This window comes from Psychrobacter sp. TS_SC_6, from assembly GCF_056156305.1.
Genome location: NZ_CM149590.1, coordinates 1,038,087 through 1,153,429, shown reverse-complemented (window position 1 = coordinate 1,153,429; position 115,343 = coordinate 1,038,087). Strand labels below are relative to the sequence as shown.

Sequence of the window (115,343 nt, the reverse complement as noted above, 5' to 3'; positions counted from 1 at the left end):
GTTGCTGGCAATACATTCGCGGCAATCAATAGCTCAAGGGCAGATTGTCCATCTGCACCATCAACGCCATCAACGCCGTCTGCACCGCTTAGGTAGTTGATCAAATCAACGACGGTGGCAGTTGCTGGCAATACATTCGCGGCAATCAATAGCTCAAGGGCAGATTGTCCATCTGCACCATCAACGCCATCAACGCCGTCTGCACCGCTTAGGTAGTTGATCAAATCAACGACGGTGGCAGTTGCTGGCAATACATTCGCGGCAATCAATAGCTCAAGAGCAGATTGGCCATCTGCACCGTCCGCACCATCAACACCGTCTGCACCGCTTAGGTAGTTGATCAAATCAACGACGGTGGCAGTTGCTGGCAATATATTCGCGGCAATCAATAACTCAAGAGCAGACTGGCCATCTGCACCGTCTGCACCGTCCGCACCATCAACGCCGTCTGCACCGCTTAGGTAGTTGATCAAATCAACGACGGTGGCAGTTGCTGGCAATACATTCGCGGCAATCAATAGCTCAAGGGCAGATTGTCCATCTGCACCATCAACGCCATCAACGCCGTCTGCACCGCTTAGGTAGTTGATCAAATCAACGACGGTGGCAGTTGCTGGCAATACATTCGCGGCAATCAATAGCTCAAGGGCAGATTGTCCATCTGCACCATCAACGCCATCAACGCCGTCTGCACCGCTTAGGTAGTTGATCAAATCAACGACGGTGGCAGTTGCTGGCAATACATTCGCGGCAATCAATAGCTCAAGAGCAGATTGGCCATCTGCACCGTCTGCACCGTCTGCACCATCAACGCCGTCTGCACCGCTTAGGTAGTTGATCAAATCAACGACGGTGGCAGTTGCTGGCAATATATTCGCGGCAATCAATAGCTCAAGAGCAGATTGGCCATCTGCACCGTCTGCACCGTCTGCACCATCAACGCCGTCTGCACCGCTTAGGTAGTTGATCAAATCAACGACGGTGGCAGTTGCTGGCAATACATTCGCGGCAATCAATAGCTCAAGAGCAGACTGGCCATCTGCACCGTCTGCACCGTCTGCACCGTCTGCACCATCAACGCCGTCTGCACCGTCTGCACCACTTAGGTAGTTGATCAAATCAACGACGGTGGCAGTTGCTGGCAATACATTCGCGGCAATCAATAGCTCAAGAGCAGACTGGCCATCTGCACCGTCTGCACCGTCTGCACCGTCTGCACCATCAACGCCGTCTGCACCGTCTGCACCACTTAGGTAGTTGATCAAATCAACGACGGTGGCAGTTGCTGGCAATACATTCGCGGCAATCAATAGCTCAAGAGCAGATTGGCCATCTGCACCGTCTGCACCGTCTGCACCATCAACGCCATCAACACCGTCTGCACCGCTTAGGTAGTTGATCAAATCAACGACGGTGGCAGTTGCTGGCAATACATTCGCGGCAATCAATAGCTCAAGAGCAGATTGTCCATCTGCACCGTCTGCACCATCAACGCCATCAACGCCGTCTGCACCGCTTAGGTAGTTGATCAAATCAACGACGGTGGCAGTTGCTGGCAATACATTCGCGGCAATCAATAGCTCAAGAGCAGATTGTCCATCTGCACCGTCTGCACCGTCTGCACCATCAACGCCGTCTGCACCGCTTAGGTAGTTGATCAAATCAACGACGGTGGCAGTTGCTGGCAATACATTCGCGGCAATCAATAGCTCAAGAGCAGACTGGCCATCTGCACCGTCTGCACCGTCTGCACCATCAACGCCGTCTGCACCGTCTGCACCACTTAGGTAGTTGATCAAATCAACGACGGTGGCAGTTGCTGGCAATACATTCGCGGCAATCAATAGCTCAAGAGCAGATTGGCCATCTGCACCGTCTGCACCGTCTGCACCATCAACGCCGTCTGCACCGCTTAGGTAGTTGATCAAATCAACGACGGTGGCAGTTGCTGGCAATACATTCGCGGCAATCAATAGCTCAAGAGCAGACTGGCCATCTGCACCGTCTGCACCGTCTGCACCATCAACGCCGTCTGCACCGTCTGCACCACTTAGGTAGTTGATCAAATCAACGACGGTGGCAGTTGCTGGCAATACATTCGCGGCAATCAATAGCTCAAGAGCAGATTGGCCATCTGCACCGTCTGCACCGTCTGCACCATCAACGCCGTCTGCACCGCTTAGGTAGTTGATCAAATCAACGACGGTGGCAGTTGCTGGCAATACATTCGCGGCAATCAATAGCTCAAGAGCAGACTGGCCATCTGCACCGTCTGCACCGTCTGCACCATCAACGCCGTCTGCACCGTCTGCACCACTTAGGTAGTTGATCAAATCAACGACGGTGGCAGTTGCTGGCAATACATTCGCGGCAATCAATAGCTCAAGAGCAGACTGGCCATCTGCACCGTCTGCACCGTCTGCACCATCAACGCCGTCTGCACCGCTTAGGTAGTTGATCAAATCAACGACGGTGGCAGTTGCTGGCAATACATTCGCGGCAATCAATAGCTCAAGAGCAGACTGGCCATCTGCACCGTCTGCACCGTCTGCACCATCAACGCCGTCTGCACCACTTAGGTAGTTGATCAAATCAACGACGGTGGCAGTTGCTGGCAATACATTCGCGGCAATCAATAACTCAAGAGCAGATTGTCCATCTGCACCATCAACGCCATCAACGCCGTCTGCACCGCTTAGGTAGTTGATCAAATCAACGACGGTGGCAGTTGCTGGCAATACATTCGCGGCAATCAATAGCTCAAGAGCAGATTGGCCATCTGCACCGTCTGCACCGTCTGCACCGTCTGCACCATCAACGCCGTCTGCACCGCTTAGGTAGTTGATCAAATCAACGACGGTGGCAGTTGCTGGCAATACATTCGCGGCAATCAATAACTCAAGAGCAGATTGTCCATCTGCACCATCAACGCCATCAACGCCGTCTGCACCGCTTAGGTAGTTGATCAAATCAACGACGGTGGCAGTTGCTGGCAATACATTCGCGGCAATCAATAACTCAAGAGCAGATTGTCCATCTGCACCATCAACGCCATCAACGCCGTCTGCACCGCTTAGGTAGTTGATCAAATCAACGACGGTGGCAGTTGCTGGCAATACATTCGCGGCAATCAATAGCTCAAGAGCAGATTGGCCATCTGCACCGTCCGCACCATCAACACCGTCTGCACCGCTTAGGTAGTTGATCAAATCAACGACGGTGGCAGTTGCTGGCAATATATTCGCGGCAATCAATAACTCAAGAGCAGACTGGCCATCTGCACCGTCTGCACCGTCCGCACCATCAACGCCGTCTGCACCGCTTAGGTAGTTGATCAAATCAACGACGGTGGCAGTTGCTGGCAATACATTCGCGGCAATCAATAGCTCAAGGGCAGATTGTCCATCTGCACCATCAACGCCATCAACGCCGTCTGCACCGCTTAGGTAGTTGATCAAATCAACGACGGTGGCAGTTGCTGGCAATACATTCGCGGCAATCAATAGCTCAAGAGCAGACTGGCCGTCTGCACCATCAACGCCATCAACGCCGTCTGCACCGCTTAGGTAGTTGATCAAATCAACGACGGTGGCAGTTGCTGGCAATACATTCGCGGCAATCAATAGCTCAAGGGCAGATTGTCCATCTGCACCATCAACGCCATCAACGCCGTCTGCACCGCTTAGGTAGTTGATCAAATCAACGACGGTGGCAGTTGCTGGCAATACATTCGCGGCAATCAATAGCTCAAGAGCAGATTGGCCATCTGCACCGTCCGCACCATCAACACCGTCTGCACCGCTTAGGTAGTTGATCAAATCAACGACGGTGGCAGTTGCTGGCAATATATTCGCGGCAATCAATAACTCAAGAGCAGACTGGCCATCTGCACCGTCTGCACCGTCCGCACCATCAACGCCGTCTGCACCGCTTAGGTAGTTGATCAAATCAACGACGGTGGCAGTTGCTGGCAATACATTCGCGGCAATCAATAGCTCAAGGGCAGATTGTCCATCTGCACCATCAACGCCATCAACGCCGTCTGCACCGCTTAGGTAGTTGATCAAATCAACGACGGTGGCAGTTGCTGGCAATATATTCGCGGCAATCAATAACTCAAGAGCAGATTGGCCATCTGCACCGTCTGCACCATCAACGCCATCAACGCCGTCTGCACCGCTTAGGTAGTTGATCAAATCAACGACGGTGGCAGTTGCTGGCAATACATTCGCGGCAATCAATAACTCAAGGGCAGATTGTCCATCCGCACCATCAACGCCATCAACGCCGTCTGCACCGCTTAGGTAGTTGATCAAATCAACGACGGTGGCAGTTGCTGGCAATACATTCGCGGCAATCAATAGCTCAAGGGCAGATTGTCCATCTGCACCATCAACGCCATCAACGCCGTCTGCACCGCTTAGGTAGTTGATCAAATCAACGACGGTGGCAGTTGCTGGCAATACATTCGCGGCAATCAATAGCTCAAGGGCAGATTGTCCATCTGCACCATCAACGCCATCAACGCCGTCTGCACCGCTTAGGTAGTTGATCAAATCAACGACGGTGGCAGTTGCTGGCAATACATTCGCGGCAATCAATAGCTCAAGGGCAGATTGTCCATCTGCACCATCAACGCCATCAACGCCGTCTGCACCGCTTAGGTAGTTGATCAAATCAACGACGGTGGCAGTTGCTGGCAATACATTCGCGGCAATCAATAGCTCAAGAGCAGATTGTCCATCTGCACCGTCTGCACCGTCTGCACCATCAACGCCGTCTGCACCGCTTAGGTAGTTGATCAAATCAACGACGGTGGCAGTTGCTGGCAATATATTCGCGGCAATCAATAACTCAAGAGCAGACTGGCCATCTGCACCGTCTGCACCGTCCGCACCATCAACGCCGTCTGCACCGCTTAGGTAGTTGATCAAATCAACGACGGTGGCAGTTGCTGGCAATACATTCGCGGCAATCAATAGCTCAAGGGCAGATTGTCCATCTGCACCATCAACGCCATCAACGCCGTCTGCACCGCTTAGGTAGTTGATCAAATCAACGACGGTGGCAGTTGCTGGCAATACATTCGCGGCAATCAATAGCTCAAGAGCAGACTGGCCATCTGCACCGTCTGCACCGTCTGCACCATCAACGCCGTCTGCACCGCTTAGGTAGTTGATCAAATCAACGACGGTGGCAGTTGCTGGCAATATATTCGCGGCAATCAATAACTCAAGAGCAGATTGGCCATCTGCACCGTCTGCACCATCAACGCCATCCGCACCGTCTGCACCGCTTAGGTAGTTGATCAAATCAACGACGGTGGCAGTTGCTGGCAATACATTCGCGGCAATCAATAACTCAAGAGCAGATTGTCCATCTGCACCGTCTGCACCATCCGCACCATCAACGCCGTCTGCACCGCTTAGGTAGTTGATCAAATCAACGACGGTGGCAGTTGCTGGCAATATATTCGCGGCAATCAATAGCTCAAGAGCAGATTGTCCATCTGCACCGTCTGCACCGTCTGCACCATCAACGCCGTCTGCACCGCTTAGGTAGTTGATCAAATCAACGACGGTGGCAGTTGCTGGCAATACATTCGCGGCAATCAATAGCTCAAGAGCAGACTGGCCATCTGCACCGTCTGCACCGTCTGCACCATCAACGCCGTCTGCACCGCTTAGGTAGTTGATCAAATCAACGACGGTGGCAGTTGCTGGCAATACATTCGCGGCAATCAATAGCTCAAGAGCAGACTGGCCATCTGCACCATCAACGCCGTCTGCACCGCTTAGGTAGTTGATCAAATCAACGACGGTGGCAGTTGCTGGCAATATATTCGCGGCAATCAATAGCTCAAGAGCAGACTGGCCATCTGCACCATCAACGCCATCAACACCGTCTGCACCGCTTAGGTAGTTGATCAAATCAACGACGGTGGCAGTTGCTGGCAATATATTCGCGGCAATCAATAGCTCAAGAGCAGATTGGCCATCTGCACCGTCTGCACCGTCTGCACCATCAACGCCGTCTGCACCGCTTAGGTAGTTGATCAAATCAACGACGGTGGCAGTTGCTGGCAATACATTCGCGGCAATCAATAGCTCAAGAGCAGACTGGCCATCTGCACCGTCTGCACCGTCTGCACCATCAACGCCGTCTGCACCGTCTGCACCACTTAGGTAGTTGATCAAATCAACGACGGTGGCAGTTGCTGGCAATACATTCGCGGCAATCAATAGCTCAAGAGCAGATTGGCCATCTGCACCGTCTGCACCGTCTGCACCGTCTGCACCATCAACGCCGTCTGCACCGCTTAGGTAGTTGATCAAATCAACGACGGTGGCAGTTGCTGGCAATACATTCGCGGCAATCAATAGCTCAAGAGCAGATTGGCCATTGACACCGTCTACGCCATCTTCACCTCTTAAGTATTCGATCAAATCAGCAACAGTGGCCTCCGCGTCTAGTTCACCCGCAGCAATCAATAGCTCAAGGGCAGATTGGCCATTGACACCGTCTACGCCATCTTCACCTCTTAAGTATTCAATAAAATCAGCGACTGTTGCGCCTGCTGGTAATGCACCCGCTTCAATCAAAAGCTCAAGGGCTGACTTTCCATCAATACCGTCTTGGTCATCAGCATCGGCATCAGCATCGCTGTCATCATTAGAGAAAGCAGCGGAAGCTAGGCCTATTCCCGCAAGACCTGCTAGCCAAGGTAAGGCACTAAATACTCCAGACTCCGTAGCCCCTATCCACCAAGGCGAGATCTGCGCATATCCGCCCAATGATTGTCCTTGTATTTCACCTGATGCCAACTCAGTGACATAGTCAGCAACTTCACCAGTATCAGGAACGTAGTAGTAATAACTACCATCTTCCGCGATACCGATAAGTGCACTTTCAGTAGCATCGTAAAATCCCTCAATAATCAGATCAGGATCGACACTATTATTTTTAAAAGAAACCTGAAGATCTTGACCTACACGTTTAGTAATAATATTGTCTGGGGCATAGCCCGTTGACTCATCAAGAAACTCATAGTTAGTTTTATCGATAGCTTGGAGTACCGTAGGAGTACCGTCTTGTGTCACAACTGTATGTTCAGCAACGGTTTCGGCTTGGCCAATTACCTTGATATTGATAGTTCTCATAAAATCATCCTTAATTAATTCTAAATAATATAAGTATCGACTCAGAATAAACTATTGAATAAGTTGCTTTTTTCACCAACAGTAGCGACAACTCGACGGTTGTTTTGACGTCCTTCTTCAGTATTATTGGTATCAATTGGTATCGCTTCTCCGTACCCTACAGCACATAAACGTGAAGGCTCCATACCATATTTATCTACTAAAATATTTTTCACTGTATTTGCGCGCTTCTGAGAAAGCTTTAAGTTATAGCTGTCAGAACCTCGACTATCTGTATGACCTTCCACAGTGATATTGGTTCTTGGATAAGACTGTATAAAACTGGCCATACCATTTAGTACAGCGTTATTGTTGTTTTTCAAATTCGAGCTATCAAAATCAAAGAGCACACTGAACTGTTCAAGATCCCTTGTATCTACTTGAGTATCTACTATAGGTTTCTTAACTGGTTCTGTTGGCAGATTTTGATTTAGCAATGGCTGACTAGGTAGCGTTTGATTTGTCATGCTACAGTCTGATCGAACACGACTTATTTGGTGCGTCTGGCGGGTAGCTTGGTTCAATGATGACAAGGCTTCTTTGGCTGATATCTGCTGAAGAACAGGTTTGCCAGTTGCCGCTAAACTAACTTTTATATAAGTTGTTTTTTGAGGAGTAAATTGAAAACGTTCTGAATAGGAAACGATGTCGCCATTTTCTTCTAAGACTGACGCATTGATGATTTGTACGTTATCACAAATAATTTTTTCTGAGTAATGACCGGTTTCCAAGCTGGTTTGAAAAGTATGATCCAGTCCAACACCTATATTGATATTATTTTTTTTCTTTTCATCGTGAGCATCGCGAAAAAAAACAATTCTATGCTCATTTTCTTTTAAATTATCGTCATTAGGTAAACGAAACAAATCCCCACTTTTTTCCCAGTCTACTTGATTGACTTGTTGGGTAGTATCAGAGAGAAATTGCATTTGGTCATTTGGTACAGTTTGACAACCTACCAAACTTACTGATGCACAAAGTGTCACTGATAATAATACATTTTTACTATCCATAGCGTTTCATCCTAATAAAAATCTAGCTTATGAGCATCTACCTTTTTCTTACGTAATTTGTTTATTTAATGAACAATTTCTTATTTAAAAATATAATTTGTTAAGAATTGACCTGTAACGTACTACTTTTAACAAAATAAATATGTTTACATTAATTATATTCGTATTAACTAATAATACAAATATAATTTAACTAATAATACAAATATAGTTAAGTCTTTATAAAATTGATACTACTCATATTATGAAACAGTTTAGGCAGATCGTTCTCCATCCAACCTTGGCGTAAAAACTTTGCTTGTACCCATTTTTTCCTACTCGAGCACAGCGCTCGCCTTGTGCTCGGGCAAAACAGTGCTTTGTCTTATTGTAGTGGTCAACTAATTTAGAACACCTGATAAGAGGTTTTTGTTAAAGTAGCGTTTCTCTTTTTCTAGCGGTGCTAAATAATTGTTGAAAGTATGCGGTCTCACGGTTTGATAATAGCCCCAGATATAATTACTGATGGCGATCTTAGCCTCAGCGATATTCTCATAACCGCCCTTTGGCATCCATTCTGTTTTAAAGCTCCTGAAGAACCTTTCAGTCGGCGCATTATCCCATGAGCGAGGAATAGCAAAGCAATGCTTTGCCCGAGCGCAAGGCGGAGGGCTGTGCCCGTAGTGAGTTACCTTTTCGGCTCATGCTCTGCTTCATGCCGTCACAACTAGCAATGGACTCAGCGAATTTCTTACTGGTGTAATGGGTACCTTGATCAGAATGAAACAGCACTCCAATTGGCTGTAAGCGCGTCTGATATGCCATCTGCAGCGCTTTGGTTGTCAGCATACTGTCAGGCGAATCTGATACAGCAAATCCCACCACACGCCGAGCATACAAATCTAACACCACTGCTAAATAACACCAGCTGCCTTTAATGCGAATATAAGTGACATCACCTGTCCAGACTTGATTGGGCGCTGTGGGGCTAAAGTTACGGTTCAATAGGTTTTCATGGGTTGTATGCGCCTCATCACAGTGCTTATATTTGTGCGTTTTCAATTGACAGCTTTTAAGCCCCATCTGCGCCATAATCTTAGCTGCCATATAACGGGTCAGCTTGATGTTATGCTCATTCATGAGTATGGCAGCAATGCTGCGAGCGCCTGCTGATCGCTTTGAGTCGTTAAGTATTTGGCGTATTAAGGCTTTGGTTTTGATAGTGTCAAGGCTAATTAACTTGGGCTTTACTCCGTAGTAGTAACTGCTTTTCATCACCCCAAACAGCTTGCATAAAAGGCTTTTACTGGCCTGTTTGTCCTGCTCTGCAAGCCTGCTTATCAGCGATAGCCGTTCAGGCTGTCCAAGGCCAGCAGAGCAGAAGCCTCACTTGAGCATAGCTCTCGTCTTGCGTCGGGACGAAGCAGTGCTTCGTTTTATCCCTCCTCATTTAAGATGTCGCGCTCCATAGTGAGTCGCTTAACTTGTTTGCGCAATTCTTGTAGCTCGCGCTGTTCATCCTTTAAAGCGTTGCCAACTTTAGGTGCTTGACCCTTTATTTCTTGACGGTACTGACTCAGCCATTTCTGCAGGGTAGATTTGCCAATACCCAGTGAGTTTGCCACATCTAGTATGCTGCGGTTTTGATCAACGACTAAGCTGATGGCTTCTAATTTGAATTCTCGGGTATATTGATTGCGTTTGTTGGTCATACTAGTTTCCTTCTTTAGGTTAGTATAAACCTCTTATGCGCTGTCCAGTTTTATTATGCCACTACACTGAACTTAGTAGCACACCGCTTTCAATGTAATCGTTTTTATCCTCTTAGACTAGACACTTATGGTGCATAGAAAATCATAAAAACTATTATGGTGCGAAAAAAGTAAAATATCTCCTAAAAAGACCGATATTGGTGCAATTTTTTAGATTTTAGGTTGGCATAAATATTGATGTATTAATAATAGTCAAAAACGGTTTGTTAACTCAGCCTACTAAGCTGCTACTTTATCTTTTTGGAGAAATATATGTCTTTATTGCCAACGCTTATCACTGCTACTCCTATCAGTACAAATTATCGTATCGACTCAAAACTTACATCACGTTTGTCTCTACTAGCAGTAGCGGTTGTAGGTAGCTTAAGTCTTATAGCTTGTCAAAAACCTGCAGAAACCAGTGCAGAAACCAATTCTACAACCACAAAAACTGAAACGGCCGAGACCACTACTATCCCTGCAGAAGATGGTGACACAATCAAAGTTGGTATTTTGCATTCTTTATCTGGAACGATGGCCATCTCTGAAACATCATTAAAAGATACTGCCCTCATGACCATTGATGAAATTAATGCCAATGGCGGTGTGCTGGGTAAGCAGCTAGAACCAATCGTCGTAGATCCCGCTTCTGATTGGCCGTTATTCGCTGAAAAAGCACGTCAGCTATTAACTCAAGACAAGGTGGATGTCATATTTGGTGGTTGGACGTCGGTGTCACGTAAGTCAGTGCTTCCTGTCGTTGAAGAACTAAACGGTTTGATGTTTTATCCGGTGCAGTACGAGGGTCAAGAGCAGTCAAAAAACATTTTCTACACTGGGGCGGCTCCCAATCAGCAAGCCATTCCTGCCGTTGAATACTTAATGAGCCCAGAGGGTGGTAGTGCAGAACGCTTTGTCTTACTTGGGACCGATTATGTTTATCCTCGCACTACTAACCAGATACTGCGGGCTTTCTTAAAGTCTAAAGGTGTCGCTGAAACAGACATCATGGAAGAATACACCCCTTTCGGTTTTAGCAACTATCAGACCATCGTGGGCAACATTAAAAGTTTCTCGACCGGTAAAAAGACAGCCGTTATCTCTACCATTAATGGGGACTCAAACGTACCCTTTTATCGCGAGCTTGCCAACCAAGGTATTAAAGCCTCTGATATCCCAGTCATGGCATTCTCAGTAGGAGAAGAAGAACTTCGTGGTATCGATACCAGCTTATTGCAAGGGCACTTGGCGTCATGGAATTACTTTATGTCGGTTAAAAATCCTGTCAACAGCGGCTTCACCAAAAAGTATAAGAAATATGCGCTAGATCATAAGCTACCGAATGCTGAAAAGGTCGTGACCAATGATCCTATGGAAGCCACCTACGTGGGTATCAATATGTGGAAACAAGCAGTCGAAACAGCAGGTACTACTAATGTCGATAAAGTACGTATTAGTATGGGAGGTCAGACTTTTGACGCGCCATCAGGGTATACATTGAAAATGGATGAGGAAAATCATCACTTATGGAAGCCTGTCATGATCGGTCAAATCCGTGTCGATGGTCAGTTCGATGTGATCAGCAAAACGCCAAAAGTCATTCGTGCTGAGCCATGGAGTCAGTACATTCCTAAATAAGGTTGTGGTCATCTAAACCGTAATCTTTAGCACTTAGCCCCTTAATAGTATCGATACCAGCAACCCTTTAGCTCCTCTACTGATAAAACAGATTTTCAGTAGAGGTTAGAGGAGTGTTGACTGCAGAAAAGGAACCATCATGTCACATTATCCTTCCTATTATAAAAGTGACGCACAAGTAAATTATTCTAATAAGACATTTTTAGTCACATTACTGTCTTTGGCGCTCTTTCTTATCTCTGTCGCATCGCCTACTCATGCTCACGAGACGCCAGTATTACACAGCCACGATCACAATGAGGCAATATCTATTAATACTGTGGCAGCGACATCCAATGCTGTAAGTGAAGAGACCTTACTTCCTCAAAACAAGCAGTCTCTAACTACGCCAGCTGATCTTGCGATAAGTAAAGGGGACGCTATCGAACAGTTCGTTGCTGCCGACTTCACCAAGCGCCAAACCATGCTCAATCAATGGCCGGGGCCAGTTGAGAGTTTAGATGCTTTAGTTGAGCTGATAAAAAACGATGAGCTATACCAAGGCAATGGCGGACAAACTTATCTACTTAATAGCGAAGATGAGTTATTTACTTATCCTGCTAAGCAGCTGACCACTGAGTGGCCGAGTGACTTGGCGCAAGTGACTTTGACCAACACTCTACGCTCAGCCTTAGTGTTTGGACAAGCCAAGGTTAAGCTTGAGTCAAACGATCCTACGCAACGTATGCAGGCAGTGGACATTTTAGCGGACAATATCGAACAGCTAGATCCAGCACTCATAAGTACTGCTGCCACGAATGAGGAAGATGTCGATGTCAAAACGGCGTTGAGTACTTTACAAGCAAGAATTGATTTTAGAGATGGTGATGTCGCAGAGCAAGTTGCCGCGCTTACCGTGCTTGCTGATAGTGATAGCCCGCAAGTCTTAGTTGATGTTAAAAAGGCGTTGGCGGCAGACAATATCGATCCTGTGCTCAAATCTGCACTGTTAGACGCTGAAGATAGTATTGAGCAGCGTATTACCGTCAGCACTTGGATCGGTCATATTTTTACTGGTCTTAGTACTGCAAGTGTCTTACTTCTTGCCGCTTTAGGGCTTGCCATTACCTTTGGGCTCCTTGGTGTCATCAATATGGCTCACGGTGAGTTGATTATGATTGGCGCTTACTCCACTTATATGGTGCAAAATCTGTTTCAAGCTTATTTTCCCAGTATGACAGGGTGGTATCTTGTTGCGGCTATACCAGTTGCTTTTCTAGTCAGTGCCTTGATCGGCATGGTTATCGAACGGATCGTTATTCGTCCTCTTTATGGCCGTGAGCTTGAAACCTTACTGGCAACCTTCGGCGTCAGTCTGATTCTTATGCAGTTGGTTCGGATGATATTTGGCGCGCAAAACGTCGAAGTCAGCAATGTCGACTGGTTGAGCGGTGCCTATCAAGTGTCCTCGAGCCTTGTACTCCCCTTCAACCGTATCGCTATTATCGGCTTTACCATTATTATTCTTATGCTACTGGTGTACTTACTGAACAAGACTCGCTTCGGGCTATTTGTACGCGCTGTGACTCAAAACCGGCAAATGGCTCGTGCGGTTGGCATCTCATCTGCTCGCATCGATATGTTGGCTTTTGGGCTTGGCTCAGGTCTCGCTGGTCTCGCTGGCTGTGCTTTGGCGCAAGTAGGCAATGTTGGACCCGATTTAGGTCAGACTTATATTATTGATGCATTTTTAGTTGTCGTGGTTGGCGGTGTTGGGCAAGTATGGGGCGCGGTATTGGCATCCTTAGGTCTTGGTGTCAGCGGTACTGTGCTTGAGATTGGTATTGGTGCTGTGATGGCTAAGATTGTGTTACTGGTTCTTGTGATTTTGTTTATTCAAAAACGTCCACAAGGTTTATTTGCCCTCAAAGGCCGTTTTGTGGATTAAGGAGAACCTCATGCGTTTGACTCAATTATTATCTGATTCACCACGTAACGCCATTTTGATTGGTTTGTGCTTTTTGGTGCTGCTGATATTGCCTTGGCTACATTTACTACCTGAAACGTCTAGTTTTCACTTGTCTGCTTACTGGATAACTTTGATTGGGAAAATAATGGCGCTCGCCATGGTAGCACTGGCTTTAGACTTGGTCTGGGGCTATGCCGGCATTCTTAGCTTAGGTCATGGTCTTTATTTTGCGCTAGGAGGTTATGCCTTTGGTATGTACTTGACGCGAGAAACTGCTGGCACGGGCTTACCAGACTTTATGCGTTTCTTAAGTTGGACCGAGCTGCCGTGGTATTGGACAGGCACTCAACACTTTTGGTGGGCGATGGCTCTAGTGGTGCTGGTTCCCGGTTTGGTCGCTTTTATCTTTGGCTATTTTGCTTTTCGCTCAAAAATCAAAGGGGTTTATTTTTCGATTATTACTCAAGCCATGACCTATGCAGCCGCCTTATTATTCTTCCGTAACGAAACAGGCTTTGGTGGTAATAATGGCTTCACAGGTTTTACCACGCTATTAGGTTATGACATCACTGCCTCGTCAACGAGGGCTGTGCTGTGCTTTACGACCGCTTTGGCGCTGCTACTGTCCTACCTTGGACTACGCTATCTTATGAGTCAGCCTTATGGGCGTGTGCTCGGGGCCATCCGTGATAGTGAAAATCGCTTGCAGTATCTAGGTTATCGCACGCTTTGGTACAAGCTTTCTGCTTGGGTATTGTCTGCAGTAATAGCTGGTATCGCTGGTGCTCTATATGTACCGCAAGTTGGCATCATTAACCCCGGTGAGATGAACCCCGTCAACTCTATCGAGATGGCAGTATGGGTGGCTGCTGGAGGCAGAGGTTCATTAATCGGTGCCATTGTAGGCGCTGGTACAATTAATGTGATTAAAACGTATTTTACCGTCGCCTATCCGGAGTTTTGGTTGCTTATCCTAGGCGGATTATTTGTGGTGGTTACTTTATTTTTACCTAACGGCATCATTGGTGTACTTGATCGTTTTAAGAAGGAAAAAGAGTAATGTCAAAAATACCTAACGATTCTACTTCTCAAACAACGACTAGCAATACATTTACTGACAGCGAAACTGATCACAGCATTAATACTTCAGTAGAAGGTATTAATCATGCAAATAATATATCTGTTGCCGAAACCACGCCTGGCCTACCAGTAACTACTTTGGCTGAGGATTATGGTGATAGTGCTGGCTTAGCACATCCAGTCCCTAAATCAGGGCCAGACATGAGGCATGGTATTGCGCTTTATTTGGAAGACGTTAGCGTGTGGTTTGACTCGTTTCGGGCACTCAATGACTTATCTTTATACATTGAGGCGGGCGAGCTACGCTGCATCATCGGTCCTAATGGCGCAGGTAAAACGACGTTAATGGATGTTCTCACTGGTAAAACGCGGCCGACAAAAGGTAGCGCATTTTTTGGACAAGTACATAATTTAGCAAAACTATCTACCGAAGAAATAGCCGAAGCTGGCATTGGCCGTAAGTTTCAAAAACCCACTGTATTTGAGAAATTTACCGTACTCGACAACTTAATGCTGGCCGCGCCGAAAGACAAACGGGTGTCAAAAAGCTGGTTTACCAAAATTGATGCTGACATCAAAGATACGCTTGACTCAACGCTTGATCAAATACGCCTAAAAGAACTGATGAGCAAGCCAGCTGGGCTGTTATCTCATGGTCAAAAACAATGGCTAGAGATTGGCATGTTACTGATGCAAAAACCAAAACTTATCTTACTTGATGAACCAGTGGCAGGCATGACAGATGCCGAAACCGAACATACCGCTGAATTATGTCTGCGCCTTAAAAAGAACCACACCTTAATCGTGGTTGAACACGACATGACTTTCATCGATGCCATAAGTGAGAAAGTAACGGTCTTAGCAAATGGTGCTATTTTGGCTGAAGGTACGTTGAATGAAGTACAAAACGATCAAGCGGTTATCGAAACTTATCTAGGTCGCTAATCAAAAACACCAATCAGAAATAAACTGTTACCTTGAATTATTATAGTCAAATCTCAAGCAATTACACGATAAGGCAACCGAAACCATATACATGACAAATACATTTATATAGTGGAATTATATAAGTCAGACTAATCATTAAAAATAAAGGTATTTATATGTTAAAAGTCAATGCTATCAATCAATATTACGGTGGTAGTCACATCTTACGTGATGTTACCCTCACTGCGCCTGTAGGAGAATGTAGCGTCGTACTAGGCCGTAATGGTGTTGGCAAAACGACCCTACTTAAATGCTTGATGGGTATTCTGCCAATTAAATCAGGTGAGATTTTATTAAACGGTAAGGATATTAGCAAGATGGCGCCTGAGCAGCGCGTACGTGCCGGACTGGCGTATGTACCACAGGGACGTGATATCTTTTCTACTTTAACCGTTGAAGAAAACATCCTAATTGGAATGGCAAAATTTTCTCAACGAAAAGCAAGCAAAGTACCCAAACACTTGTATGATATATTTCCAGTGCTGGACGAAATGAAGCATCGGCGCGGTGGCGATTTATCTGGGGGACAACAGCAGCAGCTCGCCATTGCTCGTGCGCTTGCCTCCGAGCCATCTGTGCTGGTACTCGATGAGCCGACTGAAGGTATTCAGCCCTCTATCATCAAGGACATCGGGCGGGTAATCAGGGATTTGGGTTATCAAGGTGAAATGGCCATTATACTGGTCGAGCAGTTTTATGAGTTTGCAGAAGAGCTTGCCGATAACTATACCGTGCTCTCTAGAGGACAAGTGGTAGCTCAAGGGGCTGGATGTGACATGGCAAAAAATAATATTCAAGAATTGGTGGCAATCTAAAAGGACACTTTCTAAAAGGGAACACAATTTTGACTTGGCAATCCTCACTACAGCTTCATTTCGACTGCGCCTCTAATACTGCAAAAACTCGGCTGTGTCATCGTGCCCATACTGGCGCACTCATGGTGCAGCGCGCGCTGTATCCTGAGCCTGATAGTCCTGATAACAGTCAAGCAGGGATTTGCCATATTTATGTGTTGTATCCTCCTGCTGGCATTGCCGATGATGACCGCTTAACATTGGAATTTGACCTACACTCTAACAGCCATGCGGTGATTACCACCCCTGGAGCCGGCAAATGGTACGGGCAACGCAAATCATTACGATTCTCTAAACCCAGCGACTCATCAAAATTTGGCAACGGTACTCAATCGGCAAACAGCAACACTTCTAACGACTGTTTCAATGATGTTGTCAGCGCTGAACAGCATATCGACGCCCGTCTCGATGATCACGCTGTCCTTGAATGGCTACCTCAGGAAAGCATTTATTACGATCATTCTGTCTCTACTGCCAATAATCGCTTTTATTTAGCTAAAACGGCAAGTCTATTGACTTGGGATATTGCTATGTACGGACGTCAAGCGTACCAAGAGACTTTTGCTAATGGTCATTATACCAACCGCTTAGAGATATGGCGTGAGGGTAGTTTATTGGTCAGTGAGTGTACCTCCCAGCAAGCAAATACGCGCTGGTTTACCTCACCATTAGGACTGAACAATCAACATGTGCATGGCTCTTTTTGGGCAATACCTAGCACAGAGGTCATTGCGCCAGAACTACAGGATAACCCGCTCAAGCTTGGTCAGTATTTAGATGCCACTATTACCAAAATACGCCATCTCATCGATATGCAGTCACTACCCATTCACTGTACTCACAATTTTCAAGGTATCAATTGTCGTTATTTAGGGGCAGATGTGCGTGCCTGCTTTGAGGCTTTTTACCAAATTCGCGAGCTTATCAGGTCTACATGGTATGCGCTTGAGCCTCATCGACCAAGGATTTGGGATACCTAATATCATGTATTTCCACTTAATATCATCCTTAAACAATGCTGAATCAAACCAGAACGACTCTACTTAGTACATTTAACTTAACACATTTACTTTTTGAAGATTAAAAACGGTTCATAGTCTTTAAAGCACAATAATTATTAAGGAAGCTTTATGCAATTAAATCCTACAGAAAAAGATAAACTCTTACTATTTACCGCTGGTATGGTAGCGGAACGTCGTAAAAATCGCGGTGTAAAACTCAATTATCCTGAGTCTGTCGCTTATATCAGCATGTTACTGATGGAAGGCGCGCGTGATGGCAAAACCGTGGCGCAACTGATGAGTGAAGGAGCCACGTATCTTTCTGCCGATGACGTCATGGAGGGCATTGCAGAGATGATACATGATGTCCAAGTTGAAGCCACTTTCCCCGATGGCACTAAGCTGGTGACGGTACATAACCCCATCGTATAGCTTACTATAAAGTCGTATAAAACGATATTGAACTAGAGGCATTACCGTAAGACGATTAAGGATAATAAAAATGACGATGAAAGTAGGCGAATATAAGATTAAAGCAGGCGATATGGCGTTGAATGCTGGTCGCTGCGTTCAAACCATAGCAGTAATCAATACCGGCGACCGCCCTATTCAAATCGGTTCTCATTATCACTTCTATGAAGTCAATGCAGCACTGAGCTTTGATCGAGAGTCAACGCTTGGCTATCGACTCAATATCCTATCTGGTACTGCGGTACGCTTTGAGCCGGGACAAGCGCGCGAAGTGGAGCTGGTTGCCATCTCAGGTAGACAGCATATTTATGGTTTTTCGGGCAAAGTTATGGGCGTTGTAGACCCTAAAACCTCTCAAAACACCTCAAAAAAACGCATTGACCGACGTATTTATGCCGAACATTTTGGCCCTACCACAGGGGATAAGGTACGCTTGGCAGATACAAATTTATGGCTTGAGGTTGAGTATGATTTGACCAGTCATATCGATAACCAGCCTGATATTGATAGTGTTAGCATTGGTGAAGAGGTTAAGTTTGGCGGCGGCAAGGTTATCCGCGATGGTATGGGTCAGTCACAGCTGCTGGGTGATCAAGTTGCCGACACTATTATTACCAATGCTCTGATTGTGGACTATAGCGGTATCTATAAGGCAGATGTCGCTATCAAAGAGGGTCGTATCAGTGGCATCGGTAAAGCTGGCAACCCTGATATTCAGCCGAACGTGACGTTACCTATTGGCGCGGCTACCGAAATTATCGCAGGAGAAGGTAAAATCTTAACTGCTGGCGGTATCGATAGTCATATTCACTTCATTGCACCGCAGCAGTGTGAGACGGCATTGATGTCTGGTGTAACCACGATGTTAGGCGGTGGCACGGGACCTGCTGAAGGTACTCTTGCCACCACTTGTACTCCTGGTGCTTATCATATTCACAGCATGCTAAAAGCCACTGATGCTATTCCGATGAATATCGGATTATTAGGTAAAGGCAATGTTAGTCTACCTGTCCCCATTGTAGAGCAGATTGAAGCAGGTGCTATCGGGCTTAAACTTCATGAAGACTGGGGCTCCACGCCCAAAGCCATTGATAACTGCCTTAGTGTGGCTGAAGCATATGATGTGCAAGTGGCGATTCATACTGATACGTTAAATGAAAGCGGCTATTTAGATAGCACTCTAGGCGCGTTTAAAGACCGCTGTATTCATACTTTCCATACCGAAGGCGCTGGCGGTGGTCATGCCCCAGATATCTTAAAAGCTATTGGCGAAACCAACGTCTTACCCTCATCAACCAACCCGACGCGCCCTTTCACCATTAATACCATTGACGAGCATCTCGACATGCTCATGGTTTGTCATCACCTAAGCCCAGCCATTGCAGAAGATGTCGCTTTTGCCGAAAGTCGTATTCGTAAAGAAACCATTGCCGCCGAAGATATTTTACAAGATATGGGCGCTATCTCCATGATGAGTAGTGATTCGCAAGCCATGGGACGCGTGGGAGAAGTCATTATTCGCACGTGGCAAACGGCTGATAAGATGAAAGCCCAACGTGGTCACCTTGCTCCTGATCAATCGGCTAAAACTGAGCAATCCCTAGCGCATATCATGCTAAGTCCTACGGACTCTAATAGCAGCAACGATAATTTTCGTATTAAACGCTATCTCGCAAAATACACCATCAATCCTGCCATTACCCATGGTATCAGTGATGAAGTGGGATCACTTGAGTTGGGAAAATGGGCAGACTTGGTATTATGGTCGCCTGCATTTTTTGGTGTCAAGCCCGACCTTGTCATTAAAGGCGGCTTGATTGCAGCGGCACCTATGGGTGATCCCAATGCTTCCATATCCACCCCGCAGCCTGTGCACTATCGCAGCATGTTTGGCAGCTTCCCCAAAACAGTGGCGCAAACTTGCATCACCTTTATGTCAAGTGCGGCTATTGATAAGGGCGTTGATAGGCAATTAGGATTAGAAAAGGTCATCAAAGCGGTACACAACATTCGTCAGGTACGCAAACAAGACATGAAGTTTAACAGCTACTGTCCTCAGATGGAGGTCAATCCTGAAACCTATGAAGTGTATGCCGATGGTGAGCTGCTGACCTGCGAGCCTGCCGACTATCTACCGATGGCACAGCGCTATTTTTTATTCTAGCTGCTTTTTATTGTCGTGCTGATAATCTCCAATCAGCTGTGAATCATCTATTTCAACGGACTATAAACAGAATTATGAACATTTATACGCAACGTCTTGATATATCAACCCTCAGCGCTGAGCAGCAAGCCGTGGTTGATGGCCAAAAACAGGCAGAAAACTTTTTATATTTAGATTTCGATACCCGTCAGCGTAGCCGTTTTAAAGCAGAAACAGAGCACCAAGAATCTATTGGTGTTGATTTGCCACGTACGGAAACCATTAAGAATGGCAGTGTTTTAGCAGATCATCAAGGCAACTTGATACAAATTATGGCCGCCAAGCAAGGCTTAATCAAAGTGACTGCCGATAATGACTTTGACCTTATGAAAGGCGCTTACCATTTAGGCAACCGCCATGTGCCTTTAATGCTGACCCCTACCGCACTGTACTTTGAGCCTGACCATGTTTTAGAAGCGATGCTACATCAACTTGGCCTACATACCCAAGCCGTACAAGCGCCGTTTGAGCCAGAAACGGGTGCCTATAAAGGCAATCAAGGCGGACATTCTCACTCTCATGCTCATAATCATCATGCTCATAATCATCATGGTCATAATCATCATGATCACGACCATTCACATACCCACGGCAACTCTCATGACTAATCATGCCACGCACTCCCAGCAATCTGCCCATACCGCACAAGGTATAAATAATCTGAATAATACAGAGGTAACTGGACGTTTGCTCATGCTGGCGTCAAGCAACTTACCTATTGGCAGTTATACCTACTCGCAAGGTATAGAACCTGCTATTGAGTCAGGGCTTATTCATGATGAAAGCAGTAGCATGGACTTTATGAGCGATTATCTGGAGCTGGCATTATGTCGTTATGAGCTACCGCTACTAGCGCTCATTATTGAAGCCCTTATGATTGAGGACGTCGCACTTGCTGATGCTTTAGGTGCAGATTACTACGCTAGCCGCGAAACCAAAGAATTCATCTATGAGTCAAGTCAATTGGCACTGTCTTTGTCCGCATGGCTTGATAATGTCCTTGAACTCAACGTGCCTGATAGCTTACTCTCCCATGGGTTTTTGCCACTATTTGCCCATATCAGCTCGCACTGGCAATTTAATCCTGTACAAGCCATGACCACTTACGCTTTTGGCCAAATTGAAAATATGGTGCTGGCTGCGGTCAAAACTGTACCACTTGGACAAATGGCAGGACAGCGTATTATTTGGCAGCTGCAACAGCTACTAAGCCAACAAATACAGCCACTGGCTGCTAGCGTCAGGCAAAGTTTTTTGTACGCTCAAGGCATGCCGTTAATGGCAGATAGCTCTGACATAACGATATCAAAGCTAAATCTACTTTATCAACAGCTACAAATATCAGCCAACTTACCAAATTTAGCGCTCCTATCTTGCCAGCATGAAAGGCAATACAGCCGCTTATTTCGCTCTTAATCGCTGATAACCCAAACACTTATTGAGGACATTTATTTATGGCACTAACCCCTAAAGTCGAAAACAAACATTCAGACATGACATTATCACCACTACGCCTAGGTATAGGCGGTCCTGTAGGCTCAGGAAAAACGGCGTTGACGCTAAGACTATGTCAACGCCTGCGGGATGACGTCAATATGGCAGTGGTAACTAACGATATTTATACCAAAGAAGACTCTGAATTTTTAACCCGCCATGAAGCCATGCCAGCTGAACGCATTCGCGGTGTTGAAACCGGTGGCTGCCCGCATACGGCCATTCGTGAAGATGCCTCAATTAACCTATCTGCCATTGCCGAATTACAAGCCCAATTTACAGGTCTCGAGCTTATTATTATCGAATCTGGTGGTGACAATTTGGCAGCAACTTTTAGCCCTGAACTATCCGACTTAACTTTGTATGTCATTGATGTTTCAGCCGGCGATAAAATCCCTCGCAAAGGCGGGCCTGGTATCATGAAATCGGACTTACTCATTATCAATAAAACCGACCTTGCCCCTCTCGTAGGTGCGTCACTTGAGGTGATGGCACGTGATGCCAAAAAAATGCGTGGCGATAAGCCTGTGGTCTTTAGTAACATGAAAACAGGCGAAGGCCTCGATGATATTGTTGCCTTTATCCTTGATAAAGGCATGATAAACGTGGCGTAAGACCATGCCTATAATGCCACATGCTAAAACAGATACGTTATGTTCCACCGCAGTACTGGTATCGCTTTGATACTGAATTCACTATACGTAAAAATTTCACCAACAAAACGTCAGCGGCTAGTGGATTAGCATTGTTATCATTAAAAAAGCCGAATGCTACGATTGAAAGTAGTATTCGGCTTTTTAGTCATATTTTCTAACCGTTAGAAAGAAGTACGGCGATATTCGCGGTATTTAGGTAACCAGAAGTTAGCTTTTAATCGACGTTCTAAGTTTTCCGCCGTGACTGGTAATGCCAATTTATCTTCGATCGCTTGCAGAGCAACTGCATAGGCTATTTTTTCACTGATTTCTCTAATGAACTTGATGGGCGGCAATATGGCACCTGGCGCTTTTTCATATTCTACTGAGATATCTGCCAGTGCTTGGCTTGCCGCCGTCAGCATATTATCGCTGATACCTGTCGCCCGTGCTGCCAATACACCTAGGCCAATACCAGGGAATATATAGCTGTTATTACACTGAGAGACCTCAAAAGACTGACCTTCAAAAGTGGTATTAGGAAAAGGACTGCCTGTTGCAACAATGGCCTTACCACGACTCCAGTTAGTCACTTCTTGCGGTGTGGCTTCTACACGAGACGTTGGATTTGAGAGCGGCAATACAATAGGATGTTCAGTATTAGCACATAAAGCTTCGACTACCTCTTGCGTAAAGAGACCTTTTTGTCCGCTTACGCCAAACAAGACCGTTATTCTTGCTTGTTTAACCACTTGTGCTAACCCAAGTTTTTGACTCTTATCCCAATGTTCAATATCTGTTTCTTTTTGCACTAACGGTGTTTGGAATTTTTGTAGCTCTGTCATGCTATCGGTTAGCAGACCATAACGATCAACCATAAACACCTGTCTGCGAGCCTGCTCTTCTGTTAACCCTTCACGCTGCATCTGACGAATAATGTGCTCAGCGATACCGCAACCTGCAGATCCTGCACCCAAGAAAGCAATATTTTGTTGACTAAGTTTCTGGCCTTTATTTAAACATGCTGCAATCAATGTACCGACTGAAACAGCAGCCGTTCCTTGAATATCATCGTTAAAGCAACATAGCTGATCACGATATTTATTCAATAATGGGGTCGCATTTTCCTGTGCAAAATCTTCAAATTGCAATAACACCTCGGGCCAACGACGCTTAACAGCCTGAATAAACAAGTCTACAAATTCATTATACTCATCGCCAGAAATTCGTGGATTTCTCCAGCCCATATACATAGGATCGTCAAGCAACTGCTGATTATTGGTACCGACATCTAACAAAATAGGTAAGCAATAAGCTGGACTAATACCACCACAAGCGGTGTATAAAGCCAATTTACCAATTGGAATTCCCATACCGCCAATACCTTGGTCACCTAAGCCCAAGATACGTTCACCATCAGTAACCACGATGACTTTTACGTTTTGTTTGGTGGCATTTTGCAGCATGTCATCGATTTTATGACGTTCAGGATAAGAGATAAATAAACCACGTTTACGGCGATAAATTTGAGAGAATTTTTCACAAGCTTGCCCAACCGTGGGGGTATAGATGAGCGGCATAACTTCCTCAATATGCTGCTCAATCAAATGGTGAAATAATGTCTCATTAGTGTCTTGTATATTACGCAAATAAATATGCTTATCCATATCACTGGTAAATGAGCGTAGTTGAAGATAAGCACGTGATGACTGCTCTTCAATCGTCTCAATATTATGAGGTAATAGACCGGTTAAATTAAAGCTATCGCGCTCCTCTGATGAAAAAGCACTGCCCTTATTCAATAAAGGGGTTTCTAATAGTGCAGGACCTGCAAAGGGGATATATAACGGACGTTGGTTTAACATGATAAAATCTTCTTATTAAAAGTATGGGGTAGTACAAGGCTAATGGATTAAATATTTTTATCGATTCATTAAACAAATGAAATTATTTAAATTTCTGTTTTGCTCTAGCTTGCTCAAATTCGTTCAAACTGACCTACTTAAAGGGTTGATATCTATAATAAATACAATGTCTTTTGTAAACTCTCAACATTGATAATGAAAGGTTTTTTATTGTATTTTCTTAATTAAATAAGTCGTTTTTAGCAGCTCTTGAAGACATCCTACAACTGAAATAGCAATTATGAATTATTTCAACCGAAGCATAAAAGAATAAATAGGACTAATGTCGGCTATTCACACAAAACAGTTACTGTAATAGCCTTGCCAATTCTAGCATAAAGGTTATTTAAAAACACCTTGTTACAACTTACTATTAGTGCTATATTTTAAGCAGTTGATGAGTATCTACACTTTTCAACCAAAACCTCTTATTTTATCCTTCGTAAAAATCGTTACCGCAAGAACACCATAAAAAGAACGCAGTAAGTAGTTAAGTGACCAATCACCTGCAACTCCTTTCTTTGACATGGTTAATTTTTTAGATCTCAAAAACATAAAAACCACACTGTATGAGTCAGGAAGACTCTTGCATTACATTCGCATGAACCCCTGCTTATACTATTATCGTGCCCCTTAATATGCACTTACAAGGATGTAGAATCATGTCACTACAAAACCCCATTTTTATTCCTGGCCCTACCAATATTCCTGACAGATTACGTCGCGCGATGAATGTGCCGACGCAAGATCACCGTGCGCCTGATTTCTCAGACACGTTCCTACCAGTGCTTGCTGATTGTAAAAAAGTATTTGGTACTCTAGATGGCGAGATTATCCTATTTACCTCTAGCGGTACCGGCGGCTGGGAAGCTGCGATTAGCAATACCTTGTCACCTGGCGATAAAATCCTAATCGCACGCTATGGTATGTTCTCTCATCGCTGGATTGATATGTGTCAGCGCCACGGACTTGATGTACAAGTTGTTGAATGCGATTGGGGTACAGGCGCACCTGCTGATCAGTTCCAGAGAATCCTAAGCGAAGACACTGCACACGAAATCAAAGCTGTTATGGTCACCCATAACGAAACCGCGACAGGTGTGTTAAGTGATATTGGCGCGGTTCGCACAGCCATGGATAGCAGTGATCACCCTGCTTTGTTATTCGTAGATGGTGTTAGCTCAATTGCTTGTGTGCCTTTTGAGATGGATGCTTGGGGCGTAGACGTTGCGGTTGCCGGCTCACAAAAAGGCTTTATGCTCGCAACAGGTATGGCAATATTGGGCGTCAGTCAAAAAGCCTTGGGTCATATGGAAGAGGCGAAGCTGCCACGTACTTATTTTGCTTTTCGTGATATGTTAAATGCCAATGCCAACGGCGGCTTTCCTTATACACCCCCATTAAATCTCATCTACGGTCTAAGAGAAAGTCTTGAGATGTTGTTTGACGAAGGTCTTGAGAATGTCTATGCACGTCATTACCGTCTAGCTGAAGGCGTACGCCAAGCCGTTAGCGCATGGGGTATGAAACTGTGTGCAAAAACACCTGACCTCTATTCTCATACCGTCAGCGCCATCTTCGTTCCTGAAGGCTTTGATAGTAATAAGCTGACCGATCATGCTTTTAATAAATACGGTATCTCTTTTGGTATCGGTTTGGGCGAGATGAATGGTAAAGCGTTTAGAATCGGTCATCTAGGTTCATTAACTGAAGTTATGATACTAGCAGGGCTTGCAACGATTGAGATGGCGATGGTTGATTTGGGCTACCCTATTAAACTCGGACAAGGCGTTGCTGCTGCGCAAGAGTATTATCGCAACAGTGCACCAACGAAATAAAAGCTATTAGATATCTAGCCATTAAACAACGAGACATTAAACAAAAGATAAAGGACTATTTTTTATGATCACAAACGATAATGGATTAGTGATTCCAACCCTTGATGATATGTTAGAGGCGCATGAGCGCATCAAACCCTATATCCATCGCACCCCTGTTTTGACCTCTCGCTTTTTAAATGAGCTGGCTGGCTGTGAGATGTTCTTTAAATGTGAGAACTTTCAAAAAGCGGGTGCGTTTAAGGTACGTGGCGCATCAAACGCAGTGTTTGGTCTCTCTGACGAAATTGCCAAAAATGGCGTCTGTACACACAGCTCAGGTAACCATGCCCTATCTTTATCTTATGCTGCAGGCCAGCGTGGTATACCATGTAATGTGGTGATGCCGCATAGCGCGCCAGAAGCCAAAAAAGCAGCCGTTCGTGGCTATGGCGGCATCATCACCGAATGTCAGCCATCAACCACATCACGTGAAGAAGTCTTTGCCAAAGTTCAAGCAGAAACAGGCGGCGACTTTGTCCATCCCTATAATGACCCACGTGTAATCGCCGGACAAGCGACCTGCTCACGTGAATTTTTAGAGCAAATGGAAGAGATTGGCGAGAAACCTGACATGGTTGTGGCACCCATTGGTGGTGGCGGTATGATTTCAGGGACGTGCTTGACGCTATCGAACTTAGCACCTGATGTCAAGATCTATGCTGCAGAGCCAGTAAACGCTGATGATGCTGCGCGCTCTTTTAAAGCCGGTCATATTATCGCTGATGATGCACCAAGCACGATTGCTGATGGCTTAAAAGTCCCGCTTAAAGATTTGACTTGGCATTTTGTTAGCAATTATGTGACTGATATTTTGACTGCGACCGAAGAAGAAATCGTTGAAGCGATGAAACTGACTTGGACACATATGAAAATTATCATTGAGCCAAGCTGTGCTGTACCGCTTGCTGTCATCCTAAAGAATAAAGACGTTTTTGCCGGTAAAAAGGTTGGCGTCATCATCACTGGTGGTAACGTTGATCTTGACAAATTGCCTTGGAATTTAGGTATCAATAACTGAGTACCAATTAAGCGTTAACTAAGCGCCAGTAATGCGCAAGTTTAAACGGCTTTTTATAACACTAACTCATAACATGGAAGAATTAAAATGACAATGACTGCCGAATTAGAAGTAGGTTACAACGTACCCGCCGCTGTTGGTATGGACGAAGCTGACATTCAAACCCCTTGTTTGATCTTGAATCTTGACGCCCTTGAGCGTAACGTCAAAAAAATGGGCGATTACGCCAAAGCGCATAATATGCGCCATCGTAGCCACGGTAAAATGCACAAATCCGTAGACGTACAAAATTTACAAGAAGAGCTTGGCGGCGCTATTGGCGTTTGCTGTCAAAAGGTTTCTGAAGCAGAAGTATTCGTCCGTGGTGGCATAAAAGACGTATTGGTATCAAACCAAGTCCGTAATCCAGCCAAGATTGAGCGCTTAGCCAATTTACCTAAGATGGGCGCGAACATTACCGTCTGTGTCGATGATGTCGATAACGTCGCTGAATTATCTGCTGCTGCAACCAAAGCAGGCACTGAACTGAACTGCTATATCGAAATCGATTGTGGCGCTGGACGCTGCGGTGTCACTACTACTGAAGCGGTTATTGAGATTGCCAAAGTAATTGATGCCGCTGAAAATCTAAACTTCACTGGTATCCAAGCTTATCAAGGCGCGATGCAACACATGGACAGCTTTAGCGATCGTAAAGCGAAAACACAAATCGCTATCGATCAAGTACAAGAAGCTATCGATGCACTTACTGAAATCGGTCTTAAGCCAGAATTTGTATCTGGCGGCGGTACAGGTAGTTATTACTTCGAAAGTAATTCAGGTGTTTTTAACGAATTACAGTGTGGCTCTTACGCGTTTATGGATGCCGATTATGGTCGTATTCTAGATGAAGACGGCAACCGCATCGATGCTGGTGAGTGGGAAAATGCCTTATTCATCCTAACGTCTGTGATGAGCCATGCTAAGCCTGACAAAGCCATCGTTGATGCGGGTCTAAAAGCTCAGTCTGTCGATAGTGGTCTACCATTCATCTATGGTCGTAATGATGTTGAATATGTCAAATGTTCAGACGAGCATGGCGTAGTCAGCGATCCAAACGGCGTACTTGAAATCAATGAAAAACTAAAACTGGTACCGGGTCACTGTGATCCTACTTGTAACGTTCATGATTTTTATATTGGTGTACGTAACGGTAAAGTTGAAACCGTATGGCCAGTATCTGCACGCGGTAAAATGTACTAAGAACTGTATTAGGAACTATAAGCTAAATTAGTACCATTTTATCCGTTTAGTTTAGATGGGCTGTTGTAGCTTTAGCCTACAGCAGCCCTTATTTATTTAAAGTATTCAAGAATTACAAATTAAAAAGCATAAAAAGGAATTTATAATGAGTGAAGCAAATAGTGTTAATAATGACGAAGGTTTATTGATCGTATCAGAAGACGCTTGCAAATCGGTGATTGATCGCCCTTCTGCCTTTATCGCCGTTGAAAATGTTTTTGCGTCAATGTCACGAGGGGACGCCTATAACTTCCCTGTTATCCGCGAAGCCATTGGCTATGCTGATGCGTTATACGGCTTTAAATCAGGTTTTGACCGTGCAGGAAAATCACTAGGTCTAAAATCAGGTGGCTACTGGCCAGATAATGCGGCTAAAGGCTTGACCAATCATCAATCCACGATTTTCTTATTCAATCCAGATAATGGTAAATTGCGTGCACTGGTCGGCGGCAACTATTTAACTGCCGTACGTACCGCCGCCGCATCGGCCGTATCAATCGCCTATCTAGCACGTAAAGACAGCAAAGTACTTGGTATGGTTGGCGCCGGTCATCAGTCTACTTTTCAGCTACGTGCTGCACTTGAGCAACGCAATTTTGAAAAAGTAGTCGCTTGGAATAACAATAAAGACCGTCTCAAAAACCTACAAGCCGTCGCTGAAGAATTAGGGGTACCGTTTGAAGCCGTTGAGCGTGAGCAGTTATGTAGCGAGGCGGATGTAATCATTACCATTACTTCAGCGTTTGAGCCATTACTGATGAGAGAGTGGATCAAACCCGGTACACATATCGCCTGTATGGGCACCGATACCGTTGGTAAGCAAGAAGTTGATGTCAACTTAGTAGCGGCTGCTACTGTATTTACAGATGAAATCGCGCAATCAATCAGTCTTGGTGAAGCCCAGCATGCGATTAAATCTGGCGCTATTAAAGAGAGTGATATCACCACGCTTGGTGATGTTATTAATGGAGATCACCCAGGTCGTAGCTCAGATAATGAAATTACCTTGTTCGATGGTACGGGTATTGGTTTACAAGATTTAGCAGTAGCCTCTGCTGCCGCTAAGCTTGCCCTTGAAAAAGGCGAAGCTCAGCATATCTCGTTATAATCAGGATACTCGCCACTGTATTTTACAACCGCCAAGTAGGGAATTTATTTGGCGGTTTTTTATAATACTGATATAAGCAGCGGACGCTTATCACTACCTTCTTCTATAGTTAAAATATCTCAAAAACGCTACAGTGCTGCTGGTATAAATTTTTTGCAGCCTCTGTCTGCGTAGGCACAGCAAGCAAGAAAAATTAATATCAGCAGTACTTGATGTATCGATATTACTTTTCCCTGACTATATCTCAAATTTGTCTCAAGCCATCCACAATATTATATTTGAACAATCGCTCAATAACGATTACAATGCATAAATGTCATATTTTACGTATATCTGTGACTAAATTTTGAACAGTCATTTATAACATAACTATATGGAAAACTGGCTTATAGTAGGAATACAGCGTTATTCTTTGCTAGGTGATTCTTTACTACATGATGTTTTATATTATTTATCTGGATAATCCATGATTAAAAAAATAGTTTTGATATTCGCGGTCTTGATTGGTGTCATTGGCTTTTTTTATTTTGACCTCAATGAATTATTAACACTTGAGGGCTTAAAAGGCTCGATGGATCAGTTTGAGCAATACAAAACACAGTCGCCATGGTTAGTCATCGGCGGCTTTTTTTTGGTCTATATCTTAGTCACGGCATTATCTTTACCCGGCGCCGCTATTTTAACTTTGGCAGCGGGTGCTTTATTTGGTTTAGTACAAGGGGTATTGGTCGCCTCATTTGCCTCCAGTATCGGTGCTACATTGGCCTTTTTGACTTCGCGTTATTTGTTACGCGATACCATTAAACAGCGTTTTCCTGACCGTCTTGCCTCTATCGATGCAGGTATAAAAAAAGAAGGCGGATTTTATTTATTTACGCTACGCTTGGTGCCGATATTCCCCTTTTTTCTCATCAACTTACTGATGGGTTTGACTGCTATCAAAGCACGGACCTTTTATTGGGTCAGCCAAATCGGCATGCTTGCCGGCACTTTTGTATTTGTGAATGCGGGTACGCAATTGGCACAAATCGAGCAGTTATCTGGCATTTTGTCTTTTAATCTGCTGGCTTCATTTGCGTTATTAGGGTTATTTCCTCTGATAGCAAAGGGCATATTAACGATACTAAAGAAACGCCGTGTCTATAAAAACTATGATAAGCCCAAAAAATTCGACCGTAATATGATTGTGATCGGTGCCGGTGCTGGCGGACTTGTCACCAGCTATATTGCTGCGACCGTCAAAGCAAAAGTCACATTGATTGAGGCAGGTGAGATGGGCGGCGACTGCTTAAACTATGGCTGCGTTCCCAGTAAAGCGCTGATAAAAAGTGCAAAAGTGGTTGAGCAGATACGCCATGGCAAGCGTTACGGACTCAACAATACCCAACCGGATTTTACATTCAAGAATATCATGTCTCGCATCCATAAAGTCATTGCTGATATCGCTCCCAATGACAGTGTTGAGCGTTATACAGAACTGGGTGTCGAGGTATTAAAAGGCTATGCAAAGCTCATTGACCCATGGACGGTTGAGATTGACTTAAATGATGGTGGTACTCAGACCTTAACCGCGTGCTCTATCGTTATCGCGACGGGCGCACGTCCCTTTGTCCCAGACCTACCGGGTTTAGAAGAGACAGGTTATGTGACCAGCGACACTCTTTGGGATAAATTTGCACAACTTGATAAAGCGCCGAGCAAGCTGGTCGTACTTGGCGGCGGACCCATTGGCTGTGAGCTGGCGCAAGCCTTTGCTCGTTTAGGCTCTGATGTGACCCAAATCGAAAGAGGTGTGCGGCTGATGAAAAAAGAAGATGTCGACGTTTCTGTGTTTGCTCAAGAAGCACTGACTGAGAGCGGCGTTACTATCTTGACCTCACAGCAAGCAATTCGCTGTGAAACTCGGGATGGCAAAAAATATATTATCGTAGCACCAAAAGGCAGCACTGATGATCAACAAGAAACTGCCATTGAATATGACGAGTTGATTTGTGCAGTTGGTCGTAGTGCGCGCCTAGAAGGTTATGGGCTTGATACCTTGGGCATCGACACTGAGCGTACCATTGATACTGATGAGTACCTTGAGACCCTTTACCCCAATATCTATGCGGCAGGTGATATCGTAGGTCCTTATCAATTCACCCATGTGGCTGCTCATCAAGCATGGTACGCTGCGGTCAATGGCTTATTTGGTCATCTTAAAAAATTCAAAGTGGATTATCGCGTGATTCCATGGACGACGTTTATTGACCCAGAAGTAGCACGAGTGGGCTTAAATGAGCAAGAAGCGATTGATAAAGGTATCGACTTTGAAATCACACGTTATGACTTTAAAGACTTAGATCGGGCGGTGACCGAAAGCGCCAATCATGGCTTTATCAAGGTCATTACGCCAAAGGGTAAAGATAAAATATTGGGTGTGACTATCGTCGCTGAACATGCTGGTGACTTGATGGCTGAGTTTGTACTAGCCATGAAACACAATCTAGGGCTGAATAAAATGCTGGGCACCATTCATATCTATCCAACATGGGCGGAAGGCAATAAGTATGCCGCTGGCGAATGGAAACGCAATCATGCGCCTAAAAAAGCGCTGCAATTGCTTGAGAAGTATCATACTTGGCGTCGAGGTTAATTCATGCACCCTACTAGCTTGCCAGCAGCTATGAATAATAACCGTAATTTTCAATGGCAACAGAGGTTATACACGGATGAAACTGGTATTGGCTAGCATCTTTGCAGCAGCTAACGTATCGGTTTTATTGAGAATCGACTATACGCTTAGACGGCTCAAAACCGATAGAAACAAGCCCATCAAGGAGTTCAATAATGGCACATGAGATGTGGTGGCGTTTGGGCTTTTTCTTTAGCATATTGGTCATTATGATGCTCGTTGAACATAAGCATCCCGCACGGCAATCACCGATTAAAACCAGCACACGTTGGTTTGCCAACCTTGGGTTGGTATTTGCCTCTTCTTTTCTTGCCCGTTTAGCAGTGCCCATCGGGCTGACTACGGTCGCCATATATAATCAAAAAAACGGTATCGGTGTATTTAATTCAATTGAGATACCTGATGTTGCAGCTATTATTTTAAGCTTATTATTGCTTGATATTGTTATCTACTGGCAACATCGCTTGTTTCACCGAGTACCAATCCTCTGGCGCTTGCACCGTGTTCATCATGCTGATGCGCATATAGATGCCAGCACCGGGCTTAGATTTCATCCTATCGAGATAGTCCTAAGCATATTACTCAAGCTCATTGTCGTTAGTATGCTTGGTGTCCCTGCTATAGCGGTACTTATATTCGAGATTGCCTTAAATGGGTTAGCTATGTTTAATCATGCCAATATTCGGCTGCCACCCGTGATTGAGAAGCCTTTACGCTTGATTTTAGTCACGCAAGTCTTACACCGTATTCATCACAGCCAACGGGTCAGTGAGACCAACTCCAATTACGGCTTTAGTGTGACTTGGTGGGATTGGCTTTTTGGTAGCTACAAAAGTAAAGCCTCAAAACCTGACCAAGCGTTAGATATCGGTCTAACAGAGTACCCCGATGCCAAACAAAACGCCTCGCTATGGAGATTATTGCTCATGCCTTTTAAAAATAAACCCTCTATAAATCAATCCAATCAAAAGTAAATGTAGCATTTAACCATAGCTAGGCGGGTAAATACGGACAATCAATTGCTAGCAAAACCTTTAATTGTTAACCAGCATTACAAATATTTGAGCACTCATTCAAGTTATATTTGAGTGATTGCTCAAAATCATTTATAGTGGTGTCAGTTAACAAGTAGAAGGTGATACCTTTAAGATAATGGGCTCTAACTTTAATCACATATTATCGTTATTTTTTAACCTAAATGATTGAATAAAATTTTAATACTTTTGCTAATACCAAATAGGAATTATATATGACTGACTTCACATTACATGACAAACAAAGCGCGCCAGTAGAAAGCACAGCATTACTTGATGCTTCAATCAATGCGTTTGGTATGATTCCAAATCTGCATGCCGTAATGGCTGAAGCGCCTGGATTGCTTGAAGGCTACCAACGTCTACATCAACTGTTCTTAGACAGCAGCTTTGATGACGAAGAGACCACGGTAGTATGGCAAACCATCAACGTCGAGCATGAATGTCATTATTGTGTGCCAGCTCACACTGGTATTGCCAAAAGCATGAAAGTCGATGATGCTATCACTGATGCATTACGTGACGAGACGCCACTACCAACTGCAAAACTAGAAGCTTTACGTGACTTTACTCTATCTGTGGTTCGTGATCGTGGCAATGTCAGTGATGACGCTGTACAAGCGTTTTTGGGTGCAGGATTCACCAAACGTCAAGTACTAGAAGTGGTATTAGGGGCAGCACAGAAAGTTATGAGTAACTACACCAACCATCTGGCTAATACGCCAATCGATAAGCCTTTTCAAAAATTTGAATGGCATAAGGCTAACTAATGATTTACTTTATACCCATATCCAGCTCGTGGACTAAAAAAAATCTCACAAATAATGTAATTTAAGTATCAAAACGGGCAGCCTAGAGTTCTAAGCTGCCCGTTTTATTACCTATCATTCTATCTTTAACAGTGTTATTAATATGGCATAAGTAATGCCAAGTGGCTCACTTTTATAACCCAATTTAACCAGCAGACATATCCTTACGTAAACTCTCTATAGAAGAAGCCATATCCTCTGCAAGTAACTGGACCGCTGCACTGTTAACATCGCGCTGAGCAAACGCACGCAGTCCCATAACCTCGGCTTGTAATCGACGGGCCAACCTCAGTGGATCGAGCGTGTCATCCAGCTCTCCTAGCTGCTGCGCCTCCACAAAACATGCGGCAAAACGCGCCTCCATACCAGCTAGTAACTTTTCAACTTTATCTAATGCTAAATGTTCACGGGCACCAAGCTCAAGTAAGCTTTTGACCAACATACATGCTCGACTGGGCAGATTTTTTTCGCGGATATCACCAAGCTGACGCATGTAAGCTGCCAATCCTAATAAAGGAGACTCATAGCAGCCTAATGTACGCTCAAGCTCCTTTAGACCTGCCTGTGCATAGTAATCAAGCGCTTCTTGAAACAATCCGTCTTTATTACCAAAAGCAGCATAAATACTGCCTGGTCGCATATCAAGCGCTTGCTCGATATCCTTTAAAGAGGTTGCATGAAAGCCTTTTTGCCAGAACAGCTGTATGGCCCGCTCTAATGCTTCATGACGATTATATAGTGTGGTACGTGACATAATAATCCAATTTTTATCCCATGATTTTAGACAATAAAGTAAACATGGTTATGCAATTTGAGTGACTACTCAATTTTATCTTGAATGATTACTCAAGTCCAGCTAAAGTAAGTTTACCCATGTCTTTACTATATTATCGAATCTCACTAGTACGACTTACTTTATTGCAAAAGGAAGTTCTATGTCCTCTATCTACTCAGCTCCTATTATCGTGTTCGACGTCAACGAAACCTTACTCGATATCGAGACACTCACGCCCTTATTCACGCGCTTATTTGGGGATAATAACAGACTCAGAGAGTGGTTCGCGCAGTTGGTACTTTATTCGCAAACCATGACTTTAACTGGTCTTTACACACCTTTTGGTGAGCTTGGCGTTGGTGCGTTGCAAATGACCGCAGATATTCATGCTGTTACGCTAACAGAAGACGATATTCAGGAGTTTAAGCAGCGTATGAGTCAGATGCCCGCTCACCCTGACGCCATCCCTGCTTTGACCAAACTGCGTGATGCAGGACTTAGATTGGTGACCTTGACCAACTCAGCCCCCAGCGCCTCTCCGACACTGCTTGAAAAAGCAGGACTGAGTGAATTCTTTGAGCAGAATTTTAGCGTGGCAAGGGTTAGCCAATTCAAACCTGCACCGGCAACATATCAAATGGTCGCTCGCGAGCTGTCCGTTGAGACCTCAGAGCTATGTCTTGTCGCCTGTCATCTCTGGGATGTTATCGGTGCTCAAGCAGCTGGCTGCCAAGGGGCTTTTATCACTCGACCTTATAACGCGCTACTTTCAGCACCCAATGTACCAAAACCCGACTTTATCGCTTCAGACCTCATTACCCTCGCTGAACACATTATTAACCATCAAAGCTCTTAAGCCGGTGGACAACAACCTACAGCAATTATTCTAAAAAGATATGTGACTCAATTATCTGACAGACGATTTTTTGATAAAAAACTTTAGGATTGCCGTATTTGATGACATCTCTTGGCAGAATTTGTTACCATGACTGATGACGATTTATATTATTTCACTTAGTTAGTTTCATTTAGGTAATGCAGATATGGCAAAAAACGCCCTACAGGCTCAACTTTTAAAAGCAGGCTTGGTTGATAGCAAGAAAGCCAACAAAATAAGCAAACAGACGCAGCACGCCAAACGCACTGGCGATGCATCAAATATCGAAGCTAAAAAAGCCTTGGCAGACGCCCAAGCTAAGAAGCTAGAAAAAGACCAAAAGCTCAATCAAGAAAAACAGCGCATCTTAGAAGAGAAGATGCTAAAAGCCAATATCATTCAAATGATTAAGCAGCATCAACTGACTGAGACAAATGGCGACATCAGCTATCAATTTGTCGATGATGCCAAAGTCAAAAAAATCTCTATTACTCAAAAGCTATACGATCAAATCGTGGCAGGTCACGTGGTCATTGCTCGCTTAGACGACAGCTATGCCCTACTACCGCGCCCACTTGCCGATCGTATCGATTCAAAGATGACAGGCTTTATGGTGGTATCAAACGCTACTGCAGAAGATGAGCTGGCAGAAGACGATCCGTACGCCGCCTATGTGATCCCAGATGATTTAATGTGGTAATCACTGCTGTAGATAATACTATTGAAAAGCCCTATTGATGATCAATAGGGCTTTTCAATAGTCATCCCAATCCCGCTGTATCATTTTAATACTGAAGTCACTATAGCAAAAAATCAAATCGCCTTAGCAAACTCTTGATGCTTTAAACCAATCGTTCTCAGCCTGCCTTTCTCGTCCACTTCTTTAATGACCAATGACCATTCATCACTGATAGCAACCATATCGCCTGACACTGGCTTCATATCCAAATTGTCTATGACATACTCAGCGACCGTCTGCTCCCACATAATTTTTGAAGTGTTTTCAGGTTTTGCCTTTAGCTTATCTACAAGAGACTCAGACGCCATGATATCGGTAAAAAAGGGCAAATCTCCAAGCTTCACGCTGGGTGACAGTAACCAATCGCCATAAAAGTCATCAATGGCTTTACGATCGAGTGTCGTATCATTGAAAATCTTGGCAATTTGACTGGCATGATTACCTCTCATCGCATACCAGACTCTATCCCCACATTTGAGCTTGGTCGTTTCTTCAACCATCACAATGTGTTGCCGACGTACCAAAGCAAAGATACTAATCTCATCAGGGCTGACACGGTTAGAGATGCCCATCGGATGACGGTCAATCGCAAATGCGCCAGGTTTTACTTCAAATTCATATAAGGTAATGCTCGCTTTATCAGATACCCAAACTTCATGCTCTTCTTCTGGATCTTTATTATTCGGAATACGCACTTTAAACAAATTTGCCATAAAAGGGATGGTCGTGCCTTGCAAAATCAAAGACAAGACCACCACACCGAAGGCAATATCAAATAGCATAAAGGCGCCATCTATGCCTGCCATGACTGGCAATATCGCAAGGGTAATGGGAACCGCACCACGCAAACCAACCCAAGAGATAAAACCGATTTCTCTGTCTTTGAATTTGAAAGGTTTGACACTCGTATAGACCGCGATAGGACGAGCAATCAAAATCATAAAGGCGGCAATCGCCACTGAATAATACCAAACATCGATAACGTTCGATGGCGTCACTAGTAAACCTAGCACCACAAAAAGAACCGCTTGTGATAACCAAGCAAAGCTATCCATCACCCGCATGACATGCTCGGTTGAGCGTACTTTATGATTGCCAATCAGCACACCGGTCAGGTAAATCGCCAAAAACCCACTACCCCCAATCAAATTGGTCGCGGCAAAGACTGCCAAGCCTGCAGACATAATTAAGATAGCGTACATACCTTCTGCCAAGTGTATCTTGGGTAATAGCCTTGCTAATAAATAGCCGAACAGCAAACCCATGCCAAGACCAAAGCTGAGCTGCTGTAATAGTAACCCTAAAAAGCCCAGTAGCGTTTGCCCAGCGTGATCGACATTTAAAGCAATCAATCCTGTCACAAGCAAAATAGCCAAAGGATCGTTGGCACCTGACTCTAGCTCCAATGTAGCTTGTACACGATCGTTAAGCTTGACGCCACCATTACGCAATAGCGAAAACACCGCTGCTGCATCAGTTGAACCAACGATCGCCGCCATCAATAGACCAAGACGCCAATCGACATCGAGGAGCCAGGTCACGAATATGCCCAGTATCAGGACAGTCGCGAGGACACCCCAAGTAGCGAGTGTAACAGCAGGCTTAAGACCAACGCGAAAGGACTTAAAAGAGGTACGTAGACCACCATCTAACAAGATGCAAGCTAAAGCGGCTTGCCCAACAAAATTAGCAATAGCATATTGGGAAAACTCGATACCTAAGATACCCTCTTCGCCAGCCAGCATCCCTACCATTAAAAACAACAGCAACAACGGAACGCCCAAACGTGCTGACAATGTGCTTGCCATGATACTAGCGAAAATTAACAATGCCCCTACAAGGTATAGGATATTTAAGGTATCCATCTTTTTTAAGCCCTATTTTTATCAGTGATGACGAATGGAGTTATCGATATAGTTTGGTTATGAGTTTGTTGCAGGTAACACGATAAAATCGTCCTTAAGCATAACATCTACAACGGAATCTATAAAAATTATCTTTAGAAATAGTCACCTTAGCCTATATATTCAGTTGATAAACCACTCTTTTGCATCGTTTAAGCTGCTTGTTTAATGACTAATCAACCTAAAAGTGGGGTAAGTGCAGCCATATAGAAAAAACTGGTTTGCGCGAATAATTGAATCGCCAGTACCATCAAGACGCCAATAAGCATTTTCAGCCAAATCATAATTAAGGTATGTCCTATTAAGTGTTAAGGACCAACTACAACCCAACCTACCATGATACTAAAGTCTGCAAATCGACATAAGCAATATCTCTAGTTAGTTAATCGATATCAAAAAAAATCCTCAAAAAAGCCCATTGAGTTTAGTGACTCAACGAGCTTTTTTGATTAAAACTTATTAAATAGACTTAATTAGCTTTTGGCTTAAGCGCGGCACTGATATCGGCTAATAGTGGCGGGATATCATGCTTGCCAGCGATAACCTCCAACATAACCAGCTTGTCTTTTGCAGCAGCTGCTTGCTTGAGAGCATCTTTTAACTCGCCTGCTGTCTCTGCTTTTAGTAGCAGACTATTATCATCGGTGGCACCAAACGCTTTTGGCATCAACTGCCAGTCACATTTAGGAATGTCGTTATAATACTGGTTTTCACCATGAATCGCGCGCTCAACGGTATAGCCATCATTGTTAATCAGTACAATCACCGGGTTGATACGTTCTTGAATCATTACTGCAATTTCTTGAATGGTTAATAAAGCAGAACCATCACCAATGAGTAAAATACTACGCTTGTGGGGTGAAGCAATGGCACCACCTAAACTCGCAGGCAAAGTATAACCAATAGAACCCCACATCGGCTGACCATAAGACGTCACGCCTTCTGGCAGACGCACATCACTGATACCAAAATAGGCAGTACCTTGCTCTGAAAACACCAAATTTTTATCATCGAGCGCATCGGCAATGATATGCCATAAGTCATCTTGACGAATGGCCTCATAATCCTTGCCATGTTGCACATGCGGTTTTACCTCTTCACAGAACTGCTTCGGTACAATATTAATATCTGAAGTCATTACCTCATGCAGTGTTTTTAGGGCATCTTTTAGGGCAATGGGCGCAAAGTTTTTGCCTGCGATACTCGCACGCTCATAATGCAAGTCAACCACCACTTTTTCATCAATATCTTGGCTAAAACCTGCAGTAGTAGTATCAGTATATTGCACACCAATTTTTATCAAACACTCACAGTTTTCGACCATATCCTTAACGACAGGACGCGATGCCACACCTGCATAGGTGCCTGCCCAACGCTCACTATTTTCATCAAGCAAAGTTTTGCCCCACGATAACGTCGTATAAGGAATGTCAGTATCGGCAATCAAAGCCTTAAGCTGATTTTGCAGACCCAAACGATGCACCATCAAATCTGCCATGAGCGTCGTGGTTTTATTGGGTAAAAATTCTATCAGCGCTTGTTTAAAGTCTGCTAACGCCGCTTGGCTAGTAATGTCTTCCTCACTATCGATAAGTTTGGTCGTTGGCGGATAAATAGGTTGGCGCGCAACATCAGGCGATAGCATTAAGTAACCAGGGCGATGCTTTTTAAGAATCATACGAATGACACGATCAATCTCTGAGGCAGCATTTTCAGGCGTAATTTGTGCCCGTGCTACCGTGACCGGTTCTACCATTTTGATAAAATGATTGAACACGCCATCACCAAGTGAGTGATGGATGCGACGCTTTGAATCTTGTAATGCTGTACTTGGCGCGCCTACTATATGAAGCACTGGCGCATACTCAGCAAACGAGCCTGCGGTGGCATTGATAGCGGACAGCTCACCCACGCCAAAGGTCGTCACCATCGCGGCAAAGCCACGCTCTCGCGCATAGCCATCAGCTGCATAACCTGCGTTTAGCTCATTGGTATTACCTACCCAGCGTAATTTATCAGAGGCAAGTACATTATCTAGAAAGGTTAGATTAAAATCGCCAGGTACGCCAAATACCTCTGACGCACCTGCTTCTGCGACACGATCAAACAAATAATCAGCGATGGTATATTGTTGACTCATACAACTTATCCTTAAGTGTTATGTTTATTATTCATAAATATGATGAAAGTAATTATAAAACAGCATTCCAGCCTATTTATAGAAAGCAAAGCTTTTGGAATACGGATTATAACAATCTGTTATAACATAGATAGACGATGCGATAATATGCCAATTTACTATCTTTTGCTTTTTTTTATACTAGCTGTTGACACGCTCAAAAAACTGCGTATAATACGCCATCATCAACTGACGATAGTTAATTGATAATTAGCGGGAATAGCTCAGTGGTAGAGCATAACCTTGCCAAGGTTGGGGTCGAGAGTTCGAATCTCTTTTCCCGCTCCAAATACTTAAAAAGCCTCACTTAACAGTGAGGCTTTTTTTTGTCTAATTTTCGAGGGTTACAGCGATTTTTGGTATTAGCTATTAAGTGTAATTACTAAGTTTAGCTAATATATTGAAAGCCCAAAAAACAGCACCGTGACCAAAACGTGACCATTTCGTGCCCACGCTATAAACACTAATTCCGTAATTGACCCCAACTTATTATTCTTATCTTTATCAAAAGCGATACTAAGAAATATTTTATTAACATCACTTTTTCTTTTTTACTGCTTTTGTATGTTGAGCTCATAGCGTGACCAAAACGTGACCAAATCATGAAAAAGTAAGTTTTAAAAATAACCCCAACCTTAATTCTATATTTTGAAGCGCCTTGTATATATGGCTCTGCCGCTTATTTCTCTACACATATATTTTTAGTTTTATAGATCTTCAAGACTCTTCATCATCTTTAATATTTGGCTTATAAATAAATAAGTCACCTACCTGCACATCTAAAAACTCACATAACTGGTCGATAGTATTGAAGTCTATTCTTGATGACTCTTCATTATATAGTTTGTGAAGCGTTGATTTACTCATGCCTGTTGCTCTTACAACATCTGCTACACGCAGTTTTTTCTCTGCCAGAATAACAGGAAGTTTAGACACAATCATAATTAATACCTCTTTTCGGGTAAAAATGCTTTACATTGAGGTAAAAGGATAATATAGTACACAAATCGGTTACTAATTACCTTTAAGCGGGTAAATTATAGCTGATACTTCAAAGGTACATTTTTACAGACTGATGAAATAATTTTTATTCTATCACTTAATGCGATGACTTAATAACTGAAAAGAGGTAAATATTATGAGCAATACTTATTTAACAACTGATGAGTTAGCTGAACGCATCAAATACGACGCACGTACTATCCGCAATCAAATGAAAGACACCGTTTTGATTGAAAACATTCACTACATACGCCCTTTTGGTGGCCGTAAGATTCTGTATGTATGGGAGCGTATCGAAGAGGATATGTGCAAGCCGGTTATGAGCGCTATCAACGGTATGGCACTTCAATAATAGAAGGAGATTTATCATGGCTACTATACAAGGAAGGTTTGGCAAACTAATCGCCGACTTCTACTACCTAGGTATACGTTGTCGAGAAAAGACTAGCTTGGAAGATAACCCAGCTAACAGAAAAAAATTAGCGACTGTTTTGAAAAAGATAGATGCGGAAATAACCCTAGGTATCTTCGACTATGGTGCTTACTTTCCGAAGAGCACGCGTTTAAAAGAGATGACGGCACTGGCTGATAGAGCGGAAGCTTGTATCAGTCGTAATCCCACCTTTAGGCAGTTTGTCGATATTTGGTATGAGGAGAAGAAGATTGAATGGCGACCGAGCTATCGGCAAAAGATACAGATTATTCTAGATAAGTATCTCTTACCTGAGTTTGGTGGCAAAGCGGTACATGCCATAAAAAAATCAGACTTGCTGACCTTCCGTAGCTCTCTCGCCAAAGTTCGTTACGGTAAAGATGGTCAGTCAAGTCTGTCAGTAGCAAGAATCAATCAGATCATGATACTACTTCGTATGATACTAGAAGAAGCGTCAGATCGCCATGAGTTTGAGATGCCTTACAAGAATATTAAGAATCTCAAACAAGCTCGTCCGGATGTAAATCCGTTTACATTGAGCGAGGTATGGCTGTTTTTGAAGCATGTCCGCGCTGACTATAAGCCCTACTACACTATTCGTTTCTTTACGGGAATGCGTACCAGTGAGATCGATGGGCTTAATTGGGACTGCATTAACTTTGATCGTCGTGAGATCAGTATTCGCGGTGCATTAGTCAATGGTGAGATGGGTCCGACTAAGACATTAGGCTCGCAGCGTGATATTGCAATATCACAGTTGGTCTATGACGCCTTGTTAGAGCAGAAGGCACGCACCTATGGTAAATCAGAGTTCGTATTCTGCAACTCACAAGGCAACCCGATGGAGTATCGTAATGTGAATAGACGGGTATGGAAACCCACACTGGCCCTACTCGGTTTGAAACACAGGCGTGCTTATCAGACTCGACATACGGCAGCGACGCTTTGGCTGGCTGCTGGTGAGAATCCTGAGTGGATAGCACGGCAAATGGGTCATAGCAGTACGGAGATGCTGTTTCGGGTGTACAGCCGCTATGTGCCTGATATTACCCGTCAGGATGGCTCCGCGATGGATAACTTGCTCTTAGCAAGCAAGGAGAAGTTAACAGGCGCATCGAATAGCTCTGAGGCTGAAGAGTTCGTTACGAGCGCACAAACTGACAAGGAGACGTCACAATGAAAATCATCAATTATGAGGAGCTGTTTGGTGAGTTTAAACCTGATGGTGCAATCAGTGCGGATGCAAATCTTATCGCTAATTCATTGATACGTGAGTTGTATGTTTCATCTGGTCATCAACTCGCACGTTTCTTAGGAGTGAAATGCTGCTTTGATAACGATATGGCGATGCGGGTATGGGTGCAGAAGTGCTTGGATGCGAATCTTGACTATGTTGTTGAGGATGTGCATTGTCAGCTTCAGAGCGAGCTTTATGAGCTATTACCGCATTCTGGCTATGGCGGCTACTAAGGAGAATATGATGAGTGTAAAACTTCAGCCGAATATGACACAGAATGTGCGCGACATCAAAATATGTGAAGATTATTGGGCATATGATAATCAAAGCGGCTTTGTTGAGCATGTGAAGGAACTTTGCGAGAAGTATAAGGTTAGCCCTCAAGTACTGTTTGAGACAATCGGTGAGTGTTTTGCTTATTTAGATGATGTACTTTGTGAGTACTGTGGTTATGTGTGCCCTTTACAGATACCAGCAGATATCCCTTATATGCGCTCAAAAGAGAGTTGGTGCTGTGAGGTATGTGAGCATGCCGTATGGCGGGAACATAATCATAGATAAGTTGTTCAAAATTTTAAAGCCAGACAGCTTAGGTTGTCTGGCTTTTTGCGTACTGCATACCTTCTATTAAATACAGTCCAAATTTAGTATGCCACTACACATGCAGAATAAAGAAAAATCTAAAGCGCCAGCAGTAGATAGTAAGATAATGATTTTGGATTTGTTGGCGTCTGCAGCTTATCCTTTAACACTTTCCGAAATTTGTAAAGAAACCGGCATTGCCGTTGCAAGTGGTCATCGTATCATTAATACAATGCTTGAGCATGAGATGGTAGCACCAGACCCAAGCCGCAATAAATCCTACTGTATTGGTTCAATAATATTCCAAATTGCGTCAACTATCTATAACAAACAGAATATTATTCCATTTTTTTATCCTATTGCTGAAATTTTAAAGAATAGATCTCTTGCATAAGTCATTGCTAGCCCTTGATACTCTGTTAGCGGAGGTCAATAAAACGGTACTTTTGCAAGAGGTCTAATGAAATCCATAAATCAATTTGTCTCTGTGTGCCTATTGGTAATAAAGTCGTCGCTGTTTCCAAAATTGAGTCGTCACTCAGTGGTTCTTTCAATATTTATGTAGGTCAGACGATGCCATTACATCTCTCAGCATTAGGTAAAACGATTCTGGCAATGCGATCACTTGAATTTCAGGCAAGTTATTTCCAAGCAGAGCTGAAGTTGAATCCCTCTCCTCAAGACAGTATGGAACACCTTCAGGAAGATTTAGAACGGACTAGAAGATTAGGGTATGCCGTCACTCATGATGAGGTTGGCAGTCAAGTCAGCAGTATCGCTACGCCTATTCTTAATCTACGTAATGAGGCCGTCGCGGCGATTAGTACCGGAATTATCGGTAAAACATTAAATCCACAAAATGCGCGTAACTACTCAAAAAACATAGTTCAGGCAGCCAGGCAATTATCAGCTAGGATTGTCTGATGTATAATCTTTACTATTATAAACAAGGGTCATTAATCAGGACTGATTTGCCGGAGCCACTCTGTAAAGCGGATAACCTTGGCAAGCCCTTGACGTTCAGCCTTGATATCGAGCCAGTAACCATAAGGGCCGCTCACTTCAATCTGACTAAAAGGTACCAATGTACCCATTTTAAGCTCATGACTGATCATTCTTTTATCTACAATAGCAAAGCCGGCACCATTAATGGCAGCATTGCTGACCTGATCTAAGGTACTGAACTCCATGCCTCCATTGACATCCACCTCTCCTGTCAAACCCGCTGCTTGTAGCCAGTTTTCCCATACTGGTAGCCGCTGTCCTTCGTGAAGTATGTGTAATAAATTGCCTTTTAGCTTCTTAGCTTGCTCTAGCAAATGAGGCGCGCATACGGCCACGTGTTGCTCTAGCATCACTAATTCACTGTAATGGTTGGGTTTAGCAGTACGTCCGAAACGTATATGGCAGTCAAAAATATTATGCTCACTATCATTATTGTGAATAGATAACTGTAATTCAGGGGAATGAGTATGAAAATCCGCAAGCTTTGGCGCGAGCCAACGAGTCGCAAATGTTGGTGGGAACAATAAGGTGAGTTTTTGTCGTTGATTGGGATCTCTCAACTCTTGAACGGCGGTTTCCATCAGATTAAAAGACTGCTCAAGCTTGCTTAATAGCTGTTGACCGGCTGCTGTTAGCTCCAATCGATGATGACGACGCACGAACAGAGGAACACCAAGATAGTCCTCTAAGTGCTTAATTTGTCTGCTTACGGCGCTTTGAGTGACATTCAGCTGACTGGCGGCATTAGTAAAGCTCAGGCATTTTCCTGCTGTTTCGAAAACACGTAACGATGTCAGTGCTGGCAATGAACGCATAAAGTGACCTTAGGCAAAGCTATATTGAGAGTTTAATTATGTAGCATCATAAGCAATTCATAGTTTTTAGCTCATTATATTCCATTATGAAATAATAATACTACGCTACTTTCTCAAAAACGGCTATTCCCAAGTACTCTAACCCCTTGCTGTTTTGTTCACGATAGTATCAGTACCAAACATAATTAGTTTATGGCATGTTGAACATTCACAAACTATCAAATACAAAAAGACCTGAATATATCAGGCCTTAAAACAAAACTATTTTAGAGGAGTCAGTCCCACAGCACTGCTGCGGAACTTACAATCACTAACGCTTACGGACTAACCTTCACCAAAGTAAACCCATACACCTTTAGTTTTGGTATAAGAAGACAACGAATGAATGGCCATCTCTTTACCCCAACCACTCTGACGGAAACCACCAAACGGTGCAGCAAGCCCATAACAGCCGTAACGGTTAATAAATAACATACCTGCATCAATCTGCTCTGCAACACGATGGGCGCGAGACACATCACTGGTATACAAACCCGCAGCTAACCCATATGCAGTGGCATTGGCCATCTCTACCGCTTCTTCGGTAGTATGGAATCGAGTACAGCACAATACAGGACCAAAAATTTCTTCTTGTGCAATGCGTGAATCTTGGCTAACTTCAGAGAAAATAGTAGGTCGAATGAAATACCCATTGGCATTGTCACCTTCGGTATCTGCATAGCCACCAGCGACAAGCTTGGCTTCTTTTTTACCTATTTCTATATATTCTAAAATTTTATTGAACTGCGCTTCGTTACATTGTGGCCCTTGAGTGGTCGTTTCATCAAACTGATTGCCACATTTCACAGCATTAGCCTTTACGATTAACTTATCAACTACTTGGTCATAAAGACTATCATGAATCAAAAAGCGAGTCGGCTCTGAACACTTCTCACCTTTATGGGAGAACATGACAGTAAAGGCACGGTCAATCGCACCTTCAAGGTCCGGCGTATCTTCAAAGAAGATACAAGGTGACTTACCACCTAACTCTAAAGTGGCAGACTTAAGATTAGAAAGTCCTGAGTTCTGTACGATTTTACGGCCAACACTAGTACTACCTGTGAAAGAAACTTTATGTACGTTGTTGCTCAAGGTTAGCTGATTTGCCATTTCGCCATTGGTTAATAGCATATTGATCACACCTTTAGGAAAATCCAGATGCTCATCGATCAACTCTACCAAAAAAATACTCGTTAATGGGGTATATTCTGATGGCTTGATAATGACAGTATTGCCCATAGCCAACGCGGCGGCTAACTTTAAGCTGGTCTGATATAAAGGGAAATTCCAAGGTGCTATTAGTGCGCAAACCCCTATTGGCTCTTTTATCGTGTAGTTTAAAAAACCATCTTCAACAGGTGATGTTTCGCCATAAAACTTATCTGTCCAGCCAGCATAGTATTCAAAAACATCAGCACAAGTCGGAATATCATCTACCATAGACTCAGAAAACAGCTTGCCATTAGGTAAAGACTCCAGTACTGATAACTTTTCTGTGTTATCACGAATTAACTGGGCGATCTGACGCAGCATATTGGCGCGCTGTGGGCGACTAATTTTTGCCCATACACCTGATTCATGACACTGGTTGGCCATGGTCGCTGTGTATTCAACCTGATCTGCATCAGCTATCTCGAAACTGCATAGTGCTTCGCGATTTGCAGGGTTGGTTACGACCCATTTTTCATCGCTTGCGCCATCGACCCATTCACCATTGATGTACTGACGTTTAGGACTGGTGAGCCAGTTATAAGCCCAAGATAAAGGGATATTTTCGTTAGAATTCATGTGATGCTCCATGTTTTATTTAAGTGACTTTCCGTTATAACGTGGTTTTTCATGATAGATAGCATTTTCGCTGCTATCTTCATGATTACTAATGAGTCTGAAGGAACACTGATTGAGTCGCAATTGACATTAGCGCATAGTGTTGTGCAAAAAACTCATCCTTCTGATCGTATTTTATTTTTCTAAATACGCTCTAATCTTTTCTAGATCTCCGCCTGTTTCTTTGTAGACACGCGCGGTAAATGAATAACCATGGGTTTTTTTGAGGCGCATCAGTGTGGGGATAAGCGTGTTGACGTTAGCGTTATTACGCTGTATATCTGGCGCCACACCAGACAGACAATGCTGATCAAACGCTTCCATTCCACTGGTCAGTACTGACATTGCATCGAGCAAGTTACTAATGATAATGGACTGCCAAGGGCTGTAATCTAACTCGCCATGGTCTTGCGTCATCTGAACCGCATAACAATGACCACAAGCTTGCATAGCACACTGCACTAAGTATTCAGGAATAGTCGGGTTTATTTTTCCTGGCATGGCTGAAGAACCAGGTTGCACAGCAGGCAATACAATCTCACCAAAACCTGTCTCTGGCCCTGATGCCATCAGCCGAAAATCTTTCGCAATGCGTAATAATGCTCTTGCAAGTTGATCTAAATCGGCAGCCACTTTCGCTAAATCATCATAACTTTGAGACGCATCAAAAAAATTATCGGTGTGCATAAAACGATCTGATACCTCCATCTCATTTATATTGCCGATTATTTTGTCAAAAAACGCATCAGAGCAATCTCCTTTGCGGCCAATGATATTGCCACCCAAATTAATCTTGTAAAGCTCATCAATACTATTGTCTAACCGTTGTTGGTGACGCTTAAGCTGCGCGCGATAGCCACCAAACATATCGGCGAAACTGATATCGACTGCGTCTTGCAAGCATGTACGAGAAAGCTTTAACACCTCTTTCCACTTATCAGCTTGCGCCTCAAAAGTGTCAATCAACCCTTGCAATGCCCCCATTAATTCTTTTCTCTTATCAATCACTGCTAAATGACAAGCCGTGTTCAGAACATCACTTGTCGAGTTGTTGAGATTGACATGATCATTGGGATGTATGGGGGAATAACTGCCTAGCGGCTGATTGAAGGTATCGCGATTCGCGACGTTAGCAATAACCTCATTTAGATTCATATTGCTAGAAACACCGCCGCCGCCATGAAAGGAATGCACCTGAAATTGCTCCACGGGCATTTTTTCGAACAAATAATCAACAGTAACCACAATGGCTTGACCCATCTCAGTATCGATTTCTTTCGTTTCTATATTGGTTAAAGCCGCCAATTTCTTGACCTTTAGCAACCCATGTAAGAGCTCAGGATAAGCCGACAAAGGTTTTTCACCATTTAAGGGATATAACCCTATGGCCCTCTGTGTTTGTACACCATATAAAGCATTGATTGGGACTTCAAGACAACCAATCGAATCTTTTTCGATGCGATATTCGTACTCCGACATTTTTAGATATCCTTGATTGATTGCAATTGTCAGTTTGGATAGTCAAACGAGATGTCAGCCACTAAAGACCGCTTAGTCGTCTGTCCTCCATAGCTTGTGAAGTCTAACGTGTTTGACTTGCTTAAATTACTTAACCCACAAAAGAGACTTTTTCTGGGCGGGCATTACGTGGAATACGCTTACCTGACGTATAGTCGTTTATCAGGTCGCAAGGTGTGTAGTTACGCTCAAGCTCATATATTTCTTCGACAGTGAGTTTCATCTCAACGGCTGCCACTGCGCTATTAAACTGCGCCACTGTGTCGGCACCAACTAACATAGAAGACACTTCAGGTTTATTTAAAACCCAAGCTTGTGCTATTTGTGCAGGTAAGCAGCTACGGGCATTGGCAATTTTGGCTACTGAGTGGGCAATATCTTTAGAAGCCTGATCGTTATACATCTCTGCAGTAAAGAAATCCGTCTGATTGCGAGTTGATTGTAAATCACTGGTCAAGATACCGCGCGCTAAAGGACTGAAAACCGACACACCAATACCTTGATCCATACAGAACGGAATCATTTCTCGCTCTTCTTCGCGGTAAGCACAGTTCAATTGCAACTGCATATTGATTGGACGTGCCCAGCCATTTTTGTCGCAAACTTGCAGTATTTTGGCCAACTGCCAAGTGTACATGGTTGAAACACCGATATATCGTGCCTTGCCTGCCAATACGATGTCGTTCAGCGCTGCCATTGTTTCTTCTACTGGCGTTTCAGTATCAAAATAGTGCAGCATATAGATATCTACATAGTCCATGCCCATGCGCTTTAAGGAGTTATCAATGGCATTGAAAATGTTTTTTCGTGAATGCCCTTGCGCATTGATGTCATTGCTCATGGCGTATCCCACTTTGGTGGTGATGACTAAGTCATCTCTACAGGCGATGCGGCGCAACACATTACACACGACTTCTTCACCAGCGCCAAGAGAGTAGAAATCGGCTAAATCAATGAAGTTAACACCCATATCGAGCGCATGTGCAATGATCGGCTCGCTCTCTTTTTCGTTAAAGATCCAAGGTTTCCATTCTTTTGAACCCATGTTCATGGTGCCAAGACAAAGGCGAGATACTTTTAGGCCAGACTGTCCGAGTTTGACGTATTGCATGTTTAATCCTTAAAGGTAATCGTAGATATAGTTCTACTAGATGGTATGGTTACCGCATTTTTGAACGTGTTTTTACTGCCACTCTGCTTACGTTATTGAGCGTGAAGGCTCACTGTTTTTCTTTATATCAGCTGATACCGCTGGTTTTAGCTCAACAATATCGCCATTAATCTCGACCCTACGGGCTAACTTCAAGAATGAAAAGCCTGCACCCAGTACAATCAACATGCCTGGCACGCCGGACAAATTAAACAACATCTTAATTGCGTCAGTACCGATAAAGCTCGCACTTATCCAAGCGACAAAGGCCACAGCACAGCCCCAAATCGTTTTTACCCATACAGGAGACGTAAGGTTTTCTGCATCAACGCCTTGGATACATAAACCACCAATCGCATCGGTCGTCGAATCCGCTGCTGTCACAAAGGTAATAAAGCAGGCAAATATGAATAACGCACTGAGTAAAGTGCTGCCAGGTAACTGATCGAACAGCACATAAATCACCGAAGCAAAACCATTGTCCTGGTAAGCTTGGTACATAATGCCACCCATGGTGGTATCAAAGAACAATGAAGAACCGCTGAATACACTGAACCATACAAAGCCAAAAGCAGATGGCAACAATAGATTGACCATGATGAACTGACGTACGGTATAGCCACGGGAAATTTTGCCAAGAAATAGACAACTTAATGGCGCCCAAGCAAACCAACTGGCAAAGAAAGCGACCGTCCACCAACCTGGCCACGGGTCATTACCAGAAGCTCCAGTTACTAAATTGCGTGCAAAGAAGTCGGAAAAATAAACTCCAAGTGATTCAACACCCAGCGATAAGATGAAAACAGTTGGACCAACTAGAAATATAAATAGAGCACCTACAAAGTAGAGCCAAGTATTGATTCGAGCGAGGTTTTGAATACCGCGGTGCAGTCCAGAAGCAGCAGATATAAGCGCGGCTCCTATAATGACGACAGCGATAATCGCATACCCAGTGGTACTTTTCTGAATGCCCAATACAGATTCCATGCCATCGCTTATCACCAATAGCCCAGAGGTTAATGTTGCAGACATACCCAGTACAACAGCAAACAACGCTAAGCCATCGACTATCTGACCACCAACACCATCAACCCAGCGCCCTAAAATTGGACGTAACATCGAACCAATAGAGAATGGTAGTTTAAGATTATGGAAAGCTAAGGCAAATGCCAAACCGGCAACCGTATAAATTGAATAAGGCGTAATTGTCCAATGCACAAAAATAGTAGACATCGAAAAGCGCATAGCTTCAGGGCTTTCAGGAATGATGCCTAAATATGCAGGAGGCTCATGATAGTGCAGAACTGGTTCGGCAACAGACCAAAATAGAATACCCATTGCAATAACTGTGGTTAGCGACACTGCAAACCAACGAAATGGGGTCAGCATTTGAGAGGCGTTTTCGCCGCCAATACGTACCCGCCCGATTGGGGCAAAAAAAGCATACGCTGCGATAAACACCATGAACAAAGCACTAAGGTTGAATAACCAAGAAAGGTTAGCCATAATCATCGTGTTTAGGCTTGATGTGCCCGTGATAAAATTTTGTTTATCAATGAGTGTATAAGCGATTGTTAATACCAAGCAAATAAATGCGGGCCAAAAAGTCACTGGTCGTAATTTTACCATACAAACTTCCTTGTTATGGTTCTGATTGCTGTCAAGATTACGTCAAACCTTAGTCAATTGGGAAATGATATAAAGTCTATCAAGCATGACTAAAAGTAATACCATAAAATATTAGGGTATTTTTTAATAGAGAAGTTCGCTTCAAGATGAGTATTAATAACTTACCATTGGTGCTTGTTAAGCAATACATGTAGAAGCGGTAACTGAGCATTAAGCAGCTATAAAGTGACTGCGATTTCGTTTCAAAATCGTGGTGGGGTTGTAGTGAAAAACGACATCATGGTGACTGAATGTACTAGGTTACGGACTATCGTGCGGCTCAAAACACATCACTAACCACCAAGTCTCGGTAGCAATCAAATATTAATAGAATTAAAAAAAGGTTGCTAGCACTATATTTTATATAGCGTTAGCAACCTTTTTTTTATTCTATATTTTTCTTAGATGATGTTGTTAGTGTCTGTTGTAGGGCGAATCAATAGTCATAGACATCTACTAACAGCCATCTACTGCTAATAGCTCACTACCCTGTTTTGCCACTTCTCTATTCATAGTTTTGATTAAAAATCACTGACAGCTCATTTGCGGCCTCTTGCATCAGAGGCACATAGCTAAGTAACTCTTCTAGACTTTTCCTCACGGTCGGACCATGTGTAAACACCGTCGCAAATGCTTGCTGATCCCCATTGGGAATCATGACCGCACACGCGACCATACCTGGAATAAATTCCTCATTATCTATTCCTACTCCCGTCTCACGCGTTACAGTAATCGTTTGCATCAGTTGCTTTTTATCGGTCTGAGTTTTGGTCGTTAGCGCATGTATCGACATTTTCTCAACGATGCGCTCGCATTTCTCATCCGCTAACTGTGCCAACAATAATTTGCCACTGGCACTGGCCCAAACGGGTACATGAGTGCCCGAAGGTAAAAATATTTGTAGCGGCCAATCCGACATAACTCGATCGATATAAACCACATCTAAGTCTTGTAAAATCGAAATACCTACTGTCTCCCCTATTTGCGCTGACAGCTCGTTCAGTATCGCCAACCTTTCATTTTTGAAGTCACTGTTTTGTAATAAGTTCATGGCAAGCTTATAGGTGCGTTTTCCACAGGTTACCTTCCCTGGCAAATCTAACTGTACAAACCCAAGGCCCTGCAGCTGATCCAATAATCGATACATACTGGGCACAGGCACTTCTAATGTTTCTGCTAAATCACTGACACTCATCGGCCGTTGTGAGTGGGCCAGCACTTCTACTATCTGCAACACACGCTCAACGCTTGAACCCTTCTTTTTAGTATTAGTCATTGTTTACTCTAAACCTCTAGCTGACTCTCAGCGAATAAATTTATTTATTATAACGATAAAATTTACGCTTTTGCGTCTTGCTATTACAAAAATATTCTGTTAAATTTTACATATCGATAAGATATTTATCGTTATATAAATTAATATTAAATACTATACACTTCTGTGAATAGTTCGTGCGACGATTGAGCGGCCTATTACGCTTATATCTGAAGTCATTAATTCAAGGATGAATCACTATGTCACACAGTATCCTTCTACCAAGAACGATGGAAATTGGACGCGATGCCTGCCAAAAGCTGCCAGCAATATTGGCCAGCTTAGGGGTAAAAAAACCCCTTATTATCACTGACGAGATGATGGTTAAACTCGGTTATGTCGATAACATACAAACCATTTTGAAAGAAGCACAAATCAATGCCGATGTGTTTTCAGATACGGTGCCAGAACCTACTGAAAGCTCTATTGAGGCCGGTGTGTCTCAAGTAAAAGCACAAGATTACGATGGTTTGATTGCCTTAGGTGGCGGAAGCCCTATCGATAGTGCTAAGGCCATTGCTATTCTAGGAAAATTTGGCGGCGTGATTCGTGATTATAAGTTTCCTCGTCAAGTTGATGAAGCAGGCTTGCCTATTATTGCCATACCGACGACGGCAGGCACAGGGTCAGAAGTGACGCGCTTTACCATCATTACCGATGAAGCTAATAACGAAAAGCTATTGTGCGTTGGTATGGGATTTATGCCAGTCGCAGCCATTATCGATTATAGCCTCACGCTCAGCGTACCGCCTCGTACCACGGCAGATACGGGTATCGACGCCATGACCCATGCTATTGAAGCGTATATCAGCCCCAAACGTAATGCTTATAGCGACCAACAGGCGCTCGCAGCCCTACGCTTAATTGGACCCAATATCCAAACTGCTTATCACAACGGAAAAGATGAAACCGCCCGTGAAGCAATGATGCTAGGTTCTACCTTAGCAGGTATTGCATTCTGCAATTCTTCCGTTGCGCTGGTTCACGGCATGAGTCGTCCAATTGGTGCCTTTTTTCATGTACCACATGGCTTATCAAACGCGATGCTATTGCCGACTATTACAGAGTTCGGCATCTCTAGTGCCCCCGACCGTTATGCGGACTGCGCGCGTGCATTAGGAATAGCGGATCACAGTGAGACAGATGATCAAGCCAATGTCAGCTTGGTCAATTATCTAAAAAGCTTAAATAATGAGCTTCACGTGCCCACATTGGCACAATTTGGTGTCCAAAAAGCGGATTTTGATGCGCTAATAAACACGATGTGTGAGCAAGCATTCGCATCAGGTTCACCCAAAAACAACCCTCGAATACCTACTCTAGAAGAGATGGTTCAACTTTATACCTTGCTATGGAATGACAACACTGTTGCTGAGAGTTCACTCAGTTAAAACAGTCATCATTTACTGTTAACCCACTAATTATTCACACGTTTAAAGGAATTAAACTTATGCAAACGATCGGACATTTTATTAACGGCAGCCTGTCAAATAATGACAGCCAAACTCAAGATGTTTACAACCCATCAACCGGTGATGTGAGCAAAAAAGTGGCTTTGGGTGGTGAAAAAACAATCGGTGAAGCAGTCGCTGCAGCTAAAGCGGCTTTTCCAGCATGGAGCAAAACCTCGCCACTAAAACGCGCGCGCGTCATGTTCAAATTCAAAGAGTTGTTAGAGCAAAATGCTGATGAGATATGCAGACTGGTTGGCGAAGAGCATGGAAAAATTGTTCACGATGCTGCAGGCGAGCTACAGCGCGGTATTGAAAACGTCGAATATGCGTGCGGCGCACCTGAACTGCTCAAAGGCGAGCACAGTCGCAATGTGAGTACCGATATAGACTCTTGGAGTGAGTTTCATCCACTAGGCGTGGTTGCAGGTATCACACCATTCAACTTCCCTGTGATGGTGCCACTGTGGATGTTCCCTATGGCCATCGTTTGCGGTAACACCTTTGTGTTGAAACCGTCTGAGCGTGACCCAAGTGCCACACTTTTCATCGCACAGCTTTTGCAGCAAGCGGGCCTACCAGATGGTGTCATTAACGTAGTAAATGGTGGCAAAGAAGCCGTCGATGCGATTTTGCATCATCCAGATGTCAAAGCCGTTAGCTTTGTGGGCTCAACCCCTATCGCTGAATATATCTATACCACAGCCGCTGCACAAGGCAAACGTTGCCAAGCATTAGGCGGTGCAAAAAACCATGCGATTGTCATGCCAGACGCAGACTTAGACAACGTCGTGACCTCACTATTGGGTGCCGCTTTTGGCTCATCAGGAGAGCGTTGTATGGCGCTATCTGTTGCCGTTGCAGTCGGTGATGAAACCGCTGACAAGATGATTGCGGCCCTACAGCCTGCTATTAAAGAGCTAAAACTGGGGCTTCATTCAGATAAAAGCAACGACTTTGGCCCTGTCATTACAGCGGCGCACAAATCTAAGATTTTAGATTACATCAAAAGTGCTGCCGAGCAAGGTGCAGAGCTGGTCATCGATGGCTCTGATGCTGCACCAGAAGGCAATGAAAATGGATTTTTCGTAGGTCCTACTCTGATTGATCATGTCACTAAAGAGATGCACAGCTACGAGGCAGAAATTTTCGGTCCAGTTTTACAGGTTATGCGTGTGCAGACCATGGCCGAGGCAGTACAACTCATAAACGACCATGAATATGGTAACGGCACTTGTATTTATACCAGAGATGGTGAAGCGGCGCGTCACTTTATTGACAACATTCAAGTCGGCATGGTTGGTGTCAATATTCCACTACCAGTACCTGTAGCGTCTCAAAGCTTTGGTGGCTGGAAGCGTTCATTATTTGGTGACTTGGCCATGTACGGACCAGACGGCGTGAGATTCTTTACTCGTCGTAAGACCATTACGCAGCGCTGGCCTAGTGCAGCACTAAGAGAAGAAAAACAGTTCTCAATGCCAACTTAATAGCACTGCCTGTTCAAAGCACTAGTCTTTAAGAATACTACATTATAAAGGCGCTACATTATAAATATTCTTACCTTTTAAGCGCACTGCATGATCAGTGCGCTTAAAAGCAGTCGTTTGTATTTGAAAATTGCTGCTTGCTTCTGCCCCTCTCCATTAGTGGACGGCCAGCAAGCGCTCTGACTGAACTTTATAGCTACTTAATTTTATAGTCACCTAAATTTATAACTATAGCCGGTTCAATATAATTTGCATACAAGGAAGCCGAGTGAAAGTACTACAAGTAGTAGGCTAAACGAGACTGACACCGTATCCAATTTATAGAGGAGTGACTATACATAGCTTGATGGTTTGATAGCTAACCCGTTTGATAGCGGCTTATGTCTATGCTATCGCCTCTCATTAAATTCTAATTTTTCATAGTCGTACCATAAAATTCTAAGGATAGATAACTATGCGAGAAACTTTTGAATTACCACTCATCGGTGTCAAAGTCATCGATTTTGGTCAATACATTGCCGGTCCTGCTGTTGGCATGATGCTTGGCGACTTAGGCGCAACCGTGATTCATATAGACCCACCGTCAGGCCCAAAGTGGCACAGTCCAGCTAATGCTGTATTAAATCGCAATAAATTGATGTTAACACTCGATCTTAAGACTAATGAAGGACTAGCACAAGCTAAGCAATTAATTTTAGAAAGTGACATCGTTATCGAAGGCTTTCGCCCTGGAAAAATGGCAGAAATGGGATTAGATCTGGTCGCGCTACGAAAAGAGCGTCCGCAGCTGATCACGCTGTCAATCCCTGGATTTGCGTCAAATGATGAGAATCGTCGTGAGTTACGTGCCTATGAAAGCATTGTAGCGGCGAGCTCGGGCGTGTTTACTGACATGGGTTTAAACCGTGTACTCATGGGCATCAATCCCTCGTTCTCACCCCTACCACTGCCCTCTGCTTATGGCGCAATGCTGGCAGGTTCTTCAGTCGTTTTTGCACTACAAGCACGTGAAAATACTGGACTTGGGGATGCTATCGAAGTCCCGCTTGCTGCGGCTGTGATGGAGGGCCTTTGTTACAACTCAATCGATATCGAAAACCTACCTGAACGCTATTTGACCCAACGTGAAGTTGAAATTCAACGTCGCCGCGTTGAAGGTATTCCAATGAATATGGACTACGAATCGTTGCAAGAATTGCTAGATCCTTTTTACCGCAGTTATATGTGTAAAGATGGCCGTATGTTTTACGTGGTATGCCCCAGCCACAAACATCACGCCAAGCGTTGTTTGCAAGTATTGGGGTTATACGACGAATTAGTTGAAGAAGGATTGACTGAAGAGGAAGACACTTATTTACCTTCAAGTCAGTGGACGTCTGATACATCGCTTGGGGTTTATCCCATGCCAAAATATTGGGCAGATCGTATTGCTGAGAAAATGAAAGTGGCGTTTTTATTACGTACTTCAAAAGAGTGGCAGAAGATTTTTGGGAAACGCGGTATACCTGGTGCGCCGCAGCGTTGGCTACAAGAGTGGATCCATGATGATCATGCTGAAACGACAGGACTCATGATCGAAGTTGATGACCCCACTTATGGCAAGATGATTCAGCCAGGCCCAATTGTTTGGTTAGAAGAATGTGGCGAATTAATGTTACAACCGAAAGCGCCGCAACCTATCGACTTTGATGGTGCATTAAAAAAATTAAAAGCTATCAAAACCAAGCTACCTTCGATTAATAATGTTGATGAAAAAAGCGGTTGGTTAGAAGGCATTAAGGTACTTGATCTTTGTAATGTCATTGCAGGCCCACATTCTGCCTGTTATTTGGCGCGTTTTGGTGCAGAAGTTATCAAGCTTGATTCTGCCTCGCCATTGTACGACAGCTGGAATACTGTCATTTATGGTATGTCTCAAATGGTCGGTAAACGCTCCATACTTGCTGATATTAGCAAGGGTAAAGGACGAGAAGTGTTTGAGAAGCTGGTTCGTTCCGTTGACGTTATTGTTTGGAATGCGACAGACACACAAATCAAAAAAATGGGATTGGATACTGACGGCTTAAAAGCCTTAAATCCTGACGCTATATTTTGCAAACTTGATTGTTTTAGTGGTGTCCGTAAGGGTCCGAGTAGTGATTTTATAGGCTATGACGATGTGGTGCAGGCTTCTACTGGCATCATGTTGCGTTGCGGTGGCGCTATGGACACGCCTGAAGAACACGCACACGTTGGTACCATTGATGTCATGTGCGGCTTTGGCGGCGCCATGAGCATTGGTGTGGCGCTATATCAAAAATACCGTACAGGCCGTATTGGACGTGGCCGTACGTCATTAGTCGCCAATAGCGCCCTGCTACAAATTCCCTATTGTTATGATTTTGACAAACGCGGGTTATTCAATGAGCCCTCAGGTCGTGAAACCAACGGCCATGATGAGTTGACACGCTTTTACTATACCTCTTCAGGGAACTACTTGTTATTAAACGCGTATGAAGTCGATGTAAAAAACTTCGAAAATGTTGAGGACTTAGAAGGTTTCAGTGAGCTGGACAAAAGTGAGCGTGCGGCATTCTTGTCTAATATTTTTCAAAAAGCGCCTGCTCATGACTGGGTAGAACGTCTGCAAGCTGCTGATATTGCTGCTGTGGTTTGTGCGGATATTAATGCTTTACGTGCTGAATACAGTCACATAGCAGATGGCACACCAGGTACCGATCGTGGTAGTTATTCATTTTCAATTTATGAAGATCATCCAAGTGGTCACACAGTGACACAGCTTGATCCTTATGCTGTTCGTCCATCGAACAGCGTTGTATACGCACTTTCTCGACCTGAAAAATTTGGACAATCAACCCGTCAAATCATGCTAGAACTTGGCTATAGCGAATCAGAAATTGATGCCAGTATTGCCAGTGGCGATTTGAGTGATAGTTGGAGTCAAGAGTTTTTACCAAGTTAAATTAGGCAGTGTCATCATTTAGAGTGCAAGGCTGACAGTGATGGAAGTTGGTTGGCGGCTGGCTGATGACACGCCCTGAATAATAGGGATTAAGTTGCTCGAAGGATTGTGCAACTTGATGCTCATTTAAACAAAAGCAAGACCATCTAAAGGATTAGATATGAGACATAACAGTAGAAAACCTTTAACTAAATTGCCGATTAAAGTGGCCACAAAAGGCTTTTATGAGGGGTTTAATAAAGACGTTACGATTACCGCTAAAATCTTACTGGGTCTGCTCATTGTTTGGGCAGTCATCTTTCCTGATAATTCAACGACTATATTAGGTTCAATCAATACCTTCTTACTCAATCATTTTTCGACATGGTATATCTTATGCGTCGCCTTTTTCTTGATTTTAGCGTTGATTCTGGCCGTTGTGCCGCGCTATGGAAAGTTAATTTTAGGGGATAAAGGGGATAAGCCTGAGTTCTCCAACTTTTCATGGTTTTCGATGATTTTCGGCGCAGGTATCGGTGTTGGTATGTTGACTTTTGCGACCGCAGAGCCGATGTATCACTTTGCCAATAACCCTGAAGTCATTAAAGGTATGGCAACAGGCTCTGGTGCCGACAATGTACGGTACGCCTATAAATGGGCTTTTCTACATTGGGGATTCAGCGCATGGATTTGCTATTCCTTAGTCGGATTATCGATGGCGTATTTTTCTTTTCGACGTAAACTACCTCTGACCATTCGTTCAGGTCTTGCACCATTATTTGGCCAAAAATTATCAGGTAAGCTCGGTAATACCATCGATATAGTTGCCGTTATCGCAACTATTTTGGGCGTTGCGCAGACATTAGGGTTTGGGGTTGAGCAATTCGTTTCTAGTATGTACCGTGTTGGTTTGGGCGATTGGTTAATGAATGCTGATGGCACGTCGTCAACGGCAGCTATTATTGTTGCACTGATCGTTATCGTTGGAATAGCAACCCTATCTGCGCTTTCTGGGCTTGGTAAAGGGGTGAAATGGCTGTCTAATATCAACATGGGGTTAAGTCTTGTTCTGTTTGCCTTTTTCTTAATATTTGGTTCGACATTCTTTGGTTTACAATCTTTTTTCTTAGGTCTGTTTGACTATGTCGTCGCGCTTCCTCAACTGCTATTTACGGTTTGGCAGCCAGATGATACGGTAGTCGGTGACACACTTGCCACATGGCAAAAAGACTGGTCGGTGTTTTATTGGGCATGGTGGATTGCTTTTGGTCCCTTTGTTGGTGTTTTCTTTGCTCGTATTTCACGTGGTCGTAGTATTCGGACTTATTTATTCGGTACCGTTATCCTACCTGCTCTGATGTGTTTTATTTGGTTTTCAATGGTGGGCGGAACCGCGATTGATTTAACGCTTAATGGTATAGCTGGTGATGCTATTTCAGGTGTAGGCCAAGAATCTCAATTATTGGCAATGCTTGATGTGATATTGTCTCCAGGTTTTGCTTGGATAATGGCAATTTTAGTTCTGGTCTTACTATTAACCTACTTAGTTACTACTTTAGATTCGGCAATTCTAGTTATCAATACCATCAATTCAGGTGGTAACGAAGGTCCAAAAGGCCACCCACATATTATCTTTTGGGGTGTGATATTAGCATTGGTTGTTGGGGTTCTTCTTATAAGCGGAGGATTGGGTGCGATTAAAATGGCGATGGTTATTGGTGCCTTACCATTTAGTTTTGTGATGGTACTAATGGGGATATCGCTGGTCAAAGCCATTCTTTATGATACCAGTCCGGCTAGGATAGATACGATAAATCCGGTCGATGAGCTATCACTCAAAGACACCATCACTTAGATACACACATTAAGCGCAACGCTAAATGATAGAGTGCTTAGTGTGTGTTAAGAGCTCATTAAGTACTCTTGATATGTTGTTAAATCTGCCTTCAATAGTTTGTATTTCAATATCAAATACTTGTCTACAGTCACAGCCTTTAGGCAGGTATTTTCTATTAAGCCAAATAACACAAGAAACCAGATGAATAGCACTCAAGAAATGACAGGCTAACTTGTCATAGCAAGTAGCAATCGCATGGTATTGCTTGATCTTGGCAAAGAAGCTCTCAATTAAGTGTCGCGCTTTATATACCTCTTTATCGAAGGCTCTTGGCTGCAACCGATGACACTTGGACGGTATAACCGCATTGCCTTGTACGGCTTTAATCGGTTCAATGACACGGGCATCAGCATCGTAAGCCTTTAATCTAAATGGCAGTTACACAGAATCTGGGATGGTCTCCAGATGTCATTCCTTTTGAATTCTATTATATTAATTGTACAAGGGAAATAGAAAGTATCGCGGAGTGGGTAATACTAAAATCGAGGTTAACTTTTATTTGATAATAAATAAGCACGGCAAGCAAATGCTTTCATTGCTTGCCGTGTGTTATCTCAAATAGAGATAGCTAAAAAACTCTACTTGAAGTTTTAAGGCTAGTTCAAGTTAAATGACTATGACCCCTGCTGTCAATCCCGTAGAACCAAACTTGGGAGATTTTAGTTACGCAGCCTGAGTGTAAAAGTCAAACCACACCTGTCTTGGCGACTTATAGCCCAAGCCCTTTTGAATCCTAGTCTGATTGTAATACAGCTCGATATATCTAATGATATCGGTAATGGCGGCAAACCTTGTTTTATAATCCTTATGATATATCAACTCATTCTTTAATGTGCCCCAGAAGCTCTCTATTGGCGCATTGTCATAACAATTGCCTTTGCCACTCATAGAGCCTGTAAAGTGATGCTGCTTGATAATCTTGTGGTACGCATGGCTACAATACTGGCTGCCTCTGTCTGAATGAACGATTAGCCCTTTGCTTGGACGTTTATTCTTGATTGCCATATTGAGTGCACGGCATACTAGATCAGCGGTCATACGTTTGTTAATGGCATAGCCGACCAGCTCTTTGGTGTATAAGTCTTTGACTCCCGCTAAATACAACCAGCCCTCGTTTGTCCAGATATAGGTAATATCACTGACCCACGCTTGGTTAGGGCGACTGGCATCAAATTGCTGATCCAGCACGTTCGGATAGACCAGTTTGTTGTGATTGGAGTCGGTGGTGACTTTAAAGCGCTTATGGCGACGGCATTTGATGCTATGTTCTTCTTTGATGCTTCTGACCATATACTGGCTAATATAATGCCCTTGCTCACTTAGATGAGCATGCAGTCGATCTACGCCATAACGTTCTTTCGTTTCACTGTGAGCGGCTCTAACCAATAGCTCAGACTGGTTGCGATGTATCTGTTGGTCGCTGATATCGCGGCTTAGCCAATCGTAGTAGCTTGAGGGCTTTACTTTCAAAACACAACACATGCAAGTGATGCTAAATATTTGCTGGTTGTCTTTAATAAAGGCATACTTCACGAGCTGTTTTTCGCGAAGTACGCCGTCGCCTTTTTTAAGATCTCGCGTTCCTCCTCAGCGATTTTAAGTTGTCGTTTGAGCTGCTTTATTTCTTGAAGAGCACTCATAAGCTCAGGATCGTATTGCTCTGTGCCGACAAGCTTGCCTTGATTGGCTTTATTGTGCCAATTAGATAAGGTTTGCATGGCGATACCAAGCTGCTTTGCGGTCGCTGAAATATTGCCATTATTATCCGCTATCTTCTTGACGGCTTCGGCTTTAAATTCTGTACTGTAGGTTCTGATTTTCTTGGTCATGGTAAACTCCTGTTGTTGTGCTTAGTTTACCAAGTTTATCTCTACGGTTTCTTCAGCATAGCTCACTACACTACAGATATTTTTAAAACTCTTTTACGTTATAACCATATTTTTTAGCTGCTCCGCTAATATCGCCTTTATAATTATGGCAAGTATGCAAATATAACTCAGCGTCTGATATCAATACCCCTGAAATTGCTCCTTCTGGATTAATAGGTACGATAGTGATTTGATCATCCATTCGTACGGTAGGTTTTTTAATAGAGCAAGTCACGTAGACGTCATGGAAATCACTATCCCATGTTATTTTCTTTGAATTATAGTTCCTACTACCACCAACAAGCTTTAACTTTATTGATGTGGTTTGAGGAGTCTTCTTCAGAATATCAAACTTCATTACTTTACCCACACTACAAGGCTCGCGATAACAAGACTCGGAGACAGCTCCTTTTTGTATACCTTTGTGATTAAAATTAGTGTTGGCAGCATTTGCATTGAAGGCGAGCAAAGCCAAAGGAAATAATAAAAGTTTCATTGTTAGCTGCATTAAATACATCTCCTAAACTATAGTCTACTAAATTGTGAAGGATGACTATACCAGTAACCTCACTAAAACGTTCGATTCTTTTGATAACTTTATTCCATTAATAAAAGTTGAATCGCCGAAAAGTATATTACAATCAACATTGGTCAACAAATAAAATAATATAGAATATTGAAGAGGCATTATGAAAAAAGTTTTTATGGTAGTTAGTCTACTAGGTTTGTTTGCTAGCTTTACTCAGGCTCAAGCTGAATCATCCATTGGTGATTTGAGCTATGCTGAAGAAACCGTAGAGATAAACTTGGTAAACTAAGCACAACAACAGGAGTTTACCATGACCAAGAAAATCAGAACCTACAGTACAGAATTTAAAGCCGAAGCCGTCAAGAAGATAGCGGATAATAATGGCAATATTTCAGCGACCGCAAAGCAGCTTGGTATCGCCATGCAAACCTTATCTAATTGGCACAATAAAGCCAATCAAGGCAAGCTTGTCGGCACAGAGCAATACGATCCTGAGCTTATGAGTGCTCTTCAAGAAATAAAGCAGCTCAAACGACAACTTAAAATCGCTGAGGAGGAACGCGAGATCTTAAAAAAGGCGACGGCGTACTTCGCGAAAAACAGCTCGTGAAGTATGCCTTTATTAAAGACAACCAGCAAATATTTAGCATCACTTGCATGTGTTGTGTTTTGAAAGTAAAGCCCTCAAGCTACTACGATTGGCTAAGCCGCGATATCAGCGACCAACAGATACATCGCAACCAGTCTGAGCTATTGGTTAGAGCCGCTCACAGTGAAACGAAAGAACGTTATGGCGTAGATCGACTGCATGCTCATCTAAGTGAGCAAGGGCATTATATTAGCCAGTATATGGTCAGAAGCATCAAAGAAGAACATAGCATCAAATGCCGTCGCCATAAGCGCTTTAAAGTCACCACCGACTCCAATCACAACAAACTGGTCTATCCGAACGTGCTGGATCAGCAATTTGATGCCAGTCGCCCTAACCAAGCGTGGGTCAGTGATATTACCTATATCTGGACAAACGAGGGCTGGTTGTATTTAGCGGGAGTCAAAGACTTATACACCAAAGAGCTGGTCGGCTATGCCATTAACAAACGTATGACCGCTGATCTAGTATGCCGTGCACTCAATATGGCAATCAAGAATAAACGTCCAAGCAAAGGGCTAATCGTTCATTCAGACAGAGGCAGCCAGTATTGTAGCCATGCGTACCACAAGATTATCAAGCAGCATCACTTTACAGGCTCTATGAGTGGCAAAGGCAATTGTTATGACAATGCGCCAATAGAGAGCTTCTGGGGCACATTAAAGAATGAGTTGATATATCATAAGGATTATAAAACAAGGTTTGCCGCCATTACCGATATCATTAGATATATCGAGCTGTATTACAATCAGACTAGGATTCAAAAGGGCTTGGGCTATAAATCGCCAAGACAGGTGTGGTTTGACTTTTACACTCAGGCTGCGTAACTAAAATCTCCCAAGTTTGGTTCTACGGGATTGACAGCAGGGGTCAAGTATACCATCTTGTCTATACGAGGCATCACTTTCCCATCTTGAGTATCGACTTAAAAACTGATCATTATTGAATGTCACCCCTGTACGTAAACTCCCTCTTCCGAGTCCACCTAGATTCTCTATCTGAGAATATAGTTTGGGATCGAAAAGTGTATTGCCTTTATACTGCCCGCTTCCAACATAATAGTTTTTTACATGCTCTCCACACTTTTGGTAGTTATAGTTTGTCTCACAATCATTAGCAAATGCGGTTTGTTGCTTTTTATCTAAGTTTTTATAAAAAGTATTAATTTCTTCTATACGTCTTCCATTTCCTTTCGCTTTTTTTAAGTCATTAATCCATTGTTGCAGCTGAATATGATTAAGATAATTATTCTGCGTCTGACTAAAACTCGTAGCAGTACTAGCAGTATCACCACCTACTACTACACCAGCCGCTGCTGATAAACCTAATAAAAGTGCGCCGCGAGTGGTCTCATCAACGCCTTGCTTCTCTAAATACTTATCTACTGCTGGAATAGAAACTGCTGTCGTTCCACTAGCCAATGCACCTTCTACACTTCCTGTGGCAATAGCACCAACTAACGTATGTAGCGCAACACGATAAGCGCCACCTTCTGCCCATTTATCGGCTTCATCTACTCTACCTTCATTAATAAGATCTAATTGACGGTTACTCGCATAATCTCCTACTGCCTTCGGTGCTTCCTTGCCAAACTCCTGCGTAATCTGCGTCTGCGCCCCTAGCTCCTCATTCACCTTCTCTGCATCAAACACATCATCAAGCTTTCCAGCGAGCGCTTCACGATTGTCTGTGGTGAAGATGCCCTCTTTATCATTATAGCCACTGACCCCGCCTTTGGTGATACTGCTATCACTGTCGCTATCGGTGCCATAACCAAGCCCACTCATGCTAGGTTTTCTCTCCTTACCTGCACTTAGACCAATTGAGATCGCATCGCCCTCATAGCTCGTGGTGTTTTTAAGGTCGGTTGATGTGACGCCTTGTTTAAAGACAATGTTACTCGTGCCATTGGCTTGGGCTTCTTCTGAGGTGACAAACACGCCACCTTTGAAGGTGCCTTTGCCTTCAACAACAAGGTCAGCTTCATTGGCGAAAATGCCCGACTGCTCACCAACGCCTTTATAGTCAGCAGTGAGGTTAGTCTTACCACCATTGACCGATAGGCTGGAACCTGCACCACCGCCTGCTATATCAATATCAGCACTAAAGCCCATGTTCTTTTGTTTGCTGTCGTAGGTAGCCGTGTCCTGTAGCGATTCAATGGTGACATCACCGCCGATAGCGCCTTGGGCGCGACCTGTATTAATGACCCCGCCTTTGATATTGACATCATTACCGATATCAAAGGTAGTGGTGCCGCCAACGTTGATTTGGCTATTGGCATAAGTAGTACTGTCACTGTTGGCGAAACCTTTAGCACGGCTGGCACTGGCGGTGATACCTGCACTAGTGTTTTGACCAAAGCTGGCATAACCACCAATAGCGGTACTTGAGCTTTTGTTATTACTACGGGTATTGCTGTTTTGTGCCACGGCATTGACGTTAAAGTCGTTGTCGGCTTGAAATAAGGCGTTATTGCTGATATCTAAGTTGCTGCCATTGATGTTGATATTACTGTCTGACCCTGCCCCTGTGGCGATGAGGGCAAGATTGTTGGTGTTAATATTTGAGCCTTGGTTTTCCTCGGTGACACTGCTGCTGTTCGATTGGCTCTTTTGACTACCGATGGTGGCTTGTATGCGGGTGTTGCCTACGCCTTTTAGATTACCATCTAGTAGATCGTACCCTGCACTATCGCTTTGGTTGGTGGTGACATCTTTGACGCTATCCATCGCTCAGGCGGTTCTAAAAAGTCAGCAACCTTTCGATGCTGCCTTGCATAAACATTGAGCCTTTAAGCTTGCTTTTTCTCATGGTATCTACGTGCTTTTTGTCATTGGGTACTTTGTTAGGGTTTCGCAAGCTTCACCTAGCCTACGCGCTACTATTTATCTAAATCAATCGAGCGTTTAGCAAGTTCTTAATTGTAGCAGGTACAGAAAAACCACTGATTGTACTCACATGCCCATCTAAATCATAAATACAACCACATTGCCTGCATTCAAGTTGTACTATATTTTTATTAAGCTCTGTAATAGCTATTAAACCATATGCCCCACAATTCTTACATGTTTCATCAACTTCAAAGTAGTAGAGTCGCTCTAAAGTATCTCTTAGAAATCTTGTTATGTTTTCACCTTCATTATGCTTATAAGAATTAATAATTTTTTTGAATACAATTATTTCAGATTTATTGAAAGATGAATAATTAATTGGATATTCATTATCGTTGTAATCTAAAAAACCTAATAGCTTATAATCACTATACGGTTTTTCTGAAAAAACCCCCTCATTAGATATAAGAAATTTTTTAATAATGTCAAGTAATTGTTGAGAAGACGACTCTTCAGATAAAATACTCAGGTCATCTTTAAATTTTTCAAACTTTAGTTTATTAATATTAATCATTTTTACTTTCCTGATACTGGATATGTGGTTATTAGATTCCCGTGCGAATCTGTGAACACTTTAATAAAAGTTGTAGGTTTACCACCATCTTTAATGCTAGTTGTTCCAACTATTCTACCAGTATCAACGGTTCTTACGTACTGACCGCCTTCAACCTTTGTCACTAATGATTTGACTACTTTAGAATCCTGCAATAAAGTCTTTAACTCTGCTGGTTTAATCGAAAAAACAGATACACTATTGGCTATTGGTCGGTCAAAATGACCTTCTATAACATGGTCAAAGCCCGCTGAGACTGGAGTGCCTTTACTAGGTCTATTTGGTGTATATCGAGTCCTTCCTTTTGCCACATTAATTCTTGTAGCAACTGCTCCAGAGGTAACTACATTAGAGTTGATAGGAGTACCTCTAATTACTTCACCGCCTGTTGTAACAGCAGGCAAATCAGAAGCCACATTTTTGCTAGCAACTCTACTTGCATTTAACTGAGCAAGCTCTTTAGCAGTATAACTTGTAACTTTACCACTTTTACTGGTTATTTTAATACCACTACTGGTTATTTTGACCGTTAGTCCAGCAGCAACACCTACTGGACTGTCTAATAAAGGTCTAAAAATATGTATCGCAGCATCGGTAATCCCCCCAATAAATAAGAACACTTACAAATAGAGATTAACTGCTAAAATACACCAGCAGGAGAATCCTATGAAAAAGACACGCTTTAGCGACAACCAAATCGTCAACATCCTAAAACAAGCCGAACAAGGCGTCCCTATTACCGAGCTATGCCGTGAGCATAACATCAGCCAAAGTACCTTTTATAACTGGCGCTCAAAGTATGGCGGCATGGATGCCACACTTATCAGCCGTCTTAAAGAACTTGAAGTTGAAAATGCCCGCCTTAAAAAGATGTACGCTGATGAATGTCTTAAGTCCGATATTCTACAGGATGCCATGTCAAAAAAGTGGTAGCGCCCCAAAGGCGCAAAGGGTTGGTTTGTCACTACATTGAAGATCGTGGTATTGGTATCCGCAGGGCTTGTAGCATCTTTAACATCAGCGTCACCTGTTATTATCACAAGTCGGTGGTAACAGATGAGAACCAGCAAATAGCGGACTTACTTATCAAACTGACTGATGAGAACAAGAACTGGGGCTTTGGCTTGTGCTTTTTAACCCTGCGTAATGTCATGGGACTGCCTTACAACCATAAGCGGGTATATCGCATCTACTGCGAGCTTGAACTCAACCTTAGAATCAAGCCTAAGCGTCGCATTAAACGTGCTAAACCAATACCATTAGCAGTACCTGATAGGATTAACCAAAGCTGGAGCATGGACTTTATGCACGACGGCTTAACTGATGGCCGCGGCTTTAGACTGTTCAATGTCATTGATGATTACAACCGTGAGGCACTCACCATTGAAGTCGACTTCTCGCTACCGGCGCAAAGGGTCATACGCAGTCTTAATCAGCTTATTGAGTACCGAGGCAAACCTGTGCAGATAAGATGCGATAACGGCCCTGAATACATCAGCAATGCGCTCAAAGACTGGGCTGAGCAGCAAGGCATCATCTTAAGCTATATTGAACCTGGCAATCCACAGCAAAATGCGTATGTAGAGCGCTTTAACAGAACCATGAGATATGATTGGTTAAATCAGGAGCTGTTTGATAATCTAGAGCAGGTACGCGCACAAGCAGAAAACTGGTTATACCATTATAATCATAAGCGCCCAAACATGGGCAATGGCGGTTTTACACCGATACAGAAACTCAATCAGGCAGCTTAATTCTATTTATTAGGTGTCTTAAGTTTGGGAGGGTTACCCATCTTCTACATCGAATCCTAGTGTAGCAGACATGCTTTCTACAAGTTTATCAAAATCTTTTTTTGTTATAGGTCGAGTTTCAGTTCGCCATACATTTGTTATTTCATCAATTTCATGAGGAAGTAATACATTTTCTAATCCATTATCTTGAACCGCCACCAACGCCGTTTCACCCGCATTCACAGCATCCGTGACATTGCCCGTAGTTGCACCGAAAGCCACACCGGTTAAGCTTGCGATACTGCTAATGGTATCTTTTTGTTCAGCCGTTAATTCACTTGGATTGTCAACTTTGTATATGTATTTGGACAGTATTAGTGCAGTACCTTCACCTGCACTGGCTCCTAACCCACCCGTTAACGCATCGTTGGCTGTAGCCACGCTCACCGCTGCCCCTAATATGGCATGGGCTAATAAGTGTTGCGGGCTACCGACACCTGACAGTTCATTATCTTTATTTTTGCTGTTTGCATAGTCATTATCTTTAAACGCTTGACCAATTTGAAAGGCAACTTGTGGACTAATCGCTTTGGCAACATAACCTACTGCTCCATTACTATTTGGTCCATATAACGCACCGCTAATACCGTCAAATATTAGAGACTTTTGTTGTATTTTATCTGCTTCTTGACTATAAGCTTCCCAAGAATCTCTGTCACCGTTTTCTAAAGCTTCTTTCGCCGCGTTTCGTAATTTCTCCTCTTCTTGATTCAGCTCAGTCTTAATCTTACGACGTTCTTGGTCAAAGGCTTGGGTAATCTGCGTCTGCGCGTCAAGCTCCTCATTGACTCGACCAGCATCAAAGCTGTTATCAAGGATACCTGCATACTCTGTGCGGTTGTCCGTCGTAATGTCTTTATTACCCGCAATACCTGTGATACCTGCACGAGTCACACTGCTATCACTGTCGCTATCTGTGCCATAGCCAATGCCGTTCATACTTGCTTGCGGTTTATTATCGGTATTTCCAGCACTGACACCGACTTGGATCGCATCACCCTCATAGCTGGTGGTGTTCTTGATGTCTTGCGTCTCTATGCCACCTTTGCTGACATAGTTGTTACGTCCTGCATCACGAGCAGCTTCGGTGGTAGTGATCGCCCCGCCGATGAGCGTGGTTTTACCGCCAGCGTTAAGATCAATACCACCATCGCCTGTGAAGATTCCTGACTGCTCACCGACTGCTTGATAGTCTGCATTTAGATTGGTTTTGCCACCATTGACCGATAGACTAGAGCCTGCGCCACCACCTGCGATGTCGATATCAGCACTAAAGCCCATGTTCTTTTGATTGCTGTCATAGGTAGCGGTGTCTTGTAATGACTCTATGTTGACATCACCGCCGATAGCGCCTTGAGCGCGATTTGTATTAATGACGCCGCCTTTGATATTGACATCTCGGCCAATGTCTAAGGTAGTCTTGCCGCCAACGTTGATTTGGCTATTGGCATAAGTGGTGCTGTCACTGTTGGCGAAACCTTTAGCACGGCTCGCACTGGCGGTGATACCTGCACTAGTGTTTTGACCAAAGCTGGCATAACCACCAATAGCGGTACTTGAGCTTTTGTTATTACTACGGGTGTTGCTGTTTTGCGCGACACCATTGACGTTAAAATCATTGTCCGCTTGGAATAAGGCATCATTGCTGACGGTTAGATAACTGCCATTGATATCAATATTGCTGTCTGACCCTGCCCCTGTGGCGATAAGGGCAAGATTGTTGGTGTTAATATTTGAGCCTTGGTTTTCCTCGGTGACACTGCTGCTGTTTGATTGGCTTTTTGATGAGCCGATTGTGGCTTGGATGCGGGTGTTGCCTACGCCTTTTAGGTTGCCACTTAATAGGGCATCAGCCGCGCTATTGGCCTCGGCAGCAAGTGCTTTGGTCTTGAGGGTGGCGGCAACACCTGCCATGCCTTTCATGCGCGTGCTGTCTGTGTCACTCCCTGCGTCAATGAGACGATCGATGCTCTTGATATTATCTACTAGGCTGTTTGATACTGAGACAGTGAGACCGCTTTGCTTGAACTTCTGCTCGCTTTGATTGGTTTTAATGTCGATGACATTGTCAATGTTGATCTGTTTGGCACGGATGACGGTGTTGCCTCGATTGGGGTCAGTGATGTCTTTGTCCGTGTCAGCACCCATTCCGGCAACGAGGTTGCTGCCGGTCTGTTGGTAGTTGCGTCCAGCATTGATGATGACGTTGCCGTCGATGGCGCCCACTTGGCTGGCGGTGTGGGTGAGCTTGGTGCTGGTATTACTGTCATCGGTTTGCTGCTTACCAATGGTGAAGCCGATGCCGCCATTCGTGCCAAACAGTCCTGATTTTTTGGTTTGACTGAATTTGGTTTCACTAGCAGTATTCTTAGCCGCTAGGAGGTTGACATCACGACCTGCGGTGAGCTGGGTGCCGCGATCACTGCTGGCGTTGGTGCCTGTGAAGTTGATGTCTTGTCCCGCTTGTATGAGGATTTGATCGCCTTCGATGTTGCTGGTGATGGCATTATCACTTTGGCTGTCAAAGCGCGATTGGGTGATGGTTTTACTTAAGAAGCCTTTGTCAGTGGTTTTAACTGCGCTACTGAGGTTCTGTTTATGACGACCTTCTGTAAAGTCGACAGTGCCATCAGCGATGATGCCAACCGTGCCATTACTGCTGTTTATGTTGACGGCAGTCCTTCGCAATTAATACAGTTTAAGCATCGTCTTCATCGCTCAAATACCAAATCATAAATTCATAGAAGCTATCCCAATGCGGTAATGTACCCTCGGCTAGCTGCTGTAGTTGACCAATATTAAAATTCCATACACTATCATCTTCTATATTGTACAGATAGCCCCCTTCACCTTCGCCTGTACTGAATAGAATATAGTTCTTAGGTACGTCCCAATAGTCATGTGCCATTTTAGCTGAAAAACCCTGCGGAGGAAGTGGATCAACTACTTCACTTGCGCCAGAACGACTATTCAAAAATCTCAAAAAATATTTTGTATACAATTTAAAAAAACCACTGTCCTTTTTAACACCATATTCTAAAAGAATATTTTCTGTACTTTCTTTCTTTTCAGTTTTTTTTTGCATTAGACGTGCAGCATGATTTTTTTCAGATAACAATTTTTCCACTGTATTGAATGAACTCATATCAATCTCCTTGCAGTTGGTTTAAACGATCTTTCCAATATTGACCTTTATCTTTATCAAAAACCTCACGATTGACTGGATAGTCTGGATGACTGTCATTTCCATAAGGATGTACTGCATGTCTACCATTTTGATTATTATGCCCTAAATGGGTTGATTTTGAAGTTTCAAATAAAGAACCGCGCCCATCTTGACGTGAATGATGAAGCTGAACCTGCTCATACTGACCATTCTTAAATACGAAAGGTGACCTCCCTTGTTTCATTAAATCAGCATTCGTAGTTAAATTATCACCATCAGCCTGTAGTGGTTTAACATTTAAATCAATTTCTTGCTGATACACTTTATAAGTTAACCCTGACCCTTTACCCGGTGCTTGCCACTCAGTCTCTGTTTTATAATATTGATTATTAGACAATGACTTACTCTGAGCATTAAAGCTAGACTGAACATTCGGGTCAGGATTTCTTTGTTCATCTAGCCAGTTGTATTTTGCATCATTAGTAGCTGGGCGTACATTGGGCGAGGCAGTGGTTCGTTGAACCCCCTTATCATCAATAAAAAAACCTATGACACTTGAAGCATCATAAGTTAGTCGAGAACATTTTTATTATTGCTTAAGATAACTATGTGTTTAATTAAAAAATTTGTTATTAGATCTCTTTTACAACTTATCGCTACCCTTTGCAACTATATCAGTGCAAGTCAATAAAAGGCCTATTTTAATGCGTATTGCTCCAAGAGTTGGATAACGGGTATGAATTTCTCCTGATTCCCAAGGTGCTTTTTCATACTATTTACTATACTTAGTTCATTATCACCATTCTTATAGTGCATGTTGGCTCCTTTATCAAGCATTAGCTTAAGTAGATCAACTCTTTCAGGCATTCCTCCAATCATAGCTAAGGGAATAACGTTGTCTCTGTTTGGTATATTTGGATCTGCCCCTACTTCTAGTAAGGCAATCGCCGCTTCTGCATTTTTACCACGCATCGCATAGTGTAATGGTGTCATGCCATAACTGTCTTGAGCATTAATTGGAACACCTTTTTCTATAAAAAATTCAATAGTTTTTTTCGGTGGTTCTTTTGAGTTAAATCCCATTAAGAGCTCATGTAGCCAATTCCACTTATCAGTTGGGGAGGTTTCAAAATAGTCCATATCATTAGCTTCAAATAATTCAACAGCTTCTTCTATTTGACCTTTTTTAAAAAGTCTAAAAATCTTCATTCGTAGTTCTTTATATCCGTTCATAATTATTTTCCTTTGCTTCTATTACTATCAAGAAAACCTTGCATTTCATCTCTTAGCTCTTGTGGAATATCCTTACCTTGCATCTCATCAGCATGACCACGGTTTTTAGACATATTTTCTAATCTAAAATGCTGAGGATGGCTATTAACATAGTCATTCAGCTCTTTTTGAGTCATGTTTAACTCTGCTGCTGCTAGCTCAAGTCGTCTATGCTCACGACCATAAGCATGACCAATATCAATCGGACCTTTTATCATAATATCGTTAGCAGGATCATAATAATCACCATTAGACCTCTTGCAAAAGTAGCAGAGGGAATTAAAATAACTAATACATTCATAACTGGCTAGGAACCATGCCAAACATAGATAAGCTACTCAAACAAAGTGACGCTGGTTTTAAACGCTATACTGGCATCCATAAAGCCACCTTTCATGAAATGCTGGATGCTATGCAAGAGCATGAATTATCTAAGACCAAATCAGGCAGACCCAGTGCGCTTAGTCTTGAGGAACAAATATTACTGGCCCTTACTTATTGGCGTGAATACCGAACGCTATACCACATCAGTATGGACTTTGGTATTCATGAGTCTTCTGCCAGCCGCATTATTCGTAAAGTAGAAGACGTACTGGTTGATTCAGGCAAGTTTGAACTGCCCAAAAAGCTGCCATGTCGCGTCGATGACGATATCAATTGGCGGGTAGTCATCGTTGATGCGACCGAAACCCCAATTGAGCGTCCAAAAAAAACCAAAGCGACTACTACAGCGGTAAGAAAAAACAGCACACATTAAAAGCGCAGGTTATCGTTCATTGGCAAACAGGCTTGATACTTGATGTGCAAACCTGCAAAGGGTCAATCCACGATTTTAAGCTCTATAAAGATACTTGTCCTGACTGGTTACCTGAAAATACTAACTATCTAGCAGATAGTGGTTATCAAGGTATAGCAAAACTACATAACCAAACCTTCACGCCATTTAAAAAACCTCGTGGTGGTCAGTTATTAGAGATATGCAAACAGGCGAATCATTATCTGGCAAAGTTCCGTATTATGGTTGAGCACAAAATAGGCTTAATCAAATTGTTCAAAATCGTGGCTCATAAATATCGCAACCGTCGTCAGCGCTATGATCTTAGAATGAAGCTGTTTGCTGGTATCGTTAATTCCGAGCTTAACCTATGACTTTCGCAAGAGGTCTATTATCTAATTTGGTGTAATTTGCTTCAATATCTTGAATGGTTTGTTGTCTTAGATAAGGACGATTATATCCTGTGGTATTGGCTGCTGGACGTTCGTTAGGCGATACGGTGGTTCGTTGAACCCCCTTATCATCAATATAATAGTAACCACCGCTATCTCGTTGATAGATCTCATTACCATTGCCATCACGTTTACCTGTGTTGGTTGCTCTACCATTTCCTGAACCTGTCACACTACCATCGGGGTTGTAAGTGTACGCGCCTTCCTTAGCATCACTAATCGCTAGTATAGCTCCACCAGTTTCAGCGACACCGATGCCATTTTTAGTGCCATCAGGTTTACCTGTTATTGTGGTTGCACCGCCCGTGTCAAGAGTACCTACTACGGTAGCGGGTTTTGGGGTCACATCGATATTAATGTTACCAAGCTCATCCAAACCCTCTTTGGTGAGTTTTGCCCCACGACCAGCCGCACCACCCATAATAACATCAGCACCCAGCTCTCCAACCATTTGAGCATCATTGTAAATGACGTCATACGGTAGTGCTTGCTGTCTCTTCAGCTTACGGTAGTTCCACTCTGTCAGGGCACCCTCTTGTAATTGCTCAGCTTTACCTATAGCAATATCCCAAGTACCGTTTGGATCATTGATCACGTTACTTGTCGTACCTTTTACTGTCTCGACAATATTTTTGCTTGCCGTTATCGCATCATTAAGATGGTCTTTGGCAGATTTATTCGCTGCTGTTTTGATCGTCTCAACGTTATTATCAACCGCCCTATCTGTACCTGAGATCAAACCTGCTATATTGGCGACATTGTTTGCGCCATATAGCATGGCAGCTTCTTTAGCACCAATATCTTCACCAAACTTCATATTTGCTGACTGATCATACAAATTCGCAGTTTGTTCATCTGCGTAAGCTGTATTCATAAATAAATTTTGATTGTTAAAATCTTCTTTTGTAGCAGTAAAGCCATTAGCAACAGTGTCTAGATAATAATCTTCGCGTTGGCCTTCAAACCCTGATACAGCATTTTCACCAGCAGTGACAGTAATGGTATCCAAGACTGCACTAGGTAGAGTGGGATCAGATACTTCGGTTACAGGTTTATTAGCTAAAGATATTTGATTTGATAAATCATAAACTGAAATATCACGGGTTTGATTCGTCAGATAGTTATAAGCCTGTTGATAAGTCTGTATTTCTTTATCGTCAATATAATTTTTAATACTGCTCTGCCATCCTGCGTCAATATTATATAAAGCACCTCTGGTCAGCCGTTTTTCTGCTTCTGTTATAGAAATATCATTCTTTTGAGCATAGTCCTGCGCCAGTTGTTTAATCAGTGCCGCTTCTTCAGGATGCAGTTGTCTATTATTTGCATCGACATTGACAGCCGTCACCGTACTTGATGTATCTAGCCCAGCAGCAATACCTGCACCAGCCAATGCTAGACTGGTAATCCCTTTAGTGGCATTGCTAGCAGTATCCGCATCCATACCTTGGGCAATAAGCATGTCTCTCATTTTGACTTCAAGATTGCCGATAGTCGGCGCAGCGGCTGCAACGCCGCCTGTGGTTAGAACGCCTTCAATACTGCCTGTACCAAGTCCACCTAGCACGAGAGCATGGGTAGCAACTCGATATTTACCGCCTTCTTTCCAATTCTGATAATCCGTTTCATTTTCCTTAAGCTGTTGTTCCGCGAGTTGTAATTGGTCACTGATATAAACCATTTTTTCAGGATCTTTGGTCGTTTCCAGATCTTCTCTAAGCATATTGACGGCTTTCTGAGCGGTTTCATAAGCTTCCATCTTTTTCTCTGCAAACTCAGCCACTGCCTTCGGTGCTTCCTTGCCGAACTCCTGCGTAATCTGCGTCTGCGCCCCAAGCTCCTCATTGACTCGATTGGCATCAAAGCTATTCTCAAGGATACCTGCATACTCTGCGCGGTTGTCTGTGGTGATGTCTTTATTACCTGCAATGCCTGTGATGCCTGCACGAGTCACACTGCTATCACTGTCACTATCTGCACCATAACCTAGACCGTTCATACTGGCTTGCGGTTTATCATCGGTTTGACCGATGCTCACACCCATTTGGATGGCATCACCCTCATAGCTGGTGGTGTTCTTGATGTCTTGCGTCTCTATACCACCAAGACTCGTATAGTTATTACGTCCTGCGTCACGAGCGGCTTCGGTAGTGGTAATCGCCCCACCTATAAGTGTAGTTTTACCGCCAGCAGTGAGATCAAGACCACCATCTCCTGTGAAGAGTCCTGACTGCTCGCCAACGCCTTTATAGTCAGAATTAAGGTTTGTAGTGGCATAATAAAATTGGACAGCTGCTAAGAGGTTATACTAAACCAAAAAAGGAAAATAGTATGACCACCAAACGCAATCAATATACCCGAGAATTCAAACTTGAAGCCATCAGTTTAGTGACTGACCATAAGCGTAAAATACCCGACGTTGCTGAATCACTAGGTATTGGCAAATCCACCCTGCAGAAATGGCTGAGTCAGTACCGACAAGAAGTGAATGGTCAAGCACCTAAAGCTGGCAATGCTTTAACTGATGAGCAGCGAGAGCTCCAAGAGCTACGTAAACAGGTTAAGCGGCTGACCATGGAGCGTGACATCTTAAAAAAGGCCTCCGCTCTGCTAGCATTGGACAGTCTAAACGACTATCGCTGATCAGTGAGCTTGCAGAGCAAGACAAACGGGTCAGTAAAAGCCGACTGTGCAAGCTGTTTGGTGTGATAAAGAGCAGCTATTACTATGGCTTGCAACACAAGCCCGTTAGTCTTGAGACTGTGAAAATCAAAGCATTAATACGTCAAATATTTAACCGCTCTAAGCAGTCAGCAGGAGCACGTAGCATCGCCGCAATCATGATGAATGAGCATGGCATCAAACTGACCCGCTATATGGCAGGTAAACTGATGGCTCAGATGGGTCTTAAAAGCTGTCAATTGAAGACACATAAATACAAGCATGCTGATGACGCGCATAAAACACATGAGAACCTATTGAACCGCAATTTTAGCCCAACTGCCCCTAATCAAGTGTGGACAGGTGATGTAACGTATATCCGTATCAAAGGTGGCTTTAGTTATCTAGCCGTTGTTTTAGATTTGTATGCCCGGCGTGTGGTCGGCTTTGCTATGTCAGACTCACCTGACAGTGCTCTGACTGCTAAAGCGCTGCAGATGGCGTATCATACCAGACTTAAACCTAGTGGCGTCCTGTTTCATTCCGACCAAGGTACCCATTACACCAGCAAGAAGTTTGCTGATTCAGTCGCTGGTTGTGACGGTATGATACAAAGTATGAGCCGTCGTGGTAATTGTTGGGACAATGCTCCAACTGAAAGGTTCTTCAGGAGCTTTAAAACGGAGTGGATGCCAAAGAGCAGTTACGAGGATATGGATGCAGCATCGTCCGCCATTATTGATTATATCTGGGGCTACTATCAAACCGTGAGACCGCACCGTTTCAATGATTATTTATCACCAGCAGAAAAAGAGAGACGTTACTTTAAACAAAATCTCTTATCAGTTGTCCTAAATTAGTTGACCACTACAATTAGACGATAGTTTTATTAGCCCGCTAAGTACCCAAATAGACTTCACTACAGGCTCTGGATTTGCCCTGACATTAGAGTACGTCAATATGTTTTTACAGAACCTATTGGTATGGGTTGATGATAGCGTTAATAAAGAGGAGCACTTTAATAGGTATAGCGCTCTTGTTTGGATCCAGTTTTGTTTGTTGACTGGTACTCGTCCAAATAATGGACTGACTAATGTTAAAGATATTGACTTAGAGGTGGGTTGGTATGAAGTTGCAGATAAACCTAATAAGGCTGTCAAGAACTATCGACTAATCCCGTTGTGCCCTACTCTTTTGGCAATTTTAAAAAAGTACCAATTATTTCTTGTCGATTATCAGCCTTATGCGACTGCCAAGGTCGATAAAATGATTCATCAGATCAAACAAGAACAAGATGAGTTAACCCTACTGAATATGCTATCAGATAGTTACGATAAACTTATTCAAATTAAGCGAAGTCATATCTCAAAATTGCTAGCAGACTACATGCCTTTTGAGGACTCTTATTGGACACGGCACTTCTTACGTACCCAACTTGAAAAACTTAACGTATCAATGATATTGATCAACACAGTGATTGGTCATGAAAAAAACCGACAAGAAGCATTGGGACAATTCTCATCAGTAAACAAGCAACAAATTTGGCAAGTGCGTGATACCTTTGAGGAAATCGCACAACAAATGAATTTAAGAATGTGATAGCAAATGAAACCATTAAAAAATAAATCAAATGACGATAGCAACAAGTCGCTTAAAGAACCAGCAAAGCCGCAGCAAACTCAGAAATCTAAACACAAGAAAAAAAGTAAGGCTCGTGAGGTAACAAAACAGCCTATTAACCCTTCAATCGTAAATAAAAATGTTTTTCCACCTAAAATTATTGCTGGGTTTACCAAACGAAAAGGCGATAAAAACATATTGAGCGTAAACCAAGATGACGTATCAAAACGTACCTATCAAGAATATGAATTACTAAGTATTTTCCAAACTCTATGGGACGATATCCAAAAACAAGCATTCCAAGACTTTCAAAACCTAATCAATCAAAAAAATGTAGATAAAAGCTTTTACGACTACAAGATCCTTTCAACAGAGAGATATAAAAAGATCTACCTAGAAAAGAATCCCAAGCCAACTGACGATATTAAACTAAAGCAATGGGAAGTAACTTATTCTGATTATTTAGTTCAGTTAGCATTAATGACACACCCACTTGATGAACAGCACTTCGAAGCTTTTTTAAAACAAGCAAAAAAACTGATACATCAAGTCTGTTCTAAAATTTATACTTCAATGGCTCAGTTTCGCTATGCTTGGGAGGTTTTGGCTAAATTTGTCAGCTACTACAACACGTTTTATATGCAGTCAGAGTATGCCTATCCTTTACCCAGTGAGCCCGTTTTAGTAAAGGAAAACCCACTATCAATTGATGAAAACTGGGTAAAAAATGGCAAGCTTTTTAATAAAATAACTAAAGCGATGATGGCAGATTGGGTGGCGGCAAGTAAAGATCAAAATCAGTCCTTAGCGTCGCTTGTATTCTCACTAATAGCTTTTGGCGGGATTAATGATAAAGAATTACTGGCTGCTTTAGTCAATACTCTGTTAGATCAACCAGTCTTAACTGCTTTCAATGATCATCATGTCATTGTTTCTGTACGTTACCCTACAAAAAATTATGGTAATGAAAGGGTGGAGTCTCCTAATGTAAGAAAGAGCTCTTTATACATTACTTGAGCTATGCTGAAGAAACCGTAGAGATAAACTTGGTAAACTAAGCACAACAACAGGAGTTTACCATGACCAAGAAAATCAGAACCTACAGTACAGAATTTAAAGCCGAAGCCGTCAAGAAGATAGCGGATAATAATGGCAATATTTCAGCGACCGCAAAGCAGCTTGGTATCGCCATGCAAACCTTATCTAATTGGCACAATAAAGCCAATCAAGGCAAGCTTGTCGGCACAGAGCAATACGATCCTGAGCTTATGAGTGCTCTTCAAGAAATAAAGCAGCTCAAACGACAACTTAAAATCGCTGAGGAGGAACGCGAGATCTTAAAAAAGGCGACGGCGTACTTCGCGAAAAACAGCTCGTGAAGTATGCCTTTATTAAAGACAACCAGCAAATATTTAGCATCACTTGCATGTGTTGTGTTTTGAAAGTAAAGCCCTCAAGCTACTACGATTGGCTAAGCCGCGATATCAGCGACCAACAGATACATCGCAACCAGTCTGAGCTATTGGTTAGAGCCGCTCACAGTGAAACGAAAGAACGTTATGGCGTAGATCGACTGCATGCTCATCTAAGTGAGCAAGGGCATTATATTAGCCAGTATATGGTCAGAAGCATCAAAGAAGAACATAGCATCAAATGCCGTCGCCATAAGCGCTTTAAAGTCACCACCGACTCCAATCACAACAAACTGGTCTATCCGAACGTGCTGGATCAGCAATTTGATGCCAGTCGCCCTAACCAAGCGTGGGTCAGTGATATTACCTATATCTGGACAAACGAGGGCTGGTTGTATTTAGCGGGAGTCAAAGACTTATACACCAAAGAGCTGGTCGGCTATGCCATTAACAAACGTATGACCGCTGATCTAGTATGCCGTGCACTCAATATGGCAATCAAGAATAAACGTCCAAGCAAAGGGCTAATCGTTCATTCAGACAGAGGCAGCCAGTATTGTAGCCATGCGTACCACAAGATTATCAAGCAGCATCACTTTACAGGCTCTATGAGTGGCAAAGGCAATTGTTATGACAATGCGCCAATAGAGAGCTTCTGGGGCACATTAAAGAATGAGTTGATATATCATAAGGATTATAAAACAAGGTTTGCCGCCATTACCGATATCATTAGATATATCGAGCTGTATTACAATCAGACTAGGATTCAAAAGGGCTTGGGCTATAAATCGCCAAGACAGGTGTGGTTTGACTTTTACACTCAGGCTGCGTAACTAAAATCTCCCAAGTTTGGTTCTACGGGATTGACAGCAGGGGTCAACTCAGCAAGTCTCTCTAGACATCATCAGCCAATGCTGGTTGTACCGATGTAGAAAGTTTAATGATCCTTATCAGTTTAGGACGAACACAGATATTGAAAAACTGCTTAGAAACCACCTCAGTATTGTCTTACAAGTACCTAAAAATAAGGTCCCTTCCCTACCATGGTTGCTAAGTTATGCGAGTTATCACTGGGAAATGATGCCCAATGTCTTTGTTGATCAAGCTTTAATCGGAGTTGCACAAGGCAAGCGTAAAACCACAGGTCTACTCACAGATGATTTTTCCAACTTACTAAATAAAGAGTATAAAACTAACAAACCCTCTTTATCAATCGAGGTACCTCTGACCCCTGCTGTCAATCCCGTAGAACCAAACTTGGGAGATTTTAGTTACGCAGCCTGAGTGTAAAAGTCAAACCACACCTGTCTTGGCGACTTATAGCCCAAGCCCTTTTGAATCCTAGTCTGATTGTAATACAGCTCGATATATCTAATGATATCGGTAATGGCGGCAAACCTTGTTTTATAATCCTTATGATATATCAACTCATTCTTTAATGTGCCCCAGAAGCTCTCTATTGGCGCATTGTCATAACAATTGCCTTTGCCACTCATAGAGCCTGTAAAGTGATGCTGCTTGATAATCTTGTGGTACGCATGGCTACAATACTGGCTGCCTCTGTCTGAATGAACGATTAGCCCTTTGCTTGGACGTTTATTCTTGATTGCCATATTGAGTGCACGGCATACTAGATCAGCGGTCATACGTTTGTTAATGGCATAGCCGACCAGCTCTTTGGTGTATAAGTCTTTGACTCCCGCTAAATACAACCAGCCCTCGTTTGTCCAGATATAGGTAATATCACTGACCCACGCTTGGTTAGGGCGACTGGCATCAAATTGCTGATCCAGCACGTTCGGATAGACCAGTTTGTTGTGATTGGAGTCGGTGGTGACTTTAAAGCGCTTATGGCGACGGCATTTGATGCTATGTTCTTCTTTGATGCTTCTGACCATATACTGGCTAATATAATGCCCTTGCTCACTTAGATGAGCATGCAGTCGATCTACGCCATAACGTTCTTTCGTTTCACTGTGAGCGGCTCTAACCAATAGCTCAGACTGGTTGCGATGTATCTGTTGGTCGCTGATATCGCGGCTTAGCCAATCGTAGTAGCTTGAGGGCTTTACTTTCAAAACACAACACATGCAAGTGATGCTAAATATTTGCTGGTTGTCTTTAATAAAGGCATACTTCACGAGCTGTTTTTCGCGAAGTACGCCGTCGCCTTTTTTAAGATCTCGCGTTCCTCCTCAGCGATTTTAAGTTGTCGTTTGAGCTGCTTTATTTCTTGAAGAGCACTCATAAGCTCAGGATCGTATTGCTCTGTGCCGACAAGCTTGCCTTGATTGGCTTTATTGTGCCAATTAGATAAGGTTTGCATGGCGATACCAAGCTGCTTTGCGGTCGCTGAAATATTGCCATTATTATCCGCTATCTTCTTGACGGCTTCGGCTTTAAATTCTGTACTGTAGGTTCTGATTTTCTTGGTCATGGTAAACTCCTGTTGTTGTGCTTAGTTTACCAAGTTTATCTCTACGGTTTCTTCAGCATAGCTCACCTCTATCTAAAGTCAGCAAAAATACCGTTAGGTATTCTGAGTTGGCGGAAGTACGTAAGATAGATATCGTGAAACGTATTTATAAACAGTTAGACAGTCACTACAATACTCGTCAACAAAAAGAAAAACTCAAAAATAATGAATATGATATTAACTATCATTTAACAAACATGTTAAATGAAGAGCGTGACATTGCTGAAAATATTTTAATTCAGTTTGTGCTGTCTAGATGTAACGCAAAGCCACGCCCTAAAAAAGAGACCATTCAGGGCTATTTAAGTTCGGTAGCTTATGAGTGGTTTTATTTCTTATCAGGACAGCCTCTAAACACTTACAGTAGTGAGGATTTTGAAGAATGCTACGAAGAGATTTTAGAGCACAAAGCTGTCTATCGTGATAATAGAGACATCCAATATTCGGCAAAGCTACTGCAGCGGTTACATGATATAGGGGTTGAACACTATCACTTCCCTAAAGTAAGTATTAAAGAGGCCCAGACACAAAGAGTGGTACGTAGCGAATGGATTTCACCACTAGAGTATCAAGCAATTCTATTGAATATGCCAAAAGTTGTTGATCCTCTCGAAGTAGATATGTACAAACTGTTGTTTGTTTTAGCATACCGTACAGGCATGCGGAAGAAAGAGTTGCTTGGATTGAGGTATGAAGATATTGAAGGATTTACCCTTGGTTAACCCTCTTTAGTTATTCGTCCAAATATCTACCGTAGCACAAAAACTCAAGGTAGTATCCGCCGAGTAGCTGTTTTCTCATTACTATCTGATGAGGAATTGAAGTTTTTTAATCAATAGACCTCTTGCGAAAGTCATAGGTTAAGCTCGGAATTAACGATACCAGCAAACAGCTTCATTCTAAGATCATAGCGCTGACGACGGTTGCGATATTTATGAGCCACGATTTTGAACAATTTGATTAAGCCTATTTTGTGCTCAACCATAATACGGAACTTTGCCAGATAATGATTCGCCTGTTTGCATATCTCTAATAACTGACCACCACGAGGTTTTTTAAATGGCGTGAAGGTTTGGTTATGTAGTTTTGCTATACCTTGATAACCACTATCTGCTAGATAGTTAGTATTTTCAGGTAACCAGTCAGGACAAGTATCTTTATAGAGCTTAAAATCGTGGATTGACCCTTTGCAGGTTTGCACATCAAGTATCAAGCCTGTTTGCCAATGAACGATAACCTGCGCTTTTAATGTGTGCTGTTTTTTCTTACCGCTGTAGTAGTCGCTTTGGTTTTTTTTGGACGCTCAATTGGGGTTTCGGTCGCATCAACGATGACTACCCGCCAATTGATATCGTCATCGACGCGACATGGCAGCTTTTTGGGCAGTTCAAACTTGCCTGAATCAACCAGTACGTCTTCTACTTTACGAATAATGCGGCTGGCAGAAGACTCATGAATACCAAAGTCCATACTGATGTGGTATAGCGTTCGGTATTCACGCCAATAAGTAAGGGCCAGTAATATTTGTTCCTCAAGACTAAGCGCACTGGGTCTGCCTGATTTGGTCTTAGATAATTCATGCTCTTGCATAGCATCCAGCATTTCATGAAAGGTGGCTTTATGGATGCCAGTATAGCGTTTAAAACCAGCGTCACTTTGTTTGAGTAGCTTATCTATGTTTGGCATGGTTCCTAGCCAGTTATGAATGTATTAGTTATTTTAATTCCCTCTGCTACTTTTGCAAGAGGTCTAATATATACAACTGAATGAGCTTAATAAAACAGATTATATATTTAGTCCTTCATACGATAAATACCCAATTGATGATGCAGAACCTCTTGTAGTACTGAGAAGAATATTGAGCTTATTCGAAGAAGCTAAAGATCATACATTTCATGCTTTTAGGCATACAGCAATTACCAATTTTTCTCTTATTTTGAATGCTAACAATCAGATTGTGAAAACGTTAACTGGTTACGATAATCAATATATTGCCAAGGTGAATACCGGGCTATTAGGAGTTAATCATGATGCTCAAGATAAATGGTATGCAATTTCAGGATTAGTCGGACATGTATCTCCCAATCGTAGCTTTGAGTATTACATTCATTCGGCAATGCTCATGACTACATACGCTATCGCCAATACAGAAATGCAATTAGATTACGCTATCTTTAAAAATATTACTGGTATTAGTAAAGATAGACTCAAGTCGAATAGTGTCTCAATTATCGATGATAAGATATCCATCTCCGATACTCGCAAATTGGCAAAGAAACTGACCTTAAATCAAAGTCGAGATATTCCAGTAAACCTTACTATTGATACTGCTAATCGATTCAAGGAAAGTGATGTGTTCACTACTAATATGGCAGACGATAGGGTTCACCGCTATGGCATTAATCAACTCATCAAATTCTTACAGCTGCTAGAGCAAAGTGGCGATATCAGACTATCGGCAAACCATTCATTTATAAAGTTCGAGGATGGGCGAGTATTCGCTAAACGCGCTGAGCAAATAGCCCAGATTACTACTAGCCAGGGAAAATGTCGCTTCATTGAAACAACGGATCAACGACAACCAAAAAATATGAAAAGTAGAGAAAACTATGAGCTTCTACCCGTCATACTAAAATCAGTCTGGATCTTACGTGATCAACAATATGCGGACTACCTATGGTTTCTACAGATAGTTAGACAAAAAATCACTATTGATAATGCGTATCTTTCATTTCCAGTAAAAGATATAGATGAGTTTCTAAGGTTTGTACAGATTAGTGTGAGACTTTTACCTGCACAGTCGTGGATGATTGCAGGTAATAAAGATATAAAAGCTACTGTCCATGATATCTATAGAACTACTGATAAAAAATCAGAGACCTCAAAAATCATATTCAAACCTTCCAACTCTCGCACTATCAGATTTGGCATTTGTATTACTGACGAACAGACATCAAATGGTAAAGCATTTTCTGGCTTGCTGAGGTTTTTAGTACACCTTTTTATGATAGTGGATGATGAAGTCTGATAAATATTCCATGAGAAAATACGATAGGTATACAACCATATGATACTAAGTTAGAAAGGAATATATTTGCATAACCGTTATATATTAAAAATAGTTCGATGCACTCAATATCAGAAACGGCAGGTAAAAAACGAAAGACTGGTAACCCTCCCAAACTTAAGACACCTAATAAATAGAATTAAGCTGCCTGATTGAGTTTCTGTATCGGTGTAAAACCGCCATTGCCCATGTTTGGGCGCTTATGATTATAATGGTATAACCAGTTTTCTGCTTGTGCGCGTACCTGCTCTAGATTATCAAACAGCTCCTGATTTAACCAATCATATCTCATGGTTCTGTTAAAGCGCTCTACATACGCATTTTGCTGTGGATTGCCAGGTTCAATATAGCTTAAGATGATGCCTTGCTGCTCAGCCCAGTCTTTGAGCGCATTGCTGATGTATTCAGGGCCGTTATCGCATCTTATCTGCACAGGTTTGCCTCGGTACTCAATAAGCTGATTAAGACTGCGTATGACCCTTTGCGCCGGTAGCGAGAAGTCGACTTCAATGGTGAGTGCCTCACGGTTGTAATCATCAATGACATTGAACAGTCTAAAGCCGCGGCCATCAGTTAAGCCGTCGTGCATAAAGTCCATGCTCCAGCTTTGGTTAATCCTATCAGGTACTGCTAATGGTATTGGTTTAGCACGTTTAATGCGACGCTTAGGCTTGATTCTAAGGTTGAGTTCAAGCTCGCAGTAGATGCGATATACCCGCTTATGGTTGTAAGGCAGTCCCATGACATTACGCAGGGTTAAAAAGCACAAGCCAAAGCCCCAGTTCTTGTTCTCATCAGTCAGTTTGATAAGTAAGTCCGCTATTTGCTGGTTCTCATCTGTTACCACCGACTTGTGATAATAACAGGTGACGCTGATGTTAAAGATGCTACAAGCCCTGCGGATACCAATACCACGATCTTCAATGTAGTGACAAACCAACCCTTTGCGCCTTTGGGGCGCTACCACTTTTTTGACATGGCATCCTGTAGAATATCGGACTTAAGACATTCATCAGCGTACATCTTTTTAAGGCGGGCATTTTCAACTTCAAGTTCTTTAAGACGGCTGATAAGTGTGGCATCCATGCCGCCATACTTTGAGCGCCAGTTATAAAAGGTACTTTGGCTGATGTTATGCTCACGGCATAGCTCGGTAATAGGGACGCCTTGTTCGGCTTGTTTTAGGATGTTGACGATTTGGTTGTCGCTAAAGCGTGTCTTTTTCATAGGATTCTCCTGCTGGTGTATTTTAGCAGTTAATCTCTATTTGTAAGTGTTCTTATTTATTGGGGGGATTACCGACTCACTGCTTTTTAGGGAAAATACTAAACAGGTTATAAGATATAACTAATATTGCAGTGGATTTCGCTTACCCCTCGAGTAGGGGGTAAGTGGTCAAAAGACCCTAATATTAGGGCGACCATATTCAGACTAAAAAATACGTTTACTTAATCCACCCTTAAAGCTATAATTCATTAACCATCTCGAAGCCCTTATATATCAATATATGCAGGTTAATGTAGAATTACACATTCCAATGAAAATCGATCAGTTAACATTGCCAAGGTTGGGGTTTCCCGCTCCAAATACTTAAAAAGCCTCACTTAACAGTGAGGCTTTTTTTGTCCGATTTTTAAGGGCTACAGCGTTTTCCAGTATTAGCTATTCAGTCTAATTGCTAAGTTTATCTAACATATTAAAAGCTCAAAAATCAGCACCGTGACCAAAACGTGACCATTTCGTGCCCAAACCGTACTCTCCTCTCAGACTCTAAACCTTTATAAAAGCAAATATCACCTGTACTATGATAAAAATAAGGTATTACTTCTATCTAATCTAGTTATAGAAAAATCGAGTGCGCCTATGAACTTTATTAATGTAGAGCCGACATTAGAAAACTACTGGCGAGCCATTATTTTATTCGGTAAGAACACAGCATCTTATAAGTTTGCGCTCGCTAAGAGTTTAATTGACGTAAGCTTAGAGAGAGATTCTGATTTGATTTCACTCGAAGACTTAGCCTTGCCGTATGCCATGCATTTATGCGAGCATCTAAAACACAGTCCAAAACAGAACAATAAAGGCAGTACTGGAAATGGTCAGTTTATAAATGCTTGCTTAGCATTTAATAACGGTCAGCTGTCTGAGGATACGTTGATAGACATAACCAATAAAGAAGGCTTTAAATATGTTTTAAACGCCTTCCATGTGGTCAACACTAAGGCAGTACAAGAACGCTTTTATGATGTAATCGACGAAGCGTTCTTTATTGATGAACGCAAATTTAATAAAGGTATACGCTTAACAGACAATTTGTTCAAATTGTTTTATGTATTTGATAACTCTGCTGATAATTTAAATCAAGAAACTGAGTCGCGTTGGAATTTGGTTGAAAAAGCATGGGAGCTAAATCTCAGCAGGAACCTTATTGCCGTCGAATTTGACCAAGACACCAAGCAGTTATTTACTCAAGATAATCAGCATCGCCGAGTTGGCATTACCAGCTCTCGTGGCGCTTTAAATGGCTATCAAAAAAGCCGATGCTTTTACTGCTTTAAAGAAATTAGCATTGCCACTCAGCATGAGTTGCTAGCAGAAGTCGACCACTTCTTTCCTCACACACTAAAACCTGAAGTAGCTTCGGCTGATTGCTGTCGACCTGTCAATGTCGATGGTGTTTGGAACTTGGTACTTGCCTGCTCTGACTGTAACCGTGGCACAAATGGCAAATTCGCCAGATTGCCTGATATAAAATTGCTAGAAAGACTGCATACTCGCAATGAGTATTTGATTGGCAGTCATCATCCTTTACGCGAAACCTTAATGATGCAAACAGGTAAAAATGATGCGCAACGTAAGCAGTTTTTACAGAAGTCTTTTAATTTCTCAAGGGAGCGCTTGATTCATGACTGGCTACCTGAGCAGCAAGGTATCAGTACTTTTTGACGAGTCATCTATTGTAGACAATCAAAACGCTAAAGATAATACTGTCAATTTTTATAACAATAATGCGCAAGCGTTTATTGAGCAAACGTTTAGCTTGGAAATGAAGTCATTATACGAACCGTTTATAACAAGCCTTCCTTCTCCAACCCACGTTCAGCAACGCATTTTAGATGTAGGTTGCGGGTCAGGTCGAGACAGTTTGTATTTTGCACAGTTAGGTTTAGATGTGACAGCGATAGATGGCAGCGCCGCTTTTATTGATATTGCAAAGCAGCGTGACAATCAAAACCATACTTACCAAGCCAATATCAATTGGCAGCATTGCACCTTTGAAGAGCTTCGTCAGAAAAATTGGCAAAAGCAATTTATGGGTATTTGGGCATGTGCGTCATTATTACACGTGCCTTATGCAGAGCTGCCTGTATTAATAGATGACCTAATGGATACGCTGGTAGACGATGGTGTTTTCTATGCTTCATTCAAATATGGCAATAGCGAGCACTTTAAAGATAAGCGTTTTTTTTGCGACATGAATGAAGGGCGTTGGCAAGCGACTAAGGGAAAGCTCAATTATAGTTTTGAAGATACGATTTGGCTGACTGAAGATCAAAGAGTTGATAAAGATGAGAAGTGGTTCAATATTTTGATCAAGCGATAACAAACTTAAATTTTAACATTATATAATTTAAAAAACACTTGAACGATAATTCACATAATCTTTACTATACCTTAGCTATTAACGCAACGCATACATTATGGCAGACAGATAAAGAAAGTAAATAAATATTCAATATCAAAAAAATCCAGACAGCCTAAGTTATCTGGATTTGTATGCCGCATCTAGCATGAGCTGCCCTAATTAATTAACCACTACACACCACTCTATGTTTTTGAGGACCGCGAAGAACCGTGACCTTTTGAAGGGCGTTTGCCATTTGCAGCAGGCTTACCCTTGCCTCCAGACTTCTTGCCATCACTAAAAGGACGCCAATCTTTACCTTTAGAACCCGCTGGTTTTCTGGCACTATCTTTGGGATGTTTAGCATTACCTTTTGCTGCGCCCTTTGGTTTTGAAGATGTCTTTGAATTTGATGAGGTATCAGTACGAGGTTTTTTTCGTGGCGCATTACGAGATTTCTTGGCCGGAGTACTGGATTCCGAAGAAGAATCCTCTATAGATTTAAGTAAAACAGAGAGCTCTTTTGGGGTCAAATCTCGCCAATCTCCAACAGGTAGACCCTTAAGGCCTACATTCATAATCCGTGTACGCTCAAGCTTCACAACTTCATAGCCAAAATGCTCACACATACGGCGGATCTGACGGTTTAAGCCCTGTACTAGCGTGATATTAAACACGGTAGGTGCCACCTTAGTGACAGGGCATTTTTTCGTCATCTTACCTAACATCGGCACGCCACTAGCCAAACCCTCGATAAAGTTATCCGTTATCGGCTTATTCACCGTCACCAAATATTCTTTTTCATGGTTATTACCAGCACGTAATACCTTATTGACCAAATCGCCATTGCTCGTCAAAAAGATAAGCCCTTGGGAATCTTTATCCAAGCGCCCAATTGGGAAAATACGGACACTGTGTCTTACAAAATCGACAATGTTGTTTTTCTCAGAGCCCTCTGTGGTGCTCACAATGCCAACTGGCTTATTCAATGCAATAAAAACAAAATCATCAGCTTCTCGTGGCTCAATCAGCTGACCATTAACTTTGACCGTATCTCCAGCCACTACTTGAGCGCCGACTTGAGCACGCTTGCCATTGATGTATACATTACCTTGTTCAATAAAGCGGTCAGCATCGCGTCGAGAACAAATACCGCTTTCGCTGATATACTTATTTAAACGAGTCGAGGAAGCGTTAAACATAAAGCACCGTTTTTACCTAATAAAAAGCCTTTTTTGCTAAAAAAAGACCCAAAATGAATGGATTATCAATAACGAGATGACTCACATTATATAGCAGATTTAGTGCTCATATCAGCAGAGAGGGACAAAACCTAGAAATATATATCCAGAATCGTATAAAGTGGGATGACGTTGACAGTGCTTTTTTATAATGCCAAAAATTTAAAAATGCCAAGGAATAACAGGTAATATACAAGCAGGATGTAGCGCTCTATAAAGCGCAGATATTTTGGTATAGTCGATATTATTTATTTTACTTATCTCAATGAACTTGAATGCGAAGAACTTAAATATGAAGAACAGACCGTTAAGGATGATTAAACCACAGGAGTATGTATGTCTGCGACCAAAGAAGAAATAGCAGCCTTTATGGCATTAGAGTTTCCTCAAACTAAGTGCAAAGTTGAAGCAGTAGGCGATAATCGCTCAACCTTATCACATGAGATCGGTATAGACGAGCTACGTCCTGGTGGCACGGTCTCTGGCCCTGTATTGATGAGTATTGCTGATGTCGCACTCTATGTGGCGATACTTAGTAGAATTGGCATTGTAGCGTTGACAGTAACAACAAGCCTTACCATCAATTTTCTGCGTAAACCATCAGCAGAAGCGCGTATCATTGCTGAGTGCACCTTGCTAAAGGTAGGGCGTACGCTCATTGTAGGTGAGGTTTCCTTGTACTCAGAAGGCTCTAGCGACTTGGTCGCGCATGTTGTTGGCACATATTCTGTACCGCCAAAGCACGACTATGAATACCTAAAGCAGCCCTTTAAAAAGGAAATAACACCCCACCACGGTTAATAATATCGCAAAGCATTTCTTTAAAAGCTCTGGTGATAGTATATGGGCGACTTTTGCACCTAGCTTTGCCGTGAAAAAGCTCATGATACTGATGCCTAAAAAGGCATAAATGTGCACAAAGCCAATGGTATTGGGCACATCAACTTGTTGCTGCATCCCAAAGAACATAAACCCTAATGCCCCAGAAATGGCAATGGGCAAGCCACACGCTGCTGACGTGCCAACGGCTTTTTGCATGACCACACCGTAACGAGTTAAATAAGGCACCGTTAAGCTGCCACCGCCAATACCAAAAATGGCAGAAGCAATACCAATGACCCCGCCTGCCGCCAGCTGCTTAGGTTTTGAAGGCAGTTCCGTATTAGCGCCATTGACATCATCAGCATGACTAACGACCTGCTTTTTACCATCGAAAAACATCTTATAAGCGACCCACAGCAAAAACACGCCAACGATAAGCTGAAGATACAGCCCAGATATTTGCCCTGCAATCCCTGCCCCTAAAAAACAGCCAATCGCTAAACCGGGTGCTAAGTTTTTAAAAACAGGCCACATGACGGCGCCCTTTTTATTGTGCGCCATGAGCGAGCTGATAGAGGTTACAATGATGGTTGCCAGTGACGTACCTAACGCCAAATGCATAATGCTGTCGGGACTGTAATCCATTTGGGTAAAGACGATAAATAACAGTGGTACGATAATCGTGCCGCCGCCCACACCAAAAAGCCCCGCAGCAAATCCTGCTAGAGCACCTATTATTAAGAAAATGATTAGTTCCACAGGATAGTTACTTCTCGATTAAATGATAGTTTTATAGTCGATGCTAAATAACATGGATACGTTATCTGACAAGGTGAAACTGGTACGAATTTTTCTAGCTTGCTGTGCCACTGCTGCCAGAGGCTGCAAAAAATTCATTCCAGTTTCACGGTATCTTCTTGATATTAAGCTGACTATAGTTAAATGACAATTAGACAATCAATGTCAGAAAGTCAGCTTAAACGATTTCTACCTGACCTACTTGATGGTAAGCGCGGTTAAAATATACCAAGCTTTCATCAGCACTGCTTTGTTGATAGCCTTGTTTGATGGCGACAACTCGGCACATAAAGACACTGTGCGTACCAACTTGCTGAATATCCTCAATCTCACAGTCAAAACTGACCAATGCATCTTCTAAAATAGGCGCACCTGTAGCTAATGTCGTCCAAGCACCGTGCCCAAAGCGCTCTTCTGAGCATAATTTAGAAGCAAAGGCATTAGATATAGGCTCATGCTGGGCACCCAATACATTGACACTTAAAGTTTTATTTTCAAGAAAATGGGCATGTGAGCGAGACGTTTGATTCATACAAACCAGCAAGGTTGGCGGCGTATCGGTGACGCTACATACCGCCGATGCGGTAAATCCATGAGCACCAGATTGCCCTTTGGTGGTGACCACATTGACGGCGGTCGTCAATAAAGACATGGCATCTCTAAAGTCGGTTGCTTCAATCACATCTTTACTCATTGCTGCAATCCTAAATGTTAAGTCAGTAATACATTGATAACTGAGGTCACCCACGAGTTTAAACAAGCCTTTATAGGCGGAGTTAAAGACCCAACCTATAAAAGCTAAGTTCTGCATAAGTTTAGTCGATAAATTCTAAGCCGTCAGCTCTTGACGCACGATTGCCGCGCCTGCGCTTAACGCGTTCAATTTACTGCGTGCCACTTGGCGCGACAACGGTGCCATGCCGCAGTTGGTCGAAGGATAAAGCTTGTCCGCATCGACAAATTGCAGGGCTTTGCGTAGTGTATCAGCAACCTCTTCAGGGGTTTCAATGGTATTGCTTGCCACATCAATGGCACCGATCATCACTTTTTTACCGCGAATCAATTCTATCAAATCCATCGGTACATGTGAGTTTTGACACTCAAGCGAGACAATATCGATATTAGACTGCTGTAATTTCGGAAAGGCTTGCTCATATTGACGCCACTCTGAACCCAGTGTCTTTTTCCAATCGGTATTGGCTTTGATGCCGTAGCCGTAGCATATATGCACCGCCGTCTCACACTTTAAACCTTCTATGGCGCGCTCTAAAGTAGCGACGCCCCAGTCGTTGACGTCGTCGAAGAACACATTAAAAGCAGGCTCGTCGAACTGGATGATATCCACCCCTGCCGCCTCTAATTCTCTGGCTTCTTGATTCAAGATTTTAGCAAATTCCCACGCCAATTTTTCACGGCTTTTATAATGACCATCATATAAGGTATCAATCATCGTCATCGGGCCGGGCAGCGCCCATTTGATTGGCTGATCGGTTTGCGCCCGTAAAAACTTCGCATCTTCAACAAAAACAGGCTTTTGACGGCTCACCGCCCCCACAACTGACGGCACACTTGCCTCATAACGATCACGAATCTTAACGGTTTTACGATTCTCAAAATCGACGCCATCAAGATGTTCAATAAAGGTAGTGACAAAATGTTGACGCGTCTGCTCGCCATCACTAACAATATCAATCCCTGCATGTCGCTGTTCTTGCAATGTTAAACGTAGCGCATCTTGCTTGGCTTCAAGCAACTGCTCCCCTTCTAATGCCCAAGGTGACCAGATTTTCTCAGGTTCGGCAAGCCAAGAAGGTTTTGGTAAGCTGCCCGCTGTTGATGTTGGTAATAATTTTTGTGTCGGTAATAATACTGTCATGGGATTCATCGTCTTATTCATTTATATTTTATATTTTGGCTAGAGTTAGATTGCTTAGGCTGCCTGTTTTTTAACAGCTTTTTCTTTGACCGATTCTTTTTGAGCAGTCTCGCTTGCAACATCATAGCTTGCCGCCCATTCCTCAAGAATGTCTTGGTAAGGATTAATAAACTCGTCTTCCGTAAATTTACCTTGTGTCACTGCCATCTGGCTGCGCTCCGCGCGATCATACACAATTTGCGTTAGTGAATAATCCTGGTTGTTTAAACTCGGTTGATAAACTTGACCTGCTGTCGAGTTGGCATTATAAATCTCAGGGCGGTATATCTTTTGGAAAGTCTCCATGGTACTGATCGCACTGATTAGCTCAAAATCAGTGTAATCGGTCAGCAAGTCACCGGCGAAATAAAATGCTAATGGCGCAACACTACCAGTGGGCATAAAATAGCGCACGGTTAAGCCCATTTTGGAAAAGTACTCGTCGGTCAATGACCCTTTGTCCAAAGAGCAGCCATCTAATTTGTATTCAATGCCCAATACCGGATGCTGATTGGTCGTACGCTGATAGGTTTTACTGGTAGAAACACTCAGGCAAATCACCGGCTGTTTATGAAACTCAGCTTGATAGGCGTCTGAATTCAATAAATATTGAAACAGTTTACCGTGCAAATCGCCAAAATCGGCTGGTGCTTGCGATGCAGGATGATTATCGAAATGTGCTGGCAATACGATGCTAAAATCATAATCGCGCACATAAGATGAAAAGCTGTTGCCAGTCATACCGTCAATACGTTTGTTCTTTTTATGATCAATAATCGTTGTCTTTAGCGTCTCAATGACTGGGAAGGTATGACCATTGCCTTCGATATCCAAGTCGGCAGAAATGATATCAACTTCAACAGAATAACGGTCGGCTGTCGGATTGTCCCAATGTGCTAGATCATTAAAACGATTGTTTATCATAGCCAGCGTTTTGCGTAAGTTCTCTTGACGACTCTCGCCACGAGCCAAATTCGCAAAGTTAGTCGTCAGACGCGTGCTGTCTGCAGGCTGATAATTTTCATCAAAACGAATGCTCGAGATGGAATATATAAATTGTTTACTCATGATAATCCGCTACCTTAATCTAATCTCATTGTGTGAGATAAAACCGAATTTGTGTATGAGATGAATCATACCTGAACCAAATCATGAATAAAAATGATACTATTTAAACTAAAGATGAATGAAATTCATGTTAATTATTTTATGGCATGCGTAGTCTTGTCCCACACCATGCTTCAGATTTAACAGCAGCCTCAAGTGGCAATATTTTTTTGCAAAAACCAATACAGTGTCTAGCTGATTAAAGTATTTTGGATCATCTAACAGTGCCATTTCAACGCCAGTCGTGATTCTCACGCCTTGATCAATTGCACCCATTACCAAACCTTTATCTACATCAAACAAGCTATTAGAAAATGCGTTTTGGTCGTTAATCTTAAAGTGTTGATAGTAGCCACGCATAGAACTATAGTCAGGGAAAAGTAATATCGATACATCAAGTACTGCTGATATTAATTTTTCTTGCTTGCTGTGCCTACGCAGACAGAGGCTGCAAAAAATTTATACCAGCAGCACTGTAGCGTTTTTGAGATATTCTAACTATAGAGGGATTTTATTACCCAATGGCTTAATGAGATCAGCTGACCAAGGACTGGCAGCAATGCCCAAATTCTGACATGAGTAGGTTTCGATATCGGTAATAATTTGCTAGCCCTATTCTGTCTGTATCATATTCTTTATGATGGATTGCTTTATCTCTCCTGCCATTGCTTCGAAGTTTTTAGCATATGCTTTTACAAGACTATTGGAATTTTTTATCTGCCAAGTGTTTTTCCAGTGTATACCGCCTCTCTAGTAATAATACCGGCATTACCATAGGAAGTTTCCTCTCCCGGTTGCTTTTTATCTAGCAAGAAAACTTGAGCGTTGTTTTTCTACAGATGCCAAGCAATAGAGGTTCCTACGATGCCGACACCAATCACAATAACGTCATAGCGCATATTGCTACCCCCAAGTAATCAGCTGACCCAACCCTTCGTCTTTGGCTTTTTGAGCCACTCTCAAAGCGACTGCTGCATCAAAGCTTGCAGCTCCAACAGACTTGAACAGGGTGATGCCTTTTTTATCTTGGTCAATGGTAATATTTTTTGTGACCAAGTCCGCTAAATCGCCACTTAAATCTTTCCAAGTCCAATTGCAGCCTTCAGCAGCATCTGCCTGAATCAAATCGCCCGCTTCGTGACGTCCACCTGCGATATCATCGATAAAGACATGTGAGCAGGCTTCGATGACAGAATCACTGACTTCTCTCATATCAGGTTGGTAAGCGCCTACGGCATTAATATGGGCGTCGGCTTTGATTTGATTCACTTCAAACAAGCCTTCGGTTGCACGCGTCGCCAAATTAATCACATCGGCATCTTTTACAGCGCTCGCGATATCTTCGCAGACCGCCATAGTCACCGACCACTCTGGATACTGTTCAGAAAACTGTGTTTTAAAGGTATTTGCACCTTTAGCGCTTCGATTCCATAGCGTGACTGTTTTGATATTTGGACACACAGTGAGCACAGCATTCAGCTGCTCATACGCCATTCCGCCACAGCCGATGACTGCCACTTGCTGACTGTCCGGCTTTGCTAAATACTTGCTACCAATACCCGATAGCGCTGCCGTACGTACTTGGGTAACGTAAACACCATCCATAAAGGCAAGGATTTCACCAGTATCATTGTTTGAGACACTCACTACAGCGGTAGTCGTGGGCAGATTGCGCTTCGGATTATCAGGACAAATGGTGACCAGTTTGACAATAGCAAACTCCTCATGACCATCAAACAATACTGAAGGCATCGATAGATGTGAGCCACTGTTTTTATCACTGGCAGTGAAAGTCGGAATGACCAAGCGCTCAGGGCATTTAACCCACTCCGGATACTGTGCTTGTAGAGTCAACAACTCCTCGATAGAGTCAATAGCCATGATCATGGTCAATTGACCCTTTACCGTTTTGCTGTCTAAAATATGCATGAGAACTCCTTATAATTTTTATTAAAAATAAGTCTTAGTGGATTATGACACCACTCAACTGGAGATCAAAAATCTTACCGCGATTCATAATACCATTGGGATCGAGTATCTGATTAATCTGCGATACATCATAACCATGCTGTTCTTGCAATATAGACAATAGTTGCTGAGTCAATGCTAGCATGATTGAAGCATGCCCAGATTCTGTATGCCCAAATTCTAAAGTAGGCAGTGCTGAAAAATCAGTCACAATGTACGCTCCAAATAAATAAAAGCAGCGCGCCGTTTACTTCACCTGTTCGCCAAATTGGCATCGGTAATAAATAAATACCAGACACTGCGTCAAAAAACTAGGCAATGATTTTGAGACATTGACCCATATGATACAAAGTCAGCCCCAGCTCTGTATAGCCCGAACGCAAGCCAGACATACTTACCTTAGCTTCTTTAATCGTCTTAAAGGGTAATGGCAGGACGTCGCGGTCGCCTGAGATAATATAGTCAGCAAAGCATTTACCAATCATAGTGCCTGTGGTAATCCCACGCCCATTGTATGCAGTCGCGGCAAGAATACCTTTTTCTGGCTCAAAGATACGCATGATATGGTCTGGCGTAAAGCCAAAGTGACCGTACCACTCATACTGCCACCTAAACTTAGGCAGATCTGGGAAATAGCTCTTTTGTACGATATTCGCCCAGTTTTGATAGAAGGTTTTGGACTTCATGGCTTTGCCACCGACCGTCCCAAGGAGCAGACGACCCTCGTTATCACGGCGAATACTGGACAATGCCAAGCGCGTATCCCAAGCGCCCGTTTTATAAGGCAATATTCGATCTGCCGCTTCGCCGGTTAATGGTTCGGAGGCAATCTGATAGTAATCGACCAAATAGAACGTCTTTTTAATATCTGTCCATTCGCCTTCAGTATAAGCATTGGTCGCGATGATGACTTTTTCAGCTTTCACTGCCGCATCAGCCGTACGCACATACCAATTGCCTTCAGACTTTTCAACTGAAGTTACTGCCGAGTGCTCATAGATACGTACGCCCAATTTAGTCGCGGCTGCCGCTAAACCATTAACGTATGCGGATGGGTTAATAGTGCCCGCACGATGATCGAGCAAGGCTTTATTGATACTGGTTGTACCACAATATTCATAGCAGCGCGCACCAGTCAATACCTCGGCATGAACACCGCGGCGTATCAACTGATCATAGCGGATATCTACATCGGCTTCACCCTTGGCATTGTGTGCCATATGGATATTGCCCGTACGCGTATCCTTTGCATCAATATGATGGCGATCGATGATGTCAAACACGAGACTTGGTGCATGACCGAGCGCAGTCCCTAAACGTTCACCAACCTTTTCTCCCATAATTTTATTGAGGTCATCAGGACGGGCCCAAGTACCGGCATTCACAAAACCCACATTGCGTCCTGAACCACCGCTACCGATGATCTTACTCTCTAGCAACACCACCGCGATGCCTTGCTCTGCCAGATGAATCGCAGCAGACAGTCCAGTATAACCACCGCCGATGATGCAAACTCGTGTTTGCGTTTCACTCGTTAGGGTATCGTAGTGGTGAGTTTTGGGCGCAGTGACGCTCCACAAACATTGCTCTTGCAACATCTCAAGCTCCTTCTAAATTATACGTTTTCTACGGTAGAGAGCGTGCTTGTGTTATCGATGACAGTCGGTTCTTCACGAGGAATAAATTTATTTAAGACGACCCATAGCAAACCAAACAATGGTGATAACCAGCAGGCAAAGGCGAATGGCGCGTAAGTTAAGGTCGCAATACCTAGGGTTGCCGCGACAAAGCTACCGCCCATGTTCCAAGGAATGAGTGGCGATAACAGCGTACCCGTATCTTCGATCGAGCGAGTAAGCGTCGTACGCTTATAGCCCATCTCTTTATACTTATCTTTGAGCAGACGACCCGGTAAGACTAGCGTGGTATAGACATCACCGATAAGCGTACCAACACCGATGGTACTGGCATAAGTCGTAATCACTAAACCAAATCTCGACTTCACCATGTTATTGATTTTGGCCATGATGGCTTTTAATGTACCGTAATGCTCGATTGAACCGACAAAAGCTAGTGCAAAGATAGTTAAGGTCACGACCCAAGTCATGGACATCACGCCACCTTTAGACAACAGCTGATCGACCACAGCAAAGCCGGTCTCACTTTTAAAGCCATTTTGTAGGACGTTAAAGATGTCATGGACACCGACGCCTTGCATAAAGAATGCGACAAGACCTGCGACTACCACACCTGACAATACCGTTGGAATGGCTGGCATTTTCATAACAGCTGCAATAACGACGACAACAGCAGGTAATAAAGTGATAATGCTCAGGTTGTAGTTCGCTGCTAATGAGGTTTGTATTTCTTTGATTGAGGTGAGATCGACATTGTCTGCGCCGTAGCTCATACCAATCCAAGCATAGAGAACCAGAGCTGTAACCATGGCAGGTACAGTCGTTGGCAACATGCCACGGATATGGTCCCAAAGATCCACGCCGGCAGCAGCTGGTGTTAGGTTCGTGGTGTCAGACAATGGAGACATTTTGTCGCCAAAGAAAGCACCGGAGACGATAGCACCACCTGTGAGCGAAGGAGGAATACCTAATCCCAGACCAATACCCATCATAGCTAAACCGACTGTACCAACCGTGCCCCACGAGGTACCTGTTGCTACTGAAATAATGGCACAAATAAGACAAACAGAGACTAGGAATGAGGAAGGAGAAAAAACGCTAAAGCCGTAGTATAAAATAGTGGGTACAGTGCCGGCGATGATCCAAGCACCGATGAGCATCCCTACACCCATCAAGATGATCATGGCAGGCAGACCAATTTTCACAACCTTTAAGAAACGCTCTTCCATTCCTTCCCAGCTGCGACCACGCATCTTCATAAACAGACCGGTGATCAAGATGCCACATGCGAGAGGAATATGCGGAGTAAAGTCTTTAAAAACAAAAAACTGCACCATTAGAATGATGGCAGTCAATATCAGTGGGGCAATATCTAGCAGGAAGCTAGAAGAAGGATCGTAGTCTTCGATATCAGGGTCATGTGGCTTGGGGGGTTTATCTGCAATCATAATATATCTACCTATCCTAGTAGTTAAAACCAAATCCGTTGGCATATAGTCATCGTACGGTGTTGCTCATTGGTCAGATGCAAACCAATCTAGTAACCTAAGTCAGCCCACTAAATGCATTTATATAAAATTACTAATTAAAACAATAACTTATTAATAACCTTAAGGAATGAAGGATTGCCATCAATCAAAACAAATATTTGAAAGATATTTATGAATCATTAAAAGTATTTAAAAAATAAAGCGTTAAACAGTAATCTTGATTAAAACGGCTATCCGCTATTTTTGCGGCTTATTGACGGTTTAAAAATAGATTCAAAACAGAATTTAAAAGGACACAAGTAATGTTAAGGGCAGTTAAGGGCACATAACGCGCGCTTAACTGGCTAAAAATATACTTTTACATTAGAAACTATAGTGTGTATTAACCAAAGTTAATACCTTGTGCTAGTGGTAGCTCAGTTGAGTAGTTGACCGTATTGGTCTGACGACGCATGTAGTTTTTCCACGCATCAGAGCCTGACTCACGACCACCACCGGTTTCTTTTTCGCCGCCGAATGCGCCACCAATCTCAGCACCACTGGTACCGATGTTAACGTTGGCAATACCACAGTCACTACCGCGAGCACTTAAGAACAGCTCAGCTTCACGCAAATCATTGGTAAAGACGCAAGAAGATAGGCCTTGTGGCACGTCATTTTGTAGCTCTAAAGCTTCGTCGAAGTCTGTATAGGTCATGACATATAAGATAGGCGCAAAGGTCTCATGGCGGACGACGTCGTTTTGCTCTTCCATCTCAACGATGGCAGGCGTGACGTAGTAAGCATTTGGATACTTATCTTTTAAAACCCGCTCACCGCCCGTGACTTTACCGCCGGCTGCACGAGCTTTGGTCAAGGCGTCTTGCATATTATTAAAGCTATCTTCATCGATAAGTGGACCGACCAAGTTACCTTCTAGTGGATGCCCGATGCTCACTGTTGAATAAGCAGCTTTTACGCGTGGTAAGATGTCGTCTTTTACAGATTCGTGGACGAATAGACGGCGTAGCGTGGTGCAGCGCTGACCCGCAGTACCGACCGCTGAGAACAGAATACCGCGTAAGGCTAGGTCTAAATCAGCACTTGGCGTTAGGATCATGGCATTGTTACCACCAAGCTCAAGTAAAGACTTACCGAAACGCTCAGCGACTTTTGGCCCTACGATTCTGCCCATACGCGTGCTGCCCGTCGCACTGACGAGAGCCACATCTTTATGCTCAACCAACGCATTACCAACATCGGCTTCACCCAATAAAAGCTGAGATAGATTGGCAGGCGCATCGCCAAATTTGGCCAAGGCTTTCTCAAACAGCGCTTGACAAGCAATGGCAGTTAAAGGGGTTTTCTCTGAAGGTTTCCAGATCACAGGATTACCACAGACCAAGGCTAGCGCCGTGTTCCATGACCAAACCGCAACGGGAAAATTAAAAGCTGAGATGACCGCGATGACGCCTAATGGCTGCCAAGTTTCGCGCATGTGGTGACCAGGACGCTCTGAGGCGATAGTCAAGCCATAAAGCTGACGAGATAGACCTACTGCAAAGTCACAGATATCGATCATCTCTTGGACTTCACCCAGACCTTCTTCTTTGATTTTACCGGCTTCTAGAGAAACTAGCGCCCCTAGATCTTCTTTATGCTCACGGAGCACTTCACCCAAAATACGGACCAATTCGCCACGCTTAGGAGCGGGCACTGTACGCCATTCTTTGAAGACTTTTTTAGCACTTTGTATTTGTGTGTCGACATCGCTTACTTTATGCAAAGCGACCTTACCGATGACTTCACCATCGATTGGGCTATGGACTGCGAAATCGCCTGCTTGGTACTGGCTTTCGTCGACGCCCATGGCTGACATGTATTGCTTAATCATACTGACTCCTTTGTATAGTACTTCGTTACGTCCATGCAGATCTATAAACTACCCTGCCGTCGCTCAAGTTGCAAAATAATAAATTTCTTGCTGTCATTCATTTTTGGAATGGCATTCTAAACTTAGTAGATAAAATCTTACTGAATCAATATATTAACTGATGTCATTCTCATTGTATTAAAGCAGATTAAACCTCACTGCTCTAAAAAATGTTTTTCACAGCACCACTGTTTTGTCTTTTAACCATAAGTTGGTTTAAGCCACTTGTCGTAACAAGGCTAGACACGCTAGTAGACTCTCATCCTGCCGCTCTGCATACAATGCCAGCTCATCTTGCACACACATCCCTAAAGCTTGCTCAAATTCTTGTTTATTAGACTGACCGTTATAGCTGTTTTCGCCATCACTATGAAGATTGGACTGAAAGATACCAGCTGCACTCACAGGCAAAAAGTCTTCATAAACTATCGGCTCAATACGTATGATATCTTGCTCAATTAGGCTTTGCAGATTAGCAGCAGAGAGCTCGTTTGATGATAAATCCATGAACTGATTTGAAAAAGTCTCCTTATCAGCTACCTGATAGAGGAAATAAGCGAGCTGCTCATGATGCAGTGTCTGATAATCGTCTGGAAAAGCAGCAAAAGTTTCGCTTAATAATCGATAATAGTGCTCAGCATTGTCTTCATTTGGGGTCATGCCCAATTTTTCACGAGCTTCGCTAAGCAATCGATCGTAAAGCGCACGACCTTTTGGGGTCAGGGCTACGCCGCGCTGCTCAATCTCACCAAAGCGAGCAGTATGCTGACCAGATTCATACTGACCATCAACACCTTTAAAACTCACTGCTTCTACTAATGCCTTAAAGCTGGTCTGGCGCAAAAGAATAGGACAGTGACGGCGTGGCGGTCCCTCAATGATGGCTTTTGGTGTCATGCCGCGGCGCTGCATCCCTTGCTGGACAGCATCGATATCTAGCGTTCTCGGGGTCAAATGATTGATATGTGGCCCTTTAAACCCAACCACATCAGCAATCAGCTGATGCTGAGCGGCCAGCTGCTCATATATGTCTTTTGAGATAGGCGACTGCTCATGCCAGCGGAAAGTCTCGAGCGCTTCTTGGACAAATTGTTCACCCTGCTCATTTGTTAGACCGCCCTCGTTTTCATAAATTTTAATCAGTTTGATCACATCATCGGTAAAGATACAACGTGCATCTAGTGCCGCTTGTGCTTGTTGCTTGAGCGCCTCATCGCCAATCAAATCTAAACGCAATAATGAGGTAAATACACGAAACGGGTTATTATTGAGCGATGCCGTATCAATCGCGCGAAACGCTGTAGAATGCACTGGCACGCCAGCAGGTGCTAGATCGTAGTAGCCGACCGGATGCATGCCCATGACTGCAAACAAACGACGCATCATCGTAAGCTCTGCCGCCGTACCCAATCGAATCGCTCCATGGCGCTCCATGCTGAGTCTATCGATTTCACTAGTATTCTTAAGCTGTTCAGCAATCTCAGGTTGCTTGCCCAATATATCCTCATTAACCTCAGCGACCAGATTCATAAGATCAGTATATAACGGCACTTCTTTTTGATACATCGTTGACATAGCGTGCGAAAAACGATGACGGATATCGTCACTGCTCATATTTTTTCGATTTGAGCTTAGATGATCTGAACTCACGGTTATTCTCCTTAGACTGGTTGTGATGACAAATTAATAGTAGTTAAAATGATGGCGGATTTACGTAGCTCATATAGGAGCTATAAACAAAAGTATGTACTAAATCGGCAGCTCATTTGAAATGGATGCTAGGATGGCTTTTAAGATATCGAGACCTTCTTGTAAGGTTTCAGCCTCAATCGTTAATGGCGGTAATAAGCGAATAATGTGGCGGTATTTACCACTGGGCATCAACAGCAGTCCTTGCTTGCGAGCTTCCACTAAAATATAAGCCATCACGCTTGGGTGCGTACCGTGAGATGGATGACGCAGCTCAATACCACGCATAGCGCCGATACCGGTTAAACCATATAACCAAGGCGTCAGACCCTCTTGTTGCCAGTGCTCAATAGTAGTTTCGATGGTTTGCTGATAGTGTTTTGCAGAATCCCAGACGGCATTTTCTGCCATGATATCAAGCGTGGCATTGGCAGCAGCACATGCTACTGGGTTGCCAGAATAAGTACCACCCAAGCTGCCCTTTGGTAGATCATTCATCACGCTAGCTTTGCCAATGACGGCACCTAATGGCATACCGCCGGCAATACTTTTACCCAGCAATACCATATCGGGCTCGATACCTAGATGACTAAAAGCGAACGGTGTACCCGTACGCCCAAATCCTGACTGAATCTCATCCATAATGAGCAAGATGCCATGATCATTACAGAATTTACGTAGGTATTGAGCAAATTTTGGCGACATTAATTGAAAACCGCTCTCACCTTGCACCGGTTCTGCGATGATAGCGCCGATATTACCAATATCCGTTTCGACTTCGAACAGGCGCAGCAAAGCGTCAATGGCTTGCTGGTCACTGATATTATTGTCAGGGCTTGGGAATGGAATATGATAGACACTGCCGGCAAGCGGGCCAAGACCGCGTTTATATGGGGCAACTTTACCATTAAGGTTGACAGCTGCGAGAGTACGGCCATGAAAGCCGCCATCAAAAGCGATCACACCGACACGACCGGTCTTCATACGGGCAATTTTGATCGCGTTTTCGGTCGCTTCGGCGCCGCAATTGGTCAACATGCCTGCAAGCTCACCTGCAATGGGAACTAAATTGCAAAGTCTCGGCATGAGCTTTTGGTAAGGCAGGTGACCTGCCGCATTGTAGGCGTAGTGAATGAGGTTTTGTGATTGATCGATGATAGCGTCCACGATATGCGGATGACAATGACCAAAATTTAATACACCGATACCACCGACGAAATCAATATAGCGCTTGCCATTCGTATCCCAAACGTGCGCATTTTTACCTTTGCTAAGGGTTACTGGATGCACCATGGTGAATGCATCGGTAACGTTATACAACGAGTCCATAAACGTCTCTCATCTTCCTTGAGTTAGACGCTCATTTCAACAAAACGATAGGATTTGGGCAAACGAATAATAGTTGGGCAGGCATTCCTTTTTTTCATCGTGTCTGATTAGAACGATTATTTTTCACCACTGGCTTTTAGTATAATAAATTCAGTATTAAAACAATACAGCGAGACTGGGATGAATTTTTCGCAGCCTCTGCCCGCGTAGCCACAGCACGCCAGAAAAATTTATACCAGTTACGCGTTGCAATATAACGTGCCTGTTTCATTTAGAATCGACTATAGTTAATCATCTTACTGTCGTTATCCATGGCTGACACTCGTACAAGTGATACCAAGCAAACTGGCCAACTCCACCTGACTCTGACTAGACGTTTCTAAGTAGCGTGCAATCCACTCTTGCATCACTTTGGTTTTGTGCGAGTTGCCAAGCGATAATGGATAAGACATATAATAAGCCCCTCTCCCCTTGGCTGCATAATGCCAAGCCATCACCAGCTGGCCCGATTGCAGCTCAGGAGCCACCAAACGTAACGGCACCAAGGCAATACCATAACCGGTTAATGCTGCCGAAATGCAAGCATGAAACGTATCAAAACGTGGGCCTACAAACGTGCCATCCAAGCTAATCTGCTGCTGCTTAAAGTACTCGTACCATGCACTAGGCCGTGAGCTCAGCTGTAGCAGCACATAGCTGCTTAACTCTTGCGGTTGTAAGTCTTTACCTTGCAAATAATCAGGGCGACAAACCGCCACACAGTACTCATCAAACAATTTAACATTTTGCATTCCCGACCACGTCCCTTCACCGTATAAAAACGCAATATCGATATCATGCTCTTCAGAGAAAAATGGGCCCACCTGCTCTTTGATTTCCAGCCGAATTAAAGGATGTTCCTGACTAAACCGGTGAAGCGCAGGAATCAGCCAACGTGCACAAAAGGTAGGGTGCGCGGTCATTTTTAGCACCTCCAAATTACTGCTATGCGACATCAGGTTGGTCGTCGCAGTCTCAATATGCTTCAGAATGCTTAGTATGTCGATATAATACGCTTTGCCGGCAGGTGTTAACGAGATACGCTGTGAAGTACGATAAAACAAAGAGATATTCAGCATCTCCTCCAACTGCGCCACTTGTTTGCTTACCGCACTTTGCGTCATATGCAGCTCTAAGGCAGCATTAGTAAAGCTTAGGTGACGAGCCGCTGTCTCAAAGCATTGCAGCGCAGTCGTCGAAGGGTATTTTCTAAACGCAAGCGAAGGATTGGTATCAGTTTTCATAGTCTGTTTTTATTTTCTTCCATGATAATAGATGTAGTGCTTCGTATCACATCACTTCTTTTAAGCACAGTCTAAGGTTGGTATGCCACTACAGCCTAGCAAGAGAATTGGTTAACCAATTTCTTATACTAAATTGAGCGCTGGTCTAGTTGTCAGATCCAACCCGCTTCCAAAAGCTCCTCGGTGTTACTCACTTTAAAGTCATAATATAAGTTAAAAAATACCGCTGGATCTTCAACATTATCCAGTAGCTCTCTTTTATGGATCGCTACAAACATAGCCAGCGCATAAGCGGCAGAGTGGATAGATTTTTTTGGATTAAACTCCATATCAGTAAAAGCCTGATATTGCATAACCTCTGCATGCAGCTGAGGATTTTGCTTTAGGGCATTCACATATAGCCAATCATAAAACGTCGTTAATGGCTCTACACTCCACTCCATACCGAAATAATTATAGCCAATGAGTTCACCCGAAGTGATTAATCGCTCATCTTTTTTGGCTTGTCTGGGCGGTGCACTTAGCAAGTCAATATAAGGGCCACCGTCCTCAAAAACCATACTGCTTTGGAAAGCGTTTTCGACACTATACTGCTCGCCATCATGCTCATTTTTTAGCTTTAGGGTCAGTGGGCTCAGCAGAAAACTCAGCTTATTACCCGATTTACTCGACAGCTCTAAAACGTGATTAAAGCCATATTTTTTGCGTATAACTTGATGCATATCATTGATAGATTTTTTCTTTTGCCGACTTGCAAATCCCACATGCCGCTCAAACCGAACCATGTCTGTTTTTACCAGATTGTCACTGTTGACTCTAGGCATGAATACAGGTCTTTTTTCTACCGCGCTTTGTGCTTGTTCCATCGTGATGTACCTTATATCAATAATCTTGTATCAATGTTCTTTTATAACTCTTGGATTCAACATTGAAGTGCGTCTGCCCAGTCCGAAATATATCGAATCGAATCGAATCAACGCTCGCGGGGCAGTTTATCTTATTATGGGTCATTTATCCTGCTCTATTTTAGCGTTATCAATAACCTTGAGCGATGCTGAATAAATGGTAAAGATAAATTTGGTGAATTTCGGCTTTAGCGTTTGAGGTGGATGTTGAGACGTAACTTGATGTGGTGACTCTTGAGAGAGTTGAACCTTCCAAAATTAGAAAAAGCTGCTTCATAATGAGCAATTTTTAAAATTAGAAATTTCTGAATGTATCTGATTACTGTATAGATAGTTGCCACCTTATAGTGTGAGCAACCATCCAGCGACTCCGCAGCCAATCACTACCAACCAAGCAGGGAATTTCCAGAACATCAAAGCACTGAGAGCGACCAATGCCAGACCAAAATCTTTTGCTTCAACAATAGCGCTTGTCCATACAGGCTGATAAAGCGCTGCAAATAACAAACCAACGACCGCTGCATTGATACCAGATAGTGCGGCTCTTGTGCGCAGATTTTGGCGTAGACGCTCCCAAAACGGCAGGACGCCCATAACCAATAAAAATGACGGCACAAAAATTGCTATCAAGCAAATCATCCCTCCTAGCCAGCCACTAGGAGCTTGGTTCATCGAGCTACCTAGAAATGCTGCGAAGGTAAATAAAGGTCCTGGCACTGCTTGCGTAGCTCCATAACCTGCTAAGAAAATATCGTTACTTATCCAGCCTGCGGGAACAGTCTCAGCCTGTAATAATGGCAATACTACGTGTCCGCCACCAAATACAAGTGATCCTGCACGAAAAAAAGTATCTACCATAGATAGGGTTTGGCTTGGATACAATGCAGTTAACAGTGGCAAACCAATGAGCAATGAAAAAAACAAGAACAACCAAACAAGCCCAGTCCGACGTCTCACAGTAATAGGAAGCAGGTCATGAGCAATCACTTTTTCAGGTTTGAACCATAGTAGCCCAATAATGGCGGCAATCGCAATAACGATTACTTGAGCGAATGCAGAAGGCACCAAAAGCACAAAACAAGCAGCCAGCGCCATGATAGAGATTCGCGCAACATCGGTACAGAGATTTTTTCCCATACCCCATACCGCTTGCGCAACTACCGCCACTGCCGCGACCTTTAAACCATGCAATACACCAAGTGGAATAATATCGCCATAGCTGCTAATACCCAAGGCAAACAAAATAAGCACTATGGCAGAGGGCAAGGTAAACCCTATCCAAGCAGCAAGCGCGCCGGTATATCCTGCTTGCGATAACCCGATAGCAATGCCAACTTGGCTACTAGCAGGTCCTGGTAAAAACTGACAAAGCGCGATTAGGTCAGCATAGCTATTTTCAGTCAGCCACTTGCGGCGTATCACAAATTCATCACGAAAATAGCCCAAATGAGCGACGGGACCACCAAATGAGGTGAGACCCAACCTAAGGAAGATAAGAAAAACAGGCCATGCTGATCTGCTTTCAATAGTAGCGTCAGGATGATGTATCACGAGTCACTCTCCTTGGCAGACCGTATAAAGAGAAAGTGTTATAACTTGAAGTCACATACAAAGCTTGATTGGCTGTTTAGTGTTATTTGTTATTTACTACTCAGCATCATCTAATAGTTTATTCAGGGTTTCTATCATGGCATCGTCTATGATGTGGTCTTCTACATAATCCACTATCTGATAAAGCGTCGCCAGATCCATTGAGCGAATACCTAAGTCCGCTAACTGCGCATTGATAGTCCCTAAGCGCTCGTTATCTTCAGCGCCGTCACTCGCGAACCAATACATCTGCTCTAATAAGGTGTCTTGTTTGGTCAATGTTGAATAGCTATCGCCCTGAATAAATAAATTAAAATAATAAGGCATCTCTATATCATTAATAAAAAAGGTACGCTTACACTCTAGGGTATAGGCTTGTGCCTCTTCACTGTCATTGCTGTCAACGCCTGAGTCATTTTTGTCGTCTTCGCCACGCTCAAGCTCTTCTTTTACCAAGCCCTCTAGAAGTTGGTAGCGCCCTGCCTTGATTTTATGATTATAAATAATACTCGCATCCGCGATTGCTTCGAAAATAATGGCGCTAACATCTAGAGTATGATTATCAATATCATAGAAGCTCTTTAGCGCAGGTAAAAATTCAGTTAGCTGCTCTTCAGGCACTGGTATGAGAAATTGCTGCTCATATATCTTGATCATGTCTTCGGGCGCGTAAGTATTGGCAGTATCAGTCTCGTTTCTACCGGTAGGCTGCAGTGGCAAAAAATTATACGGGTTATCATTGGTCATTTGGGACGGCCTTTTATAGGTGTTAGATGTAATAGATGTCTGCTATCAAAAAAAATGAGCGTCTCTAAGCGGATATATCGCTCTTGATATGTGCTTAAAATTTATGCGAGTATTGTCGCTTATTTGGACAATTTTAGATAGACAGCGATAGACATGACCATCCAATTATTGTGATAAAAAAGGCTTCTAAATATTTGAAAGCCTTTTTTATTCAAGTGAGTGATTAATCATGACGCTCTAGCAAGCGCGCGTCAAACCAATGGTTATGGCAAAATCTAAATAACCATTATCTTACAGGTGGCGTACCTTCGGCATTAGAGAGCATCATATCGATTTTTATCAATGCATTCATAGGTAGCCCTGAAACCATCGTCACTGTGCGCGCTGGTAGATAATTGACGGCTCTCGCAATAGCAGTATCTGGGGGCAAACACTATAGACGTCATCGACGGCTGCGATATCAGTAAGGTTGGTTAGACTAATGTTTATTTTGACAATATCATCAGTTCCTACAGCGATACTGGGGCGTGTTGAACATTGGATAGAAATTGATGGCAAAAAAAATAGCGAACGGTTAGGGCGTGTTTCTAGACAATTTTATGATGGTATCATTCATATCGTGATAGTCCCTTTTTGAGAGGCTTGATTACTAAGCGGGTTGATATATTTATTAATGAAGCAGGCCTCTAGCCCGCTGTCGTCGCTTTAAGATCTTTAGTAGATGCGAAAAGAAATATGAGAAACTAAAAAACCGTAGGAAGTCCCTACGGTTTTTTAGCTTGATACGAAACGGGAATTTTTTTGATTAATACATATCAGCCCGCAGCTAATACGCCACCAATGATAGCAACCACACCGCCTAATGCACGGGTAATACGGTTATCGGCTTTGAGCATCATGATACCTAGACCACGACCGACAAAAGTAATGACTAATGTTGCGACAACGAAACCAGCCATATAAAGCAATAAGCTTGAACCTTGTGTCATTTCAGTACCATGAGCATAACCGTGGGCGATCATAAACAGCGCAACCAAGGTGCCACCAACCGCAGTCGGCAGTTTTGCTAACGTGGCGATTAGTACACCGACTAGCAATACTGACATAGCGATGCCGGTCTCTACCCCAGCCAAACTGACACCCGCCCAAGCGAGGCTTGCGCCAGCTACCATGCCGCCTATGACAAATAAAGGGGTGCCACGTTTCATCGTCGTGTTTTGACGAATACTCCAAAAACCAATCGCGCCCATAGCCAATAAGTGATCAAGACCCATCATCGGATGTAGTAAACCGCTAAGGAAACCATTGCTCATCTGTTCACCATGGCCAGGATGTGCAACCGCCAAAGTGGCAGTCATCATCAGTCCTACTGTCAGCAGCAATTTGGTCATTTTGTTCATTTTTCTCTCCTATTTTTATGTTTTCTATTATTTGAACCGCCCCAGCATTGTCGGAGACCCAACATTCTAAGAGAATACGACAATGAAAACACGACACTCCTGAGATTAAAGAACGCGCCGTTCGCATGCTGATTGAAGCAGCAGGCAACTATCCCTCCACTTGGTCAGCCATTCAAGCCATAGCCTCAAAGATTGGCTGTACGCCTGAAACCCTACGATCATGGCATAAAAAGCACATCGATCAAACCATTCCAGCATCAGTACAAGCTCAAAGTCAAGAGCAGCGTATCAAAAAGCTTGAACATGAAAATAAAGAGCTTAAGCAAGCCAATGAGATCATCAGGAAGGTTGCCGGTATTGAAGCCCAGGCGGAGACGGGCCGCTGACTAAAATCATGATTCAATTCATCGACGACAATAAACACCTTTATGGGACCCAAGCCATCTGTAGAGTACTACCGATTGCCCCATCAACCTATCACCGAGCTAAAAACCAAAAGCGTGCTGATGACTTGGTCAATCGTAACTTTAGCGCCCATCGTCCTAACCAGCTTTGGGTCGCGGACTTTACTTATATCAAGACAACGAGCGGCTAGGTATATACCGCTTTTATCATTGATGTGTTTGCCCGCGCTATCGATGGCTGGAAGGTGTCCAATCGTATGAACAGGATATGGTGATGGCGGCGTTAAATCAAGCAATTACCGATAGGAATAATCCTCTTTCCTGTTAATCGGCACCATGAATCTTGTAGTAATTCAATAAGATAGATAGCTAAAGGATAGTAGCCCTAACAAACATGGGACAGAAATTTAAAAGTATTAACACTTATTAAATATTTTGGAGGAAGTCTCAGCAAAAAATTACTGCTTCATCCCTATCCTGCCACGGCTGAAATTTGGTCATCGTTTGCAAAAAAAACGGATGCTGCAGCCAATCTTGTAACCATCGCTGCAGATTTGGATAAGGGAGGCTATAAAAAATATCGCGATCTACATGAGCAAATTGACGGATAAAAGGCATAATACCAATATCGGCAATCGTTACAGTTTTCCCTAGCAAATAAGGATTTGTAGTCAGCAATTCCTCTAACACTTGTAAAAATATCTCACCCTTCTGTCGATACTCTGTTTGGGTCATGTCTGTATGACGATCGGCATATTTATAGCGATCGAGCCAATATTTAAATTCGTTGTCGTTTTTATCAATCAAAGCATGTGCCTGCTGCAAAACCTCTGCATCCAAAAGCTCTTGCGGATCTTGCTGATTAAGCGCCCATATCATTATCTCTCTACTCTCTTCAATCACCATCCCATCCAAAAGCTGTAAAATAGGCACCGTACCTTTTGGGCTAATGGCTAGCATCTGCGGCGGCTTATTTTTCAGCGTTATCTCTCGCAGCTCTACTTGTAGCTCGGCAAACAATATCCCAATACGGGCGCGCATGGCATAAGGGCAACGGCGAAAAGAATACAGGCAATGATAAGAGGAAGTCATAGGTGGGGTTCGTAGTTGAATTGAGATTAATAAGTTTAGACGCTGAGGTTGATTATTACTAGGGCGTGTCATCATTTTAAAAATGCTAGGGACGATACCTTCATTTGCACACCATAACAATGCAAGTAATTGCATTCAACGATGGTCTGGATAATTTAGAAGATAGAGCACTAGGTTAGAATAATATTTACAGCACCATGGTTAAAAATTTTATACTTATTAGCTTATTCAACTTATATTGGGATTTACGATAAATTCGATTGATAGGATTTTCTAAAGCAGTTACACTTCTTCAATAAACCGCTACATTCACGACAAGGAAGTCAATATGTCTTGTAATACCTCTCACGCTACTGTTAACCCTACCATCCTTAAAACATTGACCAAAAGTATGCTTGCCATCTCGTTATCGATGGCAGGTCTAGCACATGCTGAGCTTTATAGCAGCGTGACATTCTTTGGTGACAGCTTGACCGATGGCGGGTATTTTAGTCCAATTACCAAAGGCACTCCTCCTTTAGGACTAGGACTTAACCAATCAGGTCAATTCACCACCAATCCAGATAATGTATGGGCAACCTCATTTGCTGAGCAATTGGGCACTACCGCAGTTAATAATACCTTTATGGGTGAGCAGAACGGTAATAACTATGCTATTGGAGGTGCAAAAGCCGGTGTAGATATTGTCAATGCTGATTTTGGATTTAACGTTCCTGTTGATTCCGTCAATACTCAAGTAAATGGTTATCTGGCTAATAATAAAGTAGATCCTAATGGCATGTATGTAGTGTGGGCAGGCGCAAACGATTTGCGTGCTGCAACTCAATATTTGAAAGATAATATTCCAGACCTCATAGTTGATAAGAATGGAACCATAACAAAAGCTATAGTAGAGAACATAATACCGGCAGCTAATAGTCAAGTAGCAACTATTGATAAGCTACATAAAAGTGGGGCTAAATATATTTTAGTACCAAACATTCCTGATATTGGTTTAACACCGGAGGCTATTTCTGGAGGAGCTATGTTTCAATCAATTGGAACTGGTTTTGCTGCTCAATACAACCAATTGCTACTTAATGGCGCCGCTGCTACAGGCGCAAATATCATACCGCTAGATACCTTTAGCTTATTACAACAAGTCGCTGCCAACCCTGGGGCATATGGCTTTACTAACATGATAGATACAGCCTGTATCGGTAGCTCAATACTATGCACACTACCTGCTGACAGCTCTAAAAATGGCTATTTTTTTGCTGATGGTATCCACCCATCGGGACGTGCGCATCAATTGATTGCTGATTATGCCAATGCGGTCGTAACCGCCCCTAGCTTAATCGGTGTGTTGCCACATATTGCAACGACAGCAGGACTGGCAACCAATGAGCGCTTGCAATCACATATCAGTCAATTCCAGAGTAGTGAACAAAAACCCGCCCGTACCTTGTGGGCAACCGGTGAGTTCGAAAATCAAGACATTGCAGGGTTTGAAGGCGATGGTAATACCCAAGTATTATTAGGCATAGATTTTGCTCATCCTAACTCGGCACATGCGGTAACAGGCTTGTATGGCAATATTACTCAAAAGGATTTTGAAAACTCAGAGGTTCGCACTGGTTTAAGCAATATCGACTTAGAAGAAGTTGGCTTTGGTGTCTATCATAGCAATACGCTAGATAAGCTTGGCGGCGTGCAGATCAATGGTGCGGTTGGCTTTGGTAATCTAGACGTTGATGTCACACGTGCGGTCACGCTTGGTGGCAATAAACAAGAATTTAACTCGAATGCTGATGGTAAACGTTATTACGCCAATGTACAGGCAGGATATCCGATGCAACTCAGCAGTCTTGCTATCACGCCATATATCGGTGCAACGGCTAGCCGTGTGAGATTGGACGCGCTAAAAGAGCAAGAGATGTCTGGTATCGCCATGCAGTTCGATGAGCAAAAATATACCACCACTTATGGCAAACTTGGCGTGAAAGCCAATCACAACCTAGCCGATACACTTAATATATTCGGTGATGTTCATTATCAAAAGCAGTTGAGTGACAATCGTGAAGCGGCTTCTGCACGTCTTAACACCATAGCAAATATCAGTTTTGATACCCCGATAGTACAGACCGACGATGATAACTTTGGTATAACACTTGGCGTGTCCAAAAGCTTTGGTCTATTAAATGCCAATGCAGGTGTCACGCACTCGCAAGGTGATGATGACAAATCAACAAGTTTATTTGTCGGTCTTAGCGGCACTTACTAAATGGTTTAAATCAAGCTTAGCTGCTTATACTTTATATATTTAAAGCTCAAAAAAACCGCCAAATACTAAAAAGTGCTTGGCGGTTTTCTATCGAGAGAGTTTTTAAACCTGCTGCTTAAGCTTGTCTTTTA

The 115,343-nt window shown here is 43.2% G+C and carries 96 protein-coding genes, 1 tRNA gene and 3 pseudogenes (1 of these 100 only partly in view); 48 read left to right on the top strand and 52 right to left on the bottom strand.

Translation table 11 applies throughout. The features are described 5' to 3' along the window. From AC0J5Y_RS05025 to AC0J5Y_RS05005, 5 genes are all read right to left on the bottom strand, one after another. Positions 1-7,160, bottom strand: the 5' portion of a protein-coding gene (locus tag AC0J5Y_RS05025) for an Ig-like domain-containing protein (protein WP_475131814.1). 8,623 nt of this gene lie to the left of the window's left edge; the window shows 7,160 of its 15,783 coding nt (coding positions 1-7,160); the start codon lies at positions 7,158-7,160; the stop codon falls past the left edge of the window. Between the two features lie 41 nt (positions 7,161-7,201). Then, the gene (locus AC0J5Y_RS05020) at positions 7,202-8,212 is read right to left on the bottom strand and encodes an OmpA family protein (protein ID WP_475131813.1); all 1,011 of its coding nucleotides are present in this window, start codon (positions 8,210-8,212) and stop codon (positions 7,202-7,204) included. A 380-nt stretch (positions 8,213-8,592) separates the two neighbouring features. Continuing rightward, complete coding sequence (locus AC0J5Y_RS05015; protein ID WP_475131812.1) at positions 8,593-8,763, bottom strand: hypothetical protein; 171 nt, start codon at positions 8,761-8,763, stop codon at positions 8,593-8,595. Between the two features lie 43 nt (positions 8,764-8,806). Continuing rightward, positions 8,807-9,532 carry an IS3 family transposase gene (locus AC0J5Y_RS05010; RefSeq protein ID WP_475132092.1) on the bottom strand — a complete coding sequence of 242 codons (726 nt, stop codon included), beginning with the start codon at positions 9,530-9,532 and terminating at the stop codon, positions 8,807-8,809. 95 nt (positions 9,533-9,627) lie between these two features. Next, positions 9,628-9,903: a transposase gene (locus AC0J5Y_RS05005; protein WP_475131811.1), complete on the bottom strand. Its 276-nt coding sequence runs from the start codon at positions 9,901-9,903 to the stop codon at positions 9,628-9,630. A 366-nt stretch (positions 9,904-10,269) separates the two neighbouring features. Here AC0J5Y_RS05005 and urtA point away from each other — a divergent pair, with 366 nt between their 5' ends. The 11 genes from urtA (at position 10,270) to ureG (ending at position 22,232) form a co-directional block, all read left to right on the top strand. Further along, positions 10,270-11,580, top strand: a complete 1,311-nt coding sequence (gene urtA / locus AC0J5Y_RS05000; protein WP_475132090.1) for an urea ABC transporter substrate-binding protein — start codon at positions 10,270-10,272, stop codon at positions 11,578-11,580. A 139-nt stretch (positions 11,581-11,719) separates the two neighbouring features. Beyond that, positions 11,720-13,507, top strand: coding sequence for an urea ABC transporter permease subunit UrtB (urtB, locus tag AC0J5Y_RS04995; RefSeq protein WP_475131810.1), 1,788 nt, complete (start codon positions 11,720-11,722; stop codon positions 13,505-13,507). Between the two features lie 10 nt (positions 13,508-13,517). After that, positions 13,518-14,588: an urea ABC transporter permease subunit UrtC gene (urtC, locus tag AC0J5Y_RS04990; RefSeq protein ID WP_475131809.1), complete on the top strand. Its 1,071-nt coding sequence runs from the start codon at positions 13,518-13,520 to the stop codon at positions 14,586-14,588. Between the two features lie 158 nt (positions 14,589-14,746). After that, positions 14,747-15,553 (top strand): urea ABC transporter ATP-binding protein UrtD, encoded by an 807-nt coding sequence (gene urtD, locus AC0J5Y_RS04985; protein ID WP_475132088.1) that lies wholly within the window; start codon positions 14,747-14,749, stop codon positions 15,551-15,553. 158 nt (positions 15,554-15,711) lie between these two features. Next, positions 15,712-16,410, top strand: coding sequence for an urea ABC transporter ATP-binding subunit UrtE (urtE, locus tag AC0J5Y_RS04980; protein ID WP_475131808.1), 699 nt, complete (start codon positions 15,712-15,714; stop codon positions 16,408-16,410). A gap of 29 nt (positions 16,411-16,439) precedes the next feature. Further along, complete coding sequence (locus tag AC0J5Y_RS04975; protein ID WP_475131807.1) at positions 16,440-17,429, top strand: urease accessory protein UreD; 990 nt, start codon at positions 16,440-16,442, stop codon at positions 17,427-17,429. A 150-nt stretch (positions 17,430-17,579) separates the two neighbouring features. Next, the gene (gene ureA, locus AC0J5Y_RS04970) at positions 17,580-17,882 is read left to right on the top strand and encodes an urease subunit gamma (protein WP_475131806.1); all 303 of its coding nucleotides are present in this window, start codon (positions 17,580-17,582) and stop codon (positions 17,880-17,882) included. 70 nt (positions 17,883-17,952) lie between these two features. Continuing rightward, a complete protein-coding gene (ureC, locus tag AC0J5Y_RS04965) occupies positions 17,953-20,085 on the top strand; it encodes an urease subunit alpha (RefSeq protein ID WP_475131805.1) in 2,133 nt (710 codons plus the stop codon). A gap of 74 nt (positions 20,086-20,159) precedes the next feature. After that, entirely contained in the window at positions 20,160-20,732 is a 573-nt protein-coding gene (ureE, locus tag AC0J5Y_RS04960; protein WP_475131804.1) for an urease accessory protein UreE, read from the top strand. Continuing rightward, positions 20,725-21,540: an urease accessory protein UreF gene (locus tag AC0J5Y_RS04955; RefSeq protein WP_475131803.1), complete on the top strand. Its 816-nt coding sequence runs from the start codon at positions 20,725-20,727 to the stop codon at positions 21,538-21,540. The genes ureE and AC0J5Y_RS04955 overlap by 8 nt, the downstream gene beginning before the upstream one ends. A 38-nt stretch (positions 21,541-21,578) precedes the next feature. Then, positions 21,579-22,232, top strand: coding sequence for an urease accessory protein UreG (gene ureG, locus AC0J5Y_RS04950; RefSeq protein ID WP_475131802.1), 654 nt, complete (start codon positions 21,579-21,581; stop codon positions 22,230-22,232). Between the two features lie 203 nt (positions 22,233-22,435). On the opposite strand, the gene AC0J5Y_RS04945 is transcribed toward ureG, so the two are convergent. Further along, positions 22,436-24,118: an NAD-dependent malic enzyme gene (locus tag AC0J5Y_RS04945; RefSeq protein ID WP_475131801.1), complete on the bottom strand. Its 1,683-nt coding sequence runs from the start codon at positions 24,116-24,118 to the stop codon at positions 22,436-22,438. A 701-nt stretch (positions 24,119-24,819) separates the two neighbouring features. Here AC0J5Y_RS04945 and bhcA point away from each other — a divergent pair. The 7 genes from bhcA (at position 24,820) to AC0J5Y_RS04910 (ending at position 33,922) form a co-directional block, all read left to right on the top strand. After that, on the top strand, positions 24,820-25,995 hold the full coding sequence (bhcA, locus tag AC0J5Y_RS04940) for an L-aspartate--glyoxylate aminotransferase BhcA (protein WP_475131800.1): 1,176 nt from the start codon (positions 24,820-24,822) through the stop codon (positions 25,993-25,995). 64 nt (positions 25,996-26,059) lie between these two features. After that, positions 26,060-27,055: a beta-hydroxyaspartate dehydratase BhcB gene (bhcB, locus tag AC0J5Y_RS04935; protein WP_475131799.1), complete on the top strand. Its 996-nt coding sequence runs from the start codon at positions 26,060-26,062 to the stop codon at positions 27,053-27,055. 87 nt (positions 27,056-27,142) lie between these two features. After that, positions 27,143-28,297: a 3-hydroxy-D-aspartate aldolase BhcC gene (gene bhcC / locus AC0J5Y_RS04930; RefSeq protein WP_475131798.1), complete on the top strand. Its 1,155-nt coding sequence runs from the start codon at positions 27,143-27,145 to the stop codon at positions 28,295-28,297. Positions 28,298-28,442: 145 nt separating this feature from the next. Then, positions 28,443-29,444, top strand: coding sequence for an iminosuccinate reductase BhcD (gene bhcD, locus AC0J5Y_RS04925; RefSeq protein WP_475131797.1), 1,002 nt, complete (start codon positions 28,443-28,445; stop codon positions 29,442-29,444). 466 nt (positions 29,445-29,910) lie between these two features. Next, positions 29,911-32,079: an FAD-dependent oxidoreductase gene (locus tag AC0J5Y_RS04920; protein WP_475131796.1), complete on the top strand. Its 2,169-nt coding sequence runs from the start codon at positions 29,911-29,913 to the stop codon at positions 32,077-32,079. Between the two features lie 194 nt (positions 32,080-32,273). Beyond that, the gene (locus AC0J5Y_RS04915) at positions 32,274-33,092 is read left to right on the top strand and encodes a sterol desaturase family protein (protein WP_475131795.1); all 819 of its coding nucleotides are present in this window, start codon (positions 32,274-32,276) and stop codon (positions 33,090-33,092) included. Between the two features lie 275 nt (positions 33,093-33,367). Then, positions 33,368-33,922, top strand: coding sequence for a carboxymuconolactone decarboxylase family protein (locus AC0J5Y_RS04910; RefSeq protein ID WP_475131794.1), 555 nt, complete (start codon positions 33,368-33,370; stop codon positions 33,920-33,922). Positions 33,923-34,106: 184 nt separating this feature from the next. Here the strand turns inward: AC0J5Y_RS04910 and AC0J5Y_RS04905 are convergent, their stop codons facing one another. Continuing rightward, positions 34,107-34,715 carry a TetR/AcrR family transcriptional regulator gene (locus AC0J5Y_RS04905; RefSeq protein WP_475131793.1) on the bottom strand — a complete coding sequence of 203 codons (609 nt, stop codon included), beginning with the start codon at positions 34,713-34,715 and terminating at the stop codon, positions 34,107-34,109. 181 nt (positions 34,716-34,896) lie between these two features. Here AC0J5Y_RS04905 and AC0J5Y_RS04900 point away from each other — a divergent pair, with 181 nt between their 5' ends. Together AC0J5Y_RS04900 and AC0J5Y_RS04895 are read left to right on the top strand one after the other, a co-directional pair. Further along, on the top strand, positions 34,897-35,592 hold the full coding sequence (locus AC0J5Y_RS04900; RefSeq protein ID WP_475131792.1) for a haloacid dehalogenase type II: 696 nt from the start codon (positions 34,897-34,899) through the stop codon (positions 35,590-35,592). Positions 35,593-35,779: 187 nt separating this feature from the next. Then, a complete protein-coding gene (locus tag AC0J5Y_RS04895; RefSeq protein WP_475131791.1) occupies positions 35,780-36,313 on the top strand; it encodes a DUF2058 domain-containing protein in 534 nt (177 codons plus the stop codon). 113 nt (positions 36,314-36,426) lie between these two features. Here AC0J5Y_RS04895 and AC0J5Y_RS04890 read toward each other — a convergent pair whose 3' ends face one another. Further along, on the bottom strand, positions 36,427-38,217 hold the full coding sequence (locus AC0J5Y_RS04890; protein ID WP_475131790.1) for a potassium/proton antiporter: 1,791 nt from the start codon (positions 38,215-38,217) through the stop codon (positions 36,427-36,429). Between the two features lie 508 nt (positions 38,218-38,725). Beyond that, positions 38,726-40,396, bottom strand: a complete 1,671-nt coding sequence (locus tag AC0J5Y_RS04885; protein ID WP_475131789.1) for an alpha-keto acid decarboxylase family protein — start codon at positions 40,394-40,396, stop codon at positions 38,726-38,728. Between the two features lie 252 nt (positions 40,397-40,648). On the opposite strand from AC0J5Y_RS04885, the gene AC0J5Y_RS04880 reads away from it, so the two are divergent. Continuing rightward, positions 40,649-40,723: transfer RNA gene (locus tag AC0J5Y_RS04880), tRNA-Gly, on the top strand. Between the two features lie 429 nt (positions 40,724-41,152). On the opposite strand, the gene AC0J5Y_RS04875 is transcribed toward AC0J5Y_RS04880, so the two are convergent. After that, positions 41,153-41,377: a helix-turn-helix domain-containing protein gene (locus AC0J5Y_RS04875; protein WP_475131788.1), complete on the bottom strand. Its 225-nt coding sequence runs from the start codon at positions 41,375-41,377 to the stop codon at positions 41,153-41,155. Between the two features lie 196 nt (positions 41,378-41,573). On the opposite strand from AC0J5Y_RS04875, the gene AC0J5Y_RS04870 reads away from it, so the two are divergent. From AC0J5Y_RS04870 to AC0J5Y_RS04845, 6 genes are all read left to right on the top strand, one after another. Continuing rightward, positions 41,574-41,789, top strand: a complete 216-nt coding sequence (locus AC0J5Y_RS04870; protein ID WP_011513303.1) for a hypothetical protein — start codon at positions 41,574-41,576, stop codon at positions 41,787-41,789. A 16-nt stretch (positions 41,790-41,805) separates the two neighbouring features. Then, a complete protein-coding gene (locus AC0J5Y_RS04865; RefSeq protein ID WP_475131787.1) occupies positions 41,806-43,050 on the top strand; it encodes a tyrosine-type recombinase/integrase in 1,245 nt (414 codons plus the stop codon). Continuing rightward, complete coding sequence (locus AC0J5Y_RS04860) at positions 43,047-43,340, top strand: hypothetical protein (RefSeq protein ID WP_475131786.1); 294 nt, start codon at positions 43,047-43,049, stop codon at positions 43,338-43,340. Before AC0J5Y_RS04865 ends, AC0J5Y_RS04860 begins: the two co-directional genes overlap by 4 nt. Before the next feature lie 10 nt (positions 43,341-43,350). Next, positions 43,351-43,668, top strand: coding sequence for a hypothetical protein (locus AC0J5Y_RS04855; RefSeq protein WP_475131785.1), 318 nt, complete (start codon positions 43,351-43,353; stop codon positions 43,666-43,668). A 100-nt stretch (positions 43,669-43,768) separates the two neighbouring features. Further along, positions 43,769-44,083, top strand: a complete 315-nt coding sequence (locus tag AC0J5Y_RS04850; protein WP_475131784.1) for a helix-turn-helix domain-containing protein — start codon at positions 43,769-43,771, stop codon at positions 44,081-44,083. 95 nt (positions 44,084-44,178) lie between these two features. Then, on the top strand, positions 44,179-44,613 hold the full coding sequence (locus AC0J5Y_RS04845) for an IclR family transcriptional regulator domain-containing protein (RefSeq protein ID WP_475131783.1): 435 nt from the start codon (positions 44,179-44,181) through the stop codon (positions 44,611-44,613). Between the two features lie 32 nt (positions 44,614-44,645). Here AC0J5Y_RS04845 and AC0J5Y_RS04840 read toward each other — a convergent pair whose 3' ends face one another. From AC0J5Y_RS04840 to AC0J5Y_RS04815, 6 genes are all read right to left on the bottom strand, one after another. Then, positions 44,646-45,509, bottom strand: a complete 864-nt coding sequence (locus AC0J5Y_RS04840) for a LysR family transcriptional regulator (protein WP_475131782.1) — start codon at positions 45,507-45,509, stop codon at positions 44,646-44,648. 324 nt (positions 45,510-45,833) lie between these two features. Next, complete coding sequence (locus AC0J5Y_RS04835; protein WP_475131781.1) at positions 45,834-47,339, bottom strand: aldehyde dehydrogenase family protein; 1,506 nt, start codon at positions 47,337-47,339, stop codon at positions 45,834-45,836. A gap of 174 nt (positions 47,340-47,513) precedes the next feature. Then, positions 47,514-48,857, bottom strand: a complete 1,344-nt coding sequence (locus AC0J5Y_RS04830; RefSeq protein WP_475131780.1) for a lyase family protein — start codon at positions 48,855-48,857, stop codon at positions 47,514-47,516. Positions 48,858-48,987: 130 nt separating this feature from the next. Next, positions 48,988-50,007 (bottom strand): aldo/keto reductase, encoded by a 1,020-nt coding sequence (locus AC0J5Y_RS04825; RefSeq protein WP_475131779.1) that lies wholly within the window; start codon positions 50,005-50,007, stop codon positions 48,988-48,990. Positions 50,008-50,094: 87 nt separating this feature from the next. Next, a complete protein-coding gene (locus AC0J5Y_RS04820) occupies positions 50,095-51,675 on the bottom strand; it encodes a BCCT family transporter (RefSeq protein ID WP_475131778.1) in 1,581 nt (526 codons plus the stop codon). 544 nt (positions 51,676-52,219) lie between these two features. Then, positions 52,220-52,990 carry an IclR family transcriptional regulator gene (locus AC0J5Y_RS04815; RefSeq protein WP_475131777.1) on the bottom strand — a complete coding sequence of 257 codons (771 nt, stop codon included), beginning with the start codon at positions 52,988-52,990 and terminating at the stop codon, positions 52,220-52,222. 239 nt (positions 52,991-53,229) lie between these two features. On the opposite strand from AC0J5Y_RS04815, the gene AC0J5Y_RS04810 reads away from it, so the two are divergent. The 4 genes from AC0J5Y_RS04810 (at position 53,230) to AC0J5Y_RS04795 (ending at position 60,766) form a co-directional block, all read left to right on the top strand. Further along, positions 53,230-54,420, top strand: coding sequence for an iron-containing alcohol dehydrogenase (locus tag AC0J5Y_RS04810; RefSeq protein ID WP_475131776.1), 1,191 nt, complete (start codon positions 53,230-53,232; stop codon positions 54,418-54,420). Positions 54,421-54,479: 59 nt separating this feature from the next. Then, the gene (locus AC0J5Y_RS04805) at positions 54,480-55,970 is read left to right on the top strand and encodes a CoA-acylating methylmalonate-semialdehyde dehydrogenase (RefSeq protein WP_475131775.1); all 1,491 of its coding nucleotides are present in this window, start codon (positions 54,480-54,482) and stop codon (positions 55,968-55,970) included. A 454-nt stretch (positions 55,971-56,424) separates the two neighbouring features. Then, positions 56,425-58,932, top strand: coding sequence for a CoA transferase (locus AC0J5Y_RS04800; protein ID WP_475131774.1), 2,508 nt, complete (start codon positions 56,425-56,427; stop codon positions 58,930-58,932). 160 nt (positions 58,933-59,092) lie between these two features. After that, positions 59,093-60,766, top strand: coding sequence for a BCCT family transporter (locus tag AC0J5Y_RS04795; RefSeq protein ID WP_475131773.1), 1,674 nt, complete (start codon positions 59,093-59,095; stop codon positions 60,764-60,766). A gap of 21 nt (positions 60,767-60,787) precedes the next feature. On the opposite strand, the gene AC0J5Y_RS04790 is transcribed toward AC0J5Y_RS04795, so the two are convergent. The 3 genes from AC0J5Y_RS04790 to AC0J5Y_RS04780 form a co-directional block, all read right to left on the bottom strand. Further along, positions 60,788-61,135, bottom strand: a complete 348-nt coding sequence (locus AC0J5Y_RS04790; protein ID WP_475132086.1) for a transposase — start codon at positions 61,133-61,135, stop codon at positions 60,788-60,790. 336 nt (positions 61,136-61,471) lie between these two features. Next, positions 61,472-62,637 (bottom strand): IS3 family transposase gene (locus AC0J5Y_RS04785; RefSeq protein WP_475130351.1). Its coding sequence is split into 2 segments (ribosomal slippage): positions 61,472-62,382 and positions 62,382-62,637, totalling 1,167 coding nucleotides; the frame shifts between segments, so codons are not numbered across the junction. 82 nt (positions 62,638-62,719) lie between these two features. Further along, positions 62,720-63,172, bottom strand: a complete 453-nt coding sequence (locus tag AC0J5Y_RS04780) for a hypothetical protein (RefSeq protein ID WP_475131771.1) — start codon at positions 63,170-63,172, stop codon at positions 62,720-62,722. Positions 63,173-63,365: 193 nt separating this feature from the next. On the opposite strand from AC0J5Y_RS04780, the gene AC0J5Y_RS04775 reads away from it, so the two are divergent. Then, on the top strand, positions 63,366-63,494 hold the full coding sequence (locus tag AC0J5Y_RS04775; RefSeq protein ID WP_475131769.1) for a hypothetical protein: 129 nt from the start codon (positions 63,366-63,368) through the stop codon (positions 63,492-63,494). Between the two features lie 21 nt (positions 63,495-63,515). Further along, a protein-coding gene (locus AC0J5Y_RS04770) for an IS3 family transposase (protein WP_475130351.1) occupies positions 63,516-64,681 on the top strand; the annotation gives its coding sequence in 2 pieces (ribosomal slippage) (positions 63,516-63,771 and positions 63,771-64,681; 1,167 coding nt in all). Here AC0J5Y_RS04770 and AC0J5Y_RS04765 read toward each other — a convergent pair. From AC0J5Y_RS04765 to AC0J5Y_RS04755, 3 genes are all read right to left on the bottom strand, one after another. Beyond that, positions 64,682-66,586 carry a hemagglutinin repeat-containing protein gene (locus AC0J5Y_RS04765; RefSeq protein WP_475131767.1) on the bottom strand — a complete coding sequence of 635 codons (1,905 nt, stop codon included), beginning with the start codon at positions 66,584-66,586 and terminating at the stop codon, positions 64,682-64,684. It lies immediately after the preceding gene. Between the two features lie 160 nt (positions 66,587-66,746). Then, a complete protein-coding gene (locus AC0J5Y_RS04760; RefSeq protein ID WP_475131766.1) occupies positions 66,747-67,262 on the bottom strand; it encodes a hypothetical protein in 516 nt (171 codons plus the stop codon). A 2-nt stretch (positions 67,263-67,264) separates the two neighbouring features. Beyond that, positions 67,265-67,921 carry a hypothetical protein gene (locus tag AC0J5Y_RS04755; RefSeq protein WP_475131764.1) on the bottom strand — a complete coding sequence of 219 codons (657 nt, stop codon included), beginning with the start codon at positions 67,919-67,921 and terminating at the stop codon, positions 67,265-67,267. A 46-nt stretch (positions 67,922-67,967) separates the two neighbouring features. Between AC0J5Y_RS04755 and AC0J5Y_RS04750 the strand changes: the two genes are divergently transcribed. Continuing rightward, positions 67,968-69,055 (top strand): IS3 family transposase gene (locus tag AC0J5Y_RS04750; RefSeq protein ID WP_475129904.1). Its coding sequence is split into 2 segments (ribosomal slippage): positions 67,968-68,220 and positions 68,220-69,055, totalling 1,089 coding nucleotides; the frame shifts between segments, so codons are not numbered across the junction. A 33-nt stretch (positions 69,056-69,088) separates the two neighbouring features. Here AC0J5Y_RS04750 and AC0J5Y_RS04745 read toward each other — a convergent pair. The 5 genes from AC0J5Y_RS04745 to AC0J5Y_RS04725 form a co-directional block, all read right to left on the bottom strand. Further along, entirely contained in the window at positions 69,089-71,782 is a 2,694-nt protein-coding gene (locus AC0J5Y_RS04745; protein WP_475131762.1) for a hemagglutinin repeat-containing protein, read from the bottom strand. A 10-nt stretch (positions 71,783-71,792) separates the two neighbouring features. Next, entirely contained in the window at positions 71,793-72,239 is a 447-nt protein-coding gene (locus AC0J5Y_RS04740) for a hypothetical protein (RefSeq protein ID WP_475131761.1), read from the bottom strand. 1 nt (position 72,240) lies between these two features. Beyond that, positions 72,241-72,657: an HNH/ENDO VII family nuclease gene (locus AC0J5Y_RS04735; RefSeq protein ID WP_475131759.1), complete on the bottom strand. Its 417-nt coding sequence runs from the start codon at positions 72,655-72,657 to the stop codon at positions 72,241-72,243. Between the two features lie 299 nt (positions 72,658-72,956). Beyond that, positions 72,957-73,493: an ankyrin repeat domain-containing protein gene (locus tag AC0J5Y_RS04730; protein ID WP_475131757.1), complete on the bottom strand. Its 537-nt coding sequence runs from the start codon at positions 73,491-73,493 to the stop codon at positions 72,957-72,959. 2 nt (positions 73,494-73,495) lie between these two features. Then, positions 73,496-73,855, bottom strand: a complete 360-nt coding sequence (locus AC0J5Y_RS04725) for a GH-E family nuclease (RefSeq protein ID WP_475131755.1) — start codon at positions 73,853-73,855, stop codon at positions 73,496-73,498. On the opposite strand from AC0J5Y_RS04725, the gene AC0J5Y_RS04720 reads away from it, so the two are divergent. Continuing rightward, on the top strand, positions 73,849-74,289 hold the full coding sequence (locus tag AC0J5Y_RS04720) for a transposase family protein (RefSeq protein WP_475130068.1): 441 nt from the start codon (positions 73,849-73,851) through the stop codon (positions 74,287-74,289). The genes AC0J5Y_RS04725 and AC0J5Y_RS04720 overlap by 7 nt on opposite strands. 8 nt (positions 74,290-74,297) lie before the next feature. Then, positions 74,298-74,681: pseudogene (locus AC0J5Y_RS04715) on the top strand (transposase family protein); the annotation flags it as partial. Here AC0J5Y_RS04715 and AC0J5Y_RS04710 read toward each other — a convergent pair. Next, a complete protein-coding gene (locus tag AC0J5Y_RS04710) occupies positions 74,671-76,803 on the bottom strand; it encodes a hypothetical protein (protein ID WP_475131754.1) in 2,133 nt (710 codons plus the stop codon). The pseudogene AC0J5Y_RS04715 and the gene AC0J5Y_RS04710 sit on opposite strands and share 11 nt — an antisense overlap. Positions 76,804-77,090: 287 nt before the next feature. On the opposite strand from AC0J5Y_RS04710, the gene AC0J5Y_RS04705 reads away from it, so the two are divergent. The 5 genes from AC0J5Y_RS04705 (at position 77,091) to AC0J5Y_RS04685 (ending at position 81,285) form a co-directional block, all read left to right on the top strand. Then, positions 77,091-77,402 carry a transposase gene (locus tag AC0J5Y_RS04705; protein ID WP_475131565.1) on the top strand — a complete coding sequence of 104 codons (312 nt, stop codon included), beginning with the start codon at positions 77,091-77,093 and terminating at the stop codon, positions 77,400-77,402. Beyond that, complete coding sequence (locus AC0J5Y_RS04700) at positions 77,375-78,280, top strand: IS3 family transposase (RefSeq protein ID WP_475132084.1); 906 nt, start codon at positions 77,375-77,377, stop codon at positions 78,278-78,280. The genes AC0J5Y_RS04705 and AC0J5Y_RS04700 overlap by 28 nt, the downstream gene beginning before the upstream one ends. A gap of 100 nt (positions 78,281-78,380) precedes the next feature. After that, positions 78,381-79,019 carry a site-specific integrase gene (locus AC0J5Y_RS04695; protein WP_475131753.1) on the top strand — a complete coding sequence of 213 codons (639 nt, stop codon included), beginning with the start codon at positions 78,381-78,383 and terminating at the stop codon, positions 79,017-79,019. Positions 79,020-79,025: 6 nt separating this feature from the next. After that, positions 79,026-80,057 carry a hypothetical protein gene (locus tag AC0J5Y_RS04690; protein ID WP_475131751.1) on the top strand — a complete coding sequence of 344 codons (1,032 nt, stop codon included), beginning with the start codon at positions 79,026-79,028 and terminating at the stop codon, positions 80,055-80,057. A 62-nt stretch (positions 80,058-80,119) separates the two neighbouring features. Next, positions 80,120-81,285 (top strand): IS3 family transposase gene (locus AC0J5Y_RS04685; RefSeq protein ID WP_475130351.1). Its coding sequence is split into 2 segments (ribosomal slippage): positions 80,120-80,375 and positions 80,375-81,285, totalling 1,167 coding nucleotides; the frame shifts between segments, so codons are not numbered across the junction. A 438-nt stretch (positions 81,286-81,723) separates the two neighbouring features. On the opposite strand, the gene AC0J5Y_RS04680 is transcribed toward AC0J5Y_RS04685, so the two are convergent. Beyond that, positions 81,724-82,889, bottom strand: a protein-coding gene (locus AC0J5Y_RS04680; RefSeq protein ID WP_475130351.1) for an IS3 family transposase whose coding sequence is annotated in 2 segments (ribosomal slippage) — positions 81,724-82,634 and positions 82,634-82,889 — 1,167 coding nt in all. Because the reading frame shifts where the segments join, the coding sequence is not laid out codon by codon here. Positions 82,890-82,996: 107 nt separating this feature from the next. Here AC0J5Y_RS04680 and AC0J5Y_RS04675 point away from each other — a divergent pair. Next, the gene (locus AC0J5Y_RS04675; protein ID WP_475131749.1) at positions 82,997-83,650 is read left to right on the top strand and encodes a hypothetical protein; all 654 of its coding nucleotides are present in this window, start codon (positions 82,997-82,999) and stop codon (positions 83,648-83,650) included. Positions 83,651-83,781: 131 nt separating this feature from the next. Here AC0J5Y_RS04675 and AC0J5Y_RS04670 read toward each other — a convergent pair. Further along, positions 83,782-84,165, bottom strand: a pseudogene (locus AC0J5Y_RS04670) (transposase family protein); the annotation flags it as partial. An 8-nt stretch (positions 84,166-84,173) separates the two neighbouring features. After that, a complete protein-coding gene (locus tag AC0J5Y_RS04665; RefSeq protein WP_475130068.1) occupies positions 84,174-84,614 on the bottom strand; it encodes a transposase family protein in 441 nt (146 codons plus the stop codon). Positions 84,615-84,786: 172 nt separating this feature from the next. Here AC0J5Y_RS04665 and AC0J5Y_RS04660 point away from each other — a divergent pair, with 172 nt between their 5' ends. Next, a complete protein-coding gene (locus tag AC0J5Y_RS04660; RefSeq protein ID WP_475131747.1) occupies positions 84,787-85,956 on the top strand; it encodes a hypothetical protein in 1,170 nt (389 codons plus the stop codon). A 178-nt stretch (positions 85,957-86,134) separates the two neighbouring features. Here AC0J5Y_RS04660 and AC0J5Y_RS04655 read toward each other — a convergent pair. Beyond that, positions 86,135-87,222, bottom strand: a protein-coding gene (locus tag AC0J5Y_RS04655; RefSeq protein ID WP_475129904.1) for an IS3 family transposase whose coding sequence is annotated in 2 segments (ribosomal slippage) — positions 86,135-86,970 and positions 86,970-87,222 — 1,089 coding nt in all. Because the reading frame shifts where the segments join, the coding sequence is not laid out codon by codon here. A gap of 636 nt (positions 87,223-87,858) precedes the next feature. Between AC0J5Y_RS04655 and AC0J5Y_RS04650 the strand changes: the two genes are divergently transcribed. Beyond that, positions 87,859-88,941: an HNH endonuclease family protein gene (locus tag AC0J5Y_RS04650; protein WP_475131745.1), complete on the top strand. Its 1,083-nt coding sequence runs from the start codon at positions 87,859-87,861 to the stop codon at positions 88,939-88,941. Next, positions 88,901-89,599: a class I SAM-dependent methyltransferase gene (locus tag AC0J5Y_RS04645; protein WP_475131744.1), complete on the top strand. Its 699-nt coding sequence runs from the start codon at positions 88,901-88,903 to the stop codon at positions 89,597-89,599. The genes AC0J5Y_RS04650 and AC0J5Y_RS04645 overlap by 41 nt, the downstream gene beginning before the upstream one ends. 224 nt (positions 89,600-89,823) lie before the next feature. Here AC0J5Y_RS04645 and rluF read toward each other — a convergent pair whose 3' ends face one another. After that, entirely contained in the window at positions 89,824-90,822 is a 999-nt protein-coding gene (gene rluF / locus AC0J5Y_RS04640) for a 23S rRNA pseudouridine(2604) synthase RluF (RefSeq protein WP_475131742.1), read from the bottom strand. Positions 90,823-91,197: 375 nt separating this feature from the next. On the opposite strand from rluF, the gene AC0J5Y_RS04635 reads away from it, so the two are divergent. Beyond that, positions 91,198-91,662 carry a PaaI family thioesterase gene (locus AC0J5Y_RS04635; RefSeq protein WP_475131741.1) on the top strand — a complete coding sequence of 155 codons (465 nt, stop codon included), beginning with the start codon at positions 91,198-91,200 and terminating at the stop codon, positions 91,660-91,662. Here the strand turns inward: AC0J5Y_RS04635 and AC0J5Y_RS04630 are convergent. From AC0J5Y_RS04630 to AC0J5Y_RS04545, 18 genes are all read right to left on the bottom strand, one after another. Further along, on the bottom strand, positions 91,618-92,442 hold the full coding sequence (locus AC0J5Y_RS04630) for a sulfite exporter TauE/SafE family protein (RefSeq protein ID WP_475131739.1): 825 nt from the start codon (positions 92,440-92,442) through the stop codon (positions 91,618-91,620). The two genes, AC0J5Y_RS04635 and AC0J5Y_RS04630, sit on opposite strands and share 45 nt — an antisense overlap. A 217-nt stretch (positions 92,443-92,659) precedes the next feature. Further along, a complete protein-coding gene (locus AC0J5Y_RS04625; protein ID WP_475132082.1) occupies positions 92,660-93,163 on the bottom strand; it encodes a flavin reductase in 504 nt (167 codons plus the stop codon). A 147-nt stretch (positions 93,164-93,310) separates the two neighbouring features. Then, entirely contained in the window at positions 93,311-94,357 is a 1,047-nt protein-coding gene (locus AC0J5Y_RS04620; protein WP_475131738.1) for a methionine synthase, read from the bottom strand. Between the two features lie 54 nt (positions 94,358-94,411). Beyond that, on the bottom strand, positions 94,412-95,464 hold the full coding sequence (locus tag AC0J5Y_RS04615; protein WP_475131737.1) for a DUF1852 domain-containing protein: 1,053 nt from the start codon (positions 95,462-95,464) through the stop codon (positions 94,412-94,414). A 108-nt stretch (positions 95,465-95,572) separates the two neighbouring features. Further along, positions 95,573-95,779 (bottom strand): hypothetical protein, encoded by a 207-nt coding sequence (locus tag AC0J5Y_RS04610; RefSeq protein WP_475131736.1) that lies wholly within the window; start codon positions 95,777-95,779, stop codon positions 95,573-95,575. A gap of 627 nt (positions 95,780-96,406) precedes the next feature. Next, complete coding sequence (locus tag AC0J5Y_RS04605) at positions 96,407-97,432, bottom strand: ornithine cyclodeaminase family protein (RefSeq protein ID WP_475131735.1); 1,026 nt, start codon at positions 97,430-97,432, stop codon at positions 96,407-96,409. Between the two features lie 34 nt (positions 97,433-97,466). Beyond that, on the bottom strand, positions 97,467-97,682 hold the full coding sequence (locus AC0J5Y_RS04600) for a hypothetical protein (RefSeq protein WP_475131734.1): 216 nt from the start codon (positions 97,680-97,682) through the stop codon (positions 97,467-97,469). 100 nt (positions 97,683-97,782) lie between these two features. Then, complete coding sequence (gene amaA, locus AC0J5Y_RS04595) at positions 97,783-99,069, bottom strand: L-pipecolate oxidase (RefSeq protein WP_475131733.1); 1,287 nt, start codon at positions 99,067-99,069, stop codon at positions 97,783-97,785. Positions 99,070-99,086: 17 nt separating this feature from the next. After that, positions 99,087-100,556 carry a Na+/H+ antiporter NhaC gene (gene nhaC / locus AC0J5Y_RS04590; RefSeq protein WP_475131732.1) on the bottom strand — a complete coding sequence of 490 codons (1,470 nt, stop codon included), beginning with the start codon at positions 100,554-100,556 and terminating at the stop codon, positions 99,087-99,089. 424 nt (positions 100,557-100,980) lie between these two features. Then, entirely contained in the window at positions 100,981-102,471 is a 1,491-nt protein-coding gene (gene amaB, locus AC0J5Y_RS04585) for an L-piperidine-6-carboxylate dehydrogenase (RefSeq protein ID WP_475131731.1), read from the bottom strand. A 255-nt stretch (positions 102,472-102,726) separates the two neighbouring features. Next, the gene (gene hglS / locus AC0J5Y_RS04580; protein ID WP_475132080.1) at positions 102,727-104,124 is read right to left on the bottom strand and encodes a 2-oxoadipate dioxygenase/decarboxylase HglS; all 1,398 of its coding nucleotides are present in this window, start codon (positions 104,122-104,124) and stop codon (positions 102,727-102,729) included. A 135-nt stretch (positions 104,125-104,259) separates the two neighbouring features. Then, positions 104,260-105,528: a 2-aminoadipate transaminase gene (locus AC0J5Y_RS04575; RefSeq protein WP_475131730.1), complete on the bottom strand. Its 1,269-nt coding sequence runs from the start codon at positions 105,526-105,528 to the stop codon at positions 104,260-104,262. Between the two features lie 305 nt (positions 105,529-105,833). Next, the gene (locus AC0J5Y_RS04570) at positions 105,834-106,811 is read right to left on the bottom strand and encodes a LysR substrate-binding domain-containing protein (protein WP_475131729.1); all 978 of its coding nucleotides are present in this window, start codon (positions 106,809-106,811) and stop codon (positions 105,834-105,836) included. Positions 106,812-106,963: 152 nt separating this feature from the next. Beyond that, entirely contained in the window at positions 106,964-107,677 is a 714-nt protein-coding gene (locus tag AC0J5Y_RS04565) for a DarT1-associated NADAR antitoxin family protein (RefSeq protein WP_475131728.1), read from the bottom strand. Between the two features lie 381 nt (positions 107,678-108,058). After that, positions 108,059-109,267, bottom strand: a complete 1,209-nt coding sequence (chrA, locus tag AC0J5Y_RS04560) for a chromate efflux transporter (protein ID WP_475131727.1) — start codon at positions 109,265-109,267, stop codon at positions 108,059-108,061. Between the two features lie 96 nt (positions 109,268-109,363). Further along, the gene (locus AC0J5Y_RS04555; protein ID WP_475131726.1) at positions 109,364-110,053 is read right to left on the bottom strand and encodes a hypothetical protein; all 690 of its coding nucleotides are present in this window, start codon (positions 110,051-110,053) and stop codon (positions 109,364-109,366) included. A 286-nt stretch (positions 110,054-110,339) separates the two neighbouring features. After that, positions 110,340-110,483: a hypothetical protein gene (locus AC0J5Y_RS04550; protein ID WP_475131724.1), complete on the bottom strand. Its 144-nt coding sequence runs from the start codon at positions 110,481-110,483 to the stop codon at positions 110,340-110,342. 385 nt (positions 110,484-110,868) lie between these two features. After that, on the bottom strand, positions 110,869-111,453 hold the full coding sequence (locus AC0J5Y_RS04545; protein ID WP_475131723.1) for a HupE/UreJ family protein: 585 nt from the start codon (positions 111,451-111,453) through the stop codon (positions 110,869-110,871). Between the two features lie 125 nt (positions 111,454-111,578). Between AC0J5Y_RS04545 and AC0J5Y_RS04540 the strand changes: the two are divergent. After that, positions 111,579-112,173, top strand: a pseudogene (locus AC0J5Y_RS04540) (DDE-type integrase/transposase/recombinase); the annotation flags it as partial. Between the two features lie 131 nt (positions 112,174-112,304). Here the strand turns inward: AC0J5Y_RS04540 and AC0J5Y_RS04535 are convergent. Next, entirely contained in the window at positions 112,305-112,949 is a 645-nt protein-coding gene (locus AC0J5Y_RS04535; protein ID WP_475131722.1) for a glutathione S-transferase, read from the bottom strand. Positions 112,950-113,277: 328 nt separating this feature from the next. On the opposite strand from AC0J5Y_RS04535, the gene AC0J5Y_RS04530 reads away from it, so the two are divergent. After that, a complete protein-coding gene (locus AC0J5Y_RS04530; protein ID WP_475131721.1) occupies positions 113,278-115,212 on the top strand; it encodes an autotransporter domain-containing protein in 1,935 nt (644 codons plus the stop codon). Positions 115,213-115,343: the final 131 nt, after the last annotated feature.

Excerpts from the sequence above, each read along its gene's own strand:
- AC0J5Y_RS04850 (WP_475131784.1), top strand. The coding sequence starts at position 43,769 with ATGCAGAATAAAGAAAAATCTAAAGCGCCAGCAGTAGATAGTAAGATA.
- AC0J5Y_RS04695 (WP_475131753.1), top strand. The coding sequence starts at position 78,381 with ATGTTTTTACAGAACCTATTGGTATGGGTTGATGATAGCGTTAATAAA.
- AC0J5Y_RS04905 (WP_475131793.1), bottom strand. The coding sequence starts at position 34,715 with ATGTCACGTACCACACTATATAATCGTCATGAAGCATTAGAGCGGGCC.
- AC0J5Y_RS04865 (WP_475131787.1), top strand. The coding sequence starts at position 41,806 with ATGGCTACTATACAAGGAAGGTTTGGCAAACTAATCGCCGACTTCTAC.
- urtC (WP_475131809.1), top strand. The coding sequence starts at position 13,518 with ATGCGTTTGACTCAATTATTATCTGATTCACCACGTAACGCCATTTTG.
- ureA (WP_475131806.1), top strand. The coding sequence starts at position 17,580 with ATGCAATTAAATCCTACAGAAAAAGATAAACTCTTACTATTTACCGCT.
- AC0J5Y_RS04765 (WP_475131767.1), bottom strand. The coding sequence starts at position 66,586 with ATGGATAGCGTCAAAGATGTCACCACCAACCAAAGCGATAGTGCAGGG.
- AC0J5Y_RS04820 (WP_475131778.1), bottom strand. The coding sequence starts at position 51,675 with ATGGTAAAATTACGACCAGTGACTTTTTGGCCCGCATTTATTTGCTTG.
- AC0J5Y_RS04955 (WP_475131803.1), top strand. The coding sequence starts at position 20,725 with ATGACTAATCATGCCACGCACTCCCAGCAATCTGCCCATACCGCACAA.
- AC0J5Y_RS04650 (WP_475131745.1), top strand. The coding sequence starts at position 87,859 with ATGAACTTTATTAATGTAGAGCCGACATTAGAAAACTACTGGCGAGCC.
- AC0J5Y_RS04900 (WP_475131792.1), top strand. The coding sequence starts at position 34,897 with ATGTCCTCTATCTACTCAGCTCCTATTATCGTGTTCGACGTCAACGAA.
- bhcB (WP_475131799.1), top strand. The coding sequence starts at position 26,060 with ATGATCACAAACGATAATGGATTAGTGATTCCAACCCTTGATGATATG.
- AC0J5Y_RS04780 (WP_475131771.1), bottom strand. The coding sequence starts at position 63,172 with ATGAAACTTTTATTATTTCCTTTGGCTTTGCTCGCCTTCAATGCAAAT.
- AC0J5Y_RS04645 (WP_475131744.1), top strand. The coding sequence starts at position 88,901 with ATGACTGGCTACCTGAGCAGCAAGGTATCAGTACTTTTTGACGAGTCA.
- nhaC (WP_475131732.1), bottom strand. The coding sequence starts at position 100,556 with ATGATTGCAGATAAACCCCCCAAGCCACATGACCCTGATATCGAAGAC.
- AC0J5Y_RS04760 (WP_475131766.1), bottom strand. The coding sequence starts at position 67,262 with ATGATTAATATTAATAAACTAAAGTTTGAAAAATTTAAAGATGACCTG.
- AC0J5Y_RS04910 (WP_475131794.1), top strand. The coding sequence starts at position 33,368 with ATGACTGACTTCACATTACATGACAAACAAAGCGCGCCAGTAGAAAGC.
- AC0J5Y_RS04870 (WP_011513303.1), top strand. The coding sequence starts at position 41,574 with ATGAGCAATACTTATTTAACAACTGATGAGTTAGCTGAACGCATCAAA.
- AC0J5Y_RS04620 (WP_475131738.1), bottom strand. The coding sequence starts at position 94,357 with ATGACAGTATTATTACCGACACAAAAATTATTACCAACATCAACAGCG.
- AC0J5Y_RS04730 (WP_475131757.1), bottom strand. The coding sequence starts at position 73,493 with ATGAACGGATATAAAGAACTACGAATGAAGATTTTTAGACTTTTTAAA.
- AC0J5Y_RS04575 (WP_475131730.1), bottom strand. The coding sequence starts at position 105,528 with ATGGACTCGTTGTATAACGTTACCGATGCATTCACCATGGTGCATCCA.
- AC0J5Y_RS04895 (WP_475131791.1), top strand. The coding sequence starts at position 35,780 with ATGGCAAAAAACGCCCTACAGGCTCAACTTTTAAAAGCAGGCTTGGTT.
- AC0J5Y_RS05015 (WP_475131812.1), bottom strand. The coding sequence starts at position 8,763 with ATGCCAAAGGGCGGTTATGAGAATATCGCTGAGGCTAAGATCGCCATC.
- hglS (WP_475132080.1), bottom strand. The coding sequence starts at position 104,124 with ATGAGCAGTGACGATATCCGTCATCGTTTTTCGCACGCTATGTCAACG.
- urtE (WP_475131808.1), top strand. The coding sequence starts at position 15,712 with ATGTTAAAAGTCAATGCTATCAATCAATATTACGGTGGTAGTCACATC.
- AC0J5Y_RS04740 (WP_475131761.1), bottom strand. The coding sequence starts at position 72,239 with ATGAGTTCATTCAATACAGTGGAAAAATTGTTATCTGAAAAAAATCAT.
- AC0J5Y_RS04775 (WP_475131769.1), top strand. The coding sequence starts at position 63,366 with ATGAAAAAAGTTTTTATGGTAGTTAGTCTACTAGGTTTGTTTGCTAGC.
- bhcA (WP_475131800.1), top strand. The coding sequence starts at position 24,820 with ATGTCACTACAAAACCCCATTTTTATTCCTGGCCCTACCAATATTCCT.
- AC0J5Y_RS04710 (WP_475131754.1), bottom strand. The coding sequence starts at position 76,803 with ATGGGTGTGAGCATCGGTCAAACCGATGATAAACCGCAAGCCAGTATG.
- AC0J5Y_RS04795 (WP_475131773.1), top strand. The coding sequence starts at position 59,093 with ATGAGACATAACAGTAGAAAACCTTTAACTAAATTGCCGATTAAAGTG.
- AC0J5Y_RS05005 (WP_475131811.1), bottom strand. The coding sequence starts at position 9,903 with ATGACCAACAAACGCAATCAATATACCCGAGAATTCAAATTAGAAGCC.
- AC0J5Y_RS04705 (WP_475131565.1), top strand. The coding sequence starts at position 77,091 with ATGACCACCAAACGCAATCAATATACCCGAGAATTCAAACTTGAAGCC.
- AC0J5Y_RS04890 (WP_475131790.1), bottom strand. The coding sequence starts at position 38,217 with ATGGATACCTTAAATATCCTATACCTTGTAGGGGCATTGTTAATTTTC.
- AC0J5Y_RS04805 (WP_475131775.1), top strand. The coding sequence starts at position 54,480 with ATGCAAACGATCGGACATTTTATTAACGGCAGCCTGTCAAATAATGAC.
- AC0J5Y_RS04915 (WP_475131795.1), top strand. The coding sequence starts at position 32,274 with ATGGCACATGAGATGTGGTGGCGTTTGGGCTTTTTCTTTAGCATATTG.
- AC0J5Y_RS04535 (WP_475131722.1), bottom strand. The coding sequence starts at position 112,949 with ATGACTTCCTCTTATCATTGCCTGTATTCTTTTCGCCGTTGCCCTTAT.
- AC0J5Y_RS04875 (WP_475131788.1), bottom strand. The coding sequence starts at position 41,377 with ATGATTGTGTCTAAACTTCCTGTTATTCTGGCAGAGAAAAAACTGCGT.
- urtB (WP_475131810.1), top strand. The coding sequence starts at position 11,720 with ATGTCACATTATCCTTCCTATTATAAAAGTGACGCACAAGTAAATTAT.
- AC0J5Y_RS04810 (WP_475131776.1), top strand. The coding sequence starts at position 53,230 with ATGTCACACAGTATCCTTCTACCAAGAACGATGGAAATTGGACGCGAT.
- AC0J5Y_RS04720 (WP_475130068.1), top strand. The coding sequence starts at position 73,849 with ATGCCAAACATAGATAAGCTACTCAAACAAAGTGACGCTGGTTTTAAA.
- AC0J5Y_RS04635 (WP_475131741.1), top strand. The coding sequence starts at position 91,198 with ATGTCTGCGACCAAAGAAGAAATAGCAGCCTTTATGGCATTAGAGTTT.
- AC0J5Y_RS04605 (WP_475131735.1), bottom strand. The coding sequence starts at position 97,432 with ATGCATATTTTAGACAGCAAAACGGTAAAGGGTCAATTGACCATGATC.
- AC0J5Y_RS04570 (WP_475131729.1), bottom strand. The coding sequence starts at position 106,811 with ATGAAAACTGATACCAATCCTTCGCTTGCGTTTAGAAAATACCCTTCG.
- AC0J5Y_RS04665 (WP_475130068.1), bottom strand. The coding sequence starts at position 84,614 with ATGCCAAACATAGATAAGCTACTCAAACAAAGTGACGCTGGTTTTAAA.
- amaA (WP_475131733.1), bottom strand. The coding sequence starts at position 99,069 with ATGTTGCAAGAGCAATGTTTGTGGAGCGTCACTGCGCCCAAAACTCAC.
- AC0J5Y_RS04920 (WP_475131796.1), top strand. The coding sequence starts at position 29,911 with ATGATTAAAAAAATAGTTTTGATATTCGCGGTCTTGATTGGTGTCATT.
- AC0J5Y_RS04800 (WP_475131774.1), top strand. The coding sequence starts at position 56,425 with ATGCGAGAAACTTTTGAATTACCACTCATCGGTGTCAAAGTCATCGAT.
- ureG (WP_475131802.1), top strand. The coding sequence starts at position 21,579 with ATGGCACTAACCCCTAAAGTCGAAAACAAACATTCAGACATGACATTA.
- AC0J5Y_RS04555 (WP_475131726.1), bottom strand. The coding sequence starts at position 110,053 with ATGACCAATGATAACCCGTATAATTTTTTGCCACTGCAGCCTACCGGT.
- bhcC (WP_475131798.1), top strand. The coding sequence starts at position 27,143 with ATGACAATGACTGCCGAATTAGAAGTAGGTTACAACGTACCCGCCGCT.
- ureE (WP_475131804.1), top strand. The coding sequence starts at position 20,160 with ATGAACATTTATACGCAACGTCTTGATATATCAACCCTCAGCGCTGAG.
- AC0J5Y_RS04885 (WP_475131789.1), bottom strand. The coding sequence starts at position 40,396 with ATGAGTCAACAATATACCATCGCTGATTATTTGTTTGATCGTGTCGCA.
- AC0J5Y_RS04830 (WP_475131780.1), bottom strand. The coding sequence starts at position 48,857 with ATGTCGGAGTACGAATATCGCATCGAAAAAGATTCGATTGGTTGTCTT.
- AC0J5Y_RS04945 (WP_475131801.1), bottom strand. The coding sequence starts at position 24,118 with ATGTTAAACCAACGTCCGTTATATATCCCCTTTGCAGGTCCTGCACTA.
- AC0J5Y_RS04825 (WP_475131779.1), bottom strand. The coding sequence starts at position 50,007 with ATGCAATACGTCAAACTCGGACAGTCTGGCCTAAAAGTATCTCGCCTT.
- AC0J5Y_RS05020 (WP_475131813.1), bottom strand. The coding sequence starts at position 8,212 with ATGGATAGTAAAAATGTATTATTATCAGTGACACTTTGTGCATCAGTA.
- AC0J5Y_RS04835 (WP_475131781.1), bottom strand. The coding sequence starts at position 47,339 with ATGAATTCTAACGAAAATATCCCTTTATCTTGGGCTTATAACTGGCTC.
- AC0J5Y_RS04840 (WP_475131782.1), bottom strand. The coding sequence starts at position 45,509 with ATGCGTTCATTGCCAGCACTGACATCGTTACGTGTTTTCGAAACAGCA.
- AC0J5Y_RS04815 (WP_475131777.1), bottom strand. The coding sequence starts at position 52,990 with ATGACTAATACTAAAAAGAAGGGTTCAAGCGTTGAGCGTGTGTTGCAG.
- bhcD (WP_475131797.1), top strand. The coding sequence starts at position 28,443 with ATGAGTGAAGCAAATAGTGTTAATAATGACGAAGGTTTATTGATCGTA.
- ureC (WP_475131805.1), top strand. The coding sequence starts at position 17,953 with ATGACGATGAAAGTAGGCGAATATAAGATTAAAGCAGGCGATATGGCG.
- AC0J5Y_RS04545 (WP_475131723.1), bottom strand. The coding sequence starts at position 111,453 with ATGAACAAAATGACCAAATTGCTGCTGACAGTAGGACTGATGATGACT.
- AC0J5Y_RS04530 (WP_475131721.1), top strand. The coding sequence starts at position 113,278 with ATGTCTTGTAATACCTCTCACGCTACTGTTAACCCTACCATCCTTAAA.
- AC0J5Y_RS04565 (WP_475131728.1), bottom strand. The coding sequence starts at position 107,677 with ATGGAACAAGCACAAAGCGCGGTAGAAAAAAGACCTGTATTCATGCCT.
- AC0J5Y_RS04690 (WP_475131751.1), top strand. The coding sequence starts at position 79,026 with ATGAAACCATTAAAAAATAAATCAAATGACGATAGCAACAAGTCGCTT.
- amaB (WP_475131731.1), bottom strand. The coding sequence starts at position 102,471 with ATGATTAAGCAATACATGTCAGCCATGGGCGTCGACGAAAGCCAGTAC.
- AC0J5Y_RS04860 (WP_475131786.1), top strand. The coding sequence starts at position 43,047 with ATGAAAATCATCAATTATGAGGAGCTGTTTGGTGAGTTTAAACCTGAT.
- AC0J5Y_RS04855 (WP_475131785.1), top strand. The coding sequence starts at position 43,351 with ATGAGTGTAAAACTTCAGCCGAATATGACACAGAATGTGCGCGACATC.
- rluF (WP_475131742.1), bottom strand. The coding sequence starts at position 90,822 with ATGTTTAACGCTTCCTCGACTCGTTTAAATAAGTATATCAGCGAAAGC.
- AC0J5Y_RS04610 (WP_475131736.1), bottom strand. The coding sequence starts at position 95,779 with ATGGGTGCAATTGATCAAGGCGTGAGAATCACGACTGGCGTTGAAATG.
- AC0J5Y_RS04615 (WP_475131737.1), bottom strand. The coding sequence starts at position 95,464 with ATGAGTAAACAATTTATATATTCCATCTCGAGCATTCGTTTTGATGAA.